At 72.3% G+C, this 112,999-nt stretch carries 97 protein-coding genes, 1 tRNA gene and 5 pseudogenes (1 of these 103 running past the window's edge); 46 read left to right on the top strand and 57 right to left on the bottom strand.

Features of this window, described 5'->3' with window-relative positions:
* Together ACWC94_RS09730 and ACWC94_RS09725 are read left to right on the top strand one after the other, a co-directional pair.
* On the top strand, nucleotides 1-467 hold the 3' end of the coding sequence (locus ACWC94_RS09730; protein WP_450795938.1) for a beta-ketoacyl-ACP synthase III. It extends 481 nt beyond the left edge of the window; the window shows 467 of its 948 coding nt (coding positions 482-948); its start codon lies off the left edge, out of view; its stop codon occupies nucleotides 465-467.
* Nucleotides 468-643: 176 nt separating this feature from the next.
* Entirely contained in the window at nucleotides 644-1,321 is a 678-nt protein-coding gene (locus tag ACWC94_RS09725) for a GntR family transcriptional regulator (RefSeq protein WP_450795937.1), read from the top strand.
* Between the two features lie 13 nt (nucleotides 1,322-1,334).
* Here ACWC94_RS09725 and ACWC94_RS09720 read toward each other — a convergent pair whose 3' ends face one another.
* Nucleotides 1,335-2,534, bottom strand: coding sequence for a low temperature requirement protein A (locus tag ACWC94_RS09720; protein ID WP_450795936.1), 1,200 nt, complete (start codon nucleotides 2,532-2,534; stop codon nucleotides 1,335-1,337).
* Between the two features lie 579 nt (nucleotides 2,535-3,113).
* On the opposite strand from ACWC94_RS09720, the gene ACWC94_RS09715 reads away from it, so the two are divergent.
* A tRNA-Leu gene (locus ACWC94_RS09715) sits at nucleotides 3,114-3,198 on the top strand.
* 1,288 nt (nucleotides 3,199-4,486) lie between these two features.
* Nucleotides 4,487-4,657 (top strand): hypothetical protein, encoded by a 171-nt coding sequence (locus tag ACWC94_RS09710; protein WP_037661814.1) that lies wholly within the window; start codon nucleotides 4,487-4,489, stop codon nucleotides 4,655-4,657.
* Nucleotides 4,658-4,774: 117 nt separating this feature from the next.
* On the opposite strand, the gene ACWC94_RS09705 is transcribed toward ACWC94_RS09710, so the two are convergent.
* Nucleotides 4,775-5,128 (bottom strand): hypothetical protein, encoded by a 354-nt coding sequence (locus tag ACWC94_RS09705; RefSeq protein ID WP_450795990.1) that lies wholly within the window; start codon nucleotides 5,126-5,128, stop codon nucleotides 4,775-4,777.
* Between the two features lie 158 nt (nucleotides 5,129-5,286).
* Between ACWC94_RS09705 and ACWC94_RS09700 the strand changes: the two genes are divergently transcribed.
* A complete protein-coding gene (locus ACWC94_RS09700) occupies nucleotides 5,287-5,463 on the top strand; it encodes a hypothetical protein (RefSeq protein ID WP_450795935.1) in 177 nt (58 codons plus the stop codon).
* 92 nt (nucleotides 5,464-5,555) lie between these two features.
* Nucleotides 5,556-5,852 carry a hypothetical protein gene (locus ACWC94_RS09695; protein WP_450795934.1) on the top strand — a complete coding sequence of 99 codons (297 nt, stop codon included), beginning with the start codon at nucleotides 5,556-5,558 and terminating at the stop codon, nucleotides 5,850-5,852.
* A gap of 580 nt (nucleotides 5,853-6,432) precedes the next feature.
* Here the strand turns inward: ACWC94_RS09695 and ACWC94_RS09690 are convergent.
* The 7 genes from ACWC94_RS09690 to ACWC94_RS09660 form a co-directional block, all read right to left on the bottom strand.
* Entirely contained in the window at nucleotides 6,433-6,840 is a 408-nt protein-coding gene (locus ACWC94_RS09690) for a GAF domain-containing protein (RefSeq protein WP_450795989.1), read from the bottom strand.
* Nucleotides 6,833-7,786 (bottom strand): PfkB family carbohydrate kinase, encoded by a 954-nt coding sequence (locus tag ACWC94_RS09685; RefSeq protein ID WP_450795933.1) that lies wholly within the window; start codon nucleotides 7,784-7,786, stop codon nucleotides 6,833-6,835. The genes ACWC94_RS09690 and ACWC94_RS09685 overlap by 8 nt, the downstream gene beginning before the upstream one ends.
* A 113-nt stretch (nucleotides 7,787-7,899) precedes the next feature.
* The gene (locus tag ACWC94_RS09680; RefSeq protein WP_450795932.1) at nucleotides 7,900-8,901 is read right to left on the bottom strand and encodes an SIS domain-containing protein; all 1,002 of its coding nucleotides are present in this window, start codon (nucleotides 8,899-8,901) and stop codon (nucleotides 7,900-7,902) included.
* Between the two features lie 101 nt (nucleotides 8,902-9,002).
* Nucleotides 9,003-9,848: an ABC transporter permease gene (locus ACWC94_RS09675; protein ID WP_450795931.1), complete on the bottom strand. Its 846-nt coding sequence runs from the start codon at nucleotides 9,846-9,848 to the stop codon at nucleotides 9,003-9,005.
* On the bottom strand, nucleotides 9,845-10,672 hold the full coding sequence (locus ACWC94_RS09670) for an ABC transporter permease (RefSeq protein ID WP_450795987.1): 828 nt from the start codon (nucleotides 10,670-10,672) through the stop codon (nucleotides 9,845-9,847). The genes ACWC94_RS09675 and ACWC94_RS09670 overlap by 4 nt, the downstream gene beginning before the upstream one ends.
* 47 nt (nucleotides 10,673-10,719) lie before the next feature.
* Entirely contained in the window at nucleotides 10,720-11,991 is a 1,272-nt protein-coding gene (locus ACWC94_RS09665; protein WP_450795930.1) for a polyamine ABC transporter substrate-binding protein, read from the bottom strand.
* 16 nt (nucleotides 11,992-12,007) lie between these two features.
* Nucleotides 12,008-13,201 carry an ABC transporter ATP-binding protein gene (locus tag ACWC94_RS09660; protein WP_450795929.1) on the bottom strand — a complete coding sequence of 398 codons (1,194 nt, stop codon included), beginning with the start codon at nucleotides 13,199-13,201 and terminating at the stop codon, nucleotides 12,008-12,010.
* Nucleotides 13,202-13,434: 233 nt separating this feature from the next.
* On the opposite strand from ACWC94_RS09660, the gene ACWC94_RS09655 reads away from it, so the two are divergent.
* From ACWC94_RS09655 to ACWC94_RS09640, 4 genes are all read left to right on the top strand, one after another.
* Complete coding sequence (locus tag ACWC94_RS09655) at nucleotides 13,435-14,538, top strand: LacI family DNA-binding transcriptional regulator (protein ID WP_450795928.1); 1,104 nt, start codon at nucleotides 13,435-13,437, stop codon at nucleotides 14,536-14,538.
* A gap of 329 nt (nucleotides 14,539-14,867) precedes the next feature.
* Nucleotides 14,868-15,335 carry a VOC family protein gene (locus ACWC94_RS09650; RefSeq protein ID WP_450795927.1) on the top strand — a complete coding sequence of 156 codons (468 nt, stop codon included), beginning with the start codon at nucleotides 14,868-14,870 and terminating at the stop codon, nucleotides 15,333-15,335.
* Nucleotides 15,336-15,354: 19 nt separating this feature from the next.
* Nucleotides 15,355-16,143 carry an alpha/beta hydrolase gene (locus ACWC94_RS09645; protein ID WP_450795926.1) on the top strand — a complete coding sequence of 263 codons (789 nt, stop codon included), beginning with the start codon at nucleotides 15,355-15,357 and terminating at the stop codon, nucleotides 16,141-16,143.
* 65 nt (nucleotides 16,144-16,208) lie between these two features.
* Nucleotides 16,209-17,195, top strand: a complete 987-nt coding sequence (locus tag ACWC94_RS09640; RefSeq protein WP_450795925.1) for an NAD(P)H-dependent flavin oxidoreductase — start codon at nucleotides 16,209-16,211, stop codon at nucleotides 17,193-17,195.
* 175 nt (nucleotides 17,196-17,370) lie between these two features.
* On the opposite strand, the gene ACWC94_RS09635 is transcribed toward ACWC94_RS09640, so the two are convergent.
* Entirely contained in the window at nucleotides 17,371-17,988 is a 618-nt protein-coding gene (locus ACWC94_RS09635) for a TetR/AcrR family transcriptional regulator (protein ID WP_450795924.1), read from the bottom strand.
* A 321-nt stretch (nucleotides 17,989-18,309) separates the two neighbouring features.
* Here ACWC94_RS09635 and ACWC94_RS09630 point away from each other — a divergent pair, with 321 nt between their 5' ends.
* The 3 genes from ACWC94_RS09630 to ACWC94_RS09620 all read left to right on the top strand — a co-directional run bounded on the left by ACWC94_RS09630 (nucleotide 18,310) and on the right by ACWC94_RS09620 (nucleotide 23,922).
* Complete coding sequence (locus tag ACWC94_RS09630; protein WP_450795923.1) at nucleotides 18,310-19,860, top strand: aldehyde dehydrogenase; 1,551 nt, start codon at nucleotides 18,310-18,312, stop codon at nucleotides 19,858-19,860.
* Nucleotides 19,861-19,925: 65 nt separating this feature from the next.
* The gene (locus tag ACWC94_RS09625; protein WP_450795922.1) at nucleotides 19,926-21,530 is read left to right on the top strand and encodes a GMC family oxidoreductase; all 1,605 of its coding nucleotides are present in this window, start codon (nucleotides 19,926-19,928) and stop codon (nucleotides 21,528-21,530) included.
* An 805-nt stretch (nucleotides 21,531-22,335) separates the two neighbouring features.
* The gene (locus tag ACWC94_RS09620) at nucleotides 22,336-23,922 is read left to right on the top strand and encodes a Na+/H+ antiporter (RefSeq protein WP_450795921.1); all 1,587 of its coding nucleotides are present in this window, start codon (nucleotides 22,336-22,338) and stop codon (nucleotides 23,920-23,922) included.
* Between the two features lie 97 nt (nucleotides 23,923-24,019).
* Here ACWC94_RS09620 and ACWC94_RS09615 read toward each other — a convergent pair whose 3' ends face one another.
* Nucleotides 24,020-25,204 (bottom strand): site-2 protease family protein, encoded by a 1,185-nt coding sequence (locus ACWC94_RS09615; RefSeq protein WP_450795920.1) that lies wholly within the window; start codon nucleotides 25,202-25,204, stop codon nucleotides 24,020-24,022.
* 235 nt (nucleotides 25,205-25,439) lie between these two features.
* Between ACWC94_RS09615 and ACWC94_RS09610 the strand changes: the two genes are divergently transcribed.
* The 6 genes and pseudogenes from ACWC94_RS09610 (at nucleotide 25,440) to ACWC94_RS09585 (ending at nucleotide 30,705) form a co-directional block, all read left to right on the top strand.
* A complete protein-coding gene (locus ACWC94_RS09610) occupies nucleotides 25,440-25,736 on the top strand; it encodes an antibiotic biosynthesis monooxygenase (RefSeq protein ID WP_450795919.1) in 297 nt (98 codons plus the stop codon).
* Nucleotides 25,737-26,357: 621 nt separating this feature from the next.
* Nucleotides 26,358-28,415: an elongation factor G gene (gene fusA / locus ACWC94_RS09605; protein ID WP_450795918.1), complete on the top strand. Its 2,058-nt coding sequence runs from the start codon at nucleotides 26,358-26,360 to the stop codon at nucleotides 28,413-28,415.
* 110 nt (nucleotides 28,416-28,525) lie between these two features.
* Nucleotides 28,526-28,776: pseudogene (locus ACWC94_RS09600) on the top strand (ABC transporter substrate-binding protein); the annotation flags it as partial.
* A gap of 210 nt (nucleotides 28,777-28,986) precedes the next feature.
* Nucleotides 28,987-29,157 (top strand): annotated as a pseudogene (locus ACWC94_RS09595) (ABC transporter permease subunit); the annotation flags it as partial.
* Between the two features lie 172 nt (nucleotides 29,158-29,329).
* Nucleotides 29,330-29,947 carry a hypothetical protein gene (locus tag ACWC94_RS09590; protein WP_450795917.1) on the top strand — a complete coding sequence of 206 codons (618 nt, stop codon included), beginning with the start codon at nucleotides 29,330-29,332 and terminating at the stop codon, nucleotides 29,945-29,947.
* A gap of 47 nt (nucleotides 29,948-29,994) precedes the next feature.
* Nucleotides 29,995-30,705 (top strand): YcnI family protein, encoded by a 711-nt coding sequence (locus ACWC94_RS09585; protein WP_450795915.1) that lies wholly within the window; start codon nucleotides 29,995-29,997, stop codon nucleotides 30,703-30,705.
* A gap of 104 nt (nucleotides 30,706-30,809) precedes the next feature.
* Here ACWC94_RS09585 and ACWC94_RS09580 read toward each other — a convergent pair whose 3' ends face one another.
* Nucleotides 30,810-31,571 (bottom strand): CDP-alcohol phosphatidyltransferase family protein, encoded by a 762-nt coding sequence (locus tag ACWC94_RS09580; protein WP_450795913.1) that lies wholly within the window; start codon nucleotides 31,569-31,571, stop codon nucleotides 30,810-30,812.
* A 107-nt stretch (nucleotides 31,572-31,678) separates the two neighbouring features.
* Between ACWC94_RS09580 and ACWC94_RS09575 the strand changes: the two genes are divergently transcribed.
* The 5 genes and pseudogenes from ACWC94_RS09575 to ACWC94_RS09555 form a co-directional block, all read left to right on the top strand.
* Nucleotides 31,679-32,668, top strand: coding sequence for a dehydrogenase (locus ACWC94_RS09575; protein ID WP_450795912.1), 990 nt, complete (start codon nucleotides 31,679-31,681; stop codon nucleotides 32,666-32,668).
* Between the two features lie 111 nt (nucleotides 32,669-32,779).
* The gene (locus tag ACWC94_RS09570; RefSeq protein WP_450795911.1) at nucleotides 32,780-33,178 is read left to right on the top strand and encodes a 6-pyruvoyl trahydropterin synthase family protein; all 399 of its coding nucleotides are present in this window, start codon (nucleotides 32,780-32,782) and stop codon (nucleotides 33,176-33,178) included.
* Nucleotides 33,175-34,356, top strand: a complete 1,182-nt coding sequence (locus tag ACWC94_RS09565; protein ID WP_450795910.1) for a glycosyltransferase family 4 protein — start codon at nucleotides 33,175-33,177, stop codon at nucleotides 34,354-34,356. Before ACWC94_RS09570 ends, ACWC94_RS09565 begins: the two co-directional genes overlap by 4 nt.
* On the top strand, nucleotides 34,353-35,570 hold the full coding sequence (locus tag ACWC94_RS09560) for a class I SAM-dependent methyltransferase (protein ID WP_450795909.1): 1,218 nt from the start codon (nucleotides 34,353-34,355) through the stop codon (nucleotides 35,568-35,570). Before ACWC94_RS09565 ends, ACWC94_RS09560 begins: the two co-directional genes overlap by 4 nt.
* Nucleotides 35,567-36,616: pseudogene (locus ACWC94_RS09555) on the top strand (lysylphosphatidylglycerol synthase transmembrane domain-containing protein); the annotation flags it as partial. The gene ACWC94_RS09560 and the pseudogene ACWC94_RS09555, both read left to right, overlap by 4 nt.
* A 170-nt stretch (nucleotides 36,617-36,786) precedes the next feature.
* Here ACWC94_RS09555 and ACWC94_RS09550 read toward each other — a convergent pair.
* On the bottom strand, nucleotides 36,787-37,575 hold the full coding sequence (locus ACWC94_RS09550) for a creatininase family protein (RefSeq protein WP_450795908.1): 789 nt from the start codon (nucleotides 37,573-37,575) through the stop codon (nucleotides 36,787-36,789).
* Between the two features lie 38 nt (nucleotides 37,576-37,613).
* On the opposite strand from ACWC94_RS09550, the gene ribA reads away from it, so the two are divergent.
* Nucleotides 37,614-38,285, top strand: coding sequence for a GTP cyclohydrolase II (gene ribA, locus ACWC94_RS09545; RefSeq protein WP_450795907.1), 672 nt, complete (start codon nucleotides 37,614-37,616; stop codon nucleotides 38,283-38,285).
* A 69-nt stretch (nucleotides 38,286-38,354) separates the two neighbouring features.
* Here the strand turns inward: ribA and ACWC94_RS09540 are convergent, their stop codons facing one another.
* From ACWC94_RS09540 to ACWC94_RS09530, 3 genes are all read right to left on the bottom strand, one after another.
* Nucleotides 38,355-39,578, bottom strand: a complete 1,224-nt coding sequence (locus ACWC94_RS09540) for a serine hydrolase domain-containing protein (protein ID WP_450795906.1) — start codon at nucleotides 39,576-39,578, stop codon at nucleotides 38,355-38,357.
* Between the two features lie 440 nt (nucleotides 39,579-40,018).
* Nucleotides 40,019-41,464, bottom strand: a complete 1,446-nt coding sequence (locus tag ACWC94_RS09535; RefSeq protein ID WP_450795905.1) for an MFS transporter — start codon at nucleotides 41,462-41,464, stop codon at nucleotides 40,019-40,021.
* Nucleotides 41,461-42,042, bottom strand: coding sequence for a TetR/AcrR family transcriptional regulator (locus ACWC94_RS09530; protein ID WP_450795904.1), 582 nt, complete (start codon nucleotides 42,040-42,042; stop codon nucleotides 41,461-41,463). The genes ACWC94_RS09535 and ACWC94_RS09530 overlap by 4 nt, the downstream gene beginning before the upstream one ends.
* Before the next feature lie 97 nt (nucleotides 42,043-42,139).
* On the opposite strand from ACWC94_RS09530, the gene ACWC94_RS09525 reads away from it, so the two are divergent.
* Entirely contained in the window at nucleotides 42,140-42,577 is a 438-nt protein-coding gene (locus ACWC94_RS09525) for a PPOX class F420-dependent oxidoreductase (protein WP_450795903.1), read from the top strand.
* 14 nt (nucleotides 42,578-42,591) lie between these two features.
* Here the strand turns inward: ACWC94_RS09525 and ACWC94_RS09520 are convergent, their stop codons facing one another.
* Nucleotides 42,592-43,680 carry an NAD(P)-dependent oxidoreductase gene (locus ACWC94_RS09520; RefSeq protein WP_450795902.1) on the bottom strand — a complete coding sequence of 363 codons (1,089 nt, stop codon included), beginning with the start codon at nucleotides 43,678-43,680 and terminating at the stop codon, nucleotides 42,592-42,594.
* Here ACWC94_RS09520 and ACWC94_RS09515 point away from each other — a divergent pair.
* Entirely contained in the window at nucleotides 43,573-44,172 is a 600-nt protein-coding gene (locus ACWC94_RS09515; RefSeq protein WP_450795901.1) for a TetR/AcrR family transcriptional regulator, read from the top strand. The genes ACWC94_RS09520 and ACWC94_RS09515 overlap by 108 nt on opposite strands.
* Before the next feature lie 72 nt (nucleotides 44,173-44,244).
* On the opposite strand, the gene ACWC94_RS09510 is transcribed toward ACWC94_RS09515, so the two are convergent.
* The 3 genes from ACWC94_RS09510 to ACWC94_RS09500 all read right to left on the bottom strand — a co-directional run bounded on the left by ACWC94_RS09510 (nucleotide 44,245) and on the right by ACWC94_RS09500 (nucleotide 47,326).
* Nucleotides 44,245-45,225: a CorA family divalent cation transporter gene (locus ACWC94_RS09510; protein WP_450795900.1), complete on the bottom strand. Its 981-nt coding sequence runs from the start codon at nucleotides 45,223-45,225 to the stop codon at nucleotides 44,245-44,247.
* 211 nt (nucleotides 45,226-45,436) lie between these two features.
* A complete protein-coding gene (locus ACWC94_RS09505) occupies nucleotides 45,437-45,877 on the bottom strand; it encodes an SHOCT domain-containing protein (protein WP_450795899.1) in 441 nt (146 codons plus the stop codon).
* Between the two features lie 102 nt (nucleotides 45,878-45,979).
* A complete protein-coding gene (locus tag ACWC94_RS09500; RefSeq protein WP_450795898.1) occupies nucleotides 45,980-47,326 on the bottom strand; it encodes a hypothetical protein in 1,347 nt (448 codons plus the stop codon).
* A gap of 394 nt (nucleotides 47,327-47,720) precedes the next feature.
* On the opposite strand from ACWC94_RS09500, the gene ACWC94_RS09495 reads away from it, so the two are divergent.
* Complete coding sequence (locus tag ACWC94_RS09495) at nucleotides 47,721-48,218, top strand: potassium channel family protein (RefSeq protein ID WP_450795986.1); 498 nt, start codon at nucleotides 47,721-47,723, stop codon at nucleotides 48,216-48,218.
* 43 nt (nucleotides 48,219-48,261) lie between these two features.
* On the opposite strand, the gene ACWC94_RS09490 is transcribed toward ACWC94_RS09495, so the two are convergent.
* The 10 genes and pseudogenes from ACWC94_RS09490 to tkt all read right to left on the bottom strand — a co-directional run bounded on the left by ACWC94_RS09490 (nucleotide 48,262) and on the right by tkt (nucleotide 61,103).
* Nucleotides 48,262-48,459 carry a hypothetical protein gene (locus ACWC94_RS09490; protein ID WP_450795897.1) on the bottom strand — a complete coding sequence of 66 codons (198 nt, stop codon included), beginning with the start codon at nucleotides 48,457-48,459 and terminating at the stop codon, nucleotides 48,262-48,264.
* 166 nt (nucleotides 48,460-48,625) lie between these two features.
* Nucleotides 48,626-51,328 (bottom strand): LuxR C-terminal-related transcriptional regulator, encoded by a 2,703-nt coding sequence (locus ACWC94_RS09485; protein ID WP_450795896.1) that lies wholly within the window; start codon nucleotides 51,326-51,328, stop codon nucleotides 48,626-48,628.
* A 147-nt stretch (nucleotides 51,329-51,475) separates the two neighbouring features.
* On the bottom strand, nucleotides 51,476-52,141 hold the full coding sequence (locus ACWC94_RS09480) for a TetR/AcrR family transcriptional regulator (protein WP_450795895.1): 666 nt from the start codon (nucleotides 52,139-52,141) through the stop codon (nucleotides 51,476-51,478).
* 96 nt (nucleotides 52,142-52,237) lie between these two features.
* Nucleotides 52,238-52,745: pseudogene (locus ACWC94_RS09475) on the bottom strand (histidine phosphatase family protein).
* 40 nt (nucleotides 52,746-52,785) lie between these two features.
* Complete coding sequence (gnd, locus tag ACWC94_RS09470) at nucleotides 52,786-53,664, bottom strand: phosphogluconate dehydrogenase (NAD(+)-dependent, decarboxylating) (protein WP_450795894.1); 879 nt, start codon at nucleotides 53,662-53,664, stop codon at nucleotides 52,786-52,788.
* Nucleotide 53,665: 1 nt separating this feature from the next.
* On the bottom strand, nucleotides 53,666-55,327 hold the full coding sequence (pgi, locus tag ACWC94_RS09465) for a glucose-6-phosphate isomerase (RefSeq protein ID WP_450795893.1): 1,662 nt from the start codon (nucleotides 55,325-55,327) through the stop codon (nucleotides 53,666-53,668).
* Between the two features lies 1 nt (nucleotide 55,328).
* Nucleotides 55,329-56,255: a glucose-6-phosphate dehydrogenase assembly protein OpcA gene (gene opcA / locus ACWC94_RS09460; protein WP_450795892.1), complete on the bottom strand. Its 927-nt coding sequence runs from the start codon at nucleotides 56,253-56,255 to the stop codon at nucleotides 55,329-55,331.
* Nucleotides 56,252-57,853 (bottom strand): glucose-6-phosphate dehydrogenase, encoded by a 1,602-nt coding sequence (gene zwf / locus ACWC94_RS09455; protein WP_450795891.1) that lies wholly within the window; start codon nucleotides 57,851-57,853, stop codon nucleotides 56,252-56,254. The genes opcA and zwf overlap by 4 nt, the downstream gene beginning before the upstream one ends.
* Nucleotides 57,850-58,995: a transaldolase gene (gene tal / locus ACWC94_RS09450; RefSeq protein ID WP_450795890.1), complete on the bottom strand. Its 1,146-nt coding sequence runs from the start codon at nucleotides 58,993-58,995 to the stop codon at nucleotides 57,850-57,852. Before tal ends, zwf begins: the two co-directional genes overlap by 4 nt.
* A 32-nt stretch (nucleotides 58,996-59,027) precedes the next feature.
* Nucleotides 59,028-61,103, bottom strand: coding sequence for a transketolase (tkt, locus tag ACWC94_RS09445; protein ID WP_450795889.1), 2,076 nt, complete (start codon nucleotides 61,101-61,103; stop codon nucleotides 59,028-59,030).
* Nucleotides 61,104-61,249: 146 nt separating this feature from the next.
* Here tkt and ACWC94_RS09440 point away from each other — a divergent pair, with 146 nt between their 5' ends.
* Nucleotides 61,250-62,140, top strand: a complete 891-nt coding sequence (locus ACWC94_RS09440) for a helix-turn-helix domain-containing protein (protein ID WP_450795888.1) — start codon at nucleotides 61,250-61,252, stop codon at nucleotides 62,138-62,140.
* A 26-nt stretch (nucleotides 62,141-62,166) separates the two neighbouring features.
* Here ACWC94_RS09440 and ACWC94_RS09435 read toward each other — a convergent pair whose 3' ends face one another.
* The 3 genes from ACWC94_RS09435 to ACWC94_RS09425 form a co-directional block, all read right to left on the bottom strand.
* Nucleotides 62,167-62,820 carry a hypothetical protein gene (locus ACWC94_RS09435; protein ID WP_450795887.1) on the bottom strand — a complete coding sequence of 218 codons (654 nt, stop codon included), beginning with the start codon at nucleotides 62,818-62,820 and terminating at the stop codon, nucleotides 62,167-62,169.
* Between the two features lie 166 nt (nucleotides 62,821-62,986).
* Entirely contained in the window at nucleotides 62,987-64,399 is a 1,413-nt protein-coding gene (locus tag ACWC94_RS09430) for a glycoside hydrolase family 16 protein (protein ID WP_450795886.1), read from the bottom strand.
* A gap of 367 nt (nucleotides 64,400-64,766) precedes the next feature.
* Nucleotides 64,767-65,237, bottom strand: a complete 471-nt coding sequence (locus ACWC94_RS09425) for a DUF4981 domain-containing protein (RefSeq protein ID WP_450795885.1) — start codon at nucleotides 65,235-65,237, stop codon at nucleotides 64,767-64,769.
* A gap of 235 nt (nucleotides 65,238-65,472) precedes the next feature.
* On the opposite strand from ACWC94_RS09425, the gene ACWC94_RS09420 reads away from it, so the two are divergent.
* Together ACWC94_RS09420 and ACWC94_RS09415 are read left to right on the top strand one after the other, a co-directional pair.
* Nucleotides 65,473-66,810 carry a 6-phospho-beta-glucosidase gene (locus tag ACWC94_RS09420; protein ID WP_450795884.1) on the top strand — a complete coding sequence of 446 codons (1,338 nt, stop codon included), beginning with the start codon at nucleotides 65,473-65,475 and terminating at the stop codon, nucleotides 66,808-66,810.
* 49 nt (nucleotides 66,811-66,859) lie between these two features.
* The gene (locus ACWC94_RS09415; RefSeq protein ID WP_450795883.1) at nucleotides 66,860-69,919 is read left to right on the top strand and encodes a glycoside hydrolase family 38 N-terminal domain-containing protein; all 3,060 of its coding nucleotides are present in this window, start codon (nucleotides 66,860-66,862) and stop codon (nucleotides 69,917-69,919) included.
* A 286-nt stretch (nucleotides 69,920-70,205) separates the two neighbouring features.
* Here ACWC94_RS09415 and ACWC94_RS09410 read toward each other — a convergent pair whose 3' ends face one another.
* The gene (locus tag ACWC94_RS09410; RefSeq protein WP_450795882.1) at nucleotides 70,206-71,891 is read right to left on the bottom strand and encodes a carbohydrate binding domain-containing protein; all 1,686 of its coding nucleotides are present in this window, start codon (nucleotides 71,889-71,891) and stop codon (nucleotides 70,206-70,208) included.
* 220 nt (nucleotides 71,892-72,111) lie between these two features.
* On the bottom strand, nucleotides 72,112-73,221 hold the full coding sequence (locus ACWC94_RS09405; RefSeq protein WP_450795881.1) for an ATP-grasp domain-containing protein: 1,110 nt from the start codon (nucleotides 73,219-73,221) through the stop codon (nucleotides 72,112-72,114).
* A 237-nt stretch (nucleotides 73,222-73,458) separates the two neighbouring features.
* Between ACWC94_RS09405 and ACWC94_RS09400 the strand changes: the two genes are divergently transcribed.
* Nucleotides 73,459-74,364 (top strand): metallophosphoesterase family protein, encoded by a 906-nt coding sequence (locus ACWC94_RS09400; protein ID WP_450795880.1) that lies wholly within the window; start codon nucleotides 73,459-73,461, stop codon nucleotides 74,362-74,364.
* Complete coding sequence (locus tag ACWC94_RS09395; RefSeq protein ID WP_450795879.1) at nucleotides 74,312-74,992, top strand: 4'-phosphopantetheinyl transferase family protein; 681 nt, start codon at nucleotides 74,312-74,314, stop codon at nucleotides 74,990-74,992. The genes ACWC94_RS09400 and ACWC94_RS09395 overlap by 53 nt, the downstream gene beginning before the upstream one ends.
* Before the next feature lie 49 nt (nucleotides 74,993-75,041).
* Here ACWC94_RS09395 and ACWC94_RS09390 read toward each other — a convergent pair whose 3' ends face one another.
* The 3 genes from ACWC94_RS09390 to ACWC94_RS09380 form a co-directional block, all read right to left on the bottom strand.
* A complete protein-coding gene (locus tag ACWC94_RS09390) occupies nucleotides 75,042-75,269 on the bottom strand; it encodes a hypothetical protein (RefSeq protein ID WP_450795878.1) in 228 nt (75 codons plus the stop codon).
* A 214-nt stretch (nucleotides 75,270-75,483) separates the two neighbouring features.
* Nucleotides 75,484-76,041 carry a toxin-antitoxin system, toxin component gene (locus ACWC94_RS09385; RefSeq protein ID WP_450795877.1) on the bottom strand — a complete coding sequence of 186 codons (558 nt, stop codon included), beginning with the start codon at nucleotides 76,039-76,041 and terminating at the stop codon, nucleotides 75,484-75,486.
* 14 nt (nucleotides 76,042-76,055) lie between these two features.
* Entirely contained in the window at nucleotides 76,056-76,712 is a 657-nt protein-coding gene (locus ACWC94_RS09380) for a helix-turn-helix domain-containing protein (RefSeq protein WP_450795876.1), read from the bottom strand.
* Nucleotides 76,713-76,952: 240 nt separating this feature from the next.
* Between ACWC94_RS09380 and ACWC94_RS09375 the strand changes: the two genes are divergently transcribed.
* From ACWC94_RS09375 to ACWC94_RS09365, 3 genes are all read left to right on the top strand, one after another.
* Nucleotides 76,953-77,624: an MmyB family transcriptional regulator gene (locus ACWC94_RS09375; RefSeq protein ID WP_450795875.1), complete on the top strand. Its 672-nt coding sequence runs from the start codon at nucleotides 76,953-76,955 to the stop codon at nucleotides 77,622-77,624.
* 447 nt (nucleotides 77,625-78,071) lie between these two features.
* Nucleotides 78,072-80,120 (top strand): phosphocholine-specific phospholipase C, encoded by a 2,049-nt coding sequence (locus tag ACWC94_RS09370; RefSeq protein WP_450795874.1) that lies wholly within the window; start codon nucleotides 78,072-78,074, stop codon nucleotides 80,118-80,120.
* 66 nt (nucleotides 80,121-80,186) lie between these two features.
* Nucleotides 80,187-81,053, top strand: a complete 867-nt coding sequence (locus tag ACWC94_RS09365; RefSeq protein ID WP_450795873.1) for a phospholipid scramblase-related protein — start codon at nucleotides 80,187-80,189, stop codon at nucleotides 81,051-81,053.
* 108 nt (nucleotides 81,054-81,161) lie between these two features.
* Here ACWC94_RS09365 and ACWC94_RS09360 read toward each other — a convergent pair whose 3' ends face one another.
* Both ACWC94_RS09360 and ACWC94_RS09355 read right to left on the bottom strand, forming a co-directional pair.
* On the bottom strand, nucleotides 81,162-82,163 hold the full coding sequence (locus ACWC94_RS09360) for a hypothetical protein (protein WP_450795872.1): 1,002 nt from the start codon (nucleotides 82,161-82,163) through the stop codon (nucleotides 81,162-81,164).
* Entirely contained in the window at nucleotides 82,160-82,960 is an 801-nt protein-coding gene (locus ACWC94_RS09355; protein ID WP_450795871.1) for a phosphatase PAP2 family protein, read from the bottom strand. The genes ACWC94_RS09360 and ACWC94_RS09355 overlap by 4 nt, the downstream gene beginning before the upstream one ends.
* Nucleotides 82,961-83,175: 215 nt before the next feature.
* On the opposite strand from ACWC94_RS09355, the gene ACWC94_RS09350 reads away from it, so the two are divergent.
* Nucleotides 83,176-83,790, top strand: coding sequence for a TetR/AcrR family transcriptional regulator C-terminal ligand-binding domain-containing protein (locus tag ACWC94_RS09350; protein ID WP_450795870.1), 615 nt, complete (start codon nucleotides 83,176-83,178; stop codon nucleotides 83,788-83,790).
* Nucleotides 83,791-83,939: 149 nt separating this feature from the next.
* Here the strand turns inward: ACWC94_RS09350 and ACWC94_RS09345 are convergent, their stop codons facing one another.
* The 3 genes from ACWC94_RS09345 to ACWC94_RS09335 all read right to left on the bottom strand — a co-directional run bounded on the left by ACWC94_RS09345 (nucleotide 83,940) and on the right by ACWC94_RS09335 (nucleotide 87,627).
* Entirely contained in the window at nucleotides 83,940-84,977 is a 1,038-nt protein-coding gene (locus tag ACWC94_RS09345) for a DUF2510 domain-containing protein (protein ID WP_450795869.1), read from the bottom strand.
* Between the two features lie 166 nt (nucleotides 84,978-85,143).
* Entirely contained in the window at nucleotides 85,144-86,313 is a 1,170-nt protein-coding gene (locus tag ACWC94_RS09340) for an anhydro-N-acetylmuramic acid kinase (protein ID WP_450795868.1), read from the bottom strand.
* 3 nt (nucleotides 86,314-86,316) lie between these two features.
* Nucleotides 86,317-87,627, bottom strand: coding sequence for an MFS transporter (locus tag ACWC94_RS09335; RefSeq protein WP_450795867.1), 1,311 nt, complete (start codon nucleotides 87,625-87,627; stop codon nucleotides 86,317-86,319).
* A 171-nt stretch (nucleotides 87,628-87,798) separates the two neighbouring features.
* Between ACWC94_RS09335 and ACWC94_RS09330 the strand changes: the two genes are divergently transcribed.
* Complete coding sequence (locus tag ACWC94_RS09330; RefSeq protein ID WP_450795866.1) at nucleotides 87,799-90,495, top strand: ATP-binding protein; 2,697 nt, start codon at nucleotides 87,799-87,801, stop codon at nucleotides 90,493-90,495.
* A 169-nt stretch (nucleotides 90,496-90,664) separates the two neighbouring features.
* Here ACWC94_RS09330 and pcaDC read toward each other — a convergent pair whose 3' ends face one another.
* Genes pcaDC through ACWC94_RS09300 form a run of 6 tightly spaced genes read right to left on the bottom strand, consistent with a single transcriptional unit; the run spans nucleotide 90,665 to nucleotide 96,020 of the window.
* Nucleotides 90,665-91,855, bottom strand: a complete 1,191-nt coding sequence (gene pcaDC, locus ACWC94_RS09325; protein WP_450795865.1) for a bifunctional 3-oxoadipate enol-lactonase/4-carboxymuconolactone decarboxylase PcaDC — start codon at nucleotides 91,853-91,855, stop codon at nucleotides 90,665-90,667.
* On the bottom strand, nucleotides 91,852-93,192 hold the full coding sequence (gene pcaB, locus ACWC94_RS09320) for a 3-carboxy-cis,cis-muconate cycloisomerase (protein WP_450795864.1): 1,341 nt from the start codon (nucleotides 93,190-93,192) through the stop codon (nucleotides 91,852-91,854). The genes pcaDC and pcaB overlap by 4 nt, the downstream gene beginning before the upstream one ends.
* Complete coding sequence (pcaG, locus tag ACWC94_RS09315; RefSeq protein ID WP_450795863.1) at nucleotides 93,189-93,797, bottom strand: protocatechuate 3,4-dioxygenase subunit alpha; 609 nt, start codon at nucleotides 93,795-93,797, stop codon at nucleotides 93,189-93,191. Before pcaG ends, pcaB begins: the two co-directional genes overlap by 4 nt.
* Nucleotides 93,798-93,802: 5 nt before the next feature.
* Nucleotides 93,803-94,576, bottom strand: coding sequence for a protocatechuate 3,4-dioxygenase subunit beta (gene pcaH, locus ACWC94_RS09310; protein WP_450795862.1), 774 nt, complete (start codon nucleotides 94,574-94,576; stop codon nucleotides 93,803-93,805).
* A 44-nt stretch (nucleotides 94,577-94,620) separates the two neighbouring features.
* Nucleotides 94,621-95,265, bottom strand: coding sequence for a CoA transferase subunit B (locus ACWC94_RS09305; RefSeq protein WP_450795861.1), 645 nt, complete (start codon nucleotides 95,263-95,265; stop codon nucleotides 94,621-94,623).
* Nucleotides 95,265-96,020 (bottom strand): CoA transferase subunit A, encoded by a 756-nt coding sequence (locus ACWC94_RS09300; RefSeq protein ID WP_450795860.1) that lies wholly within the window; start codon nucleotides 96,018-96,020, stop codon nucleotides 95,265-95,267. The genes ACWC94_RS09305 and ACWC94_RS09300 overlap by 1 nt, the downstream gene beginning before the upstream one ends.
* Before the next feature lie 192 nt (nucleotides 96,021-96,212).
* Here ACWC94_RS09300 and ACWC94_RS09295 point away from each other — a divergent pair, with 192 nt between their 5' ends.
* Nucleotides 96,213-96,677, top strand: a complete 465-nt coding sequence (locus ACWC94_RS09295) for a MarR family winged helix-turn-helix transcriptional regulator (protein WP_450795859.1) — start codon at nucleotides 96,213-96,215, stop codon at nucleotides 96,675-96,677.
* A gap of 543 nt (nucleotides 96,678-97,220) precedes the next feature.
* Nucleotides 97,221-98,411: a zinc-dependent alcohol dehydrogenase gene (locus tag ACWC94_RS09290; protein WP_450795858.1), complete on the top strand. Its 1,191-nt coding sequence runs from the start codon at nucleotides 97,221-97,223 to the stop codon at nucleotides 98,409-98,411.
* Between the two features lie 51 nt (nucleotides 98,412-98,462).
* Here ACWC94_RS09290 and ACWC94_RS09285 read toward each other — a convergent pair whose 3' ends face one another.
* Nucleotides 98,463-99,539 (bottom strand): ATP-dependent DNA ligase, encoded by a 1,077-nt coding sequence (locus ACWC94_RS09285; RefSeq protein WP_450795857.1) that lies wholly within the window; start codon nucleotides 99,537-99,539, stop codon nucleotides 98,463-98,465.
* 94 nt (nucleotides 99,540-99,633) lie between these two features.
* Between ACWC94_RS09285 and ligD the strand changes: the two genes are divergently transcribed.
* Entirely contained in the window at nucleotides 99,634-100,653 is a 1,020-nt protein-coding gene (gene ligD, locus ACWC94_RS09280) for a non-homologous end-joining DNA ligase (protein WP_450795856.1), read from the top strand.
* Nucleotides 100,654-100,810: 157 nt separating this feature from the next.
* A complete protein-coding gene (locus tag ACWC94_RS09275) occupies nucleotides 100,811-101,917 on the top strand; it encodes a LacI family DNA-binding transcriptional regulator (protein ID WP_450795855.1) in 1,107 nt (368 codons plus the stop codon).
* Between the two features lie 45 nt (nucleotides 101,918-101,962).
* On the opposite strand, the gene ACWC94_RS09270 is transcribed toward ACWC94_RS09275, so the two are convergent.
* Nucleotides 101,963-102,754, bottom strand: a complete 792-nt coding sequence (locus ACWC94_RS09270) for a VOC family protein (RefSeq protein WP_450795854.1) — start codon at nucleotides 102,752-102,754, stop codon at nucleotides 101,963-101,965.
* 274 nt (nucleotides 102,755-103,028) lie between these two features.
* Between ACWC94_RS09270 and ACWC94_RS09265 the strand changes: the two genes are divergently transcribed.
* Nucleotides 103,029-103,274, top strand: a complete 246-nt coding sequence (locus tag ACWC94_RS09265; RefSeq protein ID WP_450795852.1) for a WhiB family transcriptional regulator — start codon at nucleotides 103,029-103,031, stop codon at nucleotides 103,272-103,274.
* A 190-nt stretch (nucleotides 103,275-103,464) separates the two neighbouring features.
* On the opposite strand, the gene ACWC94_RS09260 is transcribed toward ACWC94_RS09265, so the two are convergent.
* From ACWC94_RS09260 to ACWC94_RS09240, 5 genes are all read right to left on the bottom strand, one after another.
* Nucleotides 103,465-104,439, bottom strand: a complete 975-nt coding sequence (locus tag ACWC94_RS09260) for an acyl-ACP desaturase (protein ID WP_450795851.1) — start codon at nucleotides 104,437-104,439, stop codon at nucleotides 103,465-103,467.
* Between the two features lie 260 nt (nucleotides 104,440-104,699).
* Complete coding sequence (gene ddaH, locus ACWC94_RS09255) at nucleotides 104,700-105,476, bottom strand: dimethylargininase (protein WP_450795850.1); 777 nt, start codon at nucleotides 105,474-105,476, stop codon at nucleotides 104,700-104,702.
* A gap of 134 nt (nucleotides 105,477-105,610) precedes the next feature.
* Nucleotides 105,611-107,878, bottom strand: a complete 2,268-nt coding sequence (locus ACWC94_RS09250) for an ATP-binding cassette domain-containing protein (protein WP_450795849.1) — start codon at nucleotides 107,876-107,878, stop codon at nucleotides 105,611-105,613.
* A 10-nt stretch (nucleotides 107,879-107,888) separates the two neighbouring features.
* Nucleotides 107,889-109,514 carry an ABC-F family ATP-binding cassette domain-containing protein gene (locus ACWC94_RS09245; RefSeq protein WP_450795848.1) on the bottom strand — a complete coding sequence of 542 codons (1,626 nt, stop codon included), beginning with the start codon at nucleotides 109,512-109,514 and terminating at the stop codon, nucleotides 107,889-107,891.
* Between the two features lie 288 nt (nucleotides 109,515-109,802).
* Nucleotides 109,803-110,219: an SsgA family sporulation/cell division regulator gene (locus tag ACWC94_RS09240; RefSeq protein ID WP_450795847.1), complete on the bottom strand. Its 417-nt coding sequence runs from the start codon at nucleotides 110,217-110,219 to the stop codon at nucleotides 109,803-109,805.
* 209 nt (nucleotides 110,220-110,428) lie between these two features.
* On the opposite strand from ACWC94_RS09240, the gene ACWC94_RS09235 reads away from it, so the two are divergent.
* On the top strand, nucleotides 110,429-111,532 hold the full coding sequence (locus ACWC94_RS09235; RefSeq protein ID WP_450795846.1) for a WD40/YVTN/BNR-like repeat-containing protein: 1,104 nt from the start codon (nucleotides 110,429-110,431) through the stop codon (nucleotides 111,530-111,532).
* 58 nt (nucleotides 111,533-111,590) lie between these two features.
* Nucleotides 111,591-111,929, top strand: coding sequence for a plasmid stabilization protein (locus ACWC94_RS09230; RefSeq protein WP_450795845.1), 339 nt, complete (start codon nucleotides 111,591-111,593; stop codon nucleotides 111,927-111,929).
* Nucleotides 111,930-111,939: 10 nt separating this feature from the next.
* On the opposite strand, the gene ACWC94_RS09225 is transcribed toward ACWC94_RS09230, so the two are convergent.
* On the bottom strand, nucleotides 111,940-112,236 hold the full coding sequence (locus ACWC94_RS09225) for a YciI family protein (RefSeq protein WP_450795844.1): 297 nt from the start codon (nucleotides 112,234-112,236) through the stop codon (nucleotides 111,940-111,942).
* Nucleotides 112,237-112,296: 60 nt separating this feature from the next.
* Here ACWC94_RS09225 and ACWC94_RS09220 point away from each other — a divergent pair.
* Nucleotides 112,297-112,999 (top strand): annotated as a pseudogene (locus ACWC94_RS09220) (endonuclease V); the annotation flags it as partial.

The raw sequence follows: 112,999 nt of genomic DNA, 5'->3' as shown, positions 1-112,999 counted from the left end.
GCGCCGGGGCCGCCGTGGTGGAGGCCTGCGCGCCGGGGCAGCAGCCGGGGATCGGGCCGGTGCTGTGGGGGTCGGTGCCGGAGATGGGGCACGCGGTGCGGATCGAGGGCACGCCGCCACGGTTCGCGCAGGAGGGGCAGAGCGTCTACCGCTGGGCCACCACCCAGCTGCCGGCCATCGCCCGCCGTGCCTGCGAGAAGGCCGGCGTGGCCCCGCAGGACCTCGCGGGCGTCGTGCTGCACCAGGCGAACCTGCGCATCATCGAACCGCTGGCGGAGAAGCTCGGTGCCGTCAACGCGGTGATCGCCCGCGATGTCACCGAATCCGGCAACACCTCGGCGGCCAGTGTCCCGCTCGCTTTCTCCAAGTTGATCGAGCAGGGAGCGCTGAGCACCGGCGACCCGGTGCTGCTGTTCGGCTTCGGCGGCAACCTGTCGTACGCCGGGCAGGTCGTACGCTGCCCCTGAGCGGGAGCCGGTACACCGGAGCCGGGTTTCGTGTACACGGTGGCCTGGATCTCGTACACCGTAGACCGTAGACAAAACACAATCGAATACCGAGCTCATCCATACCGACATACCGAGCTCATCGATACCGAGCGTCCAGGGCTCACGCGCAGGAGCAGCCCAGGAGGGGGACCGCGATGTTGTCGACCGGACTGCCGCAGGGGGCGATGCCGAAGCTGGATCGTCCCGGACCGCTGCGCGAGCGTGTCTACGAGGCGCTGCTGGAGCTCATCACCACCCGCGCCTTGCAACCCGGCCAGCATCTGGTCGAGAGCGAACTCGCAGGGCACCTCGGTGTCTCCCGGCAGCCGGTGCGCGAGGCGCTGCAGCGGCTCAACACCGAGGGCTGGGTCGATCTGCGGCCCGCGCAGGGCGCGTTCGTGCACGAGCCGACCCGGGAGGAGGCCGACCAACTGCTCACGGTCCGCACCCTGCTGGAGGCGGAGGCGGCCCGGCTGGCGGCCCTCAACGCCGGCGAGGAGGGGGTGGAGGCCCTCTTCGACATCGTGAAGGAGGGCCGGACGGCGGTCGCCGCCGACGACGTCACCCGTGCCGTGGCGCTCAACGCGGCCTTCCACGCCAAGGTCATGGAGCTGGCCGGCAACGCGGTGCTCGCCGAGCTGGCCGCCCACGTCGACCGGCGGGTCCGCTGGTACTACACCCCCGTGGCCCGGCTGCGCGGCGGCACCTCCTGGAGTGAACACGCGGACCTGGTCTTCGCGATCAGGGACGGGGACGCGGAGCGGGCTGGCCGGCTGATGCGCGAGCACACCGAGCACACCCGGCACTCGTACCACCACCACAACGAGTCCTGACCCGCCCCCGTCGTCACGTCGCGGACGGCCCGGGCTGCGGCGCCGCCGTGACGCAGGACCGGGCCTCCACCGCCAGCATCACCACCAACACGCCGACCAGCAGGAGCAGTTCGGCGTAGGCCGGCATCCGGACGCCGACCGCGGCGGTGGCCAGGGCGAGCACGCCGCCGGCCGCGCGGTGGCGAACCGGCCGCAGCCGCAGAGCCGTACGGAAGGCCGCGTCGCCCGCGAGGAACAGCGCCACCCCGCCCGCGAGCGCCAACGCGGGTCCCGGCTGCGGGTGTTCGGTCAGATGGCCGAGGGTTTTCTTGATGCCGGCGGCGAGGTACGCGATGCCGAGCAGCATCGGCAGGAAGGCGTAGTAGTAGGCGTTCATCGCCAGCCGCCAGCGGGCCGGCGGCGGTGTCGCCCGGAACGCGGCCTCGGCCGCCTCCTCGTCCCGCACGAAGTACGTCCACCACAGCGCGACCGACAGGGCCAGCGCGAGGAACGCGCCGCAGAACAGTCCCGGTGTCAGCGGCAGGTCACCGATGCCGACCCCGATGGAGATCACGGACTCGCCGAAGGCGATGATCAGGAGCAGTCCGTGCCTCTCCACGAAATGCGCCGGGTCGAGCGCGCCCAGCTGCACTCGCAGCGTTGCCGCACTGCGCCCGTCCCTGCGGCCCGGCCCGTGCTCGGCCACCAGCGGCGTCACGAACTGCAGGACGATCGCGAGCAGCCACAGACCGTCCGCGGCAAGGCCGTCGACGAGCCCGGCGGCGGTCACCGACAGGGCGGCGAGGGCGTTGGTGCCGCCGTACCAGATGGAGTCCCAGCCGTGGCCGCGGGTGTACAGGGCCGTGTGGACGACCACCACCAGCAGGAATCCGAGACCGAAGACCACGCCGGTGTCGTCGAAGACCCGGGGGACGGCCAGCGCGCACACCAGGAACGCGGCCATGCCGAGTATCAGCAGCAGCCGCCGGGAGGGACGGTCGGGCGGCACCTGGTTGGTGAGGTAGGCGTAGGCGCCGTACATCCAGAACAGCACGACGAGGATCAACGCGACCCGCCCGGCCGTGGCGAACGACAGGTCGTGCGCGAGCAGCACGGTGAGCTGGGTGAGTGTGAAGACGAAGACGAGGTCGAAGAAGAGTTCCAGGGTGGTGACCCGGCGCCCGGGTTCCTCGGCCGCCGTGTCCGACGGCATGTCCGACGGCGTGATGTGCATACGGTGTTCCCCCTCCGGCGTTCGGTGAGCAGATCGTAGAGGGGGGAACATCGCGGGCCTTTCGAGGATGCTGCGCAGGACCTGCTCAGGACGTCGGCCGGGCCCCCGGTGCCGCCACGGCCGTCCCGGCCCCATGGACCCGAGGCCGCCGCCGAACCGGCCGTTGACCGGCTTGCCTCCGCAGCCGAGGCCGTAGCCGCCGACGCCTGGCGGCCCGACGGGAGTATGTTTCCCGGTGGCCACCCCGGTCATCGGCACCCCGGTCGGCACCCCCATCGCCGGCGCCCCGCGTCTCGACGGGGCTCCGCCCAGCAGGCGGTACGCGCCTCGCTCGGACGAGTACCGCGCCCGGCGGCATGATCAAAGAAACAGCGCTGAACCGCTTACCGCCAGCTCATGCCCCGACTCTCACCACGTGTATGCAGGATATTGCATTCTGTATACGTCACCCATCCGCCGGCCCGGTTCGGCCCAGACCGCCACCCACGGGGCGGATACGCAGGTGAAACGCACTCCGAAACCTTGGTATTGTTGTCCATGTCGCCGCGGGGAACACCCCCGCAAGGCGGCACACACCTAGTCCGGGTGGCGGAATGGCAGACGCGCTAGCTTGAGGTGCTAGTGCCCTTTATCGGGCGTGGGGGTTCAAGTCCCCCCTCGGACACTCCTTATAGTGATACGGAATCGAGGGCCTCGACCTGACGGTCGGGGTCCTCGTTGCGTTGTCGTATGCGATCGTGATGCCCAGGGCCTCGTAGAGGGGCTCTTCTTCTCGGCGTCGGCGGCTTGGATACGTTGAGCGATGTGTCCGAGTCTTTCAGTGATCGCCGGGACTGCTCCGTCGTGAGGGGTGGTTCCTTCTTCCGGGTGGCGGTGGGCAGTGCGTCGAGCTTCTTCTGTGCCGCTTCCCTGCCGCGTGGCGCGTCGTCCGCCGAGATGGCGGCCCTGGAGCTTGGCCTGAGAGCCCATCGCGGTCCGGACGCGGATCTTGATGCGGTTTGCGTGCGCCCTTGCTCATGCCGCGGAAGACGGACATGACGAGGTCGTGGGCTTCGTCGTTCGGGGCGATGGGGCCGCCGACCTCTGGGAGCCACAGAGGGATGCGGAAGTGGACGAAGACGGGGAAGGTGGTGCCGAACTGGTTGCGTAGAAGGTGCGCTGCGGCTCCCCGATCACGATCGCGTCGAACCCGCGATGCGGGTCGCGGACGGCTTGGAGGAGTTCGTTCGCGCGTGGGCGGCGCTGCCAGGGCAGGCAACGGCTGTGGCCGACGTCGAAGTACTCGCTGACGATCTGGCCCCCGGCGGGCTCGATCAGGGCTCGGGCACGGGTGAGCTGCCAGTTCCTGGAGGCCTCGGGGTCTTGAAGGTCTCGGTGGAACAGCGTACGGCGAAGGCGGAACGGATCACGTGCGGTCAGGCCCCCGGGGGTGTATGGCGCTCCACGGATCCGGCCATGCCGAAGGCGTCCTTCGCCTGACTGTAGCGGCCCTGACGCGCCGGTGCGGGCGTACCGTCAGAGGCGACTGCTCGCCCGCGCGGAGCGATGGCGTCATCCACTTGCGAGAACGCGATTGACGCACAGCACCGCGCCGGCCTCATGCGCGTCGCCCGCGGTCCTGCCTGTGGTGGCGCCTGTTCAGCTCCTCGTTTTCGGTGGCGCGCCGTTGGACCTGGGCTCGGCCTTTCGACGGGGTCGTGCGGCTGCGTTCCCTCGGTTGCCGGTCTAGGGCCTCGGTTGTACGGGGGACCCGCAACGGTCCCGGCGAATCCAAGGCCACGGCAAAACTGCAAGTGATACACGCTGCGTGTCGGCGGTGCGTGAGGTACGAGAAAGCGGGAACCGTCCACAGCGTGCGGCGCTGCATGCCCCTCATCCCTTGGAACTAACTCATCTTTTGTGTGCTTGTAGGGCTGAAGTAAGGGCATCCGATGGCCAGGAGGTTGATAACGATGGTTCCCCTGCTTCTGGTTCTTCTGCTGGCCCTGATCCTCTTCGGCGCGGGCTTCGCGCTGAAGGCACTGTGGTGGATCGCCGTGATCGTGCTCATCGTGTGGCTGCTCGGCTTCGTCGTCCGGTCCGCGGACAGCGGAGGCCGCAAGGGCCGCTGGTACCGCTGGTAGACGAAAGACACCCGGCGCGAAAGCGCCACGCGCGAGCGATGAGTGGGCCCGGCCGACACGGCCGGGCCCACTGGCGCGAAAGAGACGATCCCTTGCGGCAGTTGGGAGGGATCGGGCTTATCGGACGCACCGCAGGGTACGTGAGTTATGCACCGGCCCCGCGGACTCAGCAGTGGAACCCTGCTCCTCCTGTCTGCGCGGCCGGTGCGTAACGGGCATGCGTCTGGTTCGGCCGGGTGGCCAGGCCGCACAGTTCGGCCCCGGCGACTGTTTGCACAACACGCCCTCCGTCCCGACCGAAGCACACGTCAGCCAATCGCGCACGGTGTCCGGATCGGTCGTCGACGGGCACAGCACCCGCGGGGCGGACAGCCGGCGGGCAGCGAACACGGACTCGAGCGCGGTCCTGCGCCGCCGATACGGCCATCTGGTCGTGCGGGTCCCGGACAGCCGCAGCAGATCGAAAGCGATGAAGCGGACCGGTCACTCAGCAGCCGTCCGGGCGCCGCGCCGCGGCAGCCGGTTCTGTACCTGGCCCTGTCACTCCCGCCCGTGGTCAGCGAGGCGAACCCGGCGGCGTCGCGCACGACGACCGATGGGAGGCGGTCGGCTACACCCGGGAGGGGAGCATGCGCCAGTCGCACCCGGACCTGTGCGAGGACTGCCAGAGCCGGGCCGTCGCAGCGCAGGCGCAGGCCGAAGCCGACGAACGCGAGCGCCAGGAGCAGGAGCGGCGCCGCCAGGAGCAGGAACCCGAACAGGTCGTGCGGGAGGCCGGCGGCTGGCTGTCCCGCTTCCGCACCTGACCCGGGCAAGCTGCGGCGACCGACCACGCGGGCAAGCCCAAGGCTGTCCTGGGCGAGCCCGCGTTGTCGGTGGCGGCTGCAACGCTGATCGGATGAACGGCGATGAGCAGCTGCTGAACGGACGCGTCTACGGCGCGGAGCACGACGACCCCAACCCCGGCCCGCTCCCACACCGGACCTATGCCGAACTGGTCGGCGGGCCACTGGACGGCCTGCTGCTGGACATCCACGGGTGGCGGACCGAAGAAGTCGACGACGGCGTGGCCCTGTCCACCGAACTCGGCCGGTGGCCCGGTGGCCGCGCCCTGTACGACCCGCGCCCCGGCGAGCGCCGCGCCCATGGGCCCGGCATTGCGTGCCGCTTCTACTACTCCGGCGATACGCCCTGACTGCGACAGAGCACGCTCCCGCAGAAGCGGCCAGCCGGAATCCCACGAAGCCGACCCGGGACCGGTCCTTCCCAAGGACAGGACCATCCACCTTGGCCCGCACCGGCCCGGAGCACCGTCACCCCCTGACGGCACACAGCAGCCATCGGCACGCAGAACGCCCACCCCCTGTCAGACGCAGACGCGCTGGCAGGGCGCGACCGGATCGCCCAGCGAATCAGCCAACTGCAGGAGGGGAGCCGCCAGTTGCAAGAGGCCGTCGTCTCCCACACGGTGATCGACCAAGCCATCGGCGTGGTCATCACACCCGGCAGTCTCCGCCCCGAGCAGGGCTTTGACGTGCGCCCGCCCGTCTTGGGCTGGTGCGTCCGCGTCAGCCCACGTCCGGAAGGGTGCGGGCTGGGGGCCTGTGCGATCACTGTCCGCGCCACTCGGCGACATTCGGTACGCGCCCAAGACTCGAAGTCGACCCACATTCCGCGCTGGCGCGTTTATGCAGCTGTGCTGCTTGTGATGGCTGCCGCGAGGTTCGGTTTGCCCTGTTTCCCGACGGGGTGCTCGCGGGCACGGTGCTTGTTCCTCACGCCGGACGGTCGGCCGGGCCCTGGGGTGGTGAGTTTCGGTGCGCCGGCCGGCTGAGGGGCTTTCCTGTGGAGGCGGCGAAACCCTCGACGGACGTGTGCGGCTGTGAGGCGCCCTTGGCGTGCAGGCCGTTCCCCGGGTGTGCGGCCGTACTGCGCTCGCGAGTGAAGCGGCGGGCGTTGTCGATGCAGACGGCGGCGCGGGCTACGAGCTCGTCCGCGAGACTCACGTCGTCCGGACCGAAGGGATCCGGGCTTCGGGACCGCAGGAATGTCGCGACGCCCAGGCGGACGCCTCGCTCGTGCATCGGTGCGACCAGGACCGAGTGGACTCCGAGGGAGCGGGCCGTGGCCGTCCGGTCCGGGTCCTCCGGCGCCTCGCTGCCAGAGGAGGCGTCGTCAGCCAGTGAGAGACCGGCCTGGAGCGTCGGCCCCGGTCCGGTCGAGGCGCGCCCGGTCCGCCTCGGTCCGCGGGGCGGGGGACCCGGATGCCGCGGTGGGCCGGCCGCGGCCGAAGGCGGCTTCGACGAAGCACTGGTCGTGGGCCGACTGCGCGCCCTGGCGCAGGGCGCGCTCCAACGAGGGGCGGGACGGCGGGGTGCTTCGGGACCAGCGGTCCCGGAGCAAGGACACCGCGAAACCGGCGAGGAAGGCGTCGCCACAGCCCATGGTGTCGGCCATGGACCGCGCGTCCGCCGCGTGCGCTGGTGCCGTCACCCGTATTCGGCCGTCGTACGCGGTGGCTCCCGCCAGGCCGCGGGTGGCCAGGGCCATGCCCGCTCCCCGTGCCAGCACGGCTTCCAGCAACCGATGGGTGGCCGTCTCGTCCAGGTCCGAGCAGGACAGCAGGGCCAGGTCGAGATGGGGGCAGACGCGGTCGAGGTAGGCGGGGGAGCGGAACTCGTCGTCGTCGGAGAGGTCGAAGCTGACCAGTGCTCCGGCAGCGGCGAGCTTGGGCAGCTCGCTCTCGGTGTGCGAGTAGACGCTGGAGTGCACCAGCGAGAACGACGCCGCGTACGCCAGCAGGACGTCGTCCAGGACGAGGGGTTCGCGTACGGTGACGCCGCCGCCGTTGTAGCCGAGGAACACCCGGTCGCCGCCTCGGACATGGAGGGTGGAGACGCCGGACTCCCCGTGGCGTACCACGCTGCGCTCCACCGCGACGCCTTCGGCCGCGACGGCCGTACGGAGGAAGGTGCCAAGGTCGTCGTCTCCGAATACTCCCAGATAGGCGGTGTCGAGACCGAGACGGCGGGCGTAGACGGCGACGTTGACGCAGTTGCCGCCCGGGTAGTCGATGCCGCGGTCCACGAAACGGTCCACGACGTTGTCGCCGAAACCGAGGATGTTCATCAGGTCTCCAGAAGCGCGGGCGCCGCGCGGGCGCGCTGCGCCCGCTCGGGGCGTGCCGGTGCCCGGGCACCGGCAATGTCGGGGCGGATGGACGGCGGTGGGACGGTGGGCGGTCAGTAGTCCATGACGCGGTAGTAGCGGCGCAGGTCCAGGGAATGGTCGCGCACCCGCTCCAGGTGCTTGCTGACTCGGTCCATCACGGTGTCCATGACCAACGGGGCCAGCAGTCCGCGGAATTCGGGGCTGATGCCGTCCAAGGGGTGGTCGCGGGTGTCGAAGACGGTGACGTCCTTGGAGACGCGGCGGGCGAACGCCTCGGCCCGGTCGGTGAGCGCGCGGGTCTCGTCCTCGCCCTGGAAGACGATCACGCTGGTGTCCTCCTCCAGCAGTTCCAGCGAGCCGTGGAAGAACTCGGCGCTGTGCACCCGGGTGGTGCGCAGCCACTGCATCTCCTCGAGGATGCACATGGAGTACAGGTAGGTGAATCCCCAAAGGTTCCCGCCGCCGATGAGGAAGTGGTAGTCGGTGTCCTTGTGGGCCTCCGCGAAGTCGGACGCCGCGGGCTCGGCCCGGCGGGCGACCTCCACCAGAATGCGGGGCAGGCCGGCGAGTTCGTCGGCGAGGCGTTCGTAGCCCTCGAACTCGCCCCGCCGGGACAGCAGCCGGCCCATGAACAGCAGCATCTGGACGTCGAACGGCCAGGCCTTGGGTGCGGAGACCAGCGCGGTGTCGACCCGCTGGGCGACGGGGGAGTCGGGGTGGCCGGTGAAGCCGATCGTGTACGCGCCCCGCTCCCTGCAGTAGTCGATGGCCTTGACGCTGTCCTCGGTGGTGCCGGAGACGGAGGTGAAGACGGCGGCGGTGCGCTCGCCGAGGCGGGCGTCGCCGGAGACGACGAGCTCTGCGGCGACGGCCGCCCGCACCGGCAGCACCGAGGCGCGCCGGGCCAGGTGTTCGTAGGGCCACATCTGCGCGTAGGTGCCGCCGGCGCCCACGAGGAGGACGTTGTCGTAGCCCTCGTCCACGAGACGGTCGACGACTTTCTCGATCCGGGGGCGCAGCGCCACGAGGCTATCGGTCTGGGCGACGAACTCGGCTTCGTTGAAAGAGAGCACGGTGATGGTTTCCTTCGCGGGGGTTGTGTCCAACCGGCCGTGGTGGGCTGGTGTGCTGAGGGGCGCGGGTGCGCGGGACGCGGAGATACGGGGGTGTGGGGTCAGGCCGTGCGGCGCCGCGAGAACAGGACGTTCGCACCGGCGATGATCAGGCCGCCGACGAAGATCAGTGTTCCCATGACGTTGACCTGCGGGGGTACGCCGGTGCGGCCGGCGCTGTACACCCACAGCGGGAAGGTGACCGTCCGGCCGGCGTTGAAGCTGGTGATGACGTAGTCGTCGATGGACAGGGCGAAGCACAGCAGGGCGCCGGAGGCCACACCGGGCAGCAGCATCGGCAGGGTGACCAGCCGGAACGCCGTCCAGGGCCCGGCTCCCAGGTCCCGGGCGGCCTCCTCCAGCGTCGGGTCGTGACTCGCCATGCGGGCCCGTACGGTGATGGCCACGTACGGGATGCAGAACGCCACGTGGGCGAGGAGGATGGTCCAGTATCCACGGGGCACGCCGAGGACGATGAACAGCGACAAAAGGGCGGCGCCCAGGGCGATTTCGGGAGCGGCGATGGCTGCGAACAGCAGCAGGTCCACGGAGCCGCGGCCGCGGAAGCGGTGGCGGCCCAGGGCCAGGCCGATCGGGGTGCCCAGCAGGGTGGCGACCACCGTGACGACCAGCGCGATGGTGAGGCTGTTGACCAGCGCCGAGGTCAGGTTGGGGATGGCGAACAGGTGGCGGTACCAGGTGAGGGTGAAGCCCTGCCAGGTGAAGTTCACTTTGCTGTGGGTGTCGTTGAAGCCGAACAGGACCATGACGGCGATCGGCAGCAGCAGCCACGCCAGCACCAGCCAGGTGTACACGGTGAGCGTGGGACGGCGGTGCGGGCGGCGACCGGTGCGCGGCTGGGACGTCTCGGTCACGTCCTGGGCGGGGGCGACGGTGTCCGTGGTCATCGCGCGGCCACCTCCAGCACGTCCTCGGTGCCCAGGGCGCGGGCGTAGGCGAACACGGCCAGCAGCAGGGCGCCCATGAGCACGAAGGACAGGGCGGCGGCTGCCGGGTAGTCGAGGTTGGTGAAGTACTCGGTCTGGATGATGTTCCCGATCATGGTGGTCGAGGGGCCGCCGAGGATGCCGGCGTTGACGTAGTCGGCGGAGGCAGGCACGAAGGTCAGCAGCACGCCCGCGAAGAGCCCGGGCAGGGACAGCGGCAGCACCACGCGCCAGAAGGTCTGCGCCCGGGAGGCGTACAGGTCGGTGGAGGCCTCGATCACCCTGGCGTCCATCCGCTCCAGGGCCACGTACACGGGCAGCACCATGAAAGGGAGGAAGTTGTAGGTCAGTCCGCCGATCACCGCGTACGGGGTGGCCAGGACGTGGAAGCCGGCGGGCAGCAGCCCGAGGTGCTTGAGCGGGCCGAGCAGGACGCCGTTGTCGGCGAGCACCACGTTCCAGGACTGGGTGCGGATGACGAAGGAGACGAAGAAGGGCAGCAGAAGCAGGAAGAGGAACACCGACTTGTGCCGGCCGGCCCGGAAGGCGATCCAGTAGGCCACCGGGTAACCCACCAGGGCACAGGCGGCGGTGGCCGCGGCGCCGTAGCACAGGGAGCGGACCAGCTGCACGTGGTAGGTCTCCACCACGGCCGCATAGGTGTGGAAGTGGAAGGTCTGGCGGAAACCGTCGATGAAGTCACCGGTCTGCAGGGACAGCGACACCATGACGAGCACGGGGGTCACGAAGAAGGCGGCCAGCCACAACCAGCCGGGCAGCACCATCAGATACGGGGCCAGCACCGCGCGGGGCCGGCGCCGTCGGCGGTGGGTCAGGACTGGTAGATCGGTTCGAACAGCGCGTTCCACTGCTTCTCCTCCGCTTCGTCGAGCACCCGCAGGTGGCGCAGCTTGGATTCGTCGGCCTTGGTCGGGAAGACCAGGGGGCTGGTGCTCAGGGAGGCGAGCAGGGGCCGGCGCTTGCCGGTGGCGGCGGCCGCGTCGCGCGCGATGACCGCCCGGGCGTCGGGGACGGGGCAGACGAACTGCACCGCCTCGCTGATCCTCGCGGCGACCTCGGGCCGGTAGACGTAGTCCATGTAGGTCAGGGCGTCGACGGGGTGGGCGGCAGTCGAGGGGATGCAGAGGTTGTCGGTCCACAGCAGTCCACCCTCGTCGGGGATGACGAACTCCAGCCGTGAACCGCTCTGGTTGGCCTGGAAGATGTCACCGGAGTACACCAGCGAGGCGTACAGGTCACCGCGTTGGAGGGAGGACTGGTAGGTGGTGGTGCTGTAGGAGCGCACCAGGCCGGCGTCGCGCTGCCCGCGCAGCCAGGAGGCGGCCTTACGCCAGTCGGCGTGGGTGGACTTCTCCGGGTCGACGCCGATGGCGAGCAGGGCGACGTTGCCCATCTGCACCGCGTCGTTCCACATGCCGATCTTGCCGCTGAGCTTCGGGTCGAGCAGGTCCTGCCAGCTGGTGATCCTCCGGCCCACCTTGGCCGGGTCGTAACCGATGCCGGTCATGCCGGACTGCCAGGGCACGGTGTAGACGTTGCCGCGGTCGAAGGAGGAGTTCTTGAACGCGGCCCCGCCGTACCTGGCGAAGTGGGGCAGGCGGCGGTGGTCGAGTGGGGCGAGGTAGCCCAGTTCGATGTACTTGGTCAGGTAGCTGTCGCCGCCGACCACCATCAGGTCGTAGCCGATGCCCTGTCCGGAGGCGAACTCCGGCTGGATCTTGCCGAACCAGGAGGCGCTGTCGTCGATCACCTCCTCGTAGGTGACCTTGATGCCGGTCGCGTGGGTGAACGCCGCCAGGGTGGGGTGCCGGCTCTGGTCGGCGGGGTCGGTGTCGATGTACTGGGTGTAGTTGGCGAAGCTGAGCCGGTCCTTCTTCCTCCGGCCGGTCCAGAAGTCGCTGACGGCGGCGGCGATCTCGGCGGACGTGCGGGGCACGGGCTTGCGGGCGCCCGGCACACTGCACGCGGCGAGCGGGGCCAGGGCGGCGGCGCCGAGTGCGGCGCGCAGCAGACCGCGCCGGGAGCAGCGGCGCTCGGTCAGTCCGCGCAGCCAGGGCGCGGGAGGTGTGGGCTGCAGGGGCATGGTGGTCGACCTGTCGTCAGCTCGGTGTGGGAGAACCGGAGTCGGGGGCGATCCGGCCGGCGGCGGACGTGGCCGGTACGGTGGGTGGGGCGCCCAGGGGATAGGAGTGGGCGGTCGCCCAGGACAGCCAGACGGTGTCGCCGCGGGCCGGCACGACGGACGCCGTGCCGTCGTTGGGCTGGAAGACGGTCATCTCCGCGCCGGCGCTCGTGGCCACCGTGTAACTGGTGGAGGTGCCCAGGTAGACCACCTCGCGCACGGTCCCGCGGATGCGGCTGGCGGCGCCTGTCGGGCCGGTGGTCACGGTGATCTTCTCCGGCCGTACCGTGAGCTGGACGTCCGCTCCGGCGCCGGGCGCGGCGGACACCGGGACGGTGATGCGCTGCCCGTCGTCGAGGTCGATCACCCCGCCCTCGGGTCCGGTGCTGGTCAGACGCCCGCTGATCAGGTTCGAGGTGCCGATGAAGCCGGCGACGAACGCGGTGGCGGGCCGCTCGTAGACCTCCCGCGGGGGAGCGACCTGCTCGATCAGCCCGCCGTTCATCACCGCGATCCGGTCCGACATGGTCAGCGCCTCGGCCTGATCGTGGGTGACGTAGATGAAGGTGATGCCCACCTCGCGCTGGATCCGCTTGAGCTCCAGCTGCATGGACTGGCGCAGCTTCAGGTCGAGCGCGCCCAGCGGTTCGTCCAGGAGCAGGGCGCGCGGGCGGTTGACCAGAGCCCGCGCCAGGGCCACGCGCTGCTGCTGGCCGCCGGAGAGCTGCCGGGGGCGCCGGTCGGCCTTGTCGGCGAGTTCGACGGTGTTCAGGATGCGGTCGACCCGGTCGTGGATCTCGTCCTTGGGCACACGTCGGCGGCGCAGCCCGAACGCCACGTTGTCCGCGACGCTCAGGTGCGGGAAGAGGGCATAGGACTGGAACACCATATTGATGTCCCGCTTGTTGGCCGCGACACCGACCATGTCCCGGCCGTGCAGCAGGATCTGCCCGCTGCTCGGCTCCTCGAACCCGGCGATCATCCGCAGGGTGGTGGTCTTGCCGCAGCCGGACGGCCCGAGCAGCGAGAAGAACTCTCCCTCGCCGATGGTGAGGTTCACCCCTCGTACCGCCGCGGTGTCGCTCACGCCGCCGAAGTCCTTGACGACGTCGACGAGGGTGATGGCCGGGCCTGCGGTGGCCGGTGGTGGCGAAAGAGTGTCGGTTGCCATCGCGGAGACCTCCGGAGTTCGGATGGGGGAGAAGCGGGCGGCCGTCGGGCCGGGCGCGAGGGACGGCCGTCCGGAAGGCGGCGGGCGAATGCGTTCCGGCGAGGATTGATAACGTTACCAACGCGCTCGTACCTTACCCACGGCCCAACGCCTGGCGTCAATGGTTGAATGGCGCTGAATCCCACCGCCCCGTTCCCCCGGTGTTCGCCGGGCCGACATGGAGAGAGCCGGACATGCCCCCAGAAGCGCAGCCACGGCGACGCGTGACCATCCCGGACGTCGCCCGGCACGCCGGTGTGGGACAGGCGACGGCCGCGCGCGTCCTCGGTGGGTACGGATCGGCGAGCGCGGCCACCCGGGAACGGGTGCTGGCCGCCGCCGCCGAGCTCGGCTACAGCACCAACGCCGTGGCCCGCAGCATGATCAGCGGCCGCACCGACACCCTCGGAGTGGTCGTCGCCGACGTGGAGAACGCCTACTTCGCCCGCGCGGTGCGTGGCATCGCCGACGTCGCGGCCAAGGCGGGACTGCAAGCCATCCTCGCCAACAGCGACGAGGACAGCGAGAAGGAGAAGGCCGCGGTCCAGCTGTTCATCGAGCGCCGCGTGGACGGACTCGTGGTGGCACCGGCCGCCACCGACGACGAACACCTCGCCCGGGCCGTCTCCGCCGGCATCCCGGTGGTGCTCCTCGACCGTGTCCTCACCGGTGCCGCACTGGACACCGTGGTCGTCGACAACCGGGGAGCGGTCAAGGCGGCGGTGACCCGGTTCACCGACGCCGGACACACCCGCATCGCGGTGATCACCTCGGCCATGCCCGGCGACGACGGCACGCGGCTCGCGCCAGGCGCGGACATCTGGACGACCACGGAACGCGTCGCCGGCTACCGCCAGGCCCTGCGCGCGGCCGGCATCCCGCGCTCCGCGGAACTGATCCGGCACACCGGTTACGAGCGGGCCTGGGCGCGCTCGGCCGTACTGGAACTGATGACCTCCAACGACCGCCCCACCGCGCTGTTCACCACCGACAACGTGGCCACGCTCGGCACCCTGGACGCCCTGCTCGACCTCGACGCCCACATCCCCGGCGACGTCTCGGTCATCGGCTTCGACGACGCGGAGTGGACCACCCTCATCCGGCCGCGGCTGAGCGTGGTCAGCCAGCCCGTGCAGGAACTGGGCGGCCTGGCCGCGGACATCCTGATCCGCCGCATCAACGGAGCCACAGCCCGCCCCCGCCGACACACCCTGCCCACCACCTACATCGACCGCGAGTCGACCGGCGCTGCCCCCACCCGCGTACGACGCCTCCGCGCCCCGGCGAACCACCCGTAGAACGGCGACGGCGCCCGCCGCGCCCGCCGATCGGCCCGCCCTCCCGCGGCCGTACGACTCGAACGCCGTGCGGCGTGAGCTGCGACGTCGCGGGATCCTGCCGGTGACCTCCGGCAAGGGCGCGCCGAGCATTAAGGGCCTGGGCAAACTCCGTTACGTCGTCGAGTAGACCTTCGCCCTGTCATGTCACAAGCTCTACACGGCGAGCCATCACACCTGATCACGAATATCCGGACCTTGATTATTCCGCCCCGAACCGGGAGATAGGCTGAACCGTCTGATTCATCCCGCCATCCCCTGATGGTTCAGCAGGACAGGGAGTGATTGCGATGCCCATGCCAGCCCACCCGCCGAAAAACCCATCAAGCCCCTTTTCATCCTTCAGTGGTCACCATGTTGGTGTCCGCGTTCCCGACTACGACGCGGCGAAGGCTTGGTACACGGAGAAGCTGGACTTCCGAGTGCTCCAGGAGTGGCCGTACGGTGAGCTGAAGCTCGCGTACCTCTGCCCGCCCAACGATGACAACTTCCATGTAGAACTGCTGGCCGGACCGGTACCGTTCCCGAACGAGGTCCTCGACGACCTCGGAGGCAGCCTGCAGCACGGCGGCTACCAGCACATTTGCTTCCATGTCGACGATGTCGACGAAGCACGTGCGGAGCTCGCTGGCCGTGGTGTCGACCTTATCGGTGAACCTTTCGAGATCGAGGACATCAGCCGGCGACTGGCGTTCTTCCGCGACCCGTGGGGCAACATGATCGAACTGTCACAGAGGCTGCCCGGAGCTGGTTCCTGATCAGCCTCACAACATCAGCATGCGCTCAGTTGTGCAGACTTTTACTCGTCCATCGCACCGTCCGCGCAGAATAGCGCGGGCCTTCCCCTGCCGTGTGTTGCGATTCAGCCGATCCACAAATCGTCGTCCACGATCCACGGCGGAGTACTCGCAGTCGCCCGAACGGCCGAATCATCACATCGTTCACTCGCTCGAAAGCGACGTCGCGTGCGTCAACTTCACGCTCAACCACGTCCCCGGCCCGATCGTGCTGGTCGGTCACTCCTACGGGGGGACCCTGATCACCAAAGCGGGCACCCACGACCGCGTCGGCGCTCTGGTGTACATCGCCGCGCTCACCCCGGACGAGGGCGAGACGTCGCAGGAACAGCTGGACAAATTCCCCCGCACGCCCATCGTCGAGCACGTGGACGTCGCTGACGGCCGCGTGTGGCTCAAGCCCTCAGGCGTCCCGCACTTCTGCGGCGACCTCCCGGAAGCGGAGCAGGAGCTCGTCCTTGCGACGGGCGCTGTGCCAGTGGCGGACCTGTTCAACCAGCAGGCTCCCGGCACCGCCTGGCGGACGAAGTCAAGCTGGTTCATCGTCGCCAACAACGACCGTACCGTGCCTCCCGACCTGGAGCGGTCCGCCGCCGAGCGCCCCTCGACGCCCAGGGCAAGCCGACAACGACCGGCCCCGGCGCAACACGCCGGGTGGCGGCCCCGGACCTACCGGGCCGCCTCCTCGCAACGACATCGCGCTTTCAAGCTCAGTAACACTCCGACTGACGGGCCAGGCGCTCCGCGGTTCCATTGTGCGATCGAGTAGCTCCACGCGGGCGAGACGGCGCGCTGCTGGTGGGCTGGGCCGACTGTGTTCGCTAGCGTCGACCCATGTTGCATACGAGATTCACCGAAATGTTCGGTATCACCTACCCGGTGATGGCGGCCCCGATGGCACTGCACAGCGGCGGAACGCTCGCCGCCGCTGTCTCTGCGGCCGGCGGGCTCGGCTCCTTCGGGGGTACACATCCCTGGAAGGGGCCGGACTGGATCCATGCGGAGATCGCAACCATCCGCGCTACGACCCACCTTCCTTTCGGAGTCGGCTTCATCACGCCGTTCCTCCCCTTCACGGAACCGCATTTCGAGGCCGCTCTGGAAGAGCGACCAGAGGTCATCGCGCTGTCGTTCGCGGACCCGCAGCCGTGGCTTGCTCGTGCCAAGGCCGTTGGAGCGCGGGTGATGTGCCAAGTACAGAACTACGATGACGCGCAGGCGGCCGTCGCCGCCGGTGCCGACGTCCTCGTGGCGCAGGGCACGGAGGCCGGTGGCCATACCGGGAGGATGGGCCTTCTGCCGTTCCTGGCCGGGATCGTGAGGCGTTACCCCGATGTTCCGGTGCTGGCCGCAGGAGGCATTGGCGATGGCCGCACACTCGCGGCCGTCCTCACTGCCGGGGCGGACGGCGCCTGGCTGGGCACGGCGTTTCTCGCCACGCCCGAAGCGATCGAGGTACACGATGCCCACAAGCGCCTGATCGTGGAGAGTGACGGCAGTGACACCGTATGGACACGGACCTACGACATCGTGTCGGGGCTGCCGTGGCCGGCGACCATCGGTGAACGAGTCCGCCGCAATCGGTTCACCGATGAGTGGTCAGAGCGCGAGGCGACGCTGCGGGACCGCAGAGAGGAATTCGCGCCTCCCAAGGATGTCAGTCCCGTGGAGGAGCCGCCCAACCCTGACACGAGCGCGATTCTCTATGGCCAGTCGGCGATCTTCGTCAATGCCGTCCGTCCCGCCGCGGAAGTGGTCCGGACGATCGGTGACGAGGCCGAGGCGATCCTGGCCTCACGGCCTCGATCGCTGCTTGGCTGACGAGCAACCCCGCTCGTGCCGGTACGCCGAAGCTCGAGGGCCCGTTCGTGAACGCCTGAGTCACCGTCGACAGGAAGGCGGCTGGGGAGGTGGCGGAACGCCGGTGGAGGCGGTCGGCCGAGTTTGGGGAGCGGTTCCGGATGGTTGCTGGGAGCTGCTGACGCCGGCTGCTCTGTCATTCTCGTGATGTTTCCGAGGCGTGCTCGGTGATGGCCTCGAAGAGGAGGAGGCCCTGATCCACCAGTTCCTCCCTTGAGATGTCCAGCTCTCCGTTGAACCAGCTCAGCAGCATCTCGCTGACGGCGCCCACGACGGCCACGGACAGGGTGGTGGGGTTCATCCGAGGATCGTGAAGCCCTTCCGTCAGGAGGGAGTCCACGAGGTTGCTCATGCGCTGCAGGCCCAGCCGTCGTTCGTGCGCTGTGAGAGGACCGGCTCCCAGGGACTCCGTGAGTTTGACGCGCCCTTTTCTCGGTTCTTCCACAGAGAGCGTGACGATGACGTCGATGACGTTTCGAGCCCGGTCGCGCAGCGGCTGGTCTGTGGCGATCGCGTCGGCGCACCGGGTGATCTGTTCCTCGTAGATGTCTCTCATGAGCGCCGCCATGAGATCGTCGAGGGATGTGAAGCTCTCCGCGAAGTACCTGTCCTTCAGTCCGGCGTGGCGAAGTACCGCACGGATGGAGGTGTGGGCATATCCGCGGCTGGAGAAGAGTTCCAGGCCGCTTTCCATGAGGCGCCGACGGCGGAGCGAAGCGCGCTCTTCCGCCGTGGCTCCGCCATATGTCCTCACGATGTGCCACCTCCTTGAGGCGTACTGCTCATGGTGCGATGTCATGCACCGGGGCCCGGCCTGCCGCCACGATGCCCAGGGGCCTCGTGGGAGTCTTTGAGCCGGCTGCCTGACTTCCCCATCGGGCGACGGCCATGTCTATGGCCATTCCGCTAATATTCCTCCCATCTGGTGACAGATTACCCCAGATGGGTGTAACGTCGAATTCATTCAGTTGTGAATCATGAAAGCGCTCCCCCAAGGCCGGCACCAGGCGCAAGGGGCGTCGCATACGTGGCCCACCCGCAGATTCGACGCGCCGGGCCACCGCGCAGGAAAACCATGACCGTCAGCGGCCTGCGTACCGCGCTGAGCACCCTCGTGCCCGCTGGTCATCCACCTATCGAACACCACGGAGTGTCGTGGTCCCATGGCATGCCGTGGGGAGAGTTCACCATGGATCCCAACCATCTGTTCATCGGGGGACGCTGGGTGCAGACGTCCAGCGACCGTGTCATCGACGTCGCATCCGCGAGTACCGGCGATCATCTCGGTACCGTGCCGGACGGTTCCCAGGACGACATCGACCGAGCGGTCGGAGCCGCTCGTGCCGCATTCGACGCACCGGCCGGCTGGGCCTCCTGGGGCCCTGAACATCGCGCGGCCGCCATGATCCGTCTCGCGGACGCGCTCGAGGCGAGGAAGGGGGCGACGTCCGCCGCCGTCAGCGCGCAGAACGGCATGCCGATCACTGTCGCCCGGTCCTTCGAAGGTGTGGTGCCATCAGCCCTGCTGCGCTACTACGCGGGTCTGGCCGACAGCACGACGTCCGAGGAACTGCGCACCGGACTGCCCCGTGGCACCACCCTGGTCCGCCGGGAACCCGCCGGCGTCGTAGCCGCAATCATGACCTGGAACTTCCCTCAGACCATCGCCTTCTTCAAGATGGCCCCGGCTCTGGCGGCCGGTTGCGCGCTCGTCCTCAAGCCGGCTCCGGAGACGGTCCTCGACTCGGTGCTGTTGGCGGAGGCGGTCGAGGAAGCGGGGATCCCCGACGGCGTGATCAACATCGTTCCGGGCGGCCGCGACACCGGCGCGTATCTGGTCTCCCATCCTGACGTCGACAAGGTGTCGTTCACCGGGTCCACCAGTGCGGGGCGTCAAGTGGCCGCCGCGTGCGCCGATTTGCTGCGACCGGTGACCCTGGAGCTGGGAGGTAAGTCCGCGGCCGTCGTCCTCGACGACGCCGACCTCACCGCGACCGCGGAGCAGTTCTTCATGGCCAGTCTGCTGAACAACGGTCAGACCTGTTACGCCAGTACCAGGATCCTGGCCCCACGCAGCAGGTATCGGGAAGTGGTCGGGTTCTGTACGGCGATGGCCCGTGACGCCGTCGTCGGTGACGCGCTCGATCCCGACACCCAGATCGGCCCGCTCGTCAGCCAGCGCCAGCGCGAACGAGTCCTGGGTTACATCAAGACCGGCCTCAACGAAGGGGCTCAGCTCACCACCGGAGGGGGGCGGCCACCGGGCCTCGATCGGGGCTGGTTCGTCGAACCCACCGTATTCGCCGACGTCGAGAACTCGTCGACCATCGCGCAGGAGGAAATCTTCGGCCCGGTCCTCACGATCACGCCCTACGACGGCGAGGACGATGCGGTGCGCCTGGCGAACGAGTCGGCCTACGGCCTCGCCGGCACCGTCTGGACCACGGACCTGGACCACGGTGCCCAGGTAGCCCGCCGTCTGCGGACCGGCACCGTCGGGCTCAACGGCTATCTGCCCGACCTGACCTCCCCCTACGGAGGCAGGAAGGCCAGCGGACTCGGCACCGAACTGGGGCCCGAGGGACTTCACGCATACCAACAACTCCAGTCGATCTACCACCCCTGATGCGATAGCCGTCGCCCGGCTCGGCGAGTCCGGGCGACGGCCGCTCGCCGGGCGAGGGAACCAGCATGACTTCCACCGGAACCGAAGGATTCGACTACGTCATCGTGGGCGCCGGCAGCGCCGGATGCGTACTCGCAGACCGCCTGAGCCGCGACGACCGCGTCCGCGTGCTGCTCCTCGAAGCGGGCGGCCCTGACACCGACGAACTCATCCACATCCCAGCCGCACTGGGAATGCTCTTCGGATCGCATACCGACTGGAGCTACCGGACGCTCGAGCAGCCCCAGCCGGGACGCACCTTCTCCTGGCCCCGGGGCAGGACACTGGGCGGCTCATCATCCACCAACGTCATGATCTACACCCGTGGCAACCGGCACGACTACGACAGCTGGCGTGACGAGCACGGAGCCAAGGGCTGGGGCTACGACGACGTCCTGCCCTATTTCATGAAGTCCGAGTACAACCGCCGCCTCGGCGAGCCCTACCACGGTTCGGACGGACCCCTGCACGTCGAGGACCGCGTCTACACCCACGAACTCTCACAGTCCTGGCTGGAAGCCGCCGTGGAATGGGGACTGGACCGCAACGACGACTTCGCGGGTGCATCTCCTGTCGGCGCCGGCCTGTACCAGGTGACATGCCATCACGGGCGACGGTGGTCAACGGCCGACGCCTATCTGCGCCCGGCACTCGGCCGACCCAATCTCACGGTACGCACCAGCGCCCTGGCAACAAAGATCACCCTCAACGGATCACGCGCGGCCGGCATCACCTATCTCCAGGACGGACAGGAGCGGACGGCCCACGCCGACAGGGAGATTCTGCTCTGCGGCGGATCCATCAACTCGCCCCAGCTGCTGCTCCTGTCGGGCATAGGCGATCCCGACGAGCTGCACGATGTGGGGATAGACGTCCGAGTCCCCCTGCCCGGCGTCGGGCGTAACCTGCAGGACCACTTGATGGCTCCCCTCGTGTGGGAGACCCGGAACTCCACTGATATCGTCCGGGACCTGCTCACCCCGGACAACCTCGAGCGGTGGCGCACACACGGCGACGGGCCCTTCGCCTCCAACTACGGAGAGGTCGGCGCGTTCCTCAACGTCACGGACGGCCAAAGCCGTCCTGACGTCCAGCTGGTGGGAGGGGCCACGGCACTCATTCTCAGCGGTGAGGAAGAACCTGACCGGCCGGTGTTCACGATGAACTGCGTCCCCCTGCACCCGCAGACTCGCGGCACCGTCCGTCTCGCGTCGCCTGATCCGCAGGCCCCGCCGTTGATCGATCCCCGGTACTTCGACGTGCCCGCGGATGCGTCGGTCATGGTCGCCGGACTCAGAGCGGTCATGGGCATCGCCCACCGCGCACCGTTCGCCGAATACCTGGGGCGGTCGTACCTGCCGGCCAGTGACGACCTGGACGGTCTGGACGACGCGGCTCTCGAAGAGCACGTCCGCAGATGGAGTGCCACGGCGTATCACCCGGTGGGCACCTGCGCCATGGGAACCGCCCCCGACTCCGTCGTCAATTCGGATCTGGAGGTCTACGGAGTCGAGGGACTCCGTGTCGTCGACGCCTCAGTCATGCCGACCGTCATCAGTGGAAACACCAACGCACCCACGATCATGATCGCCGAAAAGGCTGCCGAGCGGATGGGGGAGCGGTTCCGCTGAACTCGACGTAAGCGAGGTCAGGGCAGAGCTTCGACGAGCTCCTTGGCGAGCGGGCCCGAGGACGGGGGGTTCTGCCGTGGTCGGCGATGTAGATCCCCCCTGCGAGTCCAGTGCCAGCCCGCCGGGCCAGCTGTCCGCTGACCTTGTTGCCGCTGCCGCCCCCGGCGATCGTGCTCCCTGCGTCGGGGGCGGCAGCCGGCCGCCCACCCCGACCGCGCGTACACATGCATGAACACCCCGCCCACCAGGAGATCGAAGACCGCATCCTGCGGCCGCTTGGCCTCGACCAGACCCGATGGATGGGCACCTCGCCCACCCTGCCCCAGCCACACGCCCAGGCCTACCAGCTCTTCGGCCCCGGTCCGGGTGGACGTCACCGGCCAGATACCGGTGGACCACGAGAGCCTTTCGTGGGACACGACCACACGGGACGAGAACGTCTTCCTCCGCGCGCTGCTCGCGGGCCGCCTGCTACCACCCCAAGACCGCGCTCGTGTTCTGGCCCATCCTCACACTGCTCGCCGCCCTGATCGTCGTGCGCCGCAGCGACGTTTGACCGGTTCCGATAGGTTTGCCCCCATCTGTCGGCAGGTGCAGTGGCAGCCTGACTCGCTTCGACCGCGCCGGCCTGCTACTGCAGCGGACCGCCGGCCGGGTCCGCCGGCAGCACCTCCGGGCCCGGACAAGGCGCCGGACACCGGACGGCCGTTGGTCCCCGTCGGCTGCGTCACCGCCGTACGTCGGTTACGTTGGTAAAGCACCTGGCCAGAGGGGGGCGCAAGCCGTAACCCACCGGGGACGCTCCATGACCGGCGTGATCGTCGTCCTGCTGCTGGTGGTCCTGGCCACCGCCGTGGCGACCGGTGCCCGGCGGTGGAGCCTGCCCGCCCCCTCGCTCCTCGTGGTCGCGGGCCTGGTCGTGGGGCTGATGCCCTGGGTTCCCGAGGTCCGCCTGCCGCCCCATGTGATCAACGTGCTGGTGCTGCCGCCGCTGCTCTACGCCTCGGCCGGGGAAATCTCCGTCCGTGACCTGCGCACCGTATGGCGGCCCGTGACCGGCCTGGTCTTCGGTCTGGTCCTCGCCTCGGCCCTCGCCGTCGGGTACGTGGCCCATGCGATCACGCCGCTCACCGCCGCGACCGCGTTCATCCTCGGCTCCGTCCTGGCCAGCACCGACCCCGTGGCCGTGACCGCGCTCGGCCGGCGCCTGTCCCTCCCACCGCGCGTGCAGGCCATGGTGCAGGCGGAAAGCCTGTTCAACGACGCGACCTCACTGGTCCTGTACAAGGTCGCCGTGGCCACCGTGGTGTCCGGCAGCGCCATCAGCGTGCCCGGCACCGCCCTGCAGTTCCTGATCCTTGCGGGCGGCGGAGCCCTCATCGGGGCGGCGCTCGCCGCGGTGGTGACCCTGATCCGCAGGCGGACCGACGACCCCATGCTGGAGACCGTCATCGCATTAGTCACTCCCTACGCCTCCTACGTCATCGCGGAGCAGTCGCACACTTCCGGCGTGACCGCCGTCATCGTGTCCGGGGTCGTCCTCGGCAGCACCGGCCACAAGCTCGGCGACGCCCCCGTCCGCCTGCAGGTACACGCCGTCTACGAGACCGTGACCTTCCTGCTGGAGAGTGTCGTCTTCGCCCTGATCGGACTCGAGCTCCCCTGGGCCGTCCGTCATCTCGCGCGCGACGAGCACGGCTGGCCGCTGTGGGTGCCGGTGATCGCCTTCACCCTGCTGGCGATCCGCCTGCTGTGGATCTTCCCGCTGTCCGGCCTGCTCCACCACCGGCACCGGGAGGGCGACAACCGCCTCTCCTGGCGGGTTCCGGCCGTCCTGTCCTGGGCGGGCACCCGAGGCGTCATGCCTCTGGCAGCCGCGCTCTCCATCCCCCTGGTCACCCACACAGGGGCGCCGCTGCCGCACCGGGCGCTCATTCTCACCCTCACCACCGGGACCGTCGCGCTCACTCTCGTCTTCCAGGGTTTCACCCTGGCCTCCGTCGTCCGCCGCTCCGGCATCGCTCTGGAACCGGAGCACACCGCCCGCGAGGAGGCCCGGACCCGCCGGCACATCGCCCACGCCGCTCTCGACGAGCTCAAACTGCTGGGTGATCTGGATCAGCTCGCCGATCTGGGTACCGCCGCCGAGGCCGCCCTGAAACAGGCCCGTCGTCATCTGGAAGCGCGCATCCACCAGGTCGAGGACGCGCACCACAGCGACCCGGACGCCCGCCCCGCCGACGCCTACCGCGAGGTACGCCGGACACTCATCGCCATCGAGGCGGCCGAGCTCCAGCGCCTCTACGAAGCGAACAAGATCAGCAACGCCACCCGGCGCCGGATCCAGCACGAACTCGACCTCGAAGAAGCCAGCCTCCGCCCCCGCGACTGAGTGACCTTCCGTTTGGCAGGTGGATGTGTCCTCGCCGCGTTTTCGCACGCCCCGGGCATCACCCCTGACCCACCACGCGAGCCGTCGCCTCCGTGCCTTACGCCGGCGCGTGTCCGTCCGGCCCGTCCGATCTATCCGGCTCATCTGGTCTGTCCGGCTCGTCCGGTGCGTGCGGGGCGGTGTGGCGGGACCGGTCGATGTCGTGCGCGGTGACGATCCCGAGCAGTCGCCCGTCGTCCATGACCAGCACGGGCAGGAGGCTGCCCTCGGTGCCGAGCCGCTCCAGGACGGCGGTCAGCAGCTCGTCCGGCGCGGCGAGCGCGCACCGGGACAGCGGGGTCGCCACGTCTCGTGCCCGCAGCGACGCACGCTGCCCGGACGGCACGGCGGCCAGCCGGCTCAGCTGTACGACGCCACTGAGCCGGCCCTCGAAGTCCAGCAGCGGCAGCGCCGAGTGCCGTGCCGGGGCCGCCACCTCGGCGAGGAAGCGGTCGACGGTCAGCCAGTCCGGCCCGGTGACGACCGGTGTGGTCATCGCCTGCCCGACCCGCAGGCCCCGCAGGGCCGTGACCAGCTCGGCCCACCGGCGTTCGGTCGCGGCGACGCCCGCGACGAAGACGCCGACGACGATCAGCCACAAGCCACCCGACAGGCCCCGGGCGAACACGAGCCACCCCAGGACGGCCAGTGCCATCCCGACGGCCTGGCCGCTGCGCCCCGCCGCCCGCTGGGCCCGCTCGCGATCCCCGGTACGCCACCACAGTGCGGCCTGCAGCAGCCGGCCTCCGTCCAGGGGCGCGGCGGGCAGGAGATTGAACACGCCCAGCACCAGGTTCGTGCCACCGAGCCAGCCCAGTACGGCGACAACGATCCGCGCGCCCGGCGCCGCCTGAGCCGCGGCCGCCGCCCCGAGCCCGATCCCGCCGAGCAACAGGCTGGCGAGCGGCCCGCTGACCGCGACCACGAAGGCCGCCCCCGCGGTCGGCGGCCGGTCCATCCGGGTGAATCCGCCGAGCGCCCACAGCGTCACGTCCCGCACACCGATCCCCGCTCGGCGAGCCGTCAGCGCATGCGCCGCCTCATGCACCACCAGGCTGACCAGCAACAGCACGGCGGTGGCCACGCCGGCCACCGCGTACACCACGGGTGCCAGGCCGGGCGCGTACCCGGGCAGGGTGCGGGCCGCCAGGCCGTACGCGAAGAACAGCATGATCAACGGCACGCTCCAGTGGGCCCGCAGCACCACTCCTCGCACACTCCCGAGCCGGATCGAACCCCGCATCGTCCTCACCGCCGACGACTCGTGCCCTGTGACCGCACGTGTCCTGCTTCCATCGTCCACCGTCGGCCCGGGCGGGGGAACGCCCGTGCCCGACACCGAACGCCCATGTCACAGGGGTCATGACACGGATGGGCGAGGCCGGGCCCGCCGCGCAGGCGCGGGCGGCGGCCCGCGCCTACGGTGGGCGGAGAGAACCCGGCGAGCCGACCGGACCGGCGCTGCGGAGGAGGCCGCGATGGAAGAGCACTACATCTGGGTGACCACACGCCGCATCCGGCCGGACACCCTGGAGGACTTCGAACAGGCGTGGCGCCCGGCCCCCGCCCCGCAGGGCCTTCGCCGTGCCTACGCCTACTGGTCCGAGGACGGACAGGAGATCACCGGGGTGTCCTTCTGGGACTCCCGGGAGGCGTGCGACGCCTGGAGGTCCTCCGAGCACGAGGCGCAACGGCGGGCCGCCATGGCTCCCTTCGTCGTCGAGGAGCGGGAAGGGTTCTACCGCGGCGGAGAACTGACCATCCCCCAGCGGTAGCCGGGACGGACCCCCGGCAGCAGCCGGACGGACCCCGGGCAGCAGCCGGACGGACCCCCGGCAGTAGCCGGGACGGCCCACAGCGGCAGCCGGGACGGACGCGGACCGGGCGCCGCGTTCCTGGAGCGGTACGCGGCCGTCCGGGGGACGGCGGGCGGACGGCACCGGTCGGTGTGCGGTCGCGCCGGCGCCGCTGCGTGCGGAGCAGGACCGGCCCCACGCCTGCGTCGCCGCCCCTGGGTGACGTACCGGCTACACCGCCGGCCGGCGGCGTAGCCGGAAAATCGCGTGCCCCGGCCGCGCCCCTCTCGTACTGTCATGCCGTACCGAGCGCCGCGACGACCTTCCGGCGGCGCCTGTCGACCGACACAGAGGGGAGCCCGGCCGTGCGCGCACGCACCGCTGTCCTCGCTCCCCGTTCCCGGTACGAGGTGATCCTCGTGTCCTCGTCCGGCCGGTGCCCGCTGCGCGGCCGGCACCGGACGCCCGTGACGCCCCGCTGACCCCCTGCCGAACCGGCCGACGCCGGCGGTCCGGGTGGTGGCGCTCCACAAGGACGCACGGGCAATCGCGCTGCCCTTTTCCCTGATCTTTCTCCGATCGTCAGAAAGGCCCCGGGCCGTGCGCACGAACCCCACCACCCTCGCCGCCGTCCGCAATCTCGGCATCCTCGCCCACGTCGACGCCGGCAAGACCACCGTCACCGAGCGGATCCTGTATGCGACGGGCACCACCCACAAGCGGGGCGAGGTGCACGACGGCACCACCGTCACCGACTTCGACCCGCAGGAACGCGACCGCGGCATCACCATCTTCGCCGCCGCGGTCAGCTGCGCCTGGGACGGGCACCGCGTCAACCTCATCGACACCCCCGGGCACGTCGACTTCGCCGACGAGGTCGAGCGTTCCCTCCGGGTCCTCGACGGGGCGGTCGCCGTGTTCGACGCCGTCGCCGGGGTCGAGCCGCAGAGCGAGTCGGTGTGGCGGCAGGCCGACCGGCACGGCGTGCCGAGGATCGCGTTCGTCAACAAGATGGACCGCGCGGGCGCCGATCTCGACCGGGCCGTCGAGTCCATCCGGCGGCGGCTGCATCCCGTGCCGCTCGTCGTCCAGGTGCCCATCGGCGCCGAGGACGCGTTCACCGGCGTGGTCGACCTGGTGCGGATGCGCTCGCTGGTCTGGGCCGACGGTACGGGCACGGCCGTGGCGGGCCCCGTGCCCGAGCCGCTGCGACAGGAGGCGCTACGGCGGCGCCGGGCGCTGGAGGAGACCGTGGCGGAGCTGCACCCGGCCGCCCTGGAGGAGTTCTGCGACCGGGAGACGCTGGACGCCGGCACCCTCGCCGCCGCCCTGCGCGACCTCACCCGCACGGGCGACGGCGTGGTCGTGCTGTGCGGCTCCGCCTACCGCAACCGCGGCATCGAACCGCTGCTGGACGCGGTCGTGGCGTATCTGCCCTCGCCGATGGACGTCCCCGCCGTACGCGGTGTCCACGAGGGCGCCGAGCAGCGGCGGGCCGCCGACCCCCGGGCGCCGTTCGCGGGCCTCGTGTTCAAGGTGAGCGCGAGCACCACCGGGCGGCTGGCGTACGTGCGCGTCTACGCCGGCACCATCGAGAAGGGAGACACCGTGTGGGACCCGGGCACCGGCCGCACGGAACGCGTCGCGCGCATCCTGCGCGTCATGGCCGACCGGCACGTCCAGCTGGAGAGGGCGGTCGCCGGTGACATCGTCGCGCTCGCCGGCGTGAAGGCGGCGCGGGCCGGCTCCACCCTGTGCGATCCCGGCGCACCGCTGCTGCTCGAGCCGCCCGTGGCCGCCGAACCCGTGGTGTCCGTGGCGGTCGAGGCCCGGCGCGCCACGGACACCGGGCGGCTGGTGGCGGCGCTGGCACGGCTGGCCGAGGAGGACCCCTCGCTGGTGGTGCGCACCGACGCCGAGACCGGGCAGACCGTGCTGTCCGGGATGGGGGAACTCCATCTGGAGGTCGCGGTGGAGAAGATCCGCCGCGACGGCGGCCCGGATCTCGGGGTGGGCCGGCCGCGGGTCGCCCACCGCGAGACGGTCCTGGAAGGGGTGACCGGGTTCGTGTACCGGCACGTCAAACAGGACGGCGGGGCCGGGCAGTTCGCCCATGTCGTGCTCGATGTGGAACCGCTCGGACCCGAACCCGGCGTCACCGGTTTCGAGTTCCGCTCGGCCGTGACCGGCGGGCGGGTGCCGCAGGAGTACGTGCGCGCGGTGGAGGCCGGCTGCCGGGACGCGCTCGCCGAGGGGCCGCTCGACGGGCACCCGGTGACCGGGCTGCGGGTCACCCTCACCGACGGCTCCACCCATGTGAAGGACTCGTCCGACGCGGCCTTCCGCAGCGCCGGCCGGTTCGGGCTCCGCGAGGCCCTGCGCGCCTGCACGGTCGCCCTGCTGGAACCGGTCGCCGAGGTCACGGTGACCGTGCCGGAGGACGCCGTGGGCTCGGTCCTCGGTGACCTGGCCGCCCGGCGCGGCAGGGTCGGCGGCTCGCACACCAGCGGCGGTGCGGCGGCGGTGACGGCGACCGTGCCGCTGGCCGAACTGTTCGGCTACGCCACCCGGTTGCGCAGCCGCACCCAGGGCCGGGGCACTTTCACGACCCGGCCCGCCGGCTACGCGCCGGCACCGCGACCGGTGCCGGTCCGGTAGCGGTCGCGGCGGGCCGCACCACGGACCGACGCGGTGCGTGGTGCGGGCCCCGCGGTCCCGCCCGGTGTGGGGGAGCGCGGGGCCCGGAGTCCGGCGCGGTGCGGGAGCGCTGCGACGGCGGCCACCACCTGGGCCGGCTGTGCGACAAGGACATCGACCTGGCCGCGGCCGCGGCCGAACGCACCGCCGGCACCGCCGGGCGGCAGGACGCGGCGATGCGCGCCGAGGCGGAGATCCTCGGCACCGACACCGTCGTGCCCCTGGTCCACCAACGTGTCCTCACCGGCGTCGGCACCTCCGTCAAGGGGGGCTCCTCGACCCCTACGAGCGCACCCTCGTCGGCACCGGCACCCGGCGCTGAACGATGCGCGGCATGCTGTGACGGGCCGCGCTCGCCGGGGCCCTCGTGTGCGGGACAGGGCTGCTGCCCCGGCCCGCGCCCACCTATCCCGCGCTCACCGTCCTCAAGGCCCGCGCCCAGGACCGCGACCCCGACCCCGAGGTACTCGCCGCCGTCCGCGGCAACTCGGGCTGGACGACGGTCCGTTGCCGCTGCTGCTCATGGCGGCCGGCCTCGCTCGGCTCCCTCGGCCTCGGCGCCCAGCCGTCGTCCCCCGAATGGGGCCACCTCCTCGCCGGGAACGAGGCCTACGCCGAGCGTGCCCCCTGGACGGTCCTCGCCGCCCTGGGCGCGCTCGCCGTGACGGCGACGGGCGCCCTACGGCGTCGGGCCGGTGACTGAGCACGGGTTCCGCGCCCCCGCGCCGGGCAGCCGTGCCTCCCGGCGCGGCGGCACGACCGGCCCGGCACGGGCCCGCACCCGGCGACGGCCATGAGGCCCCCTCGTGTCCCCCGGCCGCTGAACGGAGCACCCGTGCCCCACGTATCACCCAGCCATGGGAGGATCGCCCACCATGAGCACCATGAGCGCGTCCCCGGCGGTGAGAGGGCTGCGCGCCGTGGTGTTCGCGGCGGTGTGCGTGCTGCTCGCCGCCGCCGGGCACGGCCTTGCCATGGGCGCCCTGCCGCCGCTGTGGGCCGACGCCGCCGGTTTCCTCGCCGTGTCCGCCCTCGGCTGGATCCTCGGCGGCCGGGAGCGATCACTGCCCGGCATCGGCGCGGCCATGCTGCTCACCCAGGCCGGACTGCACCTCGGCTTCGACGCCGCCCGCCCCGGCTCCGGCACCGCGCGCACGGCCGCCATGCCGGGTCCCGCCATGGCCGCGATGCACATGCACGCCCCGGTGGCGGCGCACCCGCACCTCACCGGCCACGCCACCGCCGCCCACCTCCTCGCCGCGCTCGCCGCCTCCTGGTGGCTGCGGCGGGGTGAGGCCGCGCTGTGGTCGCTGCTGGGCCGGGCCGCCACACTCGTACCCGGCCTGTCCGCCTGGTGGCGCACAACCCCGCTGCCCGCCCCCGCCGGTGCCGCCCCGCGCGAGGTGGCCGCCCCCGAATCTCCCCGCCCGGCCCTGCTGCGGCACGCGGTCAGCCGGCGCGGACCCCCGGCCCCGGTCCCGTACTCGCTCTGACCCCGAACGACACACGTCACCCGTACGGAGACCGATTCACCATGCCCATGTCCGCTTCACGTCTTCGCGCCCGCCGCGCCGGCACCGTCGCCGCCGTCACCGCCGCCACGGTCCTGCTCGCCGCCGGTGCCGCCGGCGCGCACGTCACCGTCCACCCCGAGACCTACGCCAAGGGAGCCACGGACGGCGTACTGACCTTCCGCGTCCCGAACGAGGAGGACAGCGCCTCCACCACCAAGGTGCAGGTCTTCCTGCCCACCGACCACCCCGTCCTCGGCGTGCTCGTCCACCCGCAGGACGGCTGGACCGCCAAGGTCACCACCACCAAACTCAAGACGCCGGTCAAGACCGACGACGGCACCATCACCGAGGCCGCCTCCGAGATCACCTTCAGCGGCGGGAAGATCGGCGCCGGGCAGTACGAGGACTTCGACGTCGCCTTCGGTCAACTGCCCGACGACACCGGCCGGCTGGTGTTCAAGACCCTGCAGACCTACTCCGACGGCAAGGTCGCACGGTGGATCGAGGAGCCGTCCGGCGGACAGGAGCCCGACAACCCGGCCCCGGTGCTGAAGCTGACGGCCGGTGACGCGACCGCCGCGCCGGCGCCTGCCAAGACCGCCGCCGCCACCGCCGAGGCGGCCGGCACGAGCGACTCCACGGCCCGCGGGCTCGGCATCGCCGGTCTGGCCGTCGGCGTCCTCGGCCTCGCGGCCGCCGCGTTCGCGCTCGTACGCGGCCGGAACGCACGGCCGTAACCCGCACGGCCGTAACCCGCACGGTCGTCACCGTCGGGGAAGCACGGGGCAGGGCCCGGACCGGCAATCGGTCCGGGCCCTGCCCCGTACTCTCCTCACACCCCTCAGCGCGCCGCCAGCTTCAGCACCTTCACCTCGGCCGCCGGCTCCACGGGCGTCCGGGAGGTGCGCCACAGCCACCGCACGTCCCGGCCGAAGGACCACACCAGCGAGCCCAGCGCGAGCAGGACGACCGCGAGGTTCGCCAGATGGGGGAGCAGCCCGGCACCGGCCACGAGCAGGCACACCCCCTGGACCGCGGCTACGGTCTTGCGGGCGAGGGACGGCGGCAGCGGGGCGTTCAGCCAGGGGGCCAGCCGGGCGGCGGCGACGAAGGCGTACCGCATCGCGCCGATCAGCAGCACCCACGGGCCGAGTTGCGTGGACACGTACACGCTCAGCACCAGGATCAGGAACGCGTCGACCTCCATGTCGAAGCGCGCGCCGAGCGCGGTCGACGTTCCGGTGCGGCGGGCCACCTTGCCGTCGACGCCGTCCAGGAGCAGGGCGACCGCGGTCAGGCCGACCAGCAGGGTCACCGGCGGCGCGCTCTCGAAGGAGTCCGCGACCAGCGCGGTCACCCCGCCCACCAGGGTCGCCCGGCCGAGCGTGACCCGGTTCGCGGGGCCGAAGGTACGCAGCCGCGAGCGGTGCAGCGCCCGGGCCAGCACCGCCCAGGTGGCGAACGCGAACGCCAGCCCCGTCAGCCAGCCGGCCGGCCCCATGCCGATCGCCGTACCGAGCAGGGCGAGCAGCAGCAGCTGGACGCCCGCTCCCACAGCGGTCTCCTGCTGGAGCCTCGCGTCATACGTGTTGTTCAGGGCCACCGCACACCCTCCGGCCGAGTGACAGAGTCGATCAACGCCGCGTACTGTGCGCGGCCTGTGCACTTCTCGGTACGTGAACAACTTCCCTATCGTTCAGGAGGATGCCGATGAACCGCTCGGCCCGCGCGTTCTGGCTGCGCTCACCCGGCCACGGCGAGCTGCGCGACGTCACCCTCGCGGAGCCCGCCGCGGACGAGGTCCTGGTGCGCGCCCTGTACTCCGGGGTGAGCCGTGGCACGGAGACACTCGTCTTCCGCGGCGGGGTCCCGCACAGCCAGCACGCCGTGATGCGGGCGCCGTTCCAGGAGGGCGACTTCCCGGGACCGGTGAAGTACGGCTACCTCAGCGTCGGCGAGGTGGAGGAGGGCCCGGCGGAACTGGTCGGCCGTACGGTCTTCTGCCTCTACCCGCACCAGAGCCGCTACGTCGTCCCGGTCAGCGCCGTGACCGTCGTGCCAGAACGGGTGCCCGCCGCGCGGGCCGTGCTCGCCGGGACCGTGGAGACCGCCGTGAACGCCCTGTGGGACGCGGCGCCGCTGATCGGCGACCGGATCGCGGTGGTCGGCGGCGGCATGGTCGGCTGCGCGGTGACCGCGCTGCTTGCCCGCTTCCCCGGCGTACGGCTGCAACTCGTCGACGCCGACCCGGCCCGCGCCGAGACCGCCGAGGCGCTCGGCGTCGACTTCGCCACGCCCGAGGGTGCCCTCGGCGACTGCGACCTCGTCGTGCACGCCAGTGCCACCGAGGCCGGCCTCACCCGTGCCCTGCAACTCCTCGCCCCCGAGGGCACGGTCGTGGAACTGAGCTGGTACGGCGACCGGCGCGTCGCCCTGCCGCTCGGCGAGGCCTTCCACTCCCGCCGGCTCACCGTGCGCAGCAGCCAGGTCGGCACCGTCTCCCCGGCCGCCCGCCCCGGCCGCGGCTACGCCGACCGGATGGCCCTCGCCCTCGACCTGCTCGCCGACCCGGCACTGGACGCTCTCATCACCGGGGAGAGCGCCTTCGAGGAACTGCCGGACGTCCTGCCGAAGCTGGCCTCGGGCGAGATCCCCGCCCTGTGCCACCGGGTCCGCTACGCCGGAACCGGCCTGACCTGAGAAAAGAGTGGGAGAGGGCTGAACGCGGGGAAGCGGAGAGCCGTACTATCCGTCATCCCCCCACGGGTAAGGACGGGGGGACCAGACGCGCCGTACCTGGAGGGTCGTCCGTTGTTCAGCATCACCGTCCGCGATCACATCATGATCGCCCACAGCTTCCGCGGCGAGGTGTTCGGGCCCGCGCAGCGCCTGCACGGTGCCACGTTCCTCGTGGACGCCACCTTCCGCCGCGAGCAGCTGGACGAGGACAACATCGTGGTCGACATCGGCCTGGCCACGCGGGAACTGGGCGCCATCACCGCCGAGTTGAACTACCGCAACCTCGACGACGACCCCGAGTTCGCCGGCATCAACACCTCCACCGAGTTCCTCGCCAAGGTCATCGCCGACCGGCTCGCCGAACGCGTCCACAAGGGCGCCCTCGGCGAGGGCGCCAAGGGGCTCGCGGGCATCACCGTCACCCTGCACGAATCCCATGTCGCCTGGGCGCGTTACGAGCGTGGCCTGTGACGGACACGACCGCGGCGCCGGCGCGCCTGGCCTATGTGCCGGCGCAGCCCGGCGCCGCCGAGAAGGCCGGAATCACCCCCATGTCCCTGCGCACCGTGCACTTCGTCCTGCCGGGCGGCGTCGACGACCCGGCCGCGCCCAGCGGCGGCAACGCCTACGACCGCCGGGTCAGCCTGGACCTGCCCGGCTTCGGCTGGCAGGTCACCCCGCACACCGCGCCCGGCACCTGGCCGCGCCCCGACCGCACCTCCCGCGACGGCCTCGCCCGCACCCTGCGGGACCTGCCGGACGACGCGGTCGTCCTGCTGGACGGGCTCGTCGCCTGCGCCGTCCCGGAGATCGTCACCGCGCAGGCCGGCCGACTCCGCCTGGCGGTACTCGTCCACCTCCCGCTCGGCGACGAGACCGGTCTCGACCCGGCCGTCGCCGCCGACCTCGACGCCCGCGAACGCGCCGTGCTGCGCGCCGTGCCCGCCGTGATCGCGACCAGCGACTGGGCCGTGCGCCGGCTGGTCTCCCACCACGGCCTCGCCCCCTCACAGGTACACGTCGCCGCACCCGGCGCCGACATCGCGCCGCTCGCGCCCGGCACCGACGGCGTCTCGCGGCTGCTGTGCGTGGCTGCGGTCACCCCGCGCAAGGGTCAGCACCGGCTCGTGGAGGCGCTCGCGGCGGTACGGGACCTGCCGTGGACCTGCGAACTGGTCGGCGGGCTCGCCCACGACCCCGCGTACGTGGGCCGGTTGCGGGAGCAGATCGCCCGGTACGGCCTCGCCGACCGGCTGCACCTGACCGGCCCGCGCTCCGGCGCCGACCTCGACGCCACGTACGCCGCCGCCGACCTGATGGTCCTCACCTCCTACGCCGAGACCTACGGCATGGCGGTCACCGAGGCCCTGGCCCGAGGCATCCCGGTCCTCGCCACCGACGTGGGCGGCCTGCCGGAGGCGGTCGGCCGCGCCCCCGACGGCGGGGTGCCCGGCATCCTCGTCCCGCCGGAGGACCCCGCCGCGCTCGCCGCCGAACTGCGCGGCTGGTTCGGCGAGCCCGACGTACGCCGCCGCCTCAAGGCCGCCGCCCGTGGCCGCCGCGCCGCGCTCGACGGCTGGGCCACCACCGCCCGCAGCCTGGCCGGAGTCCTCTCCCGACTCCCCGAACCCCCGAGGAGGGCGGCATGACCGGCCCCCAGACCACGACGAACGGCATACCGTCGGTCCCGGCCCAGGCCGGGCCGAGGGAGGCGAGCGCGGGGCGTGACGCCCGGGGCGGGGCGGAGCCGGTGCTCGACGCCGGCCGCGCGCAGGTCCGTACCGCGGCCGCCGTGGCGCGTGCGCAGGAGTCCGGTACGAGGGGCACCGGCGGTGCCCGCGAAGTGGCGGAGGACACGGTGGACTTGAACGGCGAGGCTGTCACCTGGGGCGGGGAGGGCGCCGGGGACCTCGGCGGTGCGGCCGGTGACGCGCACGGCAGCGACGAGGCCGCGGTCGTCGCCGGGGCCGGGCCCGTGAAGCGTCCCGGTGAGCGGGCCACCGTGCGGCTGCGTGAGAGCGAGCCCGAGGAACCGCCCCGGTACGCGCCCGAATGGCTGCGGCTCAGGGAAGGGGCCGACGCGGCCGCCCGCGCGGAGGAACTGCTGGACCCGCTGCGGATCCGGCTGGCGAACCTGCCCGGTCGTACCGGCGCGGTGACCGTGCACGACCTGGGCTGCGGCACCGGCTCGATGGGCCGCTGGCTGGCGCCCCGCCTGGACGGCTCCCAGCACTGGGTCCTGCACGACCGCGACCCCTACCTGCTGCACTTCGCCGCAGTGGGCTCCCCGCGCTCCGCCGCCGACGGAAGCGGCGTCACCGTCGAGACCCGGCGCGGCGACGTGGCCCGGCTCACCCCGGACGCCCTGAGCGGTGCCTGTCTGGTCACCGCCTCCGCGCTGCTCGACGTCCTCACCCGCGAGGAGGTCGTCACCCTCGCCGACGCCTGCGTGGGGGCCGGCTGCCCCGCGCTGCTCACACTGTCGGTCGCCGGCCGCGTCGAACTCACCCCGGCCGACCCGCTGGACGCGGAGATCACCGAGGCGTTCAACGCCCATCAGCGGCGCGCCGGTCTGCTCGGCCCCGACGCGGTCACGGCGGCCTGCGAGGCGTTCGAGGAGCGCGGGGCCCGCGTACGGGTGCATCCGAGCCCGTGGCGGCTCGGCCCCGAGGAGTCGGCGCTGACCGCGCAGTGGCTGCGCGGCTGGGTCGGCGCCGCCGTGGAACAGCGGCCCGAGCTGCGCGACCGTGCCGAGCGCTATCTGCGGGACCGGCTCGCCGCCTGCGCCGCCGGTGAGTTGCGGGTCGTGGTGCAGCACAGCGACCTGCTGGCCCTGCCCCGGCCGACGGGCGGGGCGTCATGACCCCGCGGCCGGCTGCGGCGGCGGAGCCCCGGGTCACCGGGGCCGGCGCCCGCGCGCGCGTGACGCCCACCGGCCCGGCGCACGTGCGCGTGCGGAGCGCGCGGACGACACCCACCTGTGCACCGGGCACGGGAACGGCACGTGCGGGTGTGCCCGTGCGGGTTGCGGGCACGGACGCGACACCGGCAGCCGCGTCCGAGGCCCCGCGGACCCCCGCCTCCCGCCGTCCCGGACGGCACGCGCTGCGTACGCACTTCGGCAGCGTCGCCGGCGTCGTTCTCCTCGGCTTCCTGCTGTGGCGGCTGGGCACGGGGGCGCTCCTCGACGGGCTGCGGCGGATCGACACGGTGACGGTGCTGGCCGCGCTGGGCATCGGCGTGGTCACCACCGTGCTCAGTGCCTGGCGCTGGCAGTTGGTGGCCCGCGGCCTGCGCATCCGGCTGCCGCTGGGCCCCGCCGTCGCCGACTACTACCGGGCGCTGTTCCTGAACGCGGCGCTGCCCGGCGGGATCCTGGGCGATGTGCACCGGGCGGTCCGGCACGGACAGAGCGCCGGTGACCTGCGGCGCGGGGTGAAGGCCGTCGTACTGGAACGTGTCGCCGGGCAGATCGCGCTGGCCGTGTTCGCCGCGGCGGTGCTGCCCGCCCTGCCGTCCCCGGTCCGCGCCGAGGCCCGCGACTTCGCCCCGCTGGTGGCCCTCGCGGCGGCCGGCGCGCTCGCCGTGGGCCTCGCCGTCCGTATGAACCGCACCCCCTCGCGCCGGGCCGGGGCCCTGCGCACCGCCCTCGGCGAGGCACGCCGGGGCCTGCTCTCCCGCCGGGGCGGGCCGGGCATCGCCGTGTCCTCGGCCGCCGTCCTGGCCGGGCACCTGGCGATGTTCGTCGTGGCGGCCCGGGTCGCCGGCTGCGGCGCCCCCGTCGCGGTGCTGGTCCCGCTCGCGGTCCTCGCCCTGATCGCCATGGGCCTGCCGCTGAACGTCGGCGGCTTCGGACCCCGCGAGGGCGTGACGGCCTGGGCGTTCGGCGCCGCCGGACTCGGCGCGAGCACCGGTGTCGCCGTCGCCGTCGTGTACGGCGTGCTGAGCTTCGTGGCGAGTCTGCCCGGCGCCGTCGTCCTCGTCGCGCGCTGGTACGCCGGCCTGCGCCCCGCGAGCGTGACGGCGGACCCCGGCCCGGCCGCGGCGACAGCCGGTCCGGATCCCGCTGCCGCGGGGGACTACCCGCGCCCCTCCGCCGAGGTGAGCAACGCGAAATACGGGGCGAAGGACGTGGCCAGGCTCGCCAGCAGTTCCTTCCCCTTTTCCGCCGAACCCAGGGAGGGACGGCCGATGACGCCCGATTCGGTATAGGCGGACATTCCCAGGGTGAGCAGATGACGGCGGTCGTCCGCGGTGAAATCGGCGGACTCGTAACCAGGGCGGACGAATTCGGGATGAGCGTGCAGCAGAATCGAGGTCTCGATTTCTCCCGCGTGCATGTCGGAGAGCAGCGAGGTGTGCACCCCCGCCCCCTCCCGTGCCGTCTCCCAGTCCTCGGCGGCCGGGAACAGCGCCATCCGCTCCCCGCGCGCGGAGGCCTCCTGGACGACGTTGCCCAGCACGTAGTTGCCGCCGTGGCCGTTGACCACGACCAGCGCGTCGACGCCCGAGCGGCGCAGCGACGCCGCGATGTCCCGGACCACCGCATGGAGGGTCACGGAGGAGATGCTGACGGTCCCCGGCCAGCCCGCGTGCTCGTGCGAGCAGGAGACCGTCACCGGAGGAAGGAGGTGCACCGGGTACGCGGCGGCGATCTCCCGCGCGACGGCACAGGCGACGAGCGTGTCGGTCGCCAGCGGAAGGAACGGACCGTGCTGTTCGAAGCTCCCGACGGGAAGGACGGCGACCTGAGTTGAAACACCCGCCCCCCGCGTCCGTACGTCTTCCGTGGTGTCCGTCGGCACCACGCCGCTCGCCACGTCGTACGTCCCCGCACCCGCCGCCGCACGCGCGCCCGAACCACTCATCTTTTCACGGCCTTTCGTCTCTGCTTAGGAATCAGATCATGACAGAAAACACCGGCGCCAACCTCGGCGTACTCGGCAAGAAGTCCTCGCGGCGGTCGGGCGTGGAACGCGTCGTGAATGCACCGCTGCCCACCGTGTACGGGAAATTCCAGGCGATCGGCTACCAGGACCACGACCGCGGTGACGAGCAAGTGGCCCTGGTGTACGGCGACATCGGCACCGAGAACGTGCTGACCCGGCTGCACTCCGAGTGCCTGACCGGGGACGCGTTCGGCTCCCGGCACTGCGAGTGCGGCGACCAGCTGGAGGCCGCCCTGCGCGCGGTGGTCGCCGAGGGCAGCGGGATCGTCGTCTACCTGCGGGGCCACGAGGGCCGGGGCATCGGACTGCTCGCCAAGCTGCGCGCGATGGCGCTGCAGGCGGAGGGTCTGGACACGGTGGAGGCGAACCTCGCGCTCGGCCTGCCCGTGGACGCCCGTGACTACGGCGTCGCGGCCGGGATCCTGCGCGACCTCGGGGTGCGCTCGGTACGCCTGATGTCCAACAACCCGCGCAAGCGGGAGGCGCTGGTCCGGCACGGAGTCCAGGTCACCGAGCAGGTGCCGCTGCTGATCGAGCCGTGCGAGAGCAACATCACCTATCTGCGCACCAAGCGGGAGCGGATGGACCACGTCCTGCCCCATCTGGACGCCGTCGCGCACGGTTCCTGAGGCGGGACCGTGCGGCCCGCCGCCTGTCCCCGCGGCCCCTCGGGAGACAGGCGGCGGGCGCCGCGGCGCTCAGTCCACCAGTGCCTCGTGCACCAGCCGCCGCAGCTCCGGGAAGATCTTCAGCGTCTTCGGGCGGACCTGGGTCATGAACTGCACCGTGAGCTCACGGGCCGGGTCGACCCAGAAAGCGGTCGTGGCCACACCGGTCCAGCCGTATGTGCCGAGGCTGGAGGGGGCGAGGGTGCGGGTCGGGTCGGTCACCACCGACACGTTGAAGCCGAAGCCGAGCCCGTCGTTGCCGGGTTCCCGGTGGACGGGGGAGCCGAAGGACCGCACCACCGCGTTCCCGGGCAGCTGGTTGCGGGTCATCCGGGCGACGCTGTCCGCGGACAGCAGCCGGACACCGTCGAGTTCGCCGCCCCGGCGCAGCATCTCCATGAACCGGTGGAAGTCGTAGGCGCAGGAGACCAGGCCGCCGCTGCCGGACAGGAAGCGCGGCCGGCCGCGCACCGGCAGCCCCGGCACCGGCTCGATCCCGCCCTCGTCCGTCTCCCCGTACAACTCGGCCAGCCGGTCCGCCTGTTCGGGCCCGATGTGGAAACCGGTGTCGGCCATGCCGAGCGGACGCAGGATCCGCTCGGCGAAGAACGCGTCCAGCGGCTGCCCGGACACCACCTCGACGACCCGGCCCAGCACGTTCGAGGCGACCGAGTAGTTCCACTGCGTGCCGGGATCGAACTGCAGGGGCATGCGCGCGTACACCTCGACCGTCCCGGCGAGGTCCTTGCCCGGCGGGACGGAGTACTCCAGGCCGGCTTCGCGGTACAGGGCGTCGACGGGGTGCCGGTGGTAGAAACCGAAGGTCAGGCCCGCGGTGTGGGTGAGCAGATGCCGGATCAGGATCGGGCCGGCGGCCGGGCGGGTGCGCACCTCGGCGCCCGAACCCCCCTCGTACACCACCGGGTCGGCGAACTCGGGCAGATGACGCTCCAGCGGGTCGTCCAGGGACAGCCTGCCCTCCTCCGCCAGCAGCAGCACGGCGACCGCGGTGACCGGCTTGGTCATGGAGTAGATCCGCCACAGGGTGTCCGTCTCGACCGGCAGTCCGGCCGCGACGTCGCGCCGGCCGTACGTGGTGAGGTGGGCGACCCGGCCGCCGCGGGACAGGGCCACCAGGAAGCCGGGCAGCCGCCCCTGGTCGACGTGGTGTGCGACGTGCCGGTCCAGGCGGTCCAGCGCCTCGACGTCGAGCCCCGCCTCGCCCGGGTCGGTCTCCTGCCGCAGCTGTGCCATCGCTCTCCTCCGGTCCCGTCGTCCCCGACGCCCCCGGCCGCCCGCCGGAAGCACCCGCCCTTCATCGTCCCGCACCACCGTCCCCGCCCACCCGCCGATCAGCACCGCATGTGATCGACGCGACGCCGTCAGTCCGGGGCGGTGCGCGGCGCCGGCGGGCACGCGCTGCGGACGGTCGCCGTCGGTGCCGGTGCCGGTGCCGGTGCCGGGCAGCGAACGGAGGCTGACCGCCCCGGGGGGACGAACGGGCGCCGTCCGCGTCGGCAAGGTGTCGTCGCCCTGTGTCCTGGGCACGAGGCGGTGGCCTTCGGTGCCGCGTCGCGGGCGGTCGCCGTCGGTGTCGGGCGGTGCGTGGTGGCCTCCGGTGCCGGGCAGCGAACGGGGTCTGACCGTCCTGGGGGACGAACAGGCGCCGTCCGCGTCGGCAAGGTGTCGTCGCCCTATGCCTGGGGGACCATACGGTCGCCGTCGGTGCCGGGCGGTGCGTGGTCGCCTCCGGTGCCGGGCAGCGAACCGCGGCCGTGGGTGCCGGGCCGTGAACTGCCGTCCTCCGTCCCGGGCAACCCTCTGTCACTGTCGGCCGTGGACGGTGCGTCCGCGTCGTCGGTTCCGGGCAGCGCGCAAGCCAACGGCACGGCGAGGGCCGCCACGGCCCCCAGGGCCAGCAGGGTCTGTCCGGTTCCGGTGCCCATCAGCGCGGTCGCCGTGGCCACCCCGATGGCCGGGCCGATGTTCAGGGCCGTCTGCTGCAGCCCGCCCGCCACTCCGGCCACCGCCACCTCCGCCCGTCGTACGACCACCTGGGTGGCCGCCACCATCACCGTGCCGAACCCCGCGCCCAGCAGGGCGAACGCGCAACCGAGCGCCGGCGTGGACGCGGCCCCGGACAGCACCAGGACACCGAGCGCCAGGAGCGCCGTCGCCGCCGCCGTCGTACCACGGGCCCCGAACCGGCGCAGCAGCACCGGGCACAGCGCGGCGGAGGCCACCATCAGCACCGCCAGGGGCAGACTGCGCAGGGAACTGCCCAGGGGGTCGAGGCCGAGCCGGCGCTGCAGTACGTAGGTGGCCACGAACAGGGCGCCGAACAGGGCCGCGGACACGACCACCAGCACCCCGAGCGCCGCCCCGACCGCCCGCGAGCCGATGACCGCGGCCGGCAGCAGCGGGCTCGCCGTACGCCGTTCGTGCCGCACGAGGACGGCGGCGGTGACCGCGGCGACGGCGAGGCCCGCCCCGGAGACGGGCCGCGCGGTCAGCGCGTGCACCAGGCAGGCCAGGGACACCGCGAGCAGCACGGCACCCGGCAGGTCCAGCGGCGTGCGCGAGCCCGCGGCGGGGGGCTGTGGCCGCAGCAGGGCCGGCAGGCCGAAGGCGAGCGCGGGCAGCACGTTGACGAAGAACACCGCCCGCCAGCCCAGGCCGGTCACCAGCGCCCCGCCCACCAGCGGCCCCGCTGCCGCCGCCAGCCCGATCGCGGCCGTACGCACGGCGAGGGGCCCGGCCAGCCGGGCCGGCGGGAACGCGGCCCGCAGCATGCCGAGCGTGGCCGGCTGCAACAGTGCCCCGAACACCCCCTGCACCGCCCGCAGCCCGATCACCCAGCCCACCGAGGGCGCGACCCCGATCCCCGCCGACGCCGCCCCGAACCCCAGCAGTCCGAGCGCGAACACCCGCCGCTGCCCGTACCGGTCACCGAGCCGCCCCGCGAACACCAGCAGGCTCGCCACCGCGACGAGATACGCCGTACTGGTCCACTGCACCTCGGCGAACGACGCCCCCAGCTCCCGTTGCAGACGCGGCTGCGCGACCGTGAGGACCGTACCGTCCAGGGCGACGATCACCGCGCCCGCCACGCTGCTCGCCAGCGTCCACCGCCGGTTCACCGGCCGTCCTCCGCGCCCAGGTGGGCCACCAGCACCGCATCGAGCAAGGACCCGAAGTCGTCGTCGCCGACGGCCAGTTGCAGGCTGCGCCAGCGCCACAGCTGGGCGATCCCGTGCAGGTTCGCCCACAACGCGCCCGCCACCCGGCGCGCGTCGGCCCCGGGCCGCACCTCGGCGACCAGCCCGGCGAGCACACCGAACAAGGGCAGACTCGTCTCGCGCAGCGCCAGCTGCCCGCTCTCCAGCAGGTCGTGACGGAACATCAGCTCGTACATGCCGGGGTCGTCCAGCGCGAATTCCAGATACGTCCGCGCCAGCGCCGCCACCCGCGCGCGCGGGCCGGCGGGTCCGTGGCCCAGGGCGCCGCGCACCCGCCCGGCCAGGTCGTCGAAGCCGCGGCGCGCGATGGCCGACAGCAGCTCCAGATGGGTGGGGAAGTAGCGGCGCGGCGCCCCGTGCGAGACGCCGGCGCGCCGGGCGATCTCCCGCAGGGTGAGCGCCTGCAGCCCCTCGGCGGCCAGCAGCTCCACCCCCACGTCGACCAGACGCTTGCGCAACCCGATGTCGGACTCAGTCATAGACACTGTCTACCAGACTGTCGTAGACAGTGTCTACCGCTGCTTCCCGGAGCAGGCGCGAGGAATACCCGGGCCGTCGCGCTCAGTTGGTCCATTCATGACTCAGGACTCCGCGCAGGACGCGCTGCTCGACCTCCTCTCCGACGGCCACGGCGGGGTGCTGGTCACCCTCAAGCGCGACGGCCGCCCCCAGCTGTCCAACGTCAGCCACGCCTACTACCCCGACGAGCGGATCATCCGGATCTCGGTCACCGACGACCGTGCCAAGACCCGCAACCTGCGCCGCGACCCGCGCGCCTCCTACCACGTCACCAGCGCCGACCGCTGGGCGTACACGGTCGCCGAGGGCACGGCCGAGCTGTCACCGGTCGCCCGGGACCCGCACGACGAGACCGTCGGGGAACTGATCCGGCTCTACCGGGACGTGCTCGGCGAGCACCCGGACTGGGACGACTACCGGGCCGCGATGGTCCGCGACCGACGCCTCGTGGTGCGCCTGCACGTCGACCGGGTCTACGGCGCCCCGAAACGCTGACCCGCGGCGACCGGCTACGACGCCCCGGCGGTCCGGGTCTCGATCGCGCGCAGCACGGCCACCATGTCCTCGCCGCCGTACCCCTGCGCCACCGTCTCCTCGAACAGGGCGTGGCACACGTCCAGGAGGGGCGAGGCGAGGCGGGCCCTGCGGGCCGCCCGGGCGATGAGCCGGTTGTTCTTCAGGACGTCCAGCGCCGCCGCCTGGACCGCGAAGTCCCGCTCACGCAGTTTGGGCGCCTTCATCCGGGAGACGCCGCTGGCCATGGGCCCCGCGTCGAGGACCTCCAGGAACAGCCCCCGGTCCAGGCCCTGGCGCTCGGCGAAGTGGAACGCCTCGGTCAGGCCGGTCACCAGCGTGATCAGGAAGAGGTTCACGGCCAGCTTCATCAGCAGCGCGCCGGGCGCCGGACCGCACACGAACGTCTCCCGGCACAACGGCGCGAGCAGCGGCCGTACGGCCTCCACGGCGTCCGCCTCCCCGGCGAGCATCGCCACCAGCCGCCCCTCCTGGGCCGGTACCCGGGACCCGGAGACGGGCGCCTCGACGTACCGGCCGCCGGCGGCCCGGACGTCCGCCTCCAGGGCATGGGAGTACTCGGGGGAGGTGGTGCCCATGTGGACGACGGTCCGCCCGGCGACGCGTGCGGCGAGCGCGGGGGTGCCGCGGCCGAGTACGGCGTCGACCGCGGTCTCGTCCGCGAGCATCAGCAGCACCACGTCGCAGCGTGCGAACACCCCGTCGGCGTCCGCGGCGACCGAGGCGCCGGCCGCGCGCAACGGGGCGGCGCGTCCGGGGGTCCGGTTCCAGACCACCAGGGGAGTGCCGGCGGACACCAGGCGCCGCGCCATGGGCCGGCCCATCACTCCGAGACCGATGAAACCGACGTGCACGGGGACCGTCCTCCGCTCCCGGAGCCGACTATGACCGCTGTCATAGTAGCGGCCGTTATGACGCCGGTCATAGAGTGGGGTGGTGAGGAACGGAGGGCCGCCATGAGCCAGGGGCGACCGGGGCCGCGGGAGCGGATGGTCTTCAGCGCCGCCCAGCTCATCCGCCGCGACGGAGTCGCCGCGACCGGTCTGCGCGAGGTCGCCGCGCACGCCGGCGCCCCGCGCGGCTCGCTCCAGCACTACTTCCCGGGCGGGAAGGAACAGCTGGTCAACGAGGCGGTCGCGTGGGCCGGACGGTACGCGGGCAAGCGCGTCGCCCGTTTCGTGGCGGGGCTCGACGAGCCGACGCCGAGCGGTCTGTTCGCGGCGATGGCCGCGCAGTGGACCGACGAGTACGCGGCGGACGGCTTCGCGGCGGGCTGCCCGGTGGCCGCCGTCACCGTCGAGTGCGCCTCCGCCGGCGGCTCGGCCCAGGAGGCCGTGGCCGCCGCGTTCACCACGTGGCGCACCCCGCTCGCCGAGGCCCTGACCGGTATGGGTGTACCCGCGGCCCGTGCCGCGTCCCTCGCCACGCTGATGATCAGCACTCTGGAGGGCGCGATCCTCCTGGCCCGCGCCGCACGGGACACAGCCGCGCTGACCACGGCCGTACGGGAACTCGGCCCCCTGCTCGACGCGGCGGTGGCTCCGGCCGCCCCGTGACCACGGCCGCCTTCGGCCGGTGCCGTCCGCCGGGCCCTCTCGTCCGGATCATCCCGGCATCGCAGGGCCCCGCTAGTCCTCGTCCCGCAGTCTCCGCCAGATGCGGGTGCGGTGCAGCATGTACAGGGCGATGAACACAACGGCCGTCTGAAGCACCACGGCCAGCAGCCAGAAGACCACCCTGCTCTCCAACTCGTCCGTCAGAAAGGCGAAGTTCATACCGAAGAAGCCGGTCAGGAACGACAGCGGCAGGAAGATCACCGACACGATGGCCAACCGGTTGATCACGCCGTTCTGTTCGCCCGCGACCAGGGACGCGTAGCTGGCGAGGGCCCGGCGGGCGGCGTCCTGGAGGGACTCGGTGGTCGCCAGGACCAGTCGGGCCGCACGCTGGAACTCCTGGGCGAGCCGCTGGCGTTCCACCGGGAAGTCGCGGTTCATCATCCTGCGGGTGATCACCTCTTCGACGACCTGCACGTAGGGCAGCAGCGAGTGGTGCAGGAGGGCGCCACGGCGACGCAGCCGGGCCAGACGGTAGAGCTGCTCAGGTCGCCGTTCCTCGAACATGTCGTCCTCCAGTTCCTCCACCTGGAGCAGCGCCTGCACGGCGTCGCGGCGGAAGGACACCAGTGCCTCCTGGAGCACCAGGAACAGCGTCGCCACCGCGTCGGGGGGCTTCTCCCGGCGCAGCTGTGCCGTGATGTCCGCCATCGGGACACCCCGGCCCCAGTGGGCGATGACCAGGAAGCGTTCGCCGGCGAGGGCGTGCACGTGCGCGATCCGCCCGTCGTCGACCACGGGCACGACGAAACCGGCGACCTCGCCCAGGAATTCGGCCCGGGCGGACTCGCCCTGTCTGCCGAACCAGTCCAGCTCCCTGGTGTCCAGCCCGAGCCTGCGGGCCGGCGACTCGTCCGCCGGGCCCTCCTCGGCACCCTCCGGCAGCTCGACCCCGAGGAGCAGGAAGGGGTCCGTGGCGAGCCGCTGCCGTGCCTCCGGCACGGAGATCCGCGTCGTGACCCCCTCCGGCACCGACACCCTCGTGACGTTCATCAGCGGCCTTCAGTCGTACGAGCCGGCGGCGCGGTGTCGTGCGCGATCGCCATGATGCCGCTGAAGAGGTCCGGTGTCCCCGCGAGTGCGAGCATGACGGCGGCGAACGCCGTCGGACCGGTCGCCCCCGGGTGCCGGGCGGGTGGGCGCGGGGGCGGTGCGTGTGGCGGTCATCGTGCGACCTCGTTCTCCGTGCTGTGCCGGCGGGGGGTCAGCGGATGGGTCCGGACGGCCCGCTGCCGGCCAGGACCAGTTCCTTGGCCCGCCGGTACTCGTCGTCGGTGATGTCGCCGCGCGAGCGCATCCCGGACAGCTTCGCGAGGTCGTCGGCGCTGGACGACGGTGCGCCCGCCCGGGCGGTCCGGCGGATGTAGGTGTCGACGGCCTGCTGCTGTGCACGGGCCTGTGCGGCCTCCCGGCGGCCCATGTCCTTGCCGCGGGCGATCAGGTAGACCAGGACGCCCAGGAAGGGCAGGAGGACGACGCACACGACCCAGCCGGCCTTGCCCCAGCCGCCCAGGGCGTCGTCACGGAAGATGTCGGCGATGACCCGGAAGAGCAGGACGAACCACATGATCCACAGGAAGAAGACCAGCAGGGACCAGAAGACACTCAGCGCCGGATAGTCATACGCGAGGTACTGCGCGCTCATGTCCGCGACTCCGTTCCGCAGCTGCGCCCGGTAGGCGTTCCGTACGGTCTCAGCGTGCGCGGGGCGGGAGCGCGCCCGCCTCACCCGGGGCGGGTGAGGCCGTCACGAGTACGACGGATCCGCTCGGCCGGGGGCCGGCTCCGCGGTGGCGGCCAGGACGGCCGTCACGGCGAGCAGGGCGACGACCACGAGCAGAACAAGCAGCACCACACCCACCGTGGGGTGGTTGAACAGCACGAGGAACAGGGCACCGGCCCCGATGGTGACACCGGTGGTCCACGCCCGGCGGACGGCCAGCCACTGTCCGAAGTGGCCGGTGCGCAGACCGGCGCGGCGCAGCCGCCGCCCCGCCGCCGTGGCGCCCTTCTGCGCCGCGGACCGCACGGCCCGGGCCGCCCGGCTCGGCCCGTACAGCAGGGCCGCGAGCGCCGTGATCAGGGAGACGACGAGCAGAGTACGGACGCTGGAGCGCAGGAAACGGACAAAGGTGTCGAAGATCGCCGCGGCGGCATCGGGCGGCAACGCGGCCGGGGGCACCGAGTCGAGGTAGACACGCCGTACGACGGCCAGCGCCACGAGCAGCACGATCATCATGGCGCCGATGCCCAGGGAGGTGGCCACCACCATCACCCGGTGTCCCGGAGCGGTCCACACGGCCGCGACGGCCGCGGCCAGGGCCGCGACGGGCAGCCAGCTGCCGAGGATGTCGAGCAGCCGCATCCCGTTCTGGGCCTTGTGAAGTTCGTCGGTGCGGAAGAGGGTGACCGAGCGGTCGACCTGCGGGATGGCGGCGGCCTGCTTGAAACCGGCGTCGACCAGGCGCTTCTGCACCTGGTCGATCACCACTCCGATGTCGAGCCGGACGGTGTCGCCGCTGGCCTTGAGCGCTCCCTGCCCTTCCCCGGTGAGCATGCCCACCACCGCGGACTGGGCCCGCCGATTGGCCGCCACCCATGCCTGCTGGAAGACGTCACTGGTCACCACCCGGTCGATGGTCCGGTGCACGACCGTCTGCAGGGCGGAACGCAGGGGGCCGGTCAGCGCCTGGGACGCGTCGACCACACGGGGCGGCGCCCCGTTGTCCGCGAGGACCTTGGTCAGCGAGGTCGTCACCGCCTGGACGTCGACCTGGGCCACCACGCGATCGGTCAGCCGGTTCACCAGCGCCTTCTGGACGGCCGGTGCCGAGGCGAGCGGCGCCACGGTCTGCACGTACCGGTCGGTGTCGGCGACCGTGTCGTGCACCCAGACCGCGACGACGGCAAGCGGAGCGAGCACGAGCGTCAGCACCAGCAGGACCGACGCGCCGAGGCGGCGCAGGCCCCGGTGGCGCAGGCGCGAGGCACGGCGCAGCCGCAGATACTCCGCGTGTTCCTCGTCGGTCAGGACATGGCCGGTCTGCGGGGACGAGCCCGGGCCGGACGGGCCGAAGGCGGTGCCGGAAGCCATCACTCCTCCTTGGGCGGGAGTGCCGTCGGCGGCATCGGGGACATGAACCGGACGACGGCAGGGCGGCGGTCACGACGGTCGTGACGTCCCGCGGACCGCGGGACTCGGTCATGGCTCCTCCTCACGCGGTCCGCGGATCCGTTCCCGCACGGCCGGCGGGGCCGTGTGCGGGGACCTCACCGGCCCAGCGTCCGTCGGCCGGTCGCCGTGGACGTCACCCCTGGCGGGTGATCCGGACGGGAGGCCGGGACGGTGAGGTGGGGACCGAGGGCCGGCGGTCGGCCCGCGGCGGAGCGGAACGAAGAGGCACGAGATGACTGATCCAGCGGCTGCCGGCAAGCAGCGGACCCCGCCGGAGCCCACGGCGTTCCCCGGCCGTCCGGGGTCCGGGACCATGGCCGTGTCGCTCGCCCGGGCGGCCTGCTTCGCGGCCGGCCTCGTCACCGCCTTCTACGCGCTGCCGCTGGACTGGCACGGCGGGGTCGCCACCGGACTGATCCTCGCCGGTGGCCTGCTGGCGGTCTGTCTGTTCTTCGGGTGGGAGGTGTGGCTCATCCTGCGCTCGCCCTCGCCGCGGCTGAAGGCCGCCGAGACCCTCGCCGTGACGGTCCCCCTGTATCTGGTCCTCTTCGCGAGCGGCTACTACCTGCTCGGACGGGCCGTGCCCGGCTCCTTCAGCGAGCACCTGAGCAGAACGGACGCGTTGTACTTCACGCTCAGCACGTTCTCCACCGTCGGCTTCGGCGACATCACGGCGGTCTCCGAGACGGGCAGGGTGGTGGTGATGTGCCAGATGGCAAGCAGTCTGCTGATCGTGGGTGTGGCGGTACGGGTGCTCACGGCCGCCGTCCGCGCCGGCCTGCGACGCCAGGGGCGTCACACGCCGGAGTGAACGGCTGGATCACCACGGCGTCCGGATCACCACGGCGTCCGGATCACAACGGCGCCTGGCGTATCTCGAGCACGCGCAGTCCCAGCGACCGGCAGCGGGCCAGCAGCCCGAACAGGTGTGCCTCGTCGACGACCGCTCCGAAGAGAATGGTCTGATCGGCCATCAGCACGTGGTCCAGCTCGGGGAACGCCTTGACCAGCGTCTTGGTCAGCTGTCCGTCGATGCGGATCTCGTAGCGCATCAGCCGCTCTTCCCCACGTCTTCCGCAGGGGCGTGCCCGCCCCTGTCCGTGCGATGCTCCGTCCTCGGTCCACCGCCCTGCCTCACCCGGGGGAGGTGATACCGGCGCCGGGCCCGGCCGGCGCCGGGGACACTCCCGTCACAGCTCTCCCGCTCTCCCGCGTCCGTCACAGGAGTCCCAGGTCGCGTGCCCGGTGTACCGCGTCATGGCGCCGGTTCACGGCCAGTTTCCGGTAGGCGCTCTTGAGATGCGTTTTGACCGTGTTGACCGACACGTACAGATCAGCGGCGATCTCCTGCGTGGACATCATCTGCGCCAGCCGGCGCAGGACGTCGATCTCGCGTGTGCTCAGCTCTTCCACCACCGGCAGCGGCGGCTGCCGCCCGGTCCGGTCCGGGCCGTCGGGCCCCGGCGGGCCGGGGGTGAGCCATCCCTCGGCCAGTGCGCGCAACGGCACGGTGCGCAGCAGCGGGCGCAGCCAGGGGCCCGCGTCCAGGAAGGGGCGTCGCAACCGCTCGCGTCGGGCTTCCCGGAGTGCCTGGGTGACCAGCCGGCGCTGCGTGGCGGTGTCTTCGGCCTCGCCGGCGAGCTGGGCTGCGACCAGTGCGGCCCGTACCGTGACGGCGGGGCCGAGGTGGCCCTGCGGCCGGATCCTGGCGAGGAGTTCGGCCGCGGCCTCGGGACGGCCCACGGCCAGCTCGGCCCGCGCCGCTTCCACCAGGCACACCGGCTCGCCGTCGGGCTCCTGCGCCAGCAGCTTGACCGCCATCTCCGGCCGGCCCTCGGCGAGGTGGGCGGCGGCGGCCACGGACGCCGTGTGCGCCGCGGCCCAGGGAGAGGCCACTTCGGCCACGACGACCCGGTCCGCCGCTTCGAGCGCGCCCTGCGTGTCACCGCGGGCCAGGCACAGACGCCCGGTGACGATGCACTCCCCGGCTCGCGTCACCGGGTCCAGCGGCAGGCACGCCGTGTCCGTCGCGGCGTCGAGAAGCACCTGGGCCCGGTCCAGCTCGTCGCGGTCGACGGCCACCGCGGCGAGGACCAGTGACGCCAGCCCCGGCCCGGGGGCCGGCGCGCCACGCTGGTCCACCGCGGTCACCGGCGTCGACGCCGTGTGTTCGGCGCGGCCCGGCCAGCCCTTGAGATAGTCGATCAGCGCGAGGTGGCCCAGACACTCCTGGCGCACCTGTGCCGTCGCCCCCGCACGCCCGGAGTCGACCACCGTGGCCAGGACCGTCCGCGCCTCCCCCGTGCGGCCGGCCCACAACCGTGCCGAGCCGAGATGGGTGAGCAGGAGGGCGGTCAGCTCGGGATGCTCCTGCAGCAGTCTGCCGGGCACTTCGCGCTGCAGCTTCTCAGCGGCCCGTGCCGCCGTCTCCGCCCGTCCCGGCGCACCGGTCAGGCGCGCTGCCAGCACTTCCAGGAAGGCGCAGGTCAACCGGGCCGCGGCCAGGTCGCCCGCCTCGTCCAGGGCCGGTCCCTGCCGCGGTGCCAGGGCGTGTGCCGCCCGTCGCAGCCGGAACAGACCGCGCTCGACGTCGCAACGCGACAGTTCCCGGGCCGCGTGGACGAGGTCCGTGGCGGGGCCGGCGCGTTCGGTCCCCATGCGGGAGAACAGCTCGGACAGGTCGTCGGCGCGCAGGCCGGTGAAGATCTCCCCGATGGCCAGATCGCCGACGAGGGCGCCGGCGGCACCCGCCCAGTCGTGCGCTGCGGCCGCGTGGCGGAGCGTCTCGCCGAGGGACCCCGAACGGCGCAGCCAGAGGGCCGCACGGCGGTGGAGTTCGGCTTCCAGCTCCGGCCGGCGTACCCGCAGGTGGGCGCGGAGGATCTCCCCGAACAGCGGATGCAGACGGAACCAGGCGTGCCCGAGGTACTCGACGAAGGCGTTCTGGCGGTGCAGGGCGCTCAGGATGACTCCGGCGTCGGTGCGCCCGGTCAGCGCGTTGGCGAGATCCGGACAGCACCGTTCGAGGATGCTGATCCGCAGCAGCAGGTCCTGGGTCTCGGCCGGCTGCCGCTTCAGCACCTCGGCCAGCAGGAAGTCGGCGATCGTGGTGCGGTCGGCCTCGAACTCCTTGAGATACGTGCCCGGATCGGGCTCCGCCTGCGCGGCCAGGGCGCACAGCCGCAGTCCGGCCGCCCAGCCCCGGGTCCGCTCCACCAGCGCGTCCATGTCGCCGGCCGGCAGGCGCAGCCCGTGCAGGGCCAGAAGAGCCGCTGCCTCGTCGCGGGTGAAGGCCAGCTCGGCGTTCCTGATCTCCGTGATGGCGCCGGCCGCCCGGTAGCGGTGCAGCGGCAGCAGGGGTTCGGTACGCGTGACCAGGACCAGGCGCATGCCGCCGCCGGCCTGCCGGAGGACGAACTCCAGCTGGTCCGCGATCTCGGGGTCGGCCGCCCGGTCGTACTCGTCGATGACCACGAGCACCGGCACCTTCCGGGTGCTCAGCGCGGCGGCGAGCCGCGTCAGCAGCGCGTCGTCCACGCGTCCGGGTTCGGTGGGCAGGCCTGCGGTGGTCGGCGGTACGCCGGCGAGACGCAGGGCCTGCAGGAGGTACGCCCAGAACGTGCCGCAGCCGCTGCCCGCGACCTGCGCGGTGAGCCAGGCGACCGGCTCGTCCCGGGCCGAGGCCCAGTCGGCCACCAGCAGCGTCTTGCCCGCTCCGGCGACTCCGCCGACCACGGTCAACGGGGACACGAGCGCGTCGTCGAGGTGTTCGAGCAGCCGGTCGCGGCGCAGGTACGTCGCGGGCCGCGCCGGTACGGCGAACTGTGCCGTGAGGAACGGATCTCCTCGGGGATCGGCAGGCGATGCGGCCGGCGCGGATCCGTTCTCGCAGCGTACGGCCATGGTGTTCACCCCGCTCATGATCGTCGGGTCGTGGGCCCACGTCTGCCCTCACTATCAAGACTGTTCCCGTGCCGGCACATCCGACAGGGCCACTGGTCCCCGATGAGGGCGGAACGGCCCCGGGCTCCGGGATCCGTATCGGCACGCCGGCGCGGACCACGGCGGTCAGCCCGCCGTACGCTCCGCCGTGAGGTAGGCGATCACCATGTCGCCGAGCATGGCCCGGTAGCGCTCCCGCCGGGCGGGGTCCACCAGGTCCCGGCCGGACAGGGCGCCGAAGGTGTGCCGGTTGGCGACCCGGAAGAAGCAGAACGAGCTGATCACCGCGTGCAGGTCGACCGCGTCCACGTCGGCCGTGAACAGCCCGGACTCCCGCCCCTCGGCGAGGATCCGGCGGATCACCCCCAGGGCCGGTGAGCCGGTCCCGCCGAGCTTCTGGCAGGCCGCGATGTGCTCGGCGCCGTGGATGTTCTCGATGCTGACCAGGCGGACGAAGTCCGGGTGCCGCTCGTGGTGGTCGAAGGTCAGCTCGGCGAGGCGCCGGATCGCGGCGACCGGGTCCAGGTGCTCGACGTCCAGCTGCCGTTCGGCCTCGTGGATCACGCCGTACGCCCGCTCCAGCACGGCCGTGAACAGCTGTTCCTTGCCGCCGAAGTAGTAGTAGATCATCCGCTTGGTGGTGCGGGTCCGGGCCGCTATCTCGTCCACGCGGGCGCCGTCGTAGCCGGCCCGGGCGAACTCCTGCGTGGCCACGTCGAGGATCTCCGCCTTGGTGCGGGCCGCGTCGCGCACCCGTCCCCCGGGTCGTGCGGGTTCTTCGACGCTGGTCATCGCCGTCCTTCGGGCCGGTGGCCGCCGGGGCGGCACGCTCGCTGTGCGTGCGGGAGATTGTAGAAGCGGCGCCCGGGGCGGTGGCCGGGATGTTCCTCACAGTCCGCGCCGCCTGTTCCACTCGGTGATCACGGGCCGGCCGTGCTCGGTGGACAGCCGGCCGACCGTGCCCGTGGCCAGCTGGAACAGCCGGCCCTCGGCGGGCGGCAGGCCGAGGCGGCGGGCGGTGAGCACGCGCGGGAAGTGGGCGTGGGCGACGAGGACCACGTCCCCGGCGTCCTCGGCGAGCGCCCCCTCGACGCGGGCCGGCACCCGGCCGGCACGGGCCCCGATCTCCTCGGTGACTCCCCGGGGTGCCCGGCGGGGCCGGGCGGCACGCCGTCGGCCCACAGGTCCCAGCCGGCGCGGGTGCGGTGGATGTCGGCGGTGGTGACACCCTCGTAGCCGCCGTAGGGGCGAGGGCACCGGTCCGGCCGGTGAGGAGCGGGGCGAGGGACTTGGCCTGTCCCTCACCGCGCGCGGTCAGGGGCAGGCCGGTCCGGCTGGTGTGCTGTCCCGACCGGCTCCACCGCGTCTCACCCGGGGGCACCTCCCACGCCCTCAAGGCAGTGGGGGAGGACCAGCAGGAGGTCCCCCACGGAGGGTCAGTCCTTCTTCTCGACCGCGTGGCCGCCGAACTGGTTGCGCAGCGCCGCGATCATCTTCATCTGCGGCGAGTCGTCCTGCCGGGAGGCGAACCGGGCGAACAGGGAGGCCGTGATCGCCGGGAGCGGTACGGCGTTGTCGATCGCCGCCTCCACCGTCCAGCGGCCCTCGCCCGAGTCCTCCGCGTACCCGCGCAGCTTCTGCAGGTGCTCGTCCTCGTCCAGCGCGTTGACGGCGAGGTCCAGCAGCCAGGAGCGGATGACCGTGCCCTCCTGCCAGGAGCGGAACACCTCGCGGACGTTCTCCACCGAGTGCACCTTCTCCAGCAGCTCCCAGCCCTCGGCGTAGGCCTGCATCATGGCGTACTCGATGCCGTTGTGGACCATCTTCGAGAAGTGACCGGCGCCGACCCGGCCCGCGTGCACATAGCCGTACGGGCCCTCCGGCTTGAGCGCGTCGAAGATCGGCTTCAGCGGCTCCACGTGCTCCTTGTCACCGCCGACCATGAGCGCGTAGCCGTTCTGCAGACCCCACACACCGCCGGATACACCGGCGTCGACGAAGCCGATGCCCTTGATGCCGAGGGCGGCGGCGTGCTTCTCGTCGTCCGTCCAGCGGGAGTTGCCGCCGTCGATCACCGTGTCGCCGGGCTCGAGCAGGTCGCCGAGCTCGTCGACGACGGTCTGCGTGGCGGTGCCGGCCGGGACCATCACCCACACATGGCGGGGCGCGTCCAGCTTCTCGACGAGTTCGGCGAGGGACTTGACGTCGGAGACCTCGGGATTGCGGTCGTAGCCGATGACGGTGTGGCCGGCGCGGCGGATCCGCTCGCGCATGTTGCCGCCCATCTTGCCGAGACCGATGAGACCGAGCTGCATATCAGTTCACTTCCGATGCGTTCTTGAGAGTGCGGTAGGCGGCGACGAGGGCCGTGGTGGACGGGTCGAGACCGGGGACCTGCGCGCCCTCGGTCAGCGCGGGCTCGACGCGCTTGGCGAGGACCTTGCCCAGCTCCACGCCCCACTGGTCGAAGGAGTCGATGTTCCACACCGCGCCCTGCACGAACACCTTGTGCTCGTAGAGGGCGATCAGCTGGCCGAGCACGGACGGAGTCAGTTCGGGGCTGAGGACCGTGGTGGTGGGGTGGTTGCCCCGGAAGGTGCGGTGCGCCACCTGCTCCTCCGGCACACCCTCCGCCCGGACCTCGTCCGCGCTCTTGCCGAAGGCCAGCGCCTGGGTCTGGGCGAAGAAGTTGGCCATCAGCAGGTCGTGCTGCGCCTTGAGTTCCCCGCTCAGCTCGCCGACGGGGCGGGCGAAGCCGATGAAGTCCGCCGGGATCAGCTTGGTGCCCTGGTGGATCAACTGGTAGTAGGCGTGCTGCCCGTTGGTGCCGGGGGTGCCCCACACGACCGGACCGGTCTGCCACTGCACCGGCTCGCCGTCGCGCTGCACCGACTTGCCGTTGGACTCCATGTCCAGCTGCTGAAGGTAGGCGGTGAACTTCGACAGGTAGTGGCTGTAGGGCAGCACCGCGTGCGACTGGGCGTCGTGGAAGTTGCCGTACCAGATGCCCAGCAGGCCGAGGAGCAGAGGTGCGTTGGCCTCGGCGGGCGCGGTGCGGAAGTGCTCGTCGATCAGCCGGAAGCCGTCCAGCATCTCCCGGAAGCGGCCGGGTCCGATGGCGATCATCAGGGACAGGCCGATCGCCGAGTCGTAGGAGTACCGGCCGCCGACCCAGTCCCAGAACTCGAACATGTTGTCCGGGTCGATGCCGAAGCCGGTGACCTTCTCGGCGTTCGTGGACAGCGCCACGAAGTGCCTGGCGACCGCCTTCTCGTCGCCGCCCAGCCCGTCGAGCAGCCAGGTGCGCGCGGAGGTGGCGTTGGTGATCGTCTCGATCGTGGTGAAGGTCTTGGACGCGACGATGAACAGGGTCTCCGCCGGGTCGAGGTCACGGGTGGCCTCGTGCAGGTCGGCCCCGTCCACGTTCGACACGAACCGGAACGTCAACTCCCGTGCGGTGTACGGGCGCAGCGCCTCGTACGCCATGGCGGGGCCGAGGTCGGAGCCGCCGATGCCGATGTTGACGACGTTCCTGATCCGCCGGCCGGTGTGGCCGGTCCACTCGCCGGAGCGGACCCGGTCGGCGAAGCGGGCCATCTTGTCCAGCACCGCGTGCACCTTCGGGACGACGTTCTCGCCGTCGACCTCGACCACCGCGTCCCGTGCGGCGCGCAGCGCGGTGTGCAGCACGGCCCGCTGCTCGGTGACGTTGATCCTCTCGCCGCGGAACATGGCGTCGCGCAGCGCGAACACGCCGGTGGCGGTGGCGAGTTCCTGGAGCAGGGCCAGGGTCTCGTCGGTGATCAGGTGCTTGCTGTAGTCGATGTACAGGTCGCCGGCCCGTACGACGTACCGCTCGGCGCGGCCGGGGTCCGCCGCGAACAGCTCGCGCAGCTGCGGCCGCCCCTCGGCGCGGTGGTCGGCGAGGGCCGTCCACTCGGGCCGGCCGGTGAGCTTCGGAAACTCGGACTGGGCCATCTCAGGCGTTCTCCTTGGCGGCCTCGCCCCTGAGGGCGATGGCGTACATCTCGTCGGCGTCGAGGCGGCGCAGCTCCTCGGCGATGAGTTCGGAGGTGGGGCGGACCTTCAGCGCCAGGGTGCGCGGCGGCTGGCCCGGCAGGGTCAGGGTCGCCAGGGGCCCTTCGGGGCGGTCGATGACGATCTCGCCGTTCGCGGTACCGAGGCGTACGGCCGTGACGACCGGGCCGGCGGTGACCACGCGCTCCACGGTGACCTTCAGGCGGGCCTCCAGCCAGCGGGACAGCAGTTCGGCGCTGGGGTTGTCCGCCTCGGCCTCGACGGCCGCCGAGGTGACCTTCACCCGGGCCTGGTCCAGGGCCGCGGCCAGCATGGACCGCCACAGCGTCAGCCGGGTCCAGGCGAGGTCGGTGTCACCGGGCGCGTAGTTGCGGGCGCGGGTCTCCAGGACCTCCATCGGCCGATCGACCGCGTACAGGTCGGTGATCCGGCGCTGGGCCAGCGCGCCGAGCGGGTCCTTCGAGGGGGTGTCCGGCGCGTCCACCGGCCACCACACGACGACCGGCGCGTCCGGCAGCAGCAGCGGCAGGACGACCGAGTCAGCGTGGTCGGACACCTCGCCGTAGGTGCGCAGCACGACCGTCTCACCGGTGCCCGCCTCGGAACCGACCCGGACCTCGGCGTCGAGACGGGAGTGGGTGCGGTCGCGCAGGGTGCGGGCGTGCCGCTTGATGACGACCAGGGTCCGCGAGGGGTGCTCGTGCGAGGCCTCCTCGGCGGCCTTGATCGAGTCGTAGGCGTTCTCCTCGTCCGTGACGATGACCATCGTCAGGACCATGCCCACGGCCGGGGTGCCGATGGCGCGGCGGCCCTGCACCAGCGCCTTGTTGATCTTGCTTGCCGTGGTGTCGGTCAGGTCGATCTTCATGGCCTGCGCCAGCTCCGTCCGTCTCGTGCGAGCATCTCGTCCGCTTCACTCGGTCCCCAGCTGCCCGACGCGTACTGCGCCGGACGGCCGTGCGCCGCCCAGTACTCCTCGATCGGGTCGAGGATCTTCCAGGACTCTTCCACTTCCTGGTGACGGGGGAACAGATTCGCGTCGCCGAGCAGCACGTCCAGGATGAGCCGCTCGTACGCCTCCGGGCTGGACTCGGTGAACGACTCGCCGTACGCGAAGTCCATCGACACGTCCCGGATCTCCATCGAGGTGCCCGGCACCTTGGAGCCGAACCGCACGGTCATGCCCTCGTCCGGCTGGACGCGGATGACGATCGCGTTCTGTCCCAGCTCCTCGGTCGCGGTGGAGTCGAAGGGGGAGTGCGGGGCCCGCTTGAAGACCACCGCGATCTCGGTGACCCGGCGGCCCAGCCGCTTGCCGGTGCGCAGGTAGAAGGGGACGCCCGCCCAGCGGCGGTTGTCGATGCCCAGCTTGATCGCGGCGAAGGTGTCGGTCTTCGACCTGGCGTCGATGCCGTCCTCCTGGAGGTAGCCGACGACCTTCTCGCCGCCCTGCCAGCCGGCCGCGTACTGGCCGCGCACGGTGTGCCTGCCGAGGTCCTCCGGCAGCCGCACCGACTTGAGCACCTTCAGCTTCTCGGTGAGCAGCGCCTCCGCGTCGAACGCGATCGGCTCCTCCATGGCAGTGAGGGCCATCAGCTGCAGCAGGTGGTTCTGGATGACGTCACGGGCGGCGCCGATGCCGTCGTAGTAGCCGGCCCGGCCGCCGATGCCGATGTCCTCGGCCATGGTGATCTGGACGTGGTCGACGTACGACCGGTTCCAGATCGGCTCGTACATCTGGTTGGCGAAGCGCAGCGCCAGGATGTTCTGGACGGTCTCCTTGCCGAGGTAGTGGTCGATCCGGAACACCTGCTCCGGATCGAACACCTCGTGCACGATCGCGTTCAGCTCGCGGGCGCTGTCCAGGTCGTGCCCGAACGGCTTCTCGATGACCGCGCGCCGCCAGGAACCCCGCGGAGGGGAGGCCAGGCCGTGCTTCTTCAGCTGCTGCACGACCTTCGGGAAGAACCTCGGCGGCACCGAGAGGTAGAACGCGAAGTTGCCGCCCGTGCCGCGGGAGGCGTCCAGCTCCTCCACGGCGTCCTTGAGCTGCTTGAACGCGGTGTCGTCGTCGAAGTCACCGGGGATGAACCGCATGCCCTCGGCGAGCTGCTGCCACACCTCCTCGCGGAACGGGGTCCGGGCGTGCTCGCGCACGGAGTCGTGGACGACCTGCGCGAAGTCCTGGTCCTCCCACTCGCGGCGGGCGAAGCCGACGAGGGAGAAGCCCGGCGGCAGCAGACCGCGGTTGGCCAGGTCGTACACCGCCGGCATCAGCTTCTTGCGGGACAGGTCGCCGGTCACACCGAAGATGACCAGCCCGGACGGGCCGGCGATCCGGGGGAGCCGGCGGTCGCGGGCGTCGCGCAGCGGGTTCTCCCAGTCGGCGACACCGTTTCCCGAGGGGGCCACCGGGACCGGCACCTCCTCGGGCGCCGGGGCGGCGGCGGGTGCGTTGTCGGTCATCGGGCGTCAACTCCCTTGCTCTCCAGGGACTTCGCTACGGCGTCCAGCAGCTCCTGCCAGGCCGCCTCGAACTTGGCGACGCCCTCGTCCTCCAGCTGCTGGACGACCTCGTCGTAGGAGATGCCGAGCCGTTCGACGGCGGCCAGGTCGGCGTGGGCCTGCGCGTAGCCGCCGGTCACCGTGTCCCCGGTGATCTCGCCGTGGTCGGCGACGGCGTTCAAGGTGGCCTCCGGCATGGTGTTGACCGTGCCCGGCGCGACCAGCTCGTCCACGTACAGGGTGTCCTTGTACGCGGGATCCTTCACACCGGTCGACGCCCACAGCGGGCGCTGCCTGTTGGCCCTGGCACCGGCGAGGGCGACCCAGCGCCCGGAGCCGAACACCTCCTCGTACGCCTCGTAGGCGAGGCGGGCGTTGGCGAGGGCCGCGCGGCCCTTGAGGGCGAGGGCCTCGTCGGTGCCGAGGGCGGTCAGCCGCTTGTCGATCTCGGTGTCCACGCGGGAGACGAAGAAGGACGCCACGGAGTGGATCAGCGACAGGTCCAGGCCGCGCTCCTTGGCCTTCTCCAGGCCGGCCAGGTAGGCGGCCATGACCTCGCGGTAGCGCTCCAGGGAGAAGATCAGGGTCACGTTGACGCTGATGCCGAGGCCGATGACCTCGGTGATGGCCGGCAGGCCCGCCTTGGTCGCCGGGATCTTGATCATCACGTTGGGGCGGTTGACCAGCCAGGCCAGCTGCTTGGCCTCGGCGACCGTGGCCTCGGTGTCGTGGGCCAGGCGCGGGTCGACCTCGATGGAGACCCGGCCGTCACGGCCGGCGGAGGCCGTGTAGACAGAATCCAGAATATCGGCGGCGGCCCGCACGTCGGCGGTCGTCATCATCCGCACCGCCTCGTCCACCGTCACCCCGCGTACGGCGAGGTCGGTGAGCTGCTCCTCGTAGCCCTCGCCGGAGCCGATGGCGGCCTGGAAGATCGACGGGTTGGTGGTGACACCGACGGCGCTGCCGCTCGCCACCAGCTCGGCGAGACTGCCCGACGTGATCCGCTTGCGCGACAGGTCGTCGAGCCAGATCGACACGCCCTCGTCGGCGAGGCGCTTGAGGGCTCCCGGGGTCGCGATTGCTTCGGTCACAGTGATCATCTTTCTACTTGCGTCGGTATCGGGCGTCGGCGTCAGGCGCGCGCGGCGGCGAGCGACTCGCGGGCCGCGGCGGCGACGTTCTCGGGGGTGAAGCCGAACTCGGCGAACAGGGTCCTTCCGTCGGCGGAGGCGCCGAAGTGCTCGAGGGAGACGATCCGTCCCGCGTCGCCCACGAACCGGTACCAGGTCAGACCGATCCCGGCCTCGACGGCGACCCGGGCCTTCACGGCCGGCGGCAGCACCCGCTCGCGGTAGGCGCGCGGCTGCTCCTCGAACCACTCCACGGACGGCATGGACACCACGCGCGTGCCGATGCCGTCGGCCTCCAGCCGCTCCCGCGCGGCCACGGCCAGCTGCACCTCGGAGCCCGTCGCGATGACGATCACCTCCGGGACCTCGGTCGAGGACTCGCGCAGCACATAGCCGCCCTTGGCCGCGTCCTCGTTCGGCGCGTACACCGGCACGCCCTGGCGGGTGAGCGCGAGCCCGTGCGGGGCGGGGTTCACGGCGTGCCTCTTCAGGATCTCGGCCCAGGCGATCGCGGTCTCGTTGGCGTCGGCCGGGCGGACGATGTTCAGGCCCGGGACGGCGCGCAGGGAGGCCAGGTGCTCGACGGGCTGGTGGGTGGGGCCGTCCTCGCCGAGGCCGATGGAGTCGTGCGTCCACACGTACGTCACCGGCAGCTGCATGAGCGCCGACATCCGCACGGCGTTGCGCATGTAGTCGGAGAAGACGAGGAAGGTGCCGCCGTAGATCCGGGTGTTGCCGTGCAGGGCGATGCCGTTCATCTCCGCGGCCATGGAGAACTCGCGGATGCCGAAGTGGACGGTACGGCCGTAGGGGTCGGCCTCGGGCAGCGGGTTGCCCTCGGGGAGGAAGGAGCTGGTCTTGTCGATGGTGGTGTTGTTCGACCCGGCCAGGTCGGCGGAGCCGCCCCACAGCTCGGGGATCACCGGGCCGAGCGCCTGCAGCACCCTGCCGGAGGCGGCACGCGTGGCGACCGACTTGCCCTCCTCGAACACCGGCAGCGCGTTCTCCCAGCCCTCGGGCAGCCCGCCCTTGCTGACGCGGTCGAACAGCTCGCCGCGCTCGGGCTGCGCGGCACGCCACTCGGCGATCCGCTTGTCCCAGGCCGCGTGCGCCTCGGCACCCCGGTCCAGGGCCCGGCGGGTGTGCTTGAGGACCTCGTCCTCGACCTGGAAGGCCTGCTCGGGGTCGAAGCCGAGGACGCGTTTGGTGGCGGCGATCTCCTCCGCGCCGAGCGCGGAGCCGTGGGAGGCCTCGGTGTTCTGCGCGTTCGGGGCGGGCCAGGCGATGATCGTGCGCATCGCGATGATCGACGGCCGCTCGGTCTCGGCCCGCGCGGCCGTCAGCGCCGCGTGCAGGGCGGGCACGTCGATGTCGCCGTCGGCGGCGGGCTCGACGCGCCGGGTGTGCCAGCCGTAGGCCTCGTACCGCTTCAGCACGTCCTCGGAGAAGGCGGTCGCGGTGTCGCCCTCGATGGAGATGTGGTTGTCGTCGTAGAGGAGGACGAGGTTGCCGAGCTTCTGGTGGCCGGCGAGCGAGGAGGCCTCGGCCGAGACGCCCTCCTCCAGGTCGCCGTCGGAGACGATCGCCCAGACGGTGTGGTCGAAGGGGGACTCACCCCGGGGCGCGTCCGGGTCGAACAGGCCGCGCTCGTAGCGGGCCGCCATCGCCATGCCGACCGCGTTGGCGACACCCTGGCCGAGCGGGCCGGTCGTGGTCTCGACGCCGGCGGTGTGCCCGTACTCGGGGTGCCCCGGCGTCCTGGAGCCCCGGGTCCGGAACGCCTTCAGGTCGTCCAGCTCCAGCTCGTACCCGGACAGGAACAGCTGCGTGTACAGGGTCAGCGAGGTGTGGCCGGGGGAGAGGACGAAACGGTCCCGGCCGGTCCACTCGGGGTCGGCGGGATCGTGACGCATCAACTTCTGAAAGATCGTGTACGCGGCGGGCGCCAGGCTCATCGCGGTGCCCGGGTGGCCGTTGCCCACCTTCTGCACCGCGTCGGCCGCCAGCAGGCGGGCGGTGTCCACGGCACGCCGGTCGAGGTCGGTCCACTCGAAACCCTCGGGAGTCTGCGTGGTCATCTTCAAGAAGTCCTCGTTCGGTGCGGGATTGCTGGCCTGACGCGTTCAAACTTAAAAGTCTGACTTTTTCTAGGGAAGGTCGGGGTGTGTCAGCCTGTGGTGAATCTGGGACAGCGACCGCACGACAGGGACGGCACGAAGAGGACATGGCAGGCGAAACACCTCACTCTGATGGCGACGGCATCAGAACCTTCCCCTTCCCGGCCGAACTGGCCGTCGGCGGTGTCGGCATACAGATCGGCCCCATGGGGACCGACCGCACCTGGCACGCCGACGCCCCCCTGCACCGCGTCCACCGCATCGACTTCCACGTCGTCATGCTGTTCACCGACGGCCCCGTACGGCACATGATCGACTTCGCCGAGTACGAGGCCGGCGCCGGCGACCTGCTCTGGATCCGCCCCGGACAGGTCCACCGCTTCTCCCGCGAGACCGTGTACCGCGGAACCGTCCTGACCATGCAGCCCGGCTTCCTGCCGCGGGCCACCGTCGAGGCCACCGGCCTGTACCGCTACGACCTCCCGCCCCTGCTGCACCCCGGCCCGGACCGGCTCACCGCCCTGCAGGCCTCCCTCGACCAGCTGCGCCGCGAGTACGAGGACACGGCCACGCTCCCGCTCAGCCTGCACACCGCCGTCCTCAGACACACCCTCACCGCGTTCCTGCTGCGCCTCGCACACCTCGCGGCCAGCTCCGCGGAGGTCACCCGGCAACAGACGGACAGCACCTTCACCCGCTTCCGGGACGCCGTCGAGCACGGCTTCGCCACCAACCACAGCGTCAGCGCCTACGCCGACACCCTCGGCTACTCCCGCCGCACCCTCGTCCGCGCCGTCCGCGCCGCCACCGGCGAGACCCCCAAGGGGTTCATCGACAAACGCGTCGTCCTGGAGGCCCAGCGCCTCCTCGCCCACACCGACATGCCGATCGGCCGCGTCGGGGCAGCGGTGGGCTTCCCCGACGCGGCGAACTTCACCAAGTTCTTCCATCTGCACACCGGGCAGACACCGGTCGCGTTCCGCGCCGAGCTGCGCTGAACGCCCCGCCGGGCACGGTATTCAGCTCACCCGCGCGTCACCTCCCCGAACCAGCGGACGATCGCCGGTGCGGCCGCGGCCTCGGACCCCCGGTGCCGGGAGCCGTGGTAGCCGGCAGCGCCCACATCGACCACCCGGGCCGCACGCCGTTCTCGCAGAGCCGTCAGGCAGTCCTCCGTGTTGGCGGTGACGGCCTGTTCGTCCCCCGTCGCCATGAACAGCCGGACGGGGGCGCGCGGCGCCCAGCCGGTGCACACGGCGTCGGTCGTGCGCAGGGCCTGTGCCAGCGGTCCGGCCGGATGCGCGAGCATCGCCCGCCCGTGCTCGGCCAACAGCTCCTCGAGGGTGCCGGGAGTGCCCTCCTCCAGCTGCCGTCCCGTGTGGGAGCCGTCGAACAGCGCCTCGGTCCCGCGGTCGTACGGCGCCCGGAAGACCTCGCCCGGGCTGTCGTAGAGGTGGCGGACCAGGGTGCCCCGGCCGTGCTGCTCGTACCGCGCCGGCACCAGCGGCCGGGCGGCGGCGGCAGCGGTGGCGGCGGTGGCGGTGGTGGCCGTGGCGACGGGCAGTCCGCACAGCAGCAGCCCGCAGCAGCCGGCGGCCAACTGCCGCCGGAGACGGCCGCCGGACCGGCCCGGGCGGCGTGACGACGGTGACGTGGACAGCGGTAACGGATCCTCCAAGTACGGCTCCGCGAGGACCCGTTCAGCTTCGCGGGCCGCCGCCGTCACCGCACTGGGGCGGCCCCCGGACCGTACTGGTGCTGGTGCCCGCCCCAGGGACGGGGCCGGGGCGCTGCCTTCCGGTACCGCCCCGGCCGCGAACCGCGCCGCCGTACGACCGCCGGGGTCAGTGACCGAAGTCGAACCAGTTCACGTTCACGAAGTCGGCCGGCTGGCCGCTCGTGAAGGTGAGGTAGACGTCGTGGGTGCCGGTGACCGCGCTGATGTTGGCCGGTACCGTCTTCCACGTCTGCCAGCCCCCGGTACCGCCCACCGCGAAGCTTCCGACGGGCGCGTTGCTCCGGCTGTCCAGCCGCACCTCCACCAGCCCGCTCACCCCGGACGCGGCCCCGCTCGCCACGCGCGCGTAGAACTGGGTGGCCGGTGCGGAGCCGAAGGCGACACCCTTGTACAGCGCCCAGTCGCCGTTCGCGAGGTAGCCGATGTCCTGGCCGCCGCCGGTGTCCGTGGTGGTCTCGGTGCCGATGCCGGACTGGCTGTCGTAGGACTCGGCCTGGACGGCGCTGTAGGCGTCGCGGTTGCCGGACGGCGGGGGAGTGGTGCCACCCCCGCCGCCCGAGGACTGCAGGACCTGCACATAGTCGACGGCCATGGGGTGGCCGGGCTGCGTGGCGCTGGTGGGGCCGCCCCCGAACGCCCCCGGGAAGCCGCCGCCCATCGCCACGTTCAGGATGACGAAGAACCCGTGGTCGGTGGCGTTGGCCCAGGTGGTCGCGTCCATCTGGTTCGCCGTGACCGTCTGGTAGGTCACGCCGTCGACGGAGAAGCGGATCGCCTCCGGGCTCACCGAGCGGTCCCACTCCATCGTGTAGGTGTGGAAACCCGACTGGCAGGTGGTGTCCGGGCACGCCGTCGAGTTGCCGAGGCCCGTCGTCTCGTTGCACGGACCGCCGGGGTTGGTGCCGCAGTGCACGGTGGCCCATGTCTTGTTCAGGCCCTGGACGTTCTCCATGACGTCCAGCTCGCCGACGCTCGGCCAGTTCTGGTAGTTGCCGCGGTAGGGGGCGCCCAGCATCCAGAAGGCGGGCCAGTAGCCCGCGGCCGCGTCCCCGGTCACATTCGGCATCTGGACGCGGGCCTCCACCCGCAGCTTCCCGCCGGCCGGGGGCCGGAAGTCGGTACGGGTGGTCTCGATCCGCCCGGACGTCCAGTTGCCGGAGGCGTCCCGGCGCGGCGTGATCAGCAGGTCCCCCTTGCCGTCCAGGGCCACGTTGCTCGTGCCGGAGGTCATCGTCTCGACCTCGCCGGTGCCCCAGTTCGCGGCGCCCCCCGGGTAGGAAGTGCCGGTGTCGTACTGCCAGTCGGCGGTGTTCACACCGGAGCCGGCCGCGCCGTCGAAGTCGTCCAGGAAGACCTGGGTCCAGCCCGGGGGAGGGGCGGGCGCGGTGGCGTTCGCGGGTGCGGTGGCCGCCGTGGCGACGGCCGCGGCCAGGCCGAGCGTGGCGACGCCGGCGACGAGCGTGCGCCGCAGGGGGTGCCGCGGGGGGCGGTTTCTGGGTATGCCGGAGGAATCGCTCATGGGGAGGCCTTCTCGGGTACGGGGGCGTGCGGGAGTCCCTGGACGGGCGCCCTCGAAGGGTTCTGAGAGCGCTCTCACGGTGCCGCCAATGTGCTCCCCGGCCCCCCGGTCGTCAAGACTTGAAACAAGGAAAGTCCCGTTCCGGTAAGGGAGTTCACCGGGTGAAGCCTCCCGTACCGGCTCGGACCATGCGGGCCTCCTGGCCTCGGTCGGTGGCGGTCCCCCCGGTCGGGCGGGCGCATCGCCACGCGACGGGGGGCAGCACGACACCGGCGCCGGCGGCGGTGCCCAGCAGCGCGGGTGGCCCGGGGACAGCCGCGCGAAGGTCACTGGGTTGGGGGAGGCGGGGGGCGGAGGGGGATCCGGGTCAGAGGGCGCGCAGGTGCCGGCTCCGGCGGTGGTTCCCGGCCGGGGCCGGGCGGGACGGCCGTACGGCACGGTCGGCATCGGCCTGCCGGGCGGCCCGGGGAGCCGCCCGCAGCCGGATTCGCGGCGCGCACAGCTCCGTACCGCGCGGCGCCCACGGCTCGTCCACCGCCGTCACCATCCGCAGCGTCAGCCACGCCTCGCCGCCGTCCCGCGGCAGCCGGAACGGCGGCAGGAGTGCCGCCGTCTCGCCCGGCCTCAGATCGGGCAGGCCGGCGGGAGCGGTCAGGATCCGGCCGTCGGCCCGCACCAGCTCCCAGGTCGCCGCGAGTCGGCCGAGGCCACGGCCGTAATGGTCGTTGACGAGCACGATTCCCTCGTGCCGGTGGCACCGGATGCGGACCGGAATCCTGGACCCCTGGTGCTCGTTCGGCCCGGCGCCGCTGCGCCCGGCCGGTCTTCCGTCGCTCACACGGTGCAGAATCGCGTGGTCCCGGGACCGGTGGATGAAGCCGCCCTGAAGGTCCGGGGTGGACTCGGTGGCCGCGCGGTGGTGTGTGAGCGTGGCCCTACGATGACCGCATGCCGTGCTTCCATCGGCAGGACGCACCGGTGACGGATGCGCCGGTGGGCCCGGTCGCCCGGTCCGGGCTTCGGGACATGGGCGCCGGGGTGGTCGTGGCGGGACTTCCGGGAAGGGTGCAGACGTGAGGCTGACGATCCTGGGCGGCGGCGGATTCCGTGTGCCGCTCGTGTACGGTGCCCTGCTGGCCGACCGCGCCGAAGGGCGGGTCACCGAGGTCGTCCTGCACGACCTGGACGACCGTCGACTGTATGCGGTAACCCGTGTACTGGATGCACAAGCCGCCGGCCACCCCGACGCACCCCGGGTGTCCGCCACCACCGACCTCGACCGGGCGCTCGCCGGCGCCGACTTCGTCTTCTCCGCGATCCGCGTCGGCGGCCTGGCGGGCCGCGCCGACGACGAGCGGGTGGCGCTCGCCGAGGGGGTGCTCGGCCAGGAGACCGTCGGCGCGGGCGGCATCGCCTACGGCCTGCGCACCGTCCCCGTCGCCGTCGACATCGCCCGGCGCGTGGCCCGCCTCGCCCCGAACGCCTGGGTCATCAACTTCACCAATCCCGCCGGCCTGGTCACCGAGGCCATGTCGCGGCACCTCGGCGACCGCGTCATCGGCATCTGCGACTCCCCCGTCGGCCTCGGCCGCCGTATCGCCCGCGTCCTCGGCGCCGACCCGGCGGAGGCCTTCGTCGACTACGTCGGCCTCAACCACCTCGGCTGGGTACGGGGCCTGCGCGTCGCCGGACGCGACGAACTCCCGCGCCTGCTCGCCGACCCCGCCCTGCTCGGCTCGTTCGAGGAGGGAAGGCTGTTCGGCGTCGACTGGCTGCAGTCGCTCGGCGCGATCCCCAACGAGTACCTGCACTACTACTACTTCAACCGGGAAGCCGTACGCGCCTACCAGGAGGCCGAGCAGACCCGGGGCGCCTTCCTGCGCGACCAGCAGGCCCGTTTCTACGCGGAGGCCCTGCGCACGGACCGGTCCGCCCTGGACGTGTGGAACGGCACCCGCGCCGAACGCGAGGCCACCTACATGGCCGAGAACCGGGAGAGCGCCGGCGCGGGGGAGCGCGAGGCCGACGACCTGTCCGGCGGCTACGAGAAGGTGGCGCTGGCGTTGATGCGGGCCATCGCCCGGGACGAGCGGACCACACTGATCCTGAACGTGCGCAACCGGAGCACCCTCTCGGTGCTCGACGCCGATGCCGTCGTCGAGGTGCCGTGCCTGGTCGACGCGGGCGGCGCCCGTCCGGCCGCCGTCACCCCGCTGTCCGGTCACGCCACCGGGCTGGTCTGCTCGGTCAAGGCCGCCGAGCGCGAGGTGCTCGCCGCCGCCGAGTCCGGATCCCGGCAGACGGCCGTGAAGGCCTTCGCGCTGCACCCGCTGGTCGATTCGGTCAACGTGGCCCGCAGGCTGGTCGAGGCGTACACCGAGGTCCATCCTGGCCTGGCGTACCTGAAGTAAGCGTTTCCCCAGCGTCTTCTGATTTCCCCAGCGTCCTTGGGAGACCGCCATGCACGACGAACGCCGCCGGATCGAGGAGCGCGTCGCACGCCTCCACCACCAGCGCATCAGTCCCGCGATCTACGCCGCCGCCGTCCCCCTGGAGGTGGAGGCCTGGCAGGCCCCCGGGGAACCGGTTCCCTTCGAGGAGGCCGCAGTCGCCCCGTACACGCCCTTCGCGAGGGACACCCCCTGGGGGCCGCCTTGGGGGACGACCTGGTTCCGGATGCGGGGCCGGGTGCCCGCCGGGTGGGCCGGCAAGAGGGTGGAGTCGGTCATCGACCTCGGCTTCGTCGGTGACTGGCCCGGCAACCAGGCCGAGGCGCTCGTCCACCGCGCCGACGGCACCCCGCTGAAGGCGGTCAACCCGCTCAACCAGTATGTGCCGGTCGCCCGCCCGGCGGCGGGCGGGGAGACGGTGGAGTACCTCGTGGAGGCGGCCTCCAACCCGGACGTCCTCGCGAACGGCTTCGCCGGACCGACCCCGCTCGGCGATGTACGGACGGCAGGCGACCGTCCACTGTATACATTCCGCCGCGCCGATCTCGCCGTACTCGACGAACAGGTCTGGCACCTCGACCTCGACCTCCAGGTGCTGCGCGAACTCATGGCGGAACTCGGCCGGGACGACCCGCGCCGGCACGAGATCACGCATGCCCTGGACCGGGCCATGGACCTGCTCGACCTGGACGACGTCTCCGGCTCGGCCCCCGCCGTGCGCGACGCCCTGCGCCCGGTGCTCGCCAAGCCCGCCCACGCCAGCGCGCACCTCGTCTCCGGTGTCGGCCACGCGCACATCGACACCGCCTGGCTGTGGCCGATCCGCGAGACCAAGCGCAAGACGTCCCGGACGTTCGCCAATGTCACCGCGCTCGCCGACGAGTACGAGGAGTTCGTCTTCGCCTGCTCCCAGGCCCAGCAGTACGCGTGGGTGCGCGACCACCACCCGCAGCTGTGGGAACGGATCAGGGAAGCCGTGGCGAAGGGCCAGTGGGCGCCCGTCGGCGGTCTGTGGGTGGAGGCCGACGGCAACCTGCCCGGCGGTGAGGCCCTCGCCCGCCAGCTCGTGCACGGCAAGCGGTTCTTCATGGAGCACTTCGGCATCGAGACCAAGGGCGTCTGGCTGCCGGACTCCTTCGGCTACACCGCGGCCTACCCGCAGCTGGCCCGGCTCGCCGGGAACGACTGGTTCCTCACCCAGAAGATCTCCTGGAACCAGACCAACACCTTCCCCCACCACACCTTCTGGTGGGAGGGCATCGACGGCACCCGGATCTTCACCCACTTCCCGCCCATCGACACCTACAACGCCCGCTTCAGCGGCGAGGAACTGGCCCGGGCCGTCCGCAACTACGCCGAGAAGGGCGGTGCCACCCGCTCCCTCGCCCCCTTCGGCTGGGGCGACGGCGGAGGCGGCCCCACCCGGGAGATCATGGAACGCGCCCGCCGTCTGAAGAACCTGGAGGGCTCGGCGAAGGTCGAGATCGAGCACCCCGACGCGTTCTTCGCCAAGGCCCGAGCGGAGTACCCGGACGCCCCCGTCTGGGCGGGCGAACTGTACCTGGAGCTGCACCGCGGCACCTACACCACCCAGGCCCGCACCAAGCAGGGCAACCGGCGCAGCGAACACCTGCTGCGCGAGACCGAGTTGTGGGCCACCACGGCCGCCCTGCACGCGCCGGGCTACACCTACCCGTACGAGAAGCTGGACCGCCTGTGGAAGACGGTCCTGCTGCACCAGTTCCACGACATCCTGCCCGGCTCCTCCATCGCCTGGGTGCACCGCGAGGCCGAGGCCGAGTACGCCCGGGTCGCCGAGGAGTTGCAGGTGCTCACGGGCGAGGCGATCGCCGCGCTGGGCACCGGCGGGCCCCGCGTGTTCAACGCCGGCCCGCGCGAGCGCGTCGAGGTGGTCCGCACCCCCGGGGGCGCACCGGTGTATGTGAAGGTGCCCGCGAACGGCTCCGCGCCCCTCACTGCGGCCGAACCCCCGCATCCGGTCACGGCCGGCGGGCGCACCCTGGACAACGGGATCGTCCGTGTACAGGTGGCGGACGACGGAACACTGTCGTCTGTATACGATCTGCGGGCGGGTCGCGAAGTCCTCGCCGGCCAGGGCAATCTGCTCCGCCTGCACACGGACCTGCCCAACTGCTGGGACGCCTGGGACATCGACAAGCACTACAGGAACCGGTACACCGACCTGCTGGAGCCCGACTCGGTCACCCTGGCCGAGGACACCCCGCTGGTCGGCGCGATCCGCGTGGTCCGCTCCTTCGGCAAGGGATCCCGGATCACCCAGACGATCACCGTCCGGGCCGGCAGCGCCCGCATCGACATCGGGACGGACATCGACTGGCACGAGACGGAGAAGATCCTCAAGGCGGGCTTCCCCGTCGACCTGCGCGCCCCGCACTCCTGTGCCGAGATCCAGTTCGGTCACGTCCAGCGGCCCACCCACACCAACACCAGCTGGGAGGCGGCACGTTTCGAGGTCTGCGGGCACCGCTGGGTGCACATCGCCGAACCCGGCTACGGAGTCGCCCTCATCAACGACTCCACCTACGGCCACGACGTCTCCCGTACCGTCCGCGAGGACGGGGGTACGACCACCACGGTCCGGCTCAGCCTGGTCCGTGCCCCGCGCGTGCCCGACCCCGGGGCGGACCAGGGCCGGCACCGCTTCACCTATGCGCTGCTGCCCGGCGCGAGCGTCGAGGACGCGGTGGCCGAGGGCTACGCCCTCAACCTCCCGCTGCGTGTGGCCAATTCGGCGGGCGAGCCGGAACCGGTCGTCTCCGTCGAGGGGGAGGGGGTGACCGTGGAGGCGGTCAAGCTCGCCGACGACGGTTCCGGTGACGTGGTGGTACGGCTGTACGAGTGCCGGGGCGGCCGGGCCGCCGGCGTGCTGCGCGCCGGGTTCCCGCTGGCCGGTGCCGAGGTCACCGATCTGCTGGAGCGACCGCTGGCCGACGCGGAAGCGCGCCCCGACGGCTCGGTCCCGGTCGCGCTGCGGCCGTTCCAGATCCTGACGCTGCGGCTGCGGCGGGTCCGGGCGAGCCGGTCGTAGGCCGCGCGGTTGGGGCTCGCGGACGCCGGACGGGCGGCATCGCATCGCGTTCCTGCCCCCGGAGCCGGCCGGTCGCCCCCCGTGACCGCGACCGACCGGCCCGTTCCCCCGTGGGGCCGCCCCCTGTGGGCCCCCGTTCCCCCGTGGATTCCCCCGTTGCTCCCCCGTGGGTTTTCTGTTCCTGTCATGGAGAGCGGCAGGGACCCGCTCTGATACACCCCGCGGAAAAAAATGTCGCGGAAAAAATGTCCCCCGGTTCCAGGACCGGGGGACACCGAGGGTGTGCTCAGCCGGTGAACCCGGCCGTGATCGAGGTGAACTGCCAGGTGTTCTGGCTGATGCCGGAGCAGTTGCTCACCACCCCGCCGCCCGCGCAGGGCCGGTCCCGGTTGACCGACCAGAAGGCGAGCCGCGCGATGTGGCGGGAGTTCGCCCAGTCCCGGATCTGTGTCCAGATCGCCGGCGTGGTCGTCTCCTGCTGGTCCGACAGGCCGTTCATGCCCGAGATGCCGATGTGGGTGTAGGCGGTCGCGTCGTCCCAGCCGAAGGTCGACTTCAGCTTGTTCTTCAGGCCCTCCGCGGCGTTCACGGTGGTGCCGTACATGTCCGAGCCGCCGCCGAAGTCGAACGGCATGATCGTGAACACGTCGATGCCGGCGCCGAGCGACTGCGCCTGCTCGATCAGCCGGTTGCCGTAGTACGTGGGTCCGGTGGTGGAGGTGCCGAAGGTGACGATGGTCTTCAGGCCGGGGTTGTTCGCCTTGACCGTCTTCAGCGCGGTGAGGATCTTCGCCTGCACGGCCTCGTTCTCGAACTCGTCGGAGTTCTCGATGTCCATGTCGACGGCTTTCAGGCCGTAGGCGTCGATCACCTTCTGGATGGCGCCGGCGAGCGCGGCGGCGGAGGAGCAGTGGGCGCCGAGCTTGCTGCCCTGCCAGCCGCCGAAGGACGGGACGATGTCACCGCCGGCGGACCGGACGGCGTTGACGGCGCTCTGGTCGGCGCCGCCGGTGAGCGGCCGGCTGCCGTCCCAGGCCGGGGTGCAGCCACCGGAGTCCAGCACGAACGCCATCGTGAACCACTTGATCCCGGTCGCGCTCATCACCGTCGTCGGGCTCGGCGGGTCGCCCCAGCCCTCGTACAGATAGGGCGCGGCCTGTGTGAACCCGGTGCCGCCGCCGCTGCCCGTGCCGGTCGTCACGGTCACGGAGCCGGAGGCCCCCGAGACGTTCCCGGCCGCGTCGTGCGCCTTCACCGTGAAGGTGTACGACGTGCCGGGCGACAGCCCGCCGACCGTGGCGGACGTGCCGGGGACGGTCAGCACCTGGTGGGGGCCGCTGGAGATGTCGTATCCCGTCACGCCCACGTTGTCCGTGGCGGCGTTCCACTTCAGCGACACGCTCGACGAGGTCGTGCCGGTGGCGGTGAGCCCGGTGGGCGCGGTCGGCGCCTGGGTGTCCCCGCCGCCTCCGCCGCCCGGCCCGTCCAGGCCGATGTCGTCGGCCCAGTACGTGCCCTGGGCGTACCAGCCGTGGACATAGAGGGTGGCGCTGGTCTGTGCGGCACCGGTGGTGAAGGAGACGCTCAACCGGCTGTACGCCGACGGCGACGTCGTCCAGGTCGAGGCGCCGCCGCTCACGCCCAGGTACACGTAGCTGCCGCGTACCCAGCCGCTGAGGGTGTACGTCGTGTTCGGCTGGACCGCGACCGTCTGGCTGCACTGCGCGTCGTCGCTGTCGGTCACCGCGCCCTGCAACGCCTTCGCGCCGCTGTGTACGGGGGAGGAGACCACCGAGCCGAGGCTGCCCGTGCAGGTCCAGGGGGAGAGGCCACCGGACTCGAAGCCGGGGTTGGACAGGAGGTTGGCTGCCTGAGCGGTACCCGGAAGGGCGACGGTCCCGCCGAGTGCGAGGGCGACGGAACCGAGCAGGGCGAGAAGCGGACGTCTGGAACGTCCGAGTGGATTGCGCACGCGATCTCCCTGTGGGGATGGGGTGGTGGGAGTGCACGGCTGTGCGGAGGTGCGCCAACGAATTTGGTATGGACCAATCGGGCTGTCAAGGGGGCCCGCACCCGGAAGGGGGCCCGCACCCGGAAGGGCCCGCACCCCGAAGGGGCGCGGGCCCGTACCGACTTGGGGCTCCGCCGCGTGGGCCCGCGAAGCCATGGACGAGCCGCGCCCGGCGTACGGCCTAGAGCGGCAGTGCCTCCACCGCGGAACCCGCCTGCGCGGGCAGCGCCGGCAGGGTGATCTCCGCCTCCCGCTGCCGGGGAAGTGACGTAGGCGCGACCGGCCGGGGCCCCGCGACCACCGTGTAGTCCGGTCCCAGGAAGGGGGGCTCGATGACCCCGGGGTCCTCGCCCAGCGCCAACTGCACCGCGGCCCACGGCGCGTTCACCCCGCACAGCGACAGCTGATGCAGACCTCCGGAGGGCCGTGTGTTCACATCCAGCAGCACCGGCCGGTCACCGAGCATGCGGAACTGGATGTTGGACAGGTGGTGCACCCCGAAGCCCTCCACGATCAGCCGGGCAGGCTCCAGCCACCGTTCGTCCAGGGTGAAGCCCCGACGGCGGCCGTTCTTGGTGCGGCCCACCGCGAGCCGCAGCCGGTTGTCCGGTCCGGTCAGGCAGTCCACGGACACCTCGGGCTGCTCCAGGCGCGGCATCACCAGCCAGTCGACCGGCTCCTCGGCCCGTCGCAGCGCCTCGACCACCAGGTCGAGCTGGACGTACGGGCTCGGGAAGCCGGCGAGGTCCGCCAGCGAGAACGGGGCGCGAGTGATCATCCGGAAGCCGACCCCGCCGGCACCGGCGGCCGGCTTGACGCACGGCCTGTGCCCGGCGGCCTCCAACTCCTCGACGGCCGCCAGGAGTTCGTCCGCGGTGCGCACCCGCCGCCACGGCGGCACCGGGACCCCCACCGAGCGGACCGCCTCGTACGCGGTCGCCTTGTCCTCGAACACGGCCAGCGCCTCGGGGGTCGGTGCCAGCAGCGCCGTACCGGCCGCCGCGAACTCCGCGCGGTGCGCCACGATCGCCCTCTGGTGCAGCCGGGGCACGAACACGTCGATGCCGCGCCGGACACACTGGTCGAGGGCGTACTCGACGTACCCGGCCGGGGACAGGCCCTCCGGCTCCAGGCCGGCGGTGTCGGCGGCGGCCAGGACGGGGGAGTCGGGGTCCCCGTGCGTGGCATGGATCTCCACCGCGCGGTCGCTGGGATTTCTGCGCAGCTGATCCATGAAGAACACGTTCTCCGCGTACGTGCGGTTGAGCCAGACGCGTACGCGAGAGAGCATGCAGGCCGCCTTTCGGGGTTTTCGGGCAGGGCTCAGCGGCCCGTGCCCGGGCAGGAGGGAGGAAGGGACACCAAACAACCCTGCGGAAAGGGGGGGTTGGGGTGCTGGCGCCGGGGCGATCATACGGCTTTCAAGAGCCCCCGCGTGCAACGCGAGTATTACGGAATTGCGGCTTGCTCAGCTGTCCGGGAATGTGTTCTTGTGGTCCAGGCAGAGGATGATCGGAAGGGGTGCGGGGTGGAGCACACGGCCGGTGCCGGACAGCTGCTGGCCATCAGCGACCTGCACATCACCTATCCGGAGAACCGTGCCCTGGTCGAGGACATGCGGCCGACGAGCGACGCGGACTGGCTGATCGTGGCCGGTGACATCGCCGAGACGGTCGCCGACATCCGCTGGACCCTCGAGAGGCTGGCGGGCCGCTTCCGCAAGGTGCTGTGGGCACCCGGCAACCACGAGCTGTGGACCCACCCGAGGGATCCCGTCACCCTGCGCGGTGTCGCCCGCTACGAGCACCTGGTCGAGCTGTGCCGGGAGCTGGGCGTCGTCACCCCCGAGGACCCGTACCCGGTGTGGCAGGGTCCCGGCGGCCCGGTCGCCGTCGCCCCGCTGTTCCTGCTGTACGACTACTCGTTCCTGCCCTCCGGCTGCGCCACCAAGGACGAGGGCCTGGCCTACGCGCACGGCACGGGCGTCGTCTGCAACGACGAGTACCTGCTGCATCCCGACCCCTATCCGACCCGTGACGACTGGTGCCGGGCGCGCGTCGCCGAGACCGAGCGCAGGCTCGCCGCGCTCCCCGCGGACCTGCCGGTCGTCCCGGTCAACCACTATCCGCTGCACCGGCATCCCACCGAGGTGCTGTGGTATCCCGAGTTCGCCATGTGGTGCGGCACCGAGCTGACGGCCGACTGGCACCGCCGGTTCCCCGTCGCCGCGATGGTCTACGGCCATCTGCACATCCCGCGCACCACCTGGCACGACGGAGTCCGCTTCGAAGAGGTCTCCGTAGGCTATCCCCGCGAATGGCGCAAGCGCCCGGAACCGCCGGGCAAGCTCCGCCGCATCCTGCCGATGGAGGTCGAAACCGGTGATCGAGGAGCTGCTCCCGGAGTCGGTCGTGGCCGTGGAGGCACACGGTGACGACCCGCTGTGGGACGCCCCGCTCTACCCCGAGGAGGCCGTGCTCGTCGAACGCGCGGTGGACAAGCGCCGCCGCGAGTTCGCCGCCGTACGCGGCTGCGCCCGGCAGGCCATGGAGAAGCTGGGCGTGCCGGCGCAGCCCGTTCTCACCGGCGAGCGGGGCGCGCCGCACTGGCCGGCCGGTCTGCTCGGCAGCATGACCCACTGCGACGGCTACGGTGCCGCCGCCCTGGCCCGCGCGGGCGACCTGGCCTCCCTCGGCATCGACGCGGAACCGCACGGTCCGCTCCCGGACGGCGTCGGCCCCGCGGTCTTCCTGCCCGCGGAGGGTGAGCGGCTGACCCGGCTCGCCGGGCGGCGGCCCGCCGTGCACTGGGACCGGATCCTGTTCAGCGCCAAGGAGTCCGTCTACAAGGCGTGGTTCCCGCTCACCCGTCTGTGGCTGGACTTCTCCGAGGCCGACATCACCCTCCACCCGGGCCCCGGTGACGTGTCGTACGGCACCCTGCGCGCCGAACTCCTCGTCCCCGGGCCCCGGGTCGGCGACCGCCGGCTCCAGGTCTTCGACGGCCGGTGGGTCGTACGCGACGGACTGGTCGCGACCGCCGTGGTCGTCCCGCACCCCTGACGCCCCGGCCCGGGGCGGCGGGTGAGCGTCGGCCTGGCCGGACGTCCGCTCAGGCCGGCGGGCACCAGTCGCGCAGCAGACGGAAGAACTCCTCCTCGTTGCCCGCGAGACCCGCGTGCGCCAGGGCCCGTTCCGCCTCGGCCAGCACGGCGGGCGGCACGACGGCGGGCCGGCCCTGGTCCGGCGGCCCGTCGAAGGCGGCGCGCACCGTGTGCAGCAGCCGGAGGTAGGCCTGTACGGCGGTGCGCTCACGGTCGGTCAGTACGGCGGTGGGCATCGGTCGGCTCTCCCCGGGTAGGCGTCACGGTCGGGCGCCCTGCGGCGCCGCGCGCCGCGCAGTACGGCGCACCCCTCCAGCTTGCCGTCCACCACTGACAACGCCGTTCGTCTCCGCGCCGGTTCGCCCGCTCAGCGGAGGCGGGGGAACCAGCCACGCCCAGGAGCGCGTGCGGCCGGCGCACGTCCCGGGTGCCGCGGCGAACGCCCTCGGGTCAGCCCTGTGTCCCCGAGTGGTACCCCAGGGACGCCTCGATGCGCCCGACCACGTCGTCCCGCTGCACCGGACCGCGCGCCGACCCGGCCAGCCAGGTGCGGCACTTGCTGGCCAGCAGCAGTCCGAAGGTCTCGGCGTCCCGCTCCTCGGCGAGGTCGAAGCGGGTCCGTGCCGCGACCCGCTGCACCGTGGCCTGGAGCGCGTCCTGGTCGGTGTCGTCGTACAGCAGCCGCGTGGCGACCCCGATGCCGTCGACGTGGTGTCCGCGGTGGTCGGCCTGCATGTGCCACAGCTCGTGCCCGAGGATCACCAACTGGTGGTCGGGCGCGGTGCGTTCCTCGACGACGACGAGGTCGCGGTCGGTCAGGTCCAGCCACAGCCCGCTCGCCGTGCCCGGCGGGAAGGCGGCGGCCCGGAAGTGCACCGGCCGGCCGCGGCGGCGGCTCATCGCCTCGCACAGTGCGCGGTACAGCTCCCCCGGCGGTGCCGGCACGGGCAGCCTCAGCCCGCTCGCCAGCTCGTTGCACAGCCGGCGCATCTCCCTGCCGATGCCCACAGTCCTCCCCCGGCTCACGACTCGGGCCGTTTGACGCTCTCCAGGAGCATGTCGAGCCACTCCGCGACCTTGTCCCGGTGCTGGTCGGTGGGCAACTGCGCGGCACGCCAGGCGATGCCCCGCACCCCGTGGTCCTGCAGCAGCCGCTCCAGCGGATCCTGGTCGGCCCCCGCGGCGGCCCGCTCCCGGTCGGCGAGTTTCTGCAGCAGCTCCTGCTCGGTGCGCTGCAGCGCACCGGCCAGCGCCTCGGGGTCCTCCGCGGTGAGGAAGCCGGCGTGCACCCGGAAGAAGCGCTGCAGCGCGTCGCAGTGCTCCATGGTCGGCCGCCGGTCGCCGTTGATGAGGGCGCCGGCCTGCTGCCGGGACATGCCCGCGCCGTCGGCGATCTCCTGCTGGGTGTACTTGCGGCCGTTGGATTTCAGCCGCGTGCGCCGCAGCAGGCCCAGGCGCTGCAGGAAGCGGGCCTGGACGTCCGGTTCCCCGGCCGGCCGACCGCTGAGCAGGGCCTTGACCACCGCCTCCGGCACACCGCAGGCCACGGAGAGCCGCCCGACGTCGAAGACCTCGGCCTGCGGCACGCCGAGCCGGTCGGCGAGTGCGGTGACGCGGGCGACGACGGCCGGCAGCTGGGCGGTCGCCGTGGCGCCCGGATCCTCGTAGCCATCCGTCACCGACAGAACTCCTACGTCTCTCGAGGGCTTCAGATGTGTCCGTGCTTCTCACGAGCGATCGCCGTGAACTTCCCGGAGAGTAGCGGGTGCCTCGAACTCACATCCAGGTGTCGCCACAACTGTGGCGAATTTCAGCCGTCAACGGGCGTGGAATGCCACGATAGTTGACACGGTCTTGCCGGGGGCCGCAGGATCGCAGAGCCGCGTGAAGGCGGCAGAGGCAAGAGGGGTGACCTCCCGATGGCACATCAGGCAGGAGGGCGGCGGCCGGCACCGCGGCCCGTCCCCGAGACCTGCGAGACCCAGGCGTACGTCCAGGACTACGCCCTACTGCTGGAGGCCCTCGCCTGCCCGTCCCTGGTCGTCGACCACCGCTGGGACGTGGTCATGGCCAACGGCGCGTTCGAGACACTTTTCCGCGGGGTGCGCCGGCACGCGTCGGCCATGCCCGGGGACAACTTCCTGCGGTTCGTCCTGTTCCACCCGGACGCGGGCGACGTCCTCGGCGAGCACGAGCAGGGCTGGTGCCTGCCGATGCTGGCCCATCTCAGGTCCGCCCTGGAGACGTACGGCCACGACCACGAACTCCAGGCGATCCGGCGGGACATCGCCCAGGACCCGCTCATGGAGGCCGCCTACCGGCAGGGCCTGCCGCACTGGATCCGGGCCGTGGGGGAGACGGCGACCCGGCTCGACGGGGCCGTGCGGCTGGTGGTCCATCCCGACCCGCGCCGCGGCCCCACCGAGTGCCGCATCGTCGAGGAGACGCCGGAGGTCCTGCGCGACCTCGGCTACCGGAGGCTCTCGCTGGTCCTTCGTGAGAACCGCCGGCCCGCAGCACCCGCGCGACGCCCGCGCCGGCCGCGTGGCCCGGCGGGGCACCTCACGGTCGTGCGCACCCCCGAGGACTGACCCGGCACCGCCGGCGTTCAGGTCGCCGGCGGCGCCGGGCCGGAGGAGGAACGCCTCCCCCAGGGGTGCGGGGAACCGCGCGCGGTCCTGACGTGCCCGCGTGCCGGCCGGCCCCGAGGGTGTCCACCGGTTCGGCGAAGCCCCCGGCTCGCCACGGTCCTGTACGCGCAGGGCGAACGGCACCGCGCCGGAACCGGGCCGCTCCCTCGTGCGGCCGGTCACCCGGCGGTCCGAAGTCGCCCGCCCCCCTTAGGGGTTGGCCTCGACGGCCGGCGCGTCCCGTGTCCCCTCGGCGCGCACCTCACGGACCGCCGAGTTTCACACAGGCGCCACCAGACCCTTCCCTGACGTTTGCTGCTCTTGGAACACTCGCTCCGCGCAGATTCCGTCATTTGAACGGCATCACGGCGGCATCCCGTACGTCAGGACGAGAGGACCCTCACACCCATGGCCGAAGTCAACCGGCGCCGTTTCCTCCAACTCGCGGGCGCCACGACCGCGTTCACCGCGCTCTCCAGCAGTATCCAGCGCGCCGCGGCCCTGCCCGCGCACCATCGCACGGGGACGGTCCAGGACGTCGAGCACATCGTCGTCCTCATGCAGGAGAACCGATCCTTCGACCACTACTTCGGCACGCTCCGCGGCGTCCGCGGCTTCGGCGACCCCCGTTCCGTCACACAGAACGGCCGGTCGGTCTGGAAGCAGTCCGACGGCACGAAGGACGTCCTGCCCTTCCACCCGGACGCCGACGACCTCGGTCTGGCGTTCATCCAGGACCTGCCGCACGGCTGGCAGGACACGCATGCCGCCTTCAACGGGGGCAAGTACGACGCATGGGTGCCCGCCAAGGGCACCACGACGATGGCCTACCTGACCCGCGAGGACATACCGTTCCACTACGCGCTCGCCGACGCCTTCACCCTCTGCGACGCCTACCACTGCTCCTTCATGGGCTCGACCGACCCGAACCGCTACTACATGTGGACGGGTTACGTCGGCAACGACGGCAAGGGCGGCGGCCCGGTCCTCGGCAACGACGAGAAGGGCTACGGCTGGACGACGTACCCCGAGCGCCTGGAGCAGGCCGGCATCTCCTGGAAGATCTACCAGGACGTCGGCGACGGCCTGGACGCCGCCGGCGGCTGGGGCTGGATCAACGACGCCTACCGCGGCAACTACGGCGACAACTCGCTGCTCTACTTCAACCAGTACCGCGACGCCAAGCCCGGCGACCCGCTGTACGACAAGGCCCGTACCGGCACCGACGCCAAGAAGGGCGAGGGCTTCTTCGACCAGCTGAAGGCCGACGTCAAGGCCGGCAAGCTGCCGCAGGTGTCCTGGGTGGTCGCCCCGGAGGCCTTCACCGAGCACCCCAACTGGCCCGCCAACTACGGGGCCTGGTACGTCTCGCAGGTCCTGGACGCGCTCACCGCCGACCCCGAGGTGTGGGGGAAGACGGCGCTGTTCATCACCTACGACGAGAACGACGGCTTCTTCGACCACGTCGTCCCGCCCTTCCCGCCGTCCTCCGGCGCGCAGGGCAAGTCGACCGTGGACCCCTCGCTCGACCTGTACAAGGGAGACGCGAGTCATGTCGCCGGCCCCTACGGGCTCGGCCAGCGGGTGCCGATGCTGGTGGTCTCACCGTGGAGCAAGGGGGGTTACGTCTGTTCGGAGACCTTCGACCACACCTCGATCATCCGGTTCATCGAGCGCCGCTTCGGCGTGCACGAGCCGAACGTCTCGCCCTGGCGCCGCGCCGTCACCGGCGACCTGACCAGTGCCTTCGACTTCTCCCGCAAGGACACCAAGCCCGTGGTGCTGCCGTCCACGGCCGCGTACGAACCGCCGGACCACGATCGCCACCCGGACTACGTGCCCAAGCCGCCCGCCCACCCCTCCCTGCCCAAGCAGGAGCGCGGCAGCCGGCCCACCCGCCCGCTGAAGTACGCCCCGGTGGTGGACGGTTCGGCGGACCCGGCGGCAGGCACCCTCACGCTCACGTTCGCCTCGGGGGCGCACGCGGGCGCCGCCTTCCTGGTGACCTCCGGGAACCGCACCGACGGCCCCTGGACCTACACCACCGAGGCCGGCAAGTCCCTCTCCGACACCTGGAACTCCGCCTACTCCGGCGGCGTCCACGACCTCGCCGTGCACGGCCCCAACGGCTTCCTGCGCGTCTTCAAGGGCAAGGGCAGGGCGGCGGGTCCGGAGGCGACCGCCCGGCACGCGGGCGGCCACCTGGAACTCACCTTCACCAACAAGGGTTCCGGCACGGTGAAGCTGAAGCTCGTCAACGGCTACGGCGGCAGCCCGGCCACCGTGACCGTACGGCCCGGCGCGACCGTCAGGCACACCGTCGACCTCACGGCGAGCAAGCGCTGGTACGACGTGACGGTCACCTGCGACGCCGACCCGGCCTTCCTGCGGGGCTTCGCCGGCCATGTCGAGAACGGGCGACCCGGCGTCAGCGACCCGGCCATCGCCGCGGAGTGAACGGGCGATGAACACCGCTCCGTGCGGACTGGTCAGGTACCGGTCACATCAGGGTAGTGTGCCCCGGTGACCACGCAATCGAACACTCCTGCAGGCTGGTACCCGGATCCGCACGGAGCGCAGCAGACGCTCCGCTACTGGGACGGCGCGCAGTGGACCCAGCACACCAACCCGGCGCAGGCGCCCGCCGGTCAGGTCCCCCAGCAGCAGGCCGCTCCGCAGCAGCAGGCGGCTCCCCAGCAGTACGGCGCCCCGCAGGCGCAGGCCGCCGACCCCAAGGTGCAGCGCCAGGTGCAGCAGCAGGCGGGGGTCGCGGCCGGCGGCCCCGGCGGCGGCACCCTCTTCACCGAGCCCGTCCTGGTGGTGAACCAGAAGGCCAAGCTGATCGAGGTGACCAACGAGTACAAGGTCATGGATCAGAACGGCCGCGACATCGGCTCGGTCACCGAGGTCGGCCAGGGCGTGCTGAGGAAGATCTTCCGTTTCGTCTCCAGCTGGGACCAGTTCCTGACCCACAAGCTGGAGATCCGGGACGCCTACGGCCAGCCGCAGCTGCTGCTGACCCGGCCCGCGAAGATCTTCAAGTCGCGGGTCGTCGTGACGCGCCCGGACGGCTCGCCGGTCGGTGAGATCGTCCAGCAGAACATGATCGGGAAGATCAACTTCGCGATGAACGCGAACGGCCAGCAGGTCGGCGCGATCAAGGCGGAGAACTGGCGGGCGTGGAACTTCGCCATCGTCGACCACGCCGACAACGAGGTGGCCCGGATCACCAAGACCTGGGAAGGCCTCGCCAAGACGCTCTTCACGAGCGCGGACAACTACGTCCTGCAGATCCACTACCAGCTGCCCGAGCCGCTGCTGAGCCTCGTGGTGGCGACGGCCCTGACCGTCGACACCGCGCTGAAGCAGGACTCGCGGGGCTGGAACTGAGCGGGCCCCGACGGGGAGAACGGCACACGGGGAGTACGGCGACGGCGGCCGGTGCATGCGCAGCTCGCGCGCACCGGCCGCCGTCACGTGTCCCCGGAGCCGAGGCGGTCAGAGCGCGGTGAGGTGCCCCGGCTGTCCCGGCTGTCGGGGCACCAGCGCCGGTTCGGCGGTCGCCGTGCCGGGCTCCAGGGCGAGAACCGCGGCCACGGGGTGGTCGTCGCCTTCGATCACCGGCGGCACCGGCTGCACCGGCGGTACTGACGGCACCGGCGGTACTGACGGCACGGGGTCCGGTGCGACCCGGGTGAGCAGGACCACGCCGCAGGACGCCAGGCCCGCACCGGCGAGGGCCAGCAGGAGGCCGGCCGGGCCGCCCTGGAGGCCCTGGCCGAGCAGGGTGAGCCCGATGACCGCGGCGGCCACCGGGTTGGCGAGGGTGACCACCGCCAGCGGCGCGCCGAGGCCGCCGCGGTAGGCGGCCTGGGACAGCAGCAGGCCCCCGACGGCGAACGCGGCGACGAGCACGGCGACGACGACCGCGTCGGTGCGCAGGCCCGGCCCGGTGCGGCCGGTGGCCGCCACGGTCACCGTCTGGGTGAGCGCCGAGGCGACACCGGAGGCGAAGCCGGACGCCGTCGCGTGTCTGAGGCCCGGACGGGCGCCGGGCCAGGAGAGCATGCCGATGGCGGCAGCGGTCGTACCGGCGACCGCCAGCGCCTCGGTCAGGCTCAGCACCCGCGCGGGCGCCGGACCGGAGGCGGTGACGAGCAGCGCGGCGAGCCCGAGCAGTGTCAGCGCCGTACCCCGCCACTCCGCCGTGCTGACCCGGCGCCCGGCCGCCCGCGCCCCGAGCGGCACGGCCGCGACCAGGGTGAGCGCGCCCAGCGGCTGGACCAGCGTGAGCGGGCCGTACTTGAGGGCGACGACGTGCAGCAGGGCGGCGGCCGCGTTCAGGCCGACCGCCGACCACCAGGCGCCGGTGCCGAGCAGCCGCAGCAGGCCGGTGCCGGTGGTGCCGGAGGCCAGGCGCTCCTGGGCGACGGCGGCCAGCGCGTAGGCGACGGCCGAGACGAGGGAGAGGGCCACGGCGGCCAGGGCGGCGGCGCTCATCGGCCCGCTCCCGCGAGGGCGTGCTCGCGCGGCGCGAGCCGGCCGGTGCCGCGGCCCGCCGCGGTGGCCGTCCGGTGCGGCGGCCGGACCACGGCCAGGGTGATGCCGAGCATGGCCGTGGCGACCAGTGCGTCGAGCCAGTAGTGGTTCGCCGTGCCCACGATCACCAGCAGGGTGATCAGGGGGTGCAGCAGCCACAGCGGGCGCCACCGGGACCGGGTGGCCGCGAGCAGGCCGACCGCGACCATGAGCGCCCAGCCGAAGTGCAGCGACGGCATCGCCGCGAACTGGTTGGACAGGTGGTCGCTGGACGGCGGGCCGTACACGGACGGGCCGTACAGGCGGGCGGTGTCCACCAGGCCGGTGCCGGTCAGCATCCGCGGCGGGGCGAGCGGGAAGGTGAACGGCAGCACCAGGGCGGCCGTGGTGACGATCGCGAGGACCCGGCGGGCCCACACGTAGTGCGCGGGCCGCCTGAGGTAGAGCCAGACCAGGAAGGCGAGCGTCGCCGGGAAGTGGACGGTGGCGTAGTAGGTGTTCGCGAGGCGGACGAGAGTGTCGCCGTGCAGCAGTACGGACTGCACGGCGGTCTCGCGCGGGAGATGCAGGGTCCGTTCGAGGTCCCACACGCGGTGCGCGTCGCGGAAGGCGCTCCCGGTGTGTCCGACGGCCAGTTGCCGGCCGAGCTTGTAGACGAGGAAGAGTCCCGCGACCAGCAGAAGCTCACGTATCAGTGCCGGACGCGCGGTCGCGTCCGGCCCCGCTTCTGCCTCTGCAGGCTCGGTTCGGGCATTCATCCCCCGGCCCCTTCGCTGACGGTGGTGCGGATGTACTCATCATCGATACGCTGTCGTACCGATACGCCAGTGTACCGATACGGTTCGGTACCGGTACACTGGCGTATCGATTGATGTGCGACACACTGGAGACAGGGTCGGCGGTGCCGCTCGAGCGCTGCTCCAGCGAGCCGGACAGGGATGACCCGCAGGACACGAGTGAGGGGAAGCACCGCATGACGTCGCAGGCCGCGGACGGACCGGAGACGGTCGTCGCCTCGCGCCGCTCCAAGATCACGCCGGAGCGTGAGCGGGAGTTCTTCGACGCCGTGCTGGAGCAGATCCGCGAGTGCGGCTACGAGTCGGTCACCATGGAGGGCGTCGCCGCCAGCACCCGCTGCAGCAAGTCCACGCTCTACCGGCAGTGGAAGACCAAGCCCCAGTTCGTCGCCGCCGCGCTGCGCGCCAGCCGCCGGGTGAGGTTCGCCGGCATCGACACGGGATCGCTCGCCGAGGACCTGCGCCAGGCCGCGCGGGCCGCGGGTGACTGGTCCGGCAAGGACACCAAGCTGCTGCAGGCGCTCGGGCACGCCGTGACGGCGGACCACGAACTGGCGCAGGCGCTGCGCGAGGCGCTGGTGTACCCGGAGGTCGCCGCGTTGCAGGAGATGCTCGCGCGGGGTGTGGCCCGGGGCGAGGTGCGAGCGGACCATCCGGCCCTGGAGTACATCCCCGCGATGATGTTCGGCGTGCTGCGCGTGCGGCCCGTGCTCAGCGGCCAGTACGCCGACGCCGACTACCTCACCCGGTTCGTGGAGGCCACCGTGCTGCCCGCGCTCGGGCTGACGTAGGACTCAGGCCGCCGTTCACGGGATGACTCGACGGCGGCCTGTCCGCGCCGCACCGTGGGGACGGGGGCGGCGCGCACCCCCGGCCGGGTGGGGCTCCTCTTGAGCGGAGGGGAGCCCCACCCGGCCACATCATGTCCGGCGGGGAGGGATCAGACGTCCTGGCCGTTCCCGCCGCCGGACGAGACCTTGATCCCCTTGAGGATCTCGTCGACGACCGACGTCTTGTGCCCGACGTCGATGCCGAAGCGCACCACCACGATCTGCCGGGCGTCGTCGGGTGAGGGGAAGGCGACCGACTCGACGTATCCGTCGGCACCCTTGCTGGTGACCGTCTTCCAGCGCACCAGGTAGCCCTTCTGCCCGGCCACCGTCACCGCCTCGGAGGCCAGCACCTGGTGCGAGGTGATGCTGCCGTAGGTGGTCCCGCCGTAGGACTGCTTGGCGTTGGCCGCGATGTCCGCCTTGGCGACCTGCTCCGCCGTGTCGCCCTTGATGTGCAGCGCCTGGGCCGGAGCCGTGTAGGCACCCCCCGAGGTGCAGGTCTGGGTGGAGTCGCCCGGGCACTTGTAGGAGTCGTCGGAGGTCACCTCCGCGCCGACCCCGATCGTCTGCCCGGTCCAGCCCTGGGGCACCGGCAGGCTGATCCCGTTGACCAGGTCCGGGACCGTGCCGCCGCCCTTGACCTTGGGCGCCTCGGACGGGCCCGGCGACGGCGAGGCCCCACCGGACCCGCCACCGGACCCGCCCGGACCACCGGACCCGCCCGAGCCGCCGGGCCCGCCGCCCTGGCCGCCGTCCTGCCCGCCCGCGGCTCCCTGCCGGGTCCCGGCCCGGTCGGCGCCGCCGTCGTGGTTCCTGGTGAGGGCCCACACGCCCCCGGCGATGCTCGCGAGGACCGCCACCGCCACCGTGACGGCTGTGCCGGTGCGCAGGCGCCGGGACCCGTTCCGGGGCGGAGCGGGGTGGACCGGATACGCCGGATACCCGGGCGGTGCGCCGTAGGCCGGGGGAGCGGAGGGCGCCGCCGGGTGCGCCGGCTGCTGTGTCGGGGGACCCCACGTGGCGGCCGTACCGGCGGCGCGGGTCTGGTCCGTCCAGGCCTTGCCGTCCCACCAGCGCTCGGTGGGCGGACCGTCGTTCGTCTGCCCGGGGTCGGGGTACCACCCGGGGGGAGTCACCTGCGTCATGCCCATACCGTATGAGGCGACGGTGAAAGTGCGATGAGAGGATCCGCACTCCCGCCCTCGGACGGGACGTTTCGCCCCGTCTTTCCTTCCTGTCCCCTCCCCTCCCTGCGGTTCCTCTTCGCCGCGGTCGCCTGTCCGGTTCCCCACGGCCGCCTGTCCGGCCCCCTTACGGCCCCCCGCCCGCCCCCTCCACCACCAGCCGCACCGGCCCGCGTGCCGCGGCCGGCGGCAGCCGGAACCCGTCCCGGCCCGGGGTCAGCGACCCCAGCACGCTCGCACGGCGCGCGCCCGTGCTGCGCGGATCGGTCCCGGGCAGGCCGTGCGCGGTCAGGAAGCCGAGGACCGCGAAGGCGTACGCCTCCTTCGCGGCGCCGGGCAGCCCCAGCTCGTCCGAGGCGCGCACCGCGACGGGTGCGAGCTGCTCCCGGAGCATCCCCGCCAGCACCGGGTTGCGGATGCCGCCGCCGGACGCGATCACCTCGGTGGCGCCGACGGACCGCACGGCGTCCGCGACCGTCCGGGCCGTCAGCAGGGCGAGGGTCGCCAGCGCGTCCTCGGGACGGATGCCGTCGAACAGCCCGGCCGATCGCAGGTACCCGGCGTGGAACACCTCCTTGCCGGTCGTCTTCGGCGGCGCCAGCGCGTAGTACGGCTCCGCGAGCAGCCGGTCCAGCAGCCGCCACTCCGGCCGCCCGCGCCCGGCCAGCGCGCCGTCCGCGTCGTACTCCTCGCGCCCGCCGCTGAACTCCCGGACCGCCGCGTCCAGCAGCGCACAGCCCGGCCCGGTGTCGAACGCCGTCCCGTCCGGCGCCGTCAGATTGGCGATGCCGCCGATGTTCAGAGCCACCGCCCGGCCCGGTCTGCCGCGCAGCCACAGCAGGTCGACCAGGCTGACCAGCGGCGCGCCCTGGCCGCCGGCCGCGACGTCCCGGGCCCGGAAGTCGGCGACCACCGGCAGCCCGGTCGCCTCCGCGATCCACGCCGGCCGGCCCAGCTGGAGCGTGCCGTGCACCCGGCCGCCCTCCGCCCAGTGGTACACGGTCTGTCCGTGCGAGGCCACCAACTCCGCCCGCCCGCCGCACAGTTCCCGGTCCGCCCGGACCGCCGCCGCCGCGAACGCCCGCCCGATGCCCGTGTCCAGCCGGCACACCTCGGCGAGCGGTACGGCGGCCGGCGGCAGCGCCCCGGTGAGCGCCGCGCGCAGACCGGCGTCGTACGGGCTGCTCACCATCCCCAGGGGCCGCAACAGCAGCGTGTCACCGTCCAGCCGGAGCCCGGCCGCCGCCGCGTCGACCGCGTCGTACGACGTCCCCGACATCAAACCGATCACCAGCATCGGTCAACCCGCCTTCTCCGAGGGATGTTCCCGCTTCTCCGAGGGGCGTGCGAGCAGGGCCAGGGCGCTGACCGCGCACGCCGTCGCCGCGTAGTACGCGGGCACGTCCGGGTTGCCGGTGCGGCGCACCGCCTCCGTGATGATCAGGCCGGCGCAGCCGGAGAACACCGCGTTCGCCAGGGCGTAGGCGAGGCCGAGGCCCGTCCAGCGCACCCCGGTCGGGAACGTCTCGGCCAGCAGCGCGGGGCCCGGACCGGCCATCAGCCCCACCATCGCGCCCGCGGCGACGAGCGCCCCTGCCTTCACGGGCCCCGAAACGGCCGGATCCTGAAGGAGGTGGAGCACAGGCAGCGCCGTCACCGTCACCAGCACGCTCCCCGCGAGCAGCACCGGGCGCCGCCCGACCCGGTCGCTGAGCAGTCCCGCCGGCAGGATCGCCGCCGCGAACCCGGCGTTGGCCACGGCCGCGGAGAGCAGTGCCCGGCGCACGTCCGCATGCAGCGAGACCTGCAGGTACGAGGGCAGCACCACCAGGAACGTGTAGCCGGCCGCCGCCCAGCCCGTCACCCGCGCCGCCGCGAGCAGCAGCGCCCCGAACCCGAGCCGCACCGTGCGCGCACCCTCCTGCTCCGCGTGCGCCAGGAACGACGGCGTCTCCGCCAGCCCCGCCCGCAGCCACAGCGCCACCCAACCGAGCGGCAACGCCAGCAGGAACGGCAGACGCCAACCCCAGGCCGTCACCTGGGGGCCGGAGAGCACGGCCACCGTCAGTGCCGCCACGCCCGCCCCGCAGAGCAGCCCCAGCGCCACCGTGAACGACTGCCACGCCCCGTACAGACCCCGCCGCCCCGGCGGCGCGAACTCCGTCAGCACCGTCACCGCGCCACCGAACTCCCCGCCCGCCGACAACCCCTGAACCACCCTCAGGAGCGTCAGCAGCCACGGCGCGAACGCGCCCGCGGTGGCGTACGTCGGCAGCACACCGATCAGCGTCGTCGTCCCCGACATCAGCGCGACCACCGCGATCAGCACCGGCCGCCGCCCCCACCGGTCACCCAGCCGGCCGAACAGCACCGCGCCGAGCGGCCGGAAGAAGAAGGCCAGCGCGAACGAGGCGTACGTCCGCACCAGCGCCTCGGCCGTGCCGCCGCCCGCCGGGGCGAAGAACCGCCCGGCCAGCACGGTGGCCAGAAAGCCGTAGACCCCGAACTCGTACCACTCGACGAGATTGCCCACCGACCCCGCCGCCACCGCGCGCACCGTCGGCCCGCGCGAGGGCGCGCGGGCGCCGGAAAGAGGTTTCGTGCCAGCCATGGTTGACGCTCCGTCCGCTGCTGACCGGCTGCTCGGGACGGGTGCGCGTCGCCAGACCGCACCCGTTTTCACCCACCGGGGCAACAGCTGCCCCGACCGGTCACCACACATCCCACCGGACGGCTAGGCTCGGGTCTGTACGTCATTCGGGCGACCTGGGGAGGTAACGGAATGACGGAGGGACGGCCGCCGTCGGCCGCCTCGGCTTCCCTGTGGGAGCGGGACGGGGAGATCGCCACCGTCGCGGAGGCACTCGACCAGCTGTGCGCCGACCAGTCGTCCGCGGGCAGCCTGCTGGTCGTCCGCGGCGAGGCGGGCCTCGGCAAGACCGCGCTGCTCGCCGAGACGCGCCGCATCGCCGAACGCCGCGGCTGCGCCGTGTGGTCCGCGCGGGGTGCGGAGACCCTGAAGTCCGTCCCGTTCAACGTGGTACGGCAGCTGCTCCAGCCCGCGCTGCTGTCCCTGCTGCCGGAGGAGGCCCGCGAGTACCTCGGCGACTGGTACGACATCGCCGGCCCCGCCCTCGGCATAGCCGACCCGCAGGAGGGCAGCGCCGACCCGCAGTACGTGTGCGACGGCCTCGTCGCGGCCGTACGCCGGCTCGCCCGCCGCGAGTGGCCCCTCGTCCTGCTCATCGACGACGCCCACTGGGCCGACCAGGAGACCCTGCGCTGGCTCGCCGCGTTCGCCGAACGCCTGGACGACCTCTGCGTCCTCGTCGTGGTCGCCCGCAGGCCCGGCGAGGTCAGCGGCGACAGCGCCCGCCACCTCGACGCGGTGGCCGCCGCCGCGGGCCGACCCGTCACCAACCTCAGCGCCCTCACCCCGCACGCCGCCGCCGGACTCACCCGCGCCACCCTCGGCCGGCACGCCGACGACGCGTTCTGCCGCGAGGTCTGGGCCGTCACCGCCGGCAACCCCTACGAGACCGTCGAACTCCTCGCCAAGGTGCAGGACAGCGAACTCCAGCCGGTCGAGGGCCGGGCCGGCGAACTGCGCGCCCTGAACCGGGCCGCGCGCGGCGGCGGACTGGTCGACCGGCTCAAGGGGCTCGGCCTGGAAGCCACCCAGTTCGCCTGGGCTGCCGCCATCCTCGGCACCGGCATCACCGTCGACATGGTCGCCCACCTCGCCACCATGGACGAGGCCGTCGCCCGGCACTGCGCCGACCTGCTCTGCGCCGCCCGCATCCTCACCGAACCCGAGCCCGCCGGAACGCCGGGCGCTGGCACCGAACGCGAGGACGGCGAGCTGGAGTTCGTCCACCCGCTCATCGCCACCGCCGTCTACAACTCCATCCCGTCCGGCGTGTGCACCGCCATGCACGGCGTCGCCGCCCAGATCATCACCGAGCTGGGGCGCGGCGCCGCACAGGCCGCCCGGCACCTGCTGAAGGTGCACCCCGACGGCGACGAGGAACTCGTCGAGCAACTGCGCGAGGCCGCCCGCGAACACCTCGCCGTCGGCGCCCCCGACGCGGCCCGCACCTGCCTCGAACGCGCCCTGCAGGAGCCGCCGCTCCCCGACGTCCACGCACACGTCCTGTACGAACTGGGCTGCGCCACCCTGCTCACCGCACCCGCCGTCACCATCGAACACCTCCAGCAGGCCCTGGGGATGCCCGGCCTCGACGGCGAGTGGCGCGTCGACGCCGTGGTCCGGCTCTCCCACGCACTGCTCCACAACGACCAGCTGGAGGAGGCCGTCCGCACGGTCGAGGCCGAGGCCGCACGGCACGAAACCGGACCGGTCAAGCTGCGGCTGCAGGCCGTGCAGTTCATGTGGGAGGGCATCCACGGCGAGACCGTCTCCCCGGCCCGCTCCCGCAGACTGGCCGACCTCGCGCACACCTGCACCGGCCGCGACAACGCCGAACGCGCCCTGCTCATCCTGCGCGGCTTCGACGCCATGACCCACGGCGAGAGCGCCGACGAGGTCCTCGAGCTGTGCGACCGCGCCCTCGTCAACGGCCGCCTCGCACCCGGTCTCGGCTGGACCGACCAGGAGTGGGGCATGGAGCTGCTGATGATGCTCGGCAGCGCGTACGCCTACGCCGACCGGCTCGACCGCGCCGAGAGCCTCTTCGCCGAGGCCCTGCGCGCCTACACCACCGCCGGCTGGCGCGGCGGCCACCTCTCCCTCGCCAACGCCTTCCTCGGGCTCGCCTACCGCAGGCAGGGCCGGCTGCGCGACGCCGAGTCCACCCTGCGCGAGGCCCTCGTCCTCGCCGAGCGCGTCGGCCGGCGTCTGCCGCTGTACTGGTCGGCGACCTGCGGACTCGTCGACACCCTGCTGGCCCGCGGCCGTGTCGAGGAGGCCTGGTCGATCGCCGAGCAGTACGGCTTCGCGCCGCCCTACCCGTCCACGATCGTGCTGCCCGACATCCGCTGTGTCCGCGGCCGGCTGCTGCTCGCCGTCGGCCGCCCCGAGGAGGGCATCCACGAACTGGAGGCCGCCGAGAAGACGGCCGCCTCGCGCGGCGGCCACAACCCCGTCCTCTCACCCTGGTCCATCGACCTCGCCAAGGCCCTCGCCGGCCAGGACCCGGCCCGTGCCGCCCAGCTCGTCTCCGACGCCCGCCGGCAGGCCGAGCGCTTCGGTACGGACACCGCCATCGGCGAGGCGCTGCGCTGCGCCGCCGCCCTGGAGACCGGCGGTCGCGCGGTCCAGCTCGCCGCCCAGGCCGTCACCTACCTGGAAGCCTCACCCTGCCAGTACGAACACGCGGCGGCCCGCGTCGAGTACGGCATCGCCGCCCGCTCCGTCGCGGAACTCAACCGCGGCCTGGACCTCGCCCGGGCGTGCGGGGCGGAGGGGCTGGTGGCCCAGGCGAGGGAGGTACTGGAGACGGGGCGGGGGCTGCGGTAGGCGGTCGACCGGCGACTGGTGACTGGTGACTGGCTACGGTCGACGGCTTACAGTCGACGGGCTACGGGCTACGGGCTACGGGCTACGGGCTACGGGCTACGGGAGACTGTATGCAACCGACTGTATGCAGTCGGCGGGATCCAGTGGACTGCGCGCCCGGTTCGCGGGATCACCCTCGGCCCCCGGCCCTCCCTGCCTCCCCATCACCCCCATCACCCCCATCACCCCCGTCACGCCCGTCACCCGGGTCCTCCTCGGCGAGGACCCGCTGGGCCGTCGTGAACGCCGAGTTGGCGGCCGGGACCCCGCAGTAGACGGCGGTCTGCAGCAGCACCGCGCCGATCTCCTGCGGCGTGAGCCCGTTGCGCCGCGCCGCCCGGACATGCATGGCCAGCTCGTCGTAGTGGCCGCGCGCGACCAGCGCGGTGAGCGTGATCATGCTGCGCTCGCGGCGGGACAGCGTCGGATCGGTCCAGATCTCGCCCCAGGCGTAGCGGGAGACGAAGTCCTGGAAGCGGGTGGTGAACGGGGTCTGCCGGGCCTGCGCCCCGTCCACGTGCGCATCGCCCAGCACCTCCCGGCGTACCGCCATCCCGCGAGCCGGCGGCCCGTCCAGCAAGGTGCGTAGCGCAGTCAGCACGGCCCGCGGGCACTCGGCGGGCGCCAGATGGGAGGCGCCGGGCAGCTCCACCAGCGTCGAGCCGGGCACGGCGTCGGCGATCTCCCGCAGATGCGCGGGCGGTGTCGCGGGATCCTGCCGGCCTGCCACCAGGAGCGCCGGTACGGTGATGTCGGCGAGCCGGTCGCGCAGGTCGAACGCGGCGAGCGCGTCGCAGCAGGCGGCGTACGCCTCCGGGTCGGCGTCCCGGTGGTCGCTCACGAGCCCCGGCACGGTGAACCCGGGGGTGAACCAGCGCGCGTCGGCGCTCTTCACCAGCCACTCCATGCCCTCGCGGCGCACCCGCCGCGCCCGCTCCCGCCAGGCCGTGCCGTCGCCGAAGCGTGCGGAGGAGCACAGCACCGCCAGGGAGGTCAGCCGGTCGGGGTGGTGCACCGCCAGGTGGAGGCCGACGGCGCCGCCGAGGGAGACGCCCGCGTAGGCGAACCGGTCGATGCCGAGCGTGTCGGCGAGAGCCAGCACCAGCGCGGCGAGGTCGCCGACGGTCGCGCCCGGCCCGATCAGGTCCGGTGCCGATCCGCCGTGACCGGGCAGGTCCCAGCGCACCACGCGGTGCGTGGCCGACAGTTCGGGCGCGACCGCGTCCCACAGGGCGTACGAGGTGCCGAGGGAGGGCCCGAGCAGCAGCGGGGGAGCGGAGGCCGGTCCTTCGGCCAGGTGGTGGAGGAGTTTCCCGGTCAACGTCGCTCCAGGGCGCGGTCGGTGAGGGGTCCGGCGAAGCCGGTGTAGCGGGCGGGGTCGCACAGGTCGTCCAGATCGATGTCCTTCAACTCGTCCCGGTCGCCGAGGAGTTCCCTCAGTGTGCGGTCCTCGGCGTGGGTGCGTCGGGCCAGTTCGGTCAGCAGCTCCTTGGCGCGCGCCCGGCCGAGGACGGGGGCGAGGGCGGCGGACAGCCGTTCGGAGACGATCAGGCCCCGGGTGGTGTCCAGGTTCCGGCGCATCGCGGCCGGGTGCACCCGCAGTCCCTCGGCCAGCCCCGCCGCGTGGCCGGCCGCGCCGCCCGCCAAGCGGAGCAGGTCGCGCAGCGGTTCCCACTCGGCGTGCCAGGCGCCGGCCGGCCGTTCGTCCTCGGCGACGAGGGAGCCGTACAGCGTGGCGGCGAGCTGGGGGGCGCGCCGGGCGGCGGCCACGAGGAGCGTGGAGCGTACGGGGTTCGCCTTGTGCGGCATGGCCGACGAGCCGCCGCCGCTGCCCTCGCTGACCTCAGCGATCTCGGTGCGCGACAGGGTCAGGACGTCGACGGCGAACTTGCCCAGCGCCCCCGCGGTGCAGGCCAGGCAGCTCGCCAGGTCGGCGATCGGCGTGCGCAGCGTGTGCCAGGGCAACTCCGGTGCGGCGAGACCGGTTTCCCGGGCGTACCTTCGGGTCAGGGCGGCCGCGTCCTCGGTGCCGTACGCCTGGAAGGCCGCCAAGGTGCCGGCGGCGCCGCCGAGTTGGGCGGGCAGGGAGTCCCGTACCCGGGTGACGCGGTCCGTCGCGTCCAGGACCAGCGAGCGCCAGCCGGCCGCCTTCAGGCCGAACGTGGTCGGTACGGCGTGCTGGGTGAGCGTCCGGCCCGGCATCACCGTGTCCCGGTGTTCGGCGGCGAGTGCGGCCAGGGCCCGCGCGGTGCGGCCGAGGTCGGCCAGGACCAGGTCGAGGGTGCGCACGGCGACCAGCATCGTCGCCGTGTCCAGGATGTCCTGGCTGGTGGCGCCCCGGTGGACGTAGGGGCCGTACTCCTCGCCGACCGCCGCGGTCAGGTCGGTGACCAGCGGGATGACCGGGTTGCCGCCGTCGGGGGTCCGTGCGGCCAGGCCGCGGACGCCGAACCGGTCCGGGACGGCCGCCTCGGTCACCGCCGCCGCGGCCTCGGCCGGGGCGAGCCCCAGCGCGGCCTGGGCCCGGGTCAGCGCGGCCTCGGCGTCGAGCAGCGCCCGCAGATACGCGTGGTCACTGGTCTCGGACGCGGCGCCCGACAGCCCCCACTGCGGGGAGAGCAGGCCGGTGTCGGTGTACGGAGGGGGCGCAGATGTCACTGGAACTCCAGGAAGACCGTCTCGCCTTCGCCCTGAAGGCGGATGTCGAAACGGTAGGTGCCCGGGGCCTCCTCGGCGGCGATCAGCGTGTCGCGCCGGTCGCCCAGCCGGGTGAGCAGCGGGTCGGCGGCGAGTGCGGTGTCGCCGCCCGGCAGGTAGATCCGGGTGAACAGGTGCTTGAGCAGGCCGCGTGCGAAGAGGCAGACGCTGAGGTACGGGGCGCTGCGCCCCCGCGGGCCGGGGCGCAGGGTACGGGCGTACCAGTGGCCGCCGGCGTCGGTCTGGCTGCGGCCCCAGCCGGTGAACTCCACGCCGTTGCGGCCCGGGTGACCGCCGGTGGCCGGATCCCGGCGGATGGAGCCGTCCACCCGCGGGACCGTGCCGTCGGGGCGTGGGCCCCACAGCTCGACGAGGGCGTCCGGCAGGGGGGTGCCCGCGCCGTCGAGGACGTGCCCGTGCACGGTGATGGTGTCCGGGTGGCCGAGCGGTGCGATCTCCTCGCCGCCGCGGAAGGGCAGGGCGTGGCCGTAGAAGGGGCCGATGGTGTGGGACGGGGTGGGCGGTAGCGGCTCCGGCTCTGGGCTGTTTGTGTCGGCATGCGTCATGGCGGTCAGCGTCCTTCTTCGATCCAGGTGGCGGCCGGGCCGTCCAGCACGATGTCCCAGCGGTAGCCGAGCGAGAACTCCGGTACGGACAGGCCGTGGTCGTAGGCCGCGACCAGCCGCTGCCGGGCCGCGTCGTCCGTCACCGACTGCAGGATCGGGTCGTACGGCAGGAGCGGGTCGTTCGGGAAGTACATCTGTGTCACCAACCGCTGGGTGAACGCCGTGCCGAACACCGAGAAGTGGATGTGGGCGGGGCGCCAGGCGTTGACGTGATTGCGCCACGGATACGGGCCCGGCTGGATGGTGGTGAAGTGGTAGCGGCCCTCGGTGTCGGTGAGGGTGCGGCCGGCGCCGGTGAAGTTCGGGTCGAGCGGGGCGTCGTGCTGCTCGCGCCGATGGGCGTAGCGGCCGGCCGAGTTGGCCTGCCAGATCTCGATCAGCTGGCCGCGCACCGGGCGCCCGGCCCGGTCCAGCAGCCGCCCGGAGACGGTGATCCGCTCGCCGACCGGCTCGCCCCGGTGGTGCCGGGTGAGGTCGTTGTCGACCCCGGTGATGTCGCGTTCCCCGAAGGCGGGGGAGTGCAGTTCCACCAGTTCGGGGTCGTGGGCGGTGTCGATGGCGACCGGGGGCTGCTCGGGGTGGCGGAGCACGGAGGAGCGGTAGGGCGCGTAGTCGCGGCGCGGATGGTGCTCCACGGGGGCGCCGGCGGCGACGCGCTTCTCGTACGCGGCGTGTTCGGTGGCGATCTCCTGGTCGATGTCCTGCTGGGTGAGAGCCATGGGGATACCTGATGCTTCCTTGTCGTACACCGTGTCGACCGTGTTCACAGCGGGTCCCGTGTGAGGGTCAGTTCCGCGTCGGTCCGGGCGACGACGTCGTCGACGGTCACACCGGGCGCGGTCTCCACCAGGGCCAGACCCCGTGCGGTGACGTCCAGTACGGCGAGATCCGTGATGACCCGGTTCACACAGGCCCTGCCCGTGAGCGGCAGCGTGCATTCCTTGAGGATCTTCGGCGAGCCGTCCTTCGCGGTGTGGGTCATCAGCGCGATCACCTGGCGGGCGCCGTGCACGAGGTCCATGGCGCCGCCGATCCCGGTCACCAGCTTGCCCGGTACGGCCCAGTTGGCCAGGTCGCCGCCTGCGGAGACCTGCATCGCGCCGAGCACGGCCACGTCGAGGTGCCCGCCCCGGATCATCGCGAAGGACAGCGCCGAGTCGAAGAAGGAGGCGCCCGGCAGGACCGTGACGGTCTCCTTGCCGGCGTTGATCAGATCCGGATCGACCTGGTCGTCGGCCGGGTACGGGCCCGTGCCCAGGATGCCGTTCTCCGACTCCAGGACGACCTCGACACCCTCGGGAAGATGGTTCGGGATCAGCGTCGGCAGGCCGATGCCGAGATTGACGTACTGCCCGTCGCGCAGCTCGCGCGCGGCACGGGCGGCCATCTGTTCCCGCGTCCACGCCATCAGCCGCTCACCGTCCGCCGCTCGATCCGCTTGTCCGCCGCCTGCTCCGGGGTCAGCGCCACGACCCGCTGCACGAAGACGCCGGGCAGGTGGACGGCGTCCGGGTCGATCTCGCCGGGCTCGAGCAGCTCCTCCACCTCGGCGATCGCGACCTTTCCGGCCATGGCGGCAAGGGGGTTGAAGTTCCGGGCGGACCTGTGGAACACGAGGTTGCCGTGCCGGTCGCCCTTCGCCGCCCTGACCAGCGCGAAGTCGGTTCGGATGGCGCGCTCCAGGAGGTACTCGACGCCGTCGAACTCCCGCACCTCCTTCGGCGGGGAGGCCAGCGCGACGCCACCGTCACCGTGGTGACGCCAGGGCAGTCCGCCCTCGGCGACCTGGGTGCCGACCCCGGCGGGGGTGTAGAAGGCGGGGATGCCGGCGCCGCCCGCGCGCAGCCGCTCCGCCAGCGTGCCCTGCGGGATCAGCTCGACCTCCAGCTCACCGGCCAGGTACTGGCGGGCGAACTCCTTGTTGGCGCCGATGTACGAGCCGGTCACCCGGGCGATCCGCCCCGCGGCCAGCAGCACCGCGAGCCCGGACTCCATCGCGCCGCAGTTGTTCGACACCACGCTCAGCGCGCCGGTCCCGCGCTCGTACAGAGCCTGGATCAGTACGTTCGGTACACCGCTCAGTCCGAACCCGCCGACCGCGAGGGACGCGCCGTCCGGTACATCGGCCACCGCCTCCAGGGCCGTGGCGACCACCTTGTCCATGCGTGAGCCCCGTCTCGTCCGCGATTAGTCAGGACACTGAGTACTTCAAGCGAGGTGTCTCTCACGCTGCCACCGGCGCCGACGGCCGTCAAGGCCCATAAGTCCGGCTGTCTCGGGTGGAAGACAGGCGAGCCTCACGCCCGGTATCGTCAGTGCACCAACGAACGGATCGTATCGATCAGGGGAGCGCACATGGCCGCGGTGGACCTCACCACCCACCCGGGGCACCTGGCCCGGCGGCTGCAGCAGGCGCACTACCTGCTGTGGAACACGATGGTCTCGGAGGAGATCACCTCACCGCAGTTCGCGGTCATGAACGCGCTGGTCGCCGAACCGGGCCTCGACCAGCGGACGGTGGGGGAGCGGGTGGGGCTGGACCGGTCGACCATCGCCGAGGTCATCAGCCGGCTCGGCCGCCGCGAGCTGCTGCACAAGGTGCGCGACCCCGGGGACGGCCGGCGCTTCCTGCTCCGCCTCACGGAGGAGGGCCTGCGCACCCACCGCAGGCTGACCGTGCGCACGGCCCGGATGAACCAGGTCTTCCTCGCGCCGCTGTCCGCCGAGGAGCGGACCGTGTTCCTCGATCTGCTGCGCCGTGTCGCGGACGCGACCGAGAACCTGCGCAACCCGGCGGAGCCGCTGTCCGCACGGGGCTGACCGGACCGATACGGCCGCGCAACGAAGCGGTCCGCGCCGCTCCGGAACCAACTGACCGCGCCCCGCGGTGGCAGCGGCTCGCGCGGCGCCGTGCGGGACCGGTTGCCCGGCCGGGACTGGGTTCCCCGGGGCGCGCGCGTTGTGCGGGTGGGGTGCCGGGCCCCGTGGTCCACCCGGCCGTGGTGGGAGCGGCCGGCGGTGGGCGAGGCGGCCGGCGTGGCGCCCGGTCCGGCCGCCGTCGGTGCCCCGTGTCGCGTGCGCGCCCCGTGGCTCATGCCCGTCGCGGCCACCGCGTTCGTGTTGCCCGGTCGTGTGCCCATCGGGCCATCTCCGGTCCTGCCCGATCGCATACGGTCATGTGCGTTCCGCAGGCCGTACGGGCCCGCGACACCCCCCGGCGGGCGGCGCGAGGGACGGGCGCCGGAGCCGGGCCGTGAGCAGGGTCCGGGGCCGGGTCGCGGGCGGGCCGGGTGAGGGGTTCGGCGCAGGTGGGCACGGGTACCCGGGCGCCACGCACGCAGGACACCGAGGGAGCGCGATCCCATGAAGGCAGTCACCTGGCAGGGCAGGCGGGACGTCCGGGTCGAGGACGTGCCCGACCCACGGATCGAGGAGCCCACGGACGCCGTCATCCGCGTCACATCCACCGGACTGTGCGGGTCCGACCTGCACCTGTACGAGGTGCTCACCCCGTTCATGACCCCGGGCGACATCCTCGGCCACGAACCCATGGGCATCGTCGAGGAGGTCGGCCCGGGAGTGCCGGACCTCGCGGCGGGTGACCGGGTCGTCGTGCCGTTCCAGATCGCCTGCGGCAACTGCTGGATGTGCCTGACCGGACTGCCCACGCAGTGCGAGACCACCCAGGTCACCGGCGAGGGCATGGGCGCCGCCCTGTTCGGCTACACCCGCCTGTACGGCGCCGTCCCCGGCGGCCAGGCCGAGTATCTGCGCGTCCCGCAGGCACAGTTCGGCCCGATCAAGGTGCCCGAGGGTCCACCGGACGACCGTTTCGTCTACCTCTCCGACGTCCTGCCCACCGCCTGGCAAGCCGTCGAGTACGCCGCCGTCCCGCCCGGCGGCACCCTCGCCGTCCTCGGCCTCGGCCCCATCGGCGACATGGCCTGCCGGATCGCGAAGGAGCGCGGCGCGGAGCGGGTGTTCGGCGTCGACCTCGTACCGGAACGGCTCGCGCGGGCGTCCCGGGACGGCGTGGAGACGTACGACCTCAGGGCCTTCGACGACGAGAAGGCACTGGTCCACGCCATCCGCGACGAGACCGGCGGCCGGGGCCCGGACGCCGTGATCGACGCCGTCGGCACCGAAGCACACGGCAGCGCAGCCGCCAGGCTCGCCCAGACCGCCACCGGACTCCTGCCCCGCAAGATCGGCGCCCCGCTCGCGGAACGCTTCGCCGTCGACCGGCTCAGCGCCCTGCACATGGCGGTCGACCTGGTCCGGCGCGGCGGCACCATCTCGCTCAGCGGCGTCTACGGCGGGATGGCCGACCCGATGCCGATGCTCACCCTGTTCGACAAGCAGATCCAGGTACGCATGGGCCAGGCCAACGTCCGTCGCTGGACCGACCTGATCATGCCGTATCTGACCGACGAGGACCCCCTCGGTGTCGAGGACTTCGCCACCCACCGGCTGCCGCTCACCGAGGCACCGCACGCCTACGAGATGTTCCAGCGCAAGCAGGACGGCGCCATCAAGATCCTCATGCAGCCCTGAGCGTCGTGGCCCTGAGCACCGCGGCCCCGACGCACCGGACGCCGCCCGGCCTCAGCCCCGGTCCTTCTCGCCGAGGATCTCCGCGAGGTCGTAACGGACCGGTTCCTCCAGCTGGGCGTAGGTGCAGCTGTGCGCCGTGCGGTCCGGGCGCCAGCGGCGGAAGCGGGCGGTGTGCCGGAAACGCTGCCCGTTCTCCATGTGGTCGTAGGCCACCTCGGCGACCCGCTCCGGCCGCAGCGGCACCCACGACAGGTCCTTCTTGCCCGACCAGCGGCTCGGGGCCCCCGGCAGCCGGGCCGTCTCATGGGCGGCCTCGTCCGACCAGGCCGCCCACGGATGCCCGGCCACGTCGTCCATGCGCAGCGGCTCCAGCTCCTCGATCAGTTCGGCCCGCTTCTTCATGGCGAAGGCGGCCGACACGCCCACGTGCTGGAGCCTGCCGTGGTCGTCGTACAGCCCCAGCAGCAGCGAGCCGACCACCGGTCCGCTCTTGTGGAAGCGGTACCCGGCCACCACCACGTCGGCCGTCCGCTCGTGCTTGATCTTGAACATGGCCCGCTCGTCCTGCAGATAGCGCAGGGTGAGCGGCTTGGCGACGACCCCGTCGAGTCCCGCGCCCTCGAACCGTTCGAACCACTGCCGCGCCACGTCGAGGTCGGTCGTCGCGGGCGCCAGGTGCACCGGCGGTGTGGCCTCGGCGAGCGCCCGGTCCAGCAGCGCCCGGCGGTCGGCCAGCTCCACGTCGAGCAGTGACTCGTCGTCCAGCGCGAGGAGGTCGAAGGCGACGAACGACGCCGGGGTCCTCTCGGCCAGCATCCGCACCCGGGAGTCCGCCGGGTGGATCCGCTCGGTCAGCGCGTCGAAGTCCAGCCGCCCGTTCCGGGCGATCACGATCTCCCCGTCGAGCACGCACCGCTTCGGCACCCGCTCCTTCAGCGCCCCCACCAGCTCGGGAAAGTACCTGGTCAGCGGCTTTCCCGTACGGCTGCCCAACTCGACGTCCGCCCCGTCCCGGAACACGATGGAACGGAACCCGTCCCACTTCGCCTCGTAGTGCATACCCGGCGGGATCTTCGCCACCGACTTGGCGAGCATGGGCTTCACAGGTGGCATCACCGGCAGATCCATGCCCTTGATTCTGCTCGCACACGTCATGTTCTGCTCGCCTGCGTCCCTCGGTGTCCGGTATGCGCGCTGTGCGGGGGGCGCCTACCGTGGCCGCATGGGTGATGCGGTGGAACTGCAGGTCGGCGGCCGAACGGTACGGCTGTCCAGTCCGGGCAAGGTCTTCTTCCCGGAGCGGGGATTCACCAAGCTGGACCTGGCGCAGTACTACATCGCCGTCGGCCCCGGCATCCTGCGCGCGCTGCGCAACCGCCCCACCACCCTGGAGCGCTACCCGGACGGCGTCGGCGGCGAGTGGTTCTTCCAGAAGAGGGCGCCGAAGGGCATGCCCGGCTGGATCCCGACCGCCCACATCACCTTCCCCAGCGGCCGCAGCGCCGACGAGATGTGCCCCACCGAGGAGGGCGCCGTCGTCTGGGCCGCCCAGTACGGCACGCTCACCTTCCACCCCTGGCCGGTGCGCGCCACGGACGTCGACCGCCCCGACGAACTCCGCATCGACCTCGACCCGCAGCCCGGCACCGACTACGCGGACGCCGTCCGCGCCGCGCACGAACTGCGTGCCGTCCTAGACGAGTTCGGCGGGCTGCGCGGCTGGCCGAAGACCTCCGGCGGCCGTGGCCTGCACGTGTTCGTCCCGATCGAACCGCACTGGACCTTCACCCAGGTGCGCCGCGCCGCGATCGCCGTCGGCCGCGAGATGGAACGCCGGATGCCGGACCAGGTGACGATCAAGTGGTGGAAGGAGGAGCGGGGCCGCCGTATCTTCCTCGACTACAACCAGACGGCCCGCGACCGCACCATCGCCTCCGCCTACTCCGTACGTCCCCGCCCGAACGCCCCCGTCTCGGCACCCCTGCGCTGGGAGGAGGTCGGTGTGGCCCAGCCCGCCGACTTCGACCTCGCCACCATGCCGGGCCGCTTCGCCGAACTCGGTGATGTGCACGCCGACATGGACGACCACGCCTACTCCCTGGACGCCCTGCTGGAACTGGCCCGCCGCGACGAACACGACCACGGTCTGGGCGACCTGCCCTACCCACCGGAGTACCCGAAGATGCCCGGCGAACCGAAGCGGGTCCAACCGAGCCGGGCCCGACGGGAGAAGACGACCTGACGATTCCTGGCCGCCGTCGGCCCTCCCGGTGCCGGACGGGCCCGCCCCGGTCCCGGCGCCCTGTCCGCCCGGCCCTTCGCAAGCCGCTGTCGCCGCTCGGCGGCGTCTTCGCCGCGCGGCTATCCTGACCGGCAGCCGCCGAGGAGGAGATGCCCAAGTGACCGACGCAGTGTCGCGTCCCACGCTGGAGGCCGTGGCCGCGCGGGCCGGTGTGTCCCGGGCCACCGTGTCCCGGGTGGTCAACGGCGGCGACGGGGTGCGCGAACCCCTGGCCGAGCGGGTCCGGGAGGCCGTGGCGGAGCTGGGGTACGTCCCCAACCAGGCGGCGCGCAGCCTCGTCACCAAGCGGCACGACGCCGTCGCGGTCGTCATCGCCGAGCCCGAGACCCGGGTCTTCGCCGATCCCTTCTTCGCCCTGCAACTGCGCGGCATCAGCAAGGAGCTGACCGCCCACGACAACCAGCTGGTGCTGCTGCTCACCGAGGGCCGTGACGACCACGCACGCGTGGCCCGGTATCTCGCCGGAGGCCACGTCGACGGTGCGCTCGTCTTCTCCCTGCACCTCGACGACCCGCTGCCCGGCCTCATCCACGCCGCCGCCGTGCCGACCGTGTTCGGCGGGCGGCCCGGCTGGGGCGACGACAGCCGGGCAGGCAGGCCCGGGCGCGCCCCGCACGCGGGGCGGAGCCCGGGGCCCGGCGTGGTGTACGTCGACTGCGACAACCGGGGCGGGGCACGCGCGGCCGTACGGCATCTCGTGGACCTCGGCCGCAGACGCGTCGCGCACCTCACCGGCGCCCTGGACCAGACGTCCGCGGTGGACCGGCTGGACGGTTACCGGGACGTCATGGGCGAGGTGCCGGGAGGGGACGATCCCCGGCTGGTCGTGGAGAGCGACTTCACCCCGGCCGGTGGCGAACGCGCCATGCGGGAGCTCCTCGGCCGGTGCCCGGACGTGGACGCCGTGTTCGCCGCCAACGACCTCACCGCGCTCGGTGCCCTGCGTGTGCTGCGCGCGAGCGGCCGACGGGTGCCCGAGGACGTGGCCGTGATCGGTTTCGACGACATGCTGCCCGTCGCCGAAGAGGCCGACCCGCCGCTGACGACGGTCCGTCAGGACATCGAGGGAATGGGTCGCCTGATGGCCCGCCTGCTGCTGCGTGGCCTCGCCGACGGCCGCGACCGCACCGGAACCTCGGCCGACCCGCCGCCCCCCGGCGGTGTGATCCTCCCGACCACGCTGATACGACGGGCCTCCGCCTAGCAGGCGTCAGCCCGACCGGGCGGACACCCGACGCACCGGCCCGGCTCAGCCCTGAGGCGACTCGCTTCTGATCACCGCGAAGCGGGCGCCGTACGGATCGCTGAGCTTGGCCATGCGGCCCACGCCCTCCATGGTCGTCGCCGGCATGCGCACCGTGCCACCGAGCCGCTGCGCCTTCTCGGTCACCGCGTCGGTGTCCGTGACCTCGAAGTACGGCAGCCAGTACGGGCCGGCTTCGGCCTCGGCCGGGGCGTCGGCCAGTGACACGATCCCGCCGAACATCGCGTCCTCCCCGCCGTCGGCCGGGTTGACGCAGGTGTACGTCCCGCCCGGGAAGGGCGCGGCGGAGGTCTCCAGGCCGAGTACCTGGTGGTAGAAGGCGGCGGCCGCCGCGACGTCCGGGGTGTACAGCTCGACCCAGCACAGGGCGCCCGGTTCGCCCGCCACGTCGACGCCCTTGGTCCGGGCCGGCTGCCAGATCCCGAACGGGGCGCCCGCCCGGTCGGCGAGCACCGCCATGTGCCCCTGCCCCATCACGTCCATCGGCTGGAACAGCACGCTGCCGTGGGCGAGTTCGGCGGCCTTGGCGGTGGCCTGCGCGTCCGCGCTGCGGAAGTACACCGTCCAGGCCGGCGGGCCCTGCTCGGGGCCGGACTGCGCACCGCCCGCGACGGTTCTGCCGTCCAGCTGGAAGAAGCCGTAGCCTCCGGCGTCCGGCCCCGCCGACCGGAACTGCCAGCCGAAGAGGCCGCCGTAGAAGGAGAGGGCACCGTCGATGTCCGGGGTGCCGATGTCGATCCAGTTCGGCGCGCCGTCGACGAAACGGGTGGTGAGCATCTTCGCCCTCCTCGGAAAGGGTCCCGTCCTGTGCACTGCCGAGTCTGGCACCCCCCACTGACAATCGCCGCCGGAGCGCCGCGGCGTCGGACCGGTCCCGCTCTCACGCCGGGTGACCGGACCCGTTCGGCGGGTCCGGGTTTTCGGCCCGCCTCCGCGCGCCGCCGTGCGCCGGTGCGGTCCGGGGGAGCATCATCGGGGCGGCGGAGGCCCTGGCGGCGGCGTTGAGCCCGCGTTGATCGAACGTTTTTCGCCGCGCGGCACGATCCTGGTCATGCACTTCGAAACGATCACTCCGGCCGACGAGACCTGGCAGGCGCAGGCCCTGTGCGCGCAGACCGGGCCGGACTTCTTCTTCCCCGAGCCCGGCAGCTCGGTGCGCGAGGCGAAGCGCATCTGCGCGATGTGCGAGCTGCGCCCGGCCTGCCTGGACTACGCGCTGGCCAACGACGAGCGCTTCGGCGTGTGGGGCGGCCTCTCGGAGAAGGAACGCCTCGCCCTGCGCCGCACGTCCCACTGACCCCGGCCCGCCGTCTCACCGGCACCTGCGCACACCGGCCCAGCGCCCGCCCGGCGCAGACGCCCGCCCCCCGGCCGTACCGACGGCCGTACCGGCGGACACCGGCCCCGCCGCCCGGCGAGCACCAGGTCCGTGTGGGGCCGGGCCGCGGGGACCGCCGGGCCCCGGCGTGGGGCGGACCCCTTCGGGCTCAGGCCCCCGCGCGGGCCGCCATGCGGGCCTTGCGGGCGGCCAGCTTCTCGTCGAACTTGGCGGCCTCCGAGTCCAGGCCGCCCAGGAACAGGCCCAGTTCCTCCTGTGCCCGGCGCCCCTCGGGCCCCAGGCCGTCGATCTCCATGACCTTCAGGAAGCGGAGGACCGGCTGGAGGACGTCGTCGTGGTGGATGCGCAGGTTGTACACCTCGCCGATGGCCATCTGCGCGGCGGCCCGCTCGAAGCCGGGGATGCCGTGACCGGGCATGCGGAAGTTCACCACGACGTCCCGGACCGCCTGCATCGTCAGGTCGGGGGCCAGCTCGAAGGCCGCCTTCAGCAGGTTGCGGTAGAAGACCATGTGCAGGTTCTCGTCGGTCGCGATGCGGGCCAGCATGCGGTCGCAGACCGGGTCGCCGGACTGGTGACCGGTGTTGCGGTGCGAGATGCGGGTGGCCAGCTCCTGGAAGGCGACGTAGGCGATCGAGTGCAGCATCGAGTGCCGGTTGTCGGACTCGAAGCCCTCGCTCATGTGCGCCATGCGGAACTGCTCGAGCTTGTCCGGGTCCACCGCCCGCGAGGCGAGGAGGTAGTCGCGCATCACGATGCCGTGCCGGCCCTCCTCGGCCGTCCAGCGGTGCACCCAGGTGCCCCAGGCGCCGTCGCGGCCGAAGAGCGAGGCGATCTCGTGGTGGTAGCTCGGCAGGTTGTCCTCGGTGAGCAGGTTGACCACGAGGGCGATGCGGCCGATCTCCGTCACGCCGGACTGGCCCTTGTCCCAGGCCTCGCCGTCCTCGAACAGGCCGGGGAAGTTGCGGGCGTCGCTCCACGGCACGTACTCGTGCGGCATCCAGTCCTTGGCGACCTTCAGATGCCGGTTCAGTTCGGTCTCGACCACTTCCTCCAGCGCGAACAGCAGCCGCGCGTCGGTCCATGCGGACGGGCTGCCGAGGTGAGGGGAGGTGATCGTCACGGGAACTCCAGGGGGACGCCGAACAAGGGTGAGAAAAGGGGGACGGTCCGGCGAGCGGTGCCGGGAAACCTACGAGATCGTAGGCTACGAATCCGTAGGTTACGAAGCCGTAGGTTAAGGCCGTCGTAAAGACCGCTGATCAGCACGGCAAAGGCGGGTCTTCCCGGCGTGTTCCGCCCGCTCTCGCCGCCCGGTTCCCGGACCCGCCGACGGCTCCGCACCCCGGGTTTCGGGGCCGTCGGCGTGACGGGACCACCCGATCAGGCGTACAGCTCCCGCAGCCGTACCGAGAGACAGGTCACACAGCCCTCGAGCTTCTCGAACTCGCTGATGTCCACCGTGACCACCTCGTGGCCGAGATCGGTCAGCAGCTCCGCCGTCTTCGGGGCGCTCGCCGCCATCAGCAGCTTGTGCCCGCCGAGCAGCACCACGTGCGCGCCGGACTCCTCCGGCACCGACAGGAAACCGGGGAACAGCGACGGCCGGTCGACCTTCGGGATGTGCCCGATCACCGTGCCGTCGGGCAGCGCGGTCACGGCCGACTTCAGGTGCAGCACCTTGCTCACGGGGACGGGCACCACGCGCGCGCCCAGCGGCTCGAAGGCGGCCCGCAGCTGCTGCACGCCGGCCGCGTTGGTGCGCCCGCCGCGGCCGACGTACACCGTGTCGCCGACCTTCAGGACGTCACCGCCGTCCAGCGTGCCCGGCTCCCATATCCAGTTCACCGAGCAGCCGAGGCGGGCCACCGCCTCCTCGACGCCGACGGTCTCCGCGCGCCGCGACTCCGCGCCGGGCCGGGTGATCAACGCCACGTTCCTGTACATGACGACGGTGTCCTCGACGAACACCGAGTCCGGGCAGTCGTCCTCCGGTTCGACCTCGATCGTCTCCCAGCCGTGCGTGCGCAGGGCCTCGACGTAGGCCTCCCACTGCTCGACGGCGAGCCCCACATCGGCCTGCTCCCGCTCGATGTGCGTCACCAGGCCTTCGGCGAGGCGGGGGCTGGGGCGGCGGACGAGGGCCTTCTTGCTGGGCACGAGGGGCCTTTCGAATCGGTGCGGGTCGGTGCTGCGGTGGCGGCGCCGCTGGTTGCGGCACCGGTCCGCCATCATGCAGTCCCCTCCGGCCAGGACAAAACCCCTCGTTGTCAGGCTGTGCCCCTCCTGAGACGTCACCCCGCCGCCTTGCGCAGATGCTCCGCGGTGGCCGAGCCACGGGCCGTGAGCAACTGCCGCGGAGTTCCCTCGAAGACGACGTCGCCGCCGTCCCGGCCGCCACCGGGCCCGAGGTCGATGATCCAGTCGGCGTGACGGACGACGTCCAGGTGGTGTTCGACCACCACGACGGTGTTGCCCGCGTCGACCAGCCGGTCGAGCAGGGCCAGCAGCGCGCCGACGTCCGCCAGGTGCAGACCCGTGGTCGGCTCGTCCAGGACGTACACCGCGCCGGTGCGGTGCAGCCGGGTGGCGAGCTTGATCCGCTGCCGCTCGCCGCCGGACAGCGTGGACAGGGGCCGGCCGAGGGCCAGGTGCGTCAGGCCGACGTCCCGCAGGGCGCGCAGGGGGCGCAGCACGGCGTCCTCGGGGACCTCCAGGTCGCCGAAGAAGTCCAGTGCCTGCTCCGGCCCCATGTCGAGGACGTCCGCGATCGAGGCTCCGCGGACGGTGAGCCGCAGCACCTCGTCCTGGAAGCGCCGGCCCGCGCAGCCGGGGCAGACGGTCGTCACGGGGTCCATGAACGCGAGGTCGGTGACGATGACACCGCGGCCCTCGCAATCACCGCACGCCCCGGCCGAATTGAAGCTGAACAGCGCCGGTGACGTCCCCGTCGAGCGGGCGAAGAGCCTGCGTACGGTGTCCATGATCCCCAGGTAGGTCGCCGGTGTGGACCGCCCGGAGACCCCGATGGCCGACTGGTCCACGACCACCGCGCCGGGGTGCGCGGCGGTCAGTTCGCCCGTCAGCGTGCTCTTGCCCGAACCGGCCACCCCGGTCACCACGGTCAGCACGCCCGTCGGGAACTCCACCGTGACCTCGCGCAGGTTGTGCCGGCTCGCGCCCTTGACCCACAGCCCGCCCGTGGCCCGCCGCACCCGGCCCTTCACCGCGGCACGCCGGCGCAGACAGCGGCCGGTGAGGGTGCCGGACGCGGCCAGCGCGCCGGGCGTGCCCTGGAAGACGACCCGTCCGCCGTCGGCGCCCGCTCCCGGCCCCATGTCGACGACGTGGTCGGCCAGTGTGATGAGGTCGGGGTCGTGCTCCACGACCAGCACCGTGTTGCCCCGGTCGCGCAGCCGCAGCAGCAGCTCGCCCAGGCGGCGCACGTCACGCGGGTGCAGCCCGGCGCTGGGTTCGTCGAAGACGTACGTCAGTCCGCTCAGGCTGGAGCCGAGGTGCCGTACGGTCTTCAGCCGCTGGCCCTCGCCGCCGGAGAGGGTCGAGGTCTCCCGGTCCAGGCTCAGATAGCCCAGGCCGATCGCCTCGATGCGTTCCAGGCCGTCCACGGCGGCCCGTGCGGCAGGTGCCGCCACCGGGTCGTCGATCCGGTTCAGTACGGCGATGAGGTCGGTGACCTGCATCCGGGCGCAGTCGGCGAGGGACAGCCCGCACACGCGCGTGGCGAGCGCGGCCGCGTTCAACCGGGCCCCGCGGCAGACCGGGCAGACGTCCTCGGTCAGGAACTCCCGGACGAGATCGCGGGTGCGGCGGCTGAGCGCGGACAGGTCGCGTTTGAGGTAGAGCCGTTCGAACCGGTCGGCGAGACCCTCGTAGTCGATGTCCCGCGAGCCGCCCGTGTTGTCGACGCGGACGCGCGCGCCCCGCCCGCGCAGCAGGAACGCCCGCTCGTCGGCGGTGAACGCGCCGACCGGTTTGTGCACGTCGAGGCGGGTGGTGTGGGTGTACGTCTGGCCGTGCCAGGTGCCCGCGGCGAACGGCGGGAACCGGACCGCCCCGTCGGCCAGCGACCTGGCCGGGTCGAGGATGCGGTCCCAGTCGGGCCGCACGGTACGGCCCAGCCCGTCGCACGCGGGGCACATCCCCGAGGGGTCGTTGAACGAGTAGGCCGTGGCCGGTCCGGCGCTCGGGGTGCCGTACCGGGAGAACAGCACCCGGAGCACCGCCTGGATGTCCGTCATCGTGCCGACCGTCGACCGCGCATGGCCGCCGACCGGCCGCTGGTCGACCACGACCGCCGGCGAGAGGTCCGTGAGCGACTCGAGGTGCGGGCGCTCGAACCGGGGCAGCCGGTTGCGTACGAACGAGGGGTACGTCTCGTTCAGCTGGCGCTGCGACTCGACGGCGATCGTGTCGAAGACGAGCGAGGACTTGCCCGATCCCGAAACGCCGGTGAACACGGTCAGCCGGCCTTTCGGGATACGGAGATCGACGCTCTTGAGGTTGTTCTCCCTGGCTCCGGTGAGGGTGATGAAATCGGGCATGCCGCCGACGCTAGGCCGGATACCCGACATCCTCCGGCGTGATTTCCTTCAGTTCCCCCTCCTCCATCAGCAGCCAGCGGGTGATGCCGATCGACTCCAGGAACGGCAGGTCGTGGCTGGCCACGAGCAGCGCCCCCTCGTACGACTCCAGGGCCGAGGTCAGCTGCCGCACGCTCGCCATGTCGAGGTTGTTGGTCGGCTCGTCGAGCAGCAGCAGCTGGGGCGCCGGCTCGGCGAGCATCAAGGCGGCCAGGGCCGCCCGGAACCGCTCGCCGCCCGACAGGGTGCCCGCCCGCTGGTCGGCCCGCGCACCCCGGAACAGGAAGCGGGCCAGCCGCGCCCGGATCCGGTTGTTGGTGGCGCCCGGCGCGAACCGGGCCACGTTCTCGGCGACCGTCCGCGTGTCGTCCAGCACGTCCAGCCGCTGGGGCAGGAAGCGCAACGGGACATGGGCCCGCGCCTCGCCGGACACCGGCGCCAGCTCCCCGGCGACCGTCCGCAGCAGCGTCGTCTTGCCGGCGCCGTTGCGGCCGACCAGTGCGATCCGCTCCGGACCGCGCAGATCGAGGATCCCCTCGATCCGCGCCCCGTAGGCCGTCGCCAGGTTCTCCAGGGTGAGCACCTGCCGGCCGGGCGGCACGGCGGTGTACGGCAGGTCGACGCGGATCTCGTCGTCGTCCCGTACCGCCTCCACCGCCTCGTCCAGGCGCTCCCTGGCCTCGGCGAGCCGCTCCTCGTGCATGATCCGGTGCTTGCCCGCCGACTCCTGGGCCGCGCGTTTACGGGCACCCATGACGATCTTCGGCTCGCGTTTCTGGTCCCACATCTTCTGCCCGTACCGCTTGCGGCGGGCCAGCTTGACCTGGGCGTCGGCCAGTTCACGCTTCTGCTTGCGCACGTCGGCCTCGGCGACGCGCACCATCCGTTCGGCCGCCTCCTGCTCGACGGTCAGTGCCTCCTCGTAGGCCGAGAAGTTGCCGCCGTACCAGGCGACCTCCCCGGAGCGCAGCTCCGCGATCTGGTCGACCAGGTCGAGCAGTTCCCGGTCGTGGCTGACCACGACCAGCACGCCCGGCCACGCGGCGACGGTCTGGTACAGCCGGCGGCGCGCGTACAGGTCGAGGTTGTTCGTGGGCTCGTCCAGCAGCAGCACGTCCGGGCGGCGCAGCAGCAGCGCGGCCAGCCGCAGCAGTACCGACTCGCCGCCGGAGACCTCGCCGACGGTGCGGTCCAGGCCGATGTGGCCGAGACCCAGTTCGCCGAGGGTGACCAGGGCGCGTTCCTCGACGTCCCAGTCGTCGCCGAGCGTCTCGAAGTGCTCCTCGGCGACGTTGCCCGCCTCGATGGCGTGCAGCGCGGCCCGCCGTCCGGCGATACCGAGGGCCTCGTCGACGCGGAGCGCGGTGTCGAGGGTGACGTTCTGCGGGAGGTAGCCGATCTCACCGGCCGCCTTGACGACCCCGTCGGCCGGGGCGAGTTCACCGGCGAGCAGCTTCAACAGGGTCGATTTCCCTGATCCGTTGACGCCGACGAGCCCGGTGCGGCCGGGGCCGAAGGCGATGTCCAGGCCGTCGAAGACGGTGGTGCCGTCGGCCCAGGTGAAGGAGAGGGACGTACAGGTGAGGGAAGATGACATGAGGGCCTCGTGAGGGGTGTCGTGCGGTCGGTGGGCGCATGTCGAGACACCGCGAGGCGGGAACCGAAAGGTCGAGGGCACGAAGGGGCCATGAGAAAAGGCCTGTGCCGGAGGACGGCTCGGACGCCGAGGTCGTACGCCGCGCACACCTCACCGGTGCGACGCGGTGCCTCAGGACCTCAGACGAGCAACGTCCTTCTCCCATCGACGGCAACAGGACCGATGTACACCGTACGAGGGAGGCTGGGGGCTGTCAACGGAATTAACGGCCACCCACGCGCGTAGCGTTCAGCAGGCGTCCCGCATCAGTTCGGCCAGGCCGTCGTCCAGGTCGAGCTGGAGGTGTTCGAGGCCGACGGGCACGAGTGCGTCGGCCGCCTCCAGGAAGCGCCGGATCTCACCCGAGCGCACGTGCACGATCGCGGTGCCCTCGGGGGCGTGGAACTCCAGTACGGTGCGGTCGTAGCCGTACGGCCGCACCCTCACGTCCCCGTGGCCCTCGGGCCCGTGCAGTCCGGCCGTGAGCAGCTCGCGGGAGAAGGTCCAGCACACGTCGACCCCTTCCAGGGTGGCCGGGGCCGGGAAGGTCATGACGACGGCGAACGGATCACGCCGGTCGTAGCGCAGCGTCGCGGGAATGCTCGGCATGCGCGGTGCGGCGGCGACGAGACGGGCCTCTACGGGCTGCTCGATGACGGTGGACAACGCCTTGCTCCCTCGTGACGGCTGGACTACGCCCGGGTGTGCGCTACCCGGCACTGGAAGAGACGACGGATCCGGCCGATGCGTGCACACGAAGACCGAGTGACCTCGGTCACCGCGTTCATGCACGGCGCAGGGCCGCGTGTTCTCACGCGCGAGGCGGGCGTTTGGCCTCTGGACGGCGCCGGGCCGGTGGGCTAGCTTCGCCCGCCATGAGGCGCTTGGGCAGCACGCGACGCAGTGGACGCACGAGCAGGCTGGTGGCGGCGGGGGTGGCGTGCGGGGCGGCGCTGGCCGCGCTGACCGTTCCGGCGGCCGAGGCCGGGCCCCTGGGGCAGGGGAGCCCGCACTGGGCGCCGAAGGACCCGGGCACCCCGCAGGTCCGCTTCCGGGGCCTCGCGGCCGTGGACCGGCGCACCGCCTGGCTCGCCGGCACCGGCGGCACGGTGCTGCGCACCACGGACGGCGGAGCGAACTGGCGGAACGTCTCTCCGTCGGGCGCGGGGGACCTGCAGTTCCGGGACGTCGAGGCGTTCGACGCGCGGCGCGCCGTGGTGCTGGCCATCGGCGAGGGCGAGGCGTCCCGCGTGTACCGCACCGACGACGGCGGAGCGACCTGGACGGAGTCCTTCCGCAACACCGACCCGAAGGCGTTCTACGACTGCCTGGCCTTCTTCGACCGGCGGCACGGCCTCGCGATGAGCGACCCCGTGGACGGAAGGTTCCGCGTCCTGTCCACGAGCGACGGGGGCCGGTCCTGGCGGGTGCTGCCCGCGGACGGTATGCCGCCCGCCCTGGACGGCGAGGCCGGCTTCGCCGCGAGCGGCCAGTGCCTGGTCGCCTCGGGCCCGCGGGACGTCTGGCTGGCCACCGGCGGCGGCGCCCACGCGCGCGTGCTGCACTCCGGCGACCGGGGACTGACCTGGACGGCCGCCGGCACACCGGTACCGGCCGCAGATCCCGCCAAGGGCGTCTTCGCGCTCGCCTTCCGCGACCGCACCCACGGCCTGGCCGTCGGCGGCGACTACCGCCCCGACCAGCCCTCGCCGCAGGCCGCCGCCGTCACCGCGGACGGCGGCCGCACCTGGACCCCGGCCGCCGCACCGCCGCCCGCCTACCGCTCCGGGGCCGCCTGGCTGCCGCACAGCCGCACCGCCGCGCTCGCCGTCGGACCGACCGGCACCGACCTCACCACGGACGCCGGCCGCACCTGGCGGACGATCGACACCGGTTCGTACGACACCGTGGACTGCACGCCCGACCTCAGCTGCTGGGCCGCCGGTGAGCGGGGGAGGGTGGCACGGCTGGAACGCTGAGGTGAGCCGCCCGGAACCCGGGTACTCGTTCCCGCGAAGCGAGAGGAAGGAGCGATCCATGCCCGCCGGTTCCAGCTCCAAGCGCGAGCGCCAGTACGAGCACATCAAGAAGAGCGCGCAGGACCGGGGCGAGAGCACCGAGCGCGCCAAGGAGATCGCCGCGCGGACGGTCAACAAGGAACGCGCCCGCTCCGGCGAGTCGAAGACCGCGAGCCGCAGCTCGACGCAGGACATGTCGTCCAGCAGGCGCGGCGGTCAGCGGTCGGGCAACCGGGTCGGCTCCCACGGCCCGACCCGCGACCAGCTGTACAACGAGGCGAAGCAGCGCGGCATCGAAGGCCGTTCGCACATGAACAAGGACGAGCTGCAGCGCGCGCTGGACGCCAAGAAGGGATGAGCGGCGGCAGTCAGCCGAGCGTCTGCCGGTGGCGGGCGAGCTCGGGCGCCGTCTTCGTGGCGATGAACTCCGTGATGCGGTACGTGCACACGCCACCGACGGTGAACGGGTCGCCCGCGACGATCTCCTCGATCCGGGCACGGTTGTCGGCGACGGCCAGGATCACCCCGCCGTCGCGGGGCTCCTTGCGCCCGGACGCCAGGAAGAAGCCCTTCTCGTACTGCGCCTCCAGCCAGGCCACATGGTCGGCGAGCAGGGCGTCGACGGCGTCGAGGGGGGCGGTGTAGGTCAGCTCCAGTACGAACATGATCGTGAGCCTACCCCCCGGCTCCGACAGCCACCGTGGGCCCGTAGAGTCGGCGTCACCATGACGACCGTAGGCGTACCCGCGGGCTGGCCCGCGACCGAGGAAGAGGCCCGCGCGGTCCAGGACGAGCTGCGCGGCCGGGTGGTGCTCGACGAGAGCGGACCGGAGCCCGGGGCCGGCCGTGTCACCGGGGTCGACGTCGCCTACGACGACGCCCTCGACCTCGTCGCCGCGGCGGCCGTCGTGCTGGACGCGGCGACCCTGGACGTGGTGGCCGAGGCGACGGCCGTCGGCCGGGTCTCCTTCCCTTATGTGCCCGGCCTGCTGGCCTTCCGTGAGATCCCGACCGTCCGGGCCGCCCTGGACCGGCTGCCGTGCCCGCCCGGCCTGGTCGTCTGCGACGGCTACGGCCTGGCCCATCCACGCCGCTTCGGTCTGGCGAGCCACCTCGGCGTGCTCACCGGCCTGCCGGTCATCGGGGTCGCGAAGAACCCGTTCACCTTCACGTACGACGATCCCGGTCCGCGGCGGGGCGCCTCGGCTCCGCTCCTCGCGGGGAGCGAGGAGGTCGGGCGTGCCCTGCGCACCCGGGACGGCGTCAAACCGGTCTTCGTCTCCGTCGGCCACCGGGTGAGCCTGGACAACGCCCTGGCGCACACCCTGGCCCTGACCCCGCGCTACCGGCTGCCGGAGACCACCCGCCGGGCGGACGCCCTGTGCCGCCGTGCGCTTCGCCAGGCGGGCCAGGGCGCCGGGGGCGGGG

It is taken from the genome of Streptomyces sp. NPDC001135 (genome assembly GCF_053598395.1).
The sequence above is the reverse complement of the archived record's forward strand: the minus strand, read 5'-3'. Positions and strand labels throughout refer to the sequence as shown.

Excerpts from the sequence above, each read along its gene's own strand:
- ACWC94_RS09725 (WP_450795937.1), top strand. The coding sequence starts at position 644 with ATGTTGTCGACCGGACTGCCGCAGGGGGCGATGCCGAAGCTGGATCGT.
- ACWC94_RS09720 (WP_450795936.1), bottom strand. The coding sequence starts at position 2,534 with ATGCACATCACGCCGTCGGACATGCCGTCGGACACGGCGGCCGAGGAA.
- ACWC94_RS09710 (WP_037661814.1), top strand. The coding sequence starts at position 4,487 with ATGGTTCCCCTGCTTCTGGTTCTTCTGCTGGCCCTGATCCTCTTCGGC.
- ACWC94_RS09700 (WP_450795935.1), top strand. The coding sequence starts at position 5,287 with ATGCGCCAGTCGCACCCGGACCTGTGCGAGGACTGCCAGAGCCGGGCC.
- ACWC94_RS09695 (WP_450795934.1), top strand. The coding sequence starts at position 5,556 with ATGAACGGCGATGAGCAGCTGCTGAACGGACGCGTCTACGGCGCGGAG.
- ACWC94_RS09685 (WP_450795933.1), bottom strand. The coding sequence starts at position 7,786 with ATGAACATCCTCGGTTTCGGCGACAACGTCGTGGACCGTTTCGTGGAC.
- ACWC94_RS09675 (WP_450795931.1), bottom strand. The coding sequence starts at position 9,848 with ATGACCACGGACACCGTCGCCCCCGCCCAGGACGTGACCGAGACGTCC.
- ACWC94_RS09670 (WP_450795987.1), bottom strand. The coding sequence starts at position 10,672 with ATGGTGCTGCCCGGCTGGTTGTGGCTGGCCGCCTTCTTCGTGACCCCC.
- ACWC94_RS09665 (WP_450795930.1), bottom strand. The coding sequence starts at position 11,991 with ATGCCCCTGCAGCCCACACCTCCCGCGCCCTGGCTGCGCGGACTGACC.
- ACWC94_RS09660 (WP_450795929.1), bottom strand. The coding sequence starts at position 13,201 with ATGGCAACCGACACTCTTTCGCCACCACCGGCCACCGCAGGCCCGGCC.
- ACWC94_RS09655 (WP_450795928.1), top strand. The coding sequence starts at position 13,435 with ATGCCCCCAGAAGCGCAGCCACGGCGACGCGTGACCATCCCGGACGTC.
- ACWC94_RS09650 (WP_450795927.1), top strand. The coding sequence starts at position 14,868 with ATGCCCATGCCAGCCCACCCGCCGAAAAACCCATCAAGCCCCTTTTCA.
- ACWC94_RS09645 (WP_450795926.1), top strand. The coding sequence starts at position 15,355 with ATGCGCTCAGTTGTGCAGACTTTTACTCGTCCATCGCACCGTCCGCGC.
- ACWC94_RS09640 (WP_450795925.1), top strand. The coding sequence starts at position 16,209 with ATGTTGCATACGAGATTCACCGAAATGTTCGGTATCACCTACCCGGTG.
- ACWC94_RS09630 (WP_450795923.1), top strand. The coding sequence starts at position 18,310 with ATGACCGTCAGCGGCCTGCGTACCGCGCTGAGCACCCTCGTGCCCGCT.
- ACWC94_RS09625 (WP_450795922.1), top strand. The coding sequence starts at position 19,926 with ATGACTTCCACCGGAACCGAAGGATTCGACTACGTCATCGTGGGCGCC.
- ACWC94_RS09620 (WP_450795921.1), top strand. The coding sequence starts at position 22,336 with ATGACCGGCGTGATCGTCGTCCTGCTGCTGGTGGTCCTGGCCACCGCC.
- ACWC94_RS09615 (WP_450795920.1), bottom strand. The coding sequence starts at position 25,204 with ATGCGGGGTTCGATCCGGCTCGGGAGTGTGCGAGGAGTGGTGCTGCGG.
- ACWC94_RS09610 (WP_450795919.1), top strand. The coding sequence starts at position 25,440 with ATGGAAGAGCACTACATCTGGGTGACCACACGCCGCATCCGGCCGGAC.
- ACWC94_RS09590 (WP_450795917.1), top strand. The coding sequence starts at position 29,330 with ATGAGCACCATGAGCGCGTCCCCGGCGGTGAGAGGGCTGCGCGCCGTG.
- ACWC94_RS09585 (WP_450795915.1), top strand. The coding sequence starts at position 29,995 with ATGTCCGCTTCACGTCTTCGCGCCCGCCGCGCCGGCACCGTCGCCGCC.
- ACWC94_RS09575 (WP_450795912.1), top strand. The coding sequence starts at position 31,679 with ATGAACCGCTCGGCCCGCGCGTTCTGGCTGCGCTCACCCGGCCACGGC.
- ACWC94_RS09560 (WP_450795909.1), top strand. The coding sequence starts at position 34,353 with ATGACCGGCCCCCAGACCACGACGAACGGCATACCGTCGGTCCCGGCC.
- ACWC94_RS09550 (WP_450795908.1), bottom strand. The coding sequence starts at position 37,575 with ATGAGTGGTTCGGGCGCGCGTGCGGCGGCGGGTGCGGGGACGTACGAC.
- ribA (WP_450795907.1), top strand. The coding sequence starts at position 37,614 with ATGACAGAAAACACCGGCGCCAACCTCGGCGTACTCGGCAAGAAGTCC.
- ACWC94_RS09540 (WP_450795906.1), bottom strand. The coding sequence starts at position 39,578 with ATGGCACAGCTGCGGCAGGAGACCGACCCGGGCGAGGCGGGGCTCGAC.
- ACWC94_RS09530 (WP_450795904.1), bottom strand. The coding sequence starts at position 42,042 with ATGACTGAGTCCGACATCGGGTTGCGCAAGCGTCTGGTCGACGTGGGG.
- ACWC94_RS09525 (WP_450795903.1), top strand. The coding sequence starts at position 42,140 with ATGACTCAGGACTCCGCGCAGGACGCGCTGCTCGACCTCCTCTCCGAC.
- ACWC94_RS09515 (WP_450795901.1), top strand. The coding sequence starts at position 43,573 with ATGAGCCAGGGGCGACCGGGGCCGCGGGAGCGGATGGTCTTCAGCGCC.
- ACWC94_RS09510 (WP_450795900.1), bottom strand. The coding sequence starts at position 45,225 with ATGAACGTCACGAGGGTGTCGGTGCCGGAGGGGGTCACGACGCGGATC.
- ACWC94_RS09505 (WP_450795899.1), bottom strand. The coding sequence starts at position 45,877 with ATGAGCGCGCAGTACCTCGCGTATGACTATCCGGCGCTGAGTGTCTTC.
- ACWC94_RS09500 (WP_450795898.1), bottom strand. The coding sequence starts at position 47,326 with ATGGCTTCCGGCACCGCCTTCGGCCCGTCCGGCCCGGGCTCGTCCCCG.
- ACWC94_RS09495 (WP_450795986.1), top strand. The coding sequence starts at position 47,721 with ATGGCCGTGTCGCTCGCCCGGGCGGCCTGCTTCGCGGCCGGCCTCGTC.
- ACWC94_RS09490 (WP_450795897.1), bottom strand. The coding sequence starts at position 48,459 with ATGCGCTACGAGATCCGCATCGACGGACAGCTGACCAAGACGCTGGTC.
- ACWC94_RS09485 (WP_450795896.1), bottom strand. The coding sequence starts at position 51,328 with ATGAGCGGGGTGAACACCATGGCCGTACGCTGCGAGAACGGATCCGCG.
- ACWC94_RS09480 (WP_450795895.1), bottom strand. The coding sequence starts at position 52,141 with ATGACCAGCGTCGAAGAACCCGCACGACCCGGGGGACGGGTGCGCGAC.
- gnd (WP_450795894.1), bottom strand. The coding sequence starts at position 53,664 with ATGCAGCTCGGTCTCATCGGTCTCGGCAAGATGGGCGGCAACATGCGC.
- pgi (WP_450795893.1), bottom strand. The coding sequence starts at position 55,327 with ATGGCCCAGTCCGAGTTTCCGAAGCTCACCGGCCGGCCCGAGTGGACG.
- opcA (WP_450795892.1), bottom strand. The coding sequence starts at position 56,255 with ATGAAGATCGACCTGACCGACACCACGGCAAGCAAGATCAACAAGGCG.
- zwf (WP_450795891.1), bottom strand. The coding sequence starts at position 57,853 with ATGACCGACAACGCACCCGCCGCCGCCCCGGCGCCCGAGGAGGTGCCG.
- tal (WP_450795890.1), bottom strand. The coding sequence starts at position 58,995 with ATGATCACTGTGACCGAAGCAATCGCGACCCCGGGAGCCCTCAAGCGC.
- tkt (WP_450795889.1), bottom strand. The coding sequence starts at position 61,103 with ATGACCACGCAGACTCCCGAGGGTTTCGAGTGGACCGACCTCGACCGG.
- ACWC94_RS09440 (WP_450795888.1), top strand. The coding sequence starts at position 61,250 with ATGGCAGGCGAAACACCTCACTCTGATGGCGACGGCATCAGAACCTTC.
- ACWC94_RS09430 (WP_450795886.1), bottom strand. The coding sequence starts at position 64,399 with ATGAGCGATTCCTCCGGCATACCCAGAAACCGCCCCCCGCGGCACCCC.
- ACWC94_RS09415 (WP_450795883.1), top strand. The coding sequence starts at position 66,860 with ATGCACGACGAACGCCGCCGGATCGAGGAGCGCGTCGCACGCCTCCAC.
- ACWC94_RS09405 (WP_450795881.1), bottom strand. The coding sequence starts at position 73,221 with ATGCTCTCTCGCGTACGCGTCTGGCTCAACCGCACGTACGCGGAGAAC.
- ACWC94_RS09390 (WP_450795878.1), bottom strand. The coding sequence starts at position 75,269 with ATGCCCACCGCCGTACTGACCGACCGTGAGCGCACCGCCGTACAGGCC.
- ACWC94_RS09375 (WP_450795875.1), top strand. The coding sequence starts at position 76,953 with ATGGCACATCAGGCAGGAGGGCGGCGGCCGGCACCGCGGCCCGTCCCC.
- ACWC94_RS09370 (WP_450795874.1), top strand. The coding sequence starts at position 78,072 with ATGGCCGAAGTCAACCGGCGCCGTTTCCTCCAACTCGCGGGCGCCACG.
- ACWC94_RS09360 (WP_450795872.1), bottom strand. The coding sequence starts at position 82,163 with ATGAGCGCCGCCGCCCTGGCCGCCGTGGCCCTCTCCCTCGTCTCGGCC.
- ACWC94_RS09355 (WP_450795871.1), bottom strand. The coding sequence starts at position 82,960 with ATGAATGCCCGAACCGAGCCTGCAGAGGCAGAAGCGGGGCCGGACGCG.
- ACWC94_RS09350 (WP_450795870.1), top strand. The coding sequence starts at position 83,176 with ATGACGTCGCAGGCCGCGGACGGACCGGAGACGGTCGTCGCCTCGCGC.
- ACWC94_RS09345 (WP_450795869.1), bottom strand. The coding sequence starts at position 84,977 with ATGACGCAGGTGACTCCCCCCGGGTGGTACCCCGACCCCGGGCAGACG.
- ACWC94_RS09340 (WP_450795868.1), bottom strand. The coding sequence starts at position 86,313 with ATGCTGGTGATCGGTTTGATGTCGGGGACGTCGTACGACGCGGTCGAC.
- ACWC94_RS09335 (WP_450795867.1), bottom strand. The coding sequence starts at position 87,627 with ATGGCTGGCACGAAACCTCTTTCCGGCGCCCGCGCGCCCTCGCGCGGG.
- ACWC94_RS09330 (WP_450795866.1), top strand. The coding sequence starts at position 87,799 with ATGACGGAGGGACGGCCGCCGTCGGCCGCCTCGGCTTCCCTGTGGGAG.
- pcaG (WP_450795863.1), bottom strand. The coding sequence starts at position 93,797 with ATGACGCATGCCGACACAAACAGCCCAGAGCCGGAGCCGCTACCGCCC.
- pcaH (WP_450795862.1), bottom strand. The coding sequence starts at position 94,576 with ATGGCTCTCACCCAGCAGGACATCGACCAGGAGATCGCCACCGAACAC.
- ACWC94_RS09305 (WP_450795861.1), bottom strand. The coding sequence starts at position 95,265 with ATGGCGTGGACGCGGGAACAGATGGCCGCCCGTGCCGCGCGCGAGCTG.
- ACWC94_RS09300 (WP_450795860.1), bottom strand. The coding sequence starts at position 96,020 with ATGGACAAGGTGGTCGCCACGGCCCTGGAGGCGGTGGCCGATGTACCG.
- ACWC94_RS09295 (WP_450795859.1), top strand. The coding sequence starts at position 96,213 with ATGGCCGCGGTGGACCTCACCACCCACCCGGGGCACCTGGCCCGGCGG.
- ACWC94_RS09290 (WP_450795858.1), top strand. The coding sequence starts at position 97,221 with ATGAAGGCAGTCACCTGGCAGGGCAGGCGGGACGTCCGGGTCGAGGAC.
- ACWC94_RS09285 (WP_450795857.1), bottom strand. The coding sequence starts at position 99,539 with ATGGATCTGCCGGTGATGCCACCTGTGAAGCCCATGCTCGCCAAGTCG.
- ligD (WP_450795856.1), top strand. The coding sequence starts at position 99,634 with ATGGGTGATGCGGTGGAACTGCAGGTCGGCGGCCGAACGGTACGGCTG.
- ACWC94_RS09270 (WP_450795854.1), bottom strand. The coding sequence starts at position 102,754 with ATGCTCACCACCCGTTTCGTCGACGGCGCGCCGAACTGGATCGACATC.
- ACWC94_RS09265 (WP_450795852.1), top strand. The coding sequence starts at position 103,029 with ATGCACTTCGAAACGATCACTCCGGCCGACGAGACCTGGCAGGCGCAG.
- ACWC94_RS09250 (WP_450795849.1), bottom strand. The coding sequence starts at position 107,878 with ATGCCCGATTTCATCACCCTCACCGGAGCCAGGGAGAACAACCTCAAG.
- ACWC94_RS09245 (WP_450795848.1), bottom strand. The coding sequence starts at position 109,514 with ATGTCATCTTCCCTCACCTGTACGTCCCTCTCCTTCACCTGGGCCGAC.
- ACWC94_RS09235 (WP_450795846.1), top strand. The coding sequence starts at position 110,429 with ATGAGGCGCTTGGGCAGCACGCGACGCAGTGGACGCACGAGCAGGCTG.
- ACWC94_RS09230 (WP_450795845.1), top strand. The coding sequence starts at position 111,591 with ATGCCCGCCGGTTCCAGCTCCAAGCGCGAGCGCCAGTACGAGCACATC.
- ACWC94_RS09225 (WP_450795844.1), bottom strand. The coding sequence starts at position 112,236 with ATGTTCGTACTGGAGCTGACCTACACCGCCCCCCTCGACGCCGTCGAC.